The organism is Neisseria sp. P0016.S008 (assembly GCF_051957775.1).
GTDB lineage: Bacteria > Pseudomonadota > Gammaproteobacteria > Burkholderiales > Neisseriaceae > Neisseria > Neisseria flavescens_B.
In genome coordinates this window covers 1-81,244 of record NZ_JBQCWB010000008.1, presented here as the reverse complement: position 1 = coordinate 81,244, position 81,244 = coordinate 1, and the positions used below count along the sequence as shown (strand labels likewise).

Below are 81,244 nucleotides of genomic sequence, written 5' to 3'. Positions count from 1 at the left end.
CAACCTTCCTACGCTATCCATACATACAAAAAACACAAAACAAAGGCCGTCTGAATTGCTCTTTCAGACGGCCTTTTGAGGTTTCTATCTTTATATTTTTAGTCGGCGAACTGTTTTTTCATTCGTTCGCGTCGCTCTTGCGCTTCTACGGATAATGTCGCGGTCGGACGTGCCAGCAGGCGTTTAAGGCCGATGGGTTCGCCGGTATCGGCACAGAAACCGTAATTACCTTCGTCGATGCTGCGGATAGTCGCTTGCACTTTATTGAGAAGTTTACGCTCGCGGTCACGAGTGCGCAGTTCTAAAGCGTACTCTTCTTCTTGAGTAGCTCGGTCGGCAGGATCGGGGGCGGATTCGTGCTCTTGAAGATGGCCGGTAGTGGTGTTTGCATTTTCAATCAGTTCTTCTTGCATTTTAACCAGTAGTTCGCGGAAGAAGGCCAATTGGTCGCTGTTCATGTAGTCCTCTTCAGGACCATCCCAGTTTAAAATATCTTGTTCTGTCAGCTTTGCCATGGTGTCTGCTTTCGGTTTGTTGTTAATGATTTGGATGCTACGGGTTTGCTTTTATTGGGTTTTCTTAAATTTCCGTTTTGGAAATTGGGCGAATCATATCATGTTTTACCTATTCATTTGTTCTTTATATTTCGATTTGCACTTTTTTGCACTACCTTACACCTAAATGTATTAAAGCGCTTTTTAGGACGTTGTATTTTTGGTCGTTAATACCTGCTGCGTTTTCAGACGGCCTATTGAAGCAACCATAGGTTGGTTTGCTGGATCAGTTGGGGAAACCATCGGGCCAGCCACAACCATAATAAGAGTGCCAACAAACTGCCTGAAAAATCGTACCGTCCTGCGCGTAAGAAGGAAAACGGTTTGAGCAATGGCTGCAGGATTCGTTCGATGGCATAAGTCAACGGCGAATAGCGGCCTTGTATGCCGGACACCATCCTAATAATCAGACCGATAAGTAATGTATAGGCCGCGGCTTTCAGCATATGGAGTGCGGCAAACCAGAAGTTTGCCAAAATCAGCTTATTGCTGATGGACAGAGCCGGCGAGATGAAAATAATGGCGGTACAGGCAAGGTAGTACACCAGAAAACCTGCGGGCAGGCAGTACCAATCGGTTTTCTCGCCGCTTGGAAATGCTTTTTGCCAAGGTTTGGTCAGCCAGCCTGTTGCCTGTATGCTGAATTTGAGCAGGGGGTGTTCTGCTGCCAATCCTGCGTATCGGAGCAAAAAGCGCGTGATACACAGGATGGCAATAGCGTCTGCCAATAATAAGAGCAAGTCGCCGCGCATGTTCAGACGGCCTTATATTGTTGCGCCATTTCTTGCGAACGTTTGACGCAGGCTTCTACGCCCTGTTCGATGGCTTCGGCAACGTGACGGGCTTTGAAGGTTTCGATGGCTTCGTGTGTCGTGCCGCCTTTGGAAGTTACATTTTGCTGTAATTGGGCGAATGCTTCGCCGGTTTGTTCGGCCAAAGCCACTGCGCCTTTAAATGTGGCGAGGCTCAGTTCGCGTGCGTCTTGTTCGTTGAAACCTTGTGCCAAAGCCGCGTTTTGGAGCGCGCCCAAAAGATAGAAAACATAGGCGGGGCCGCTGCCACTGATGCCGGTAATATTGTGGAGTTGCTCTTCCTCGTTCAGCCAAACGGTTGTGCCGACAGAGCGCATGATGCCGTCGGCGGCTGCACGGTCGGCTTCTGAAACGCCTGCATCGGCAAACATACCGGATACGCCCAAACCGATTTTGGCCGGCGTATTGGGCATGATGCGTACGATACGGCATGTACCGCCCAGATAATGGCTGAGGGTATCGATGGACAAACCTGCCGCTACGGACAACACCAGCGCACCATTCAAACGGATGTTTTGACAGGCTGCCTGCATGTCTTGCGGTTTAACGGCGAGAATGAGGACATCGTCCGCACTCAATTCGGGCAGGTTTTCAGAAGTGGCTACGCCCAATTCTTGCACCAGTTGCGCTCGTCTCTCAGCGCCGCGTTCGACAATGTGGACACGATAGCCGTCTTGTTTGACCAAACCGCCTGCAATGGCAGTCGCCATATTACCGCCGCCGAGAAAATAGATATTCATATATATGTCACTCCTTTGTGATATCGATCAGGCCGTCTGAAACTGCTGTCTACCCTGTTCAGACGGCCTATTACTTTTATTGAGGATAATGCCGCTTGCCGAAAATCGCGCTGCCGATGCGGACATGGGTTGCGCCGCATTCTACCGCGATTGGCATATCGCCGGACATACCCATAGACAAAACATCTGCTTCAACGCCTACCGCATTCAACTCAGCCAACAGCCGTTGCATGGTATGAAACTGGCTGCGCAACTCATCGTCGCTGCTATCGGCCTTGGCCACACACATCAATCCGCGCACTTTAATATTCGGCAACTTGGCCACTTCAAGGGCCAGCGTAACCGCTTCATCGGGCGTCACGCCGTGTTTCGCCTCTTCCGCGGCAATGTTCACTTCAATACACACCTGCAACGGCGGCATTTCAGACGGCCTTTGTTCGCTCAAGCGCCGCGCCGTTTTCAGACGGCCTATCGTATGCACCCAATGTGCGCGTTCGGCCACAAATTTGGTTTTATTGGACTGCACATCGCCGATAACGTGCCAAACAATATCCGGCAAATCGGCCAGCGTTTCCGTTTTTTCAAACCATTCCTGAATATAGTTCTCGCCAAAATCGCGCTGACCGGCCGCATACACTTCGCGGATATCGTCTGCCGGAAACGTCTTACTGACCGCTACCAGCTTCACCGCACCCGCAGGCCGTCCGGCAGCCTCAGCCGCCTGTTCAAGCGCCTGGCATACGTCCTGATAGTTTTGTTGCAATACCGACATGGTTTTCTCCTTTAACCCGTTCATCACTCGGCATTTTGAAAATTTTACTTGGTCGAACGGATTTATCTATTTAAAATAAAGCGATTTTATTATTCTAAACCAAAATAAGGCCACATTATGCAGATTACCGACTTACTCGCGTTCGGCGTGAAAAACAAAGCCTCCGACCTCCATTTGAGTTCGGGCATTTCCCCCATGATACGCGTACACGGCGACATCCGCCGCATCAACCTGCCCGAGATGAGTTCGGAAGAAGTCGGTACCATGATTACCTCGGTCATGAACGATCACCAACGCAAGCTCTATCAACAGGATTTTGAAGTCGATTTCTCATTTGAGCTGCCTAATGTTGCCCGTTTCCGCGTCAACGCCTTTATGACCGAACGCGGCCCGGCCGCCGTATTCCGTACCATTCCGAGCACCGTCCTGACGCTGGAAGAATTGCGTGCGCCGCGCATTTTCCAAAAAATTGCCGAAAATCCGCGCGGTTTGGTCTTGGTAACCGGCCCGACCGGTTCGGGTAAATCTACCACGCTGGCGGCGATGGTCAACTACATCAACGAAACCCAACCGGCCCACATTCTGACCATCGAAGATCCGATTGAGTTCGTCCACCAAAGCAAAAAGGCGCTCATCAACCAGCGCGAGCTGCATCAGCACACCCACAGCTTCACCAACGCCCTGCGTTCCGCCCTGCGCGAAGACCCCGACGTGATTTTGATCGGTGAGATGCGCGACCCTGAAACCATCTCCCTCGCCCTGACCGCCGCCGAAACCGGCCACTTGGTTTTCGGCACGCTGCACACAACCGGCGCCGCCAAAACCATCGACCGTATCGTTGACGTATTCCCTGCAGGCGAAAAAGAAATCGTGCGCTCCATGTTGTCCGAATCCTTGCGCGCCATCATTTCCCAAACCCTGCTGAAAACCCGCGACGGCAACGGCCGCGTCGCCGCACACGAAATCCTGATTTCCACACCGGCCGTGCGCAACCTCATCCGCGAGAACAAAATCGCCCAAATCAACGCCGCCCTCCAAACCGGTCAGGCTCACGGTATGCAAACCCTCGATCAAGCCCTGCAAACCCTTGTCCGCCAAGGCACCATCAGCCCCGAGCTGGCACGCAGCAAGGCGCAAAACATCGAAAACCTCTCTGTTTTCTAAATTATACTCAGGCCGTCTGAACCCCATCATCCCGTTTTCAGACGGCCTTTCAGCCTGACCGAATACCCGTTTTAAAGAGAATCATCATGAGCGACCTCGCCCCTCTGCACGACCTGTTAAGCGAAATGGTGCAAGCCTACTCACAAAAAAACCAAGCACCGCACATCCCCACCCCGGCCGAAATCGGCACGCATCTTCATCCCCTGCTCGACCGCATGTGTGAAGAGGCCGAAAAACGCAACGCATCCGACATCTTCATCAGCGCAGGCTTTCCCCCTGCCATTAAAGTCGGCGGCACCCTCACGCCCATGCCCCACAAAGCGCTGACCGGCGCGGACACCGCCGCCATCGCCGAATCCACCATGAACCCCGACCAGCTCGAAGCCTTCAACCGCGACTGGGAAATCAACTATTCCGTCCAATCGCGCAGCAACACACGCTACCGCGTCAACGCCTACCACGAGCAAGGCCGCGTCGGCATGGTATTGCGCCGCGTCAGCCAAGACATTCCCGAGATGAAGACCCTCGGTTTGCCCGAAAAGCTCCAAGAGCTTGCACTCGCGCCGCGCGGCTTGCTGATCCTCGCCGGCCCGACCGGTTCGGGTAAATCCACCACCATGGCCTCCATGCTCAACTACCGCAACCAAAAGCTGCCCGGCCATATCGTTACCATCGAAGACCCCATCGAGTTTATCTACAAACCTTGCCGCAGCATCTTCACCCAGCGCGAAATCGGCATCGATACCGACAACTGGAAAATCGCCGTTCAAAGCGCCATGCGTCAAGCACCCGATGTTGTCTGTATCGGCGAAGTCCGCAGCGAAGAAAGCATGGAATATGCCCTCCAACTGGCTCAAACCGGCCATCTGTGCGTGTTTACCATCCATGCCAGCACAGCTTCCCAAACCATCGAGCGCATCATCAACTTCTATCCGGAAGACCGGCGCCAACAGGTTTTGATGGATTTGGCGTTAAACCTTGTCGGCATCATCGGCCAACGCCTCACCATCAAGAAAAACCGCCAACGTACGGCCGTTACCGACCTCCTGCTCAACACTCCGGCCATGCAGGACTTGATTTTCAAAGGCGAATTGCTGGAAATCCGCGACCTGATGGCACGCTCCGGCAGCAACGGCATGCAGACATTCGACCAAAACCTCTTCAACCTCTACGCACAAGGCCAAATCGAACTCAGCGAAGCCCTGCGCCAAGCGGTTTCCGCCAACGATTTGCGCCTGCGCATCCAAATGCACGACGAGGGCAACAATACCGAACGCCTCTACGACCGCATCAGCGACCTCAACCTGATGACCTAATGGCGTAAGCCAAAAAAAGGCCGTCTGAACGGATGTGGAAACGAAATCAAGTATTTCCCCGTATCCGTTCAGACGGCCTTATCCTATTTCAAGCATTCTGAAACCGACTGAAAATCCTGTTAAAATCCAGTCATTCACCTCATAACGAATAATAAACAACACCAGCATGAAAACTCCACCACTCAAACCTCTGATCATTGCTTCCATGCCCGTCTTCGCCAGCGTGTTCATCGCCGCCACCCTCGTTTGGCATTTCGACACGCCCAAACTCGCCATGCCCTTCGTACTCGGCATTATTGCCGGCGGTTTGGTCGATTTGGACAACCGCCTCACAGGCCGTCTGATAAACATCGTCATCACCGTCGCCCTGTTTACCCTCTCCTCACTACTTGCCCAAAGCACCATCGGCACAGGCGTTCCCTTCATCTTGGCCATGACCCTGATGACTTTCGGCTTCACCATCCTCGGCACCGTCGGCCTCAAATACCGTACCATCGCTTTCGGTGCGCTCGCCGTCGCCACCTACACCACGCTGACCTACACACCCGAAACCTACTGGCTGACCAACCCAGTCATGATTCTGTTGGGCACTGTCCTATACAGCGTCAACACCCTGATCTTCCAAATCATCCTGCCCCACCGTCCCGTCCAAGAAACCGTTGCCAACGCCTACGACGCACTCAGCAACTACTTCGATGCCAAAGCCGACTTTTTCGACCCCGACGAAGCCGCATGGTTGGGCAACCGTCAAATCGACTTGGCCATGAGCAACACCGGCGTAATTACCGCCTTTAACCAATGCCGCGGCGCACTTTTCTACCGGTTGCGCGGCCAACACCGCCATCCGCGTACCGCCAAAATGCTGCGCTACTACCTCTGCGCGCAAGACATGCACGAACGCATCAGCTCCGCCCACGTCGATTACAGCGAAATGACCGAGCAGCTCAAAAATACCGACCTCATCTTCCGCATCCGCCGCCTGCTCGAAATGCAAGGCCAGGCGTGCCGCAATGTTGCCGCCTCCCTGCGCAACAACAAACCCTACGCATACAGCAAACGCCTCGGCCGTGCCATGGAAGGCTGCCGCCAATCCCTCAGCCATTTTACCGAGACCCATGCCGACAATGCCAACCTCCACAATATCCGCCGCCTGCTCGACAACCTCAGCAGCGTCGATTACCAACTGCGGCAACTGCAAAACGATGCGTCCCTTGCCGACAACGACAACGCCGACACCCGCATCGCCGCCCTTGAAAACACCAAGTTCCGCAATATCGGCGAGACCGTCCTCAGCCAACTCAATTTCGACTCCAGCGTATTCCGCCATGCCACCCGCCTCTCCATCGTCGTGGCTGCGGCCTGCATCATTGTCGAAATCCTCCATCTTAATCTCGGCTACTGGATTCTGCTGACCGCCCTTTTCGTCTGCCAGCCCAACTACACCGCCACCAAAAGCCGCGTGTACCAACGTATTGCCGGTACGATTCTCGGCGTAATTGTCGGTTCGCTCGTCCCCTACTTCACCCCGTCCGTTGAAACCAAGCTCTGGATTGTCATCGCCAGCACCACCCTGTTCTTCATGACCCGAAGCTACAAATACAGCTTCTCCACCTTCTTCATCACCATCCAAGCCCTGACCAGCCTATCGCTTGCCGGTTTGGACGTGTACCACGCCATGCCCATCCGCATCATCGACACCATCGTCGGTTCCGTTATCGCATGGGCCGCCGCCACCTACCTCTGGCCCGATTGGCGTTACCTGACCCTCAGCCATACCGCCGCCCAAACCATCACTGCCAACGGCAGCTATCTCGACGCCATCCTCGACCAGCTGCAAAACGGCAGCCGCGACGATTTCGACTACCGCCTCACCCGCCGCCAAGCCCACGAAAGCATCGCAGCCCTCAGTAGCACCCTGTCCGACATGAGCAGCAACCCGAAAAAATACCAAGACCGCCTGCAAGACGGTTTTACCCTGCTCAAAACCAGCTATGCGCTGACCGGCCACATTTCCGCGCTCGGCGCATACCGCGACCAAGTCCGAATCGACGGCAACGACGGCTTTGCGCCCTATGCCAAGCTGACCCACCACATCGCCGAGTTGCTGACCCAAATGCCCCAAACCGACCCCGAGGCTTTTGAAACGGCCATGACCCAAATCCGTCAGGAATTTGCCGAGCTTGAGCAAAACACACAAGCGCAGCAAGACCATATCCTCAAACACCAGCTCGACCTGATTATCCGCCAGCTTACCCCGTGCTATCAGGCATTGCACCGACAAGTCGACGTAGAGGCCGTCTGAAAAGAGCCGGATGCTTTCCAGCCTGTTTAGCAACAAGTCTGCCCATCATCGGCGTTGAATCCAGCTAAACACTTCCTCAAATAAAAACCACAAACAAAAGGCCGTCTGAAACCTGATTTCCAGATTTCAGACGGCCTTTATTTTTAACAATCGATATTAAAACCGATTATGCGCCGCGTTTTTCCAAAGCAGCAACGGCAGGCAACTCTTTGCCTTCCAAGAACTCAAGGAACGCACCGCCGCCGGTAGAGATGTAGCTGATTTGATCGGTTACGCCGAATTTGGCAATCGCCGCCAAAGTGTCGCCGCCGCCGGCAATCGAGAACGCATCGCTTTGGGCAATCGCTTCGGCCAATACTTTGGTACCGCCGGCAAATTGGTCAAATTCAAACACGCCGACCGGACCGTTCCATACAACCGTACCGGCAGCTTTGAGCAACTCGGCAAGTGCGGCGGCGGATTTCGGACCGATGTCTAAAATCATATCGTCTTCGGCAACATCGGCAATGTCTTTCACCACCGCTTCTGCATCGGCGGCAAAGACTTTAGCGACAACCATATCAGTCGGCAGCGGAACAGAGCCGCCTTTAGCCGCCATTTTCGCCATGATTTTTTTGGATTCTTCCACCAAATCGTGTTCGGCCAAAGATTTGCCGATGGCTTTGCCTTCTGCCAACAGGAAGGTATTGGCAATGCCGCCGCCGACGATGAGTTGGTCGACTTTGTCGGCCAAAGATTCGAGGATGGTCAGTTTGGTAGACACTTTGCTGCCGGCAACGATGGCGACCATCGGATGAGCCGGTTGTTTCAGGGCTTTGCCCAAAGCGTCGAGTTCGCCCGCCATCAACACGCCGGCGCAGGCAACCGGTGCGGCTTGGGCAACGGCTTCAGTCGAAGCTTGGGCGCGGTGGGCGGTACCGAATGCATCGTTGACGAACACGTCGCACAAAGAAGCGTAGGCTTTGCCCAGCTCCAAGTCGTTTTTCTTCTCGCCTTTGTTGATGCGCACGTTTTGCAGCATCACGACATCACCGGCGTTCAAAGTCGGTTTGTTTTCACGCCAGTCGTTCAATACTTTCACGTCTTTGCCCAACAGTTTGCCCAAATGCGCGGCAACAGGCGCTACATCGTCTTCAGGATGGAATTCGCCTTCGGTCGGACGGCCGAGGTGGGTCATCACGATCACAGACGCGCCGTTGTCCAAGCAGTATTTGATGGATGCGAGCGAAGCGCGGATACGGGTGTCGTCGCTGATGTTGCCGTCTTTGAACGGTACGTTCATATCGGCGCGGATCAGAACGGTTTTGCCTTGAACATTTTGTTCGGTCAGTTTCAAAAATGCCATGATGATTCCTTTGTGATGGTTGGAAACGGGAATGTTTGGAATTATCCGCGAATGAGGGGCGACGGTAAAGATTGGCAACGGCCGCGCTTGATGTGAATCAGCAGATAAAGCCCAGGCCGTCTGAAACATTCGGCCAATCTTTCAGATTTTCCGCTATACTTTGGCGATTGATTTTCATTTTACGGATTAAACCATGTTACGCCGAATTGCTTTAATGTTTGCCTTCGCGCTGCCTGCTGCCTCATGGGCGCAGACGCTTTCTGAAACCCTGCCCAACGGTCTGAAAATCATCGTCAAAGAAGACCACCGCGCGCCTGTGGCCGTTTCGCAGATTTGGTACAAAATCGGCAGCGTGGATGAAAAACCGGGCAAAAGCGGCCTGAGCCACGCTTTGGAACACATGATGTTTAAAGGCACAAAAGACGTTCCCTCCGGCGAATTCAACCGCCGCGTATCCGAGCTGGGCGGGCAAAACAACGCCTACACCAGCCGCAATGAAACGGTGTATTACGAAAACGTCGCCGCCGCCAACCTGCCAGAGATTCTGAAGCTCGAGGCAGACCGCATGCACAACCTTAACTTCAGTGACAAAGAATTCCTCAACGAGATGAACGTCATCCGTGAAGAACGCCGCCAGCGCACGGAAGACACGGCCGACGGCAAAATGTGGGAGCAAGCCTATCTTGCCGCCTTTACCCAACCGTCCATGCGCGCCTCCGTCATCGGCTACATGAAAGATTTGCACACCCTAAAAGCAGACGACCTGCGCGCGTGGTACAAACAATATTACGCACCCAACAATGCCGTATTGGTCATTGTCGGCGATGTTGATGCCAAACAAACGCTTCAGACGGCCGCCAAACTCTTTGGCGATATTCCGGCCAAAGCCCAGCCGCCGCGCAACAAACTCCATACCGAACCCTATTTGCGCAAGCCTGTTACGGTCAAAGCCACTTCTCCGGTCACACACCAGCCGCTGATTGCCATCAACTTCCGTGTGCCGAAACTCCAAAAATTCGACGACACGATGCCTTTTGCCCTCGACGTCCTCTCCGATATTTTGGCAGGCAACGCGTCCAGCCGTTTTGATAAAAACCTCGTGCGCGGCAAGCAAACCGCATTGAACGCAGGAACGCATTACGACATCATCAGCCGAGAGATGCCGCTGTTCAGCGTAATGGCCATGCCTGCCGAAGGCGTGAAAACCGATACCCTGATTGCCCAGCTGCGCCAAGAAATCAAAGACATTGCCGACCACGGCGTTTCCGAAGAAGAATTGCAACGCGTCAAAACCCAGGCAGCAGTCAGCGAAATCTACGCCAAAGACTCCATGTCTTCCCAAGCCTCCATGATGGGCCGCCTCGAAGCGCGCGGTTTCCAATATACCGACGAACAAGAAATCCACCGCCGCTTACAGGCAGTCAGCGCGCAAGAAGTACAGGCCGCCGCCCGGATGTTGACCGACGAACGCATGAGTACCGTCATCATCGAGCCGCAAAAACCTGCCGCCGCGCCAAGCAAAAAAGCCGCCAAACGCCGATAAACATCAGGCCGTCTGAAAGCCCATACCCTTTCAGACGGCCTTAACAGAAAGCCACAACATGAAACCCACCCTGCTCGCCCTTGCCCTACTCCTGCCCTTAAGCGTCCAAGCCGCCACCAACATCCAACGCTGGCGCAACCGCGACGGCACTCAAATCCTCCTTGTCGAACGCCACGAAAACCCCATCATCGACCTTGAAGTCAGCTTCAAGGGCGCAGGCAGCGTCGCCAATCCGGACGGCAAAAGCCAAGTTGCCGAATTTACCGCCTCCCTCCTGACCGACGGCACCCAAGAACTGGACGAAGAAGCCTTCAATGCCCAAGCCGACAACATCGGCGCGCACATCAGCAGCGACAGCAATGCCGAAAGCGCATCCGCAGGCTTCCGCAGCCTCAGCAAAGCCGACATCCGCGACAAAGCCGCCAACTTGCTCAACCACTCGCTGACCCGTCCGCGCTTTGACGAAGCCGTTTTCCGCCGCCGTCAAATCCAATCCATTACCGGCTTGCAACAACAGGAAACCACCCCCGACTACACCGCCACGCGCGAACTGACCAAACTCATCTACCCGAACCACCCCTACGGCAGCGGCGCAAACGTAACCGTTGACAGCCTCAAACGCGTTAGTCTGGACGACATCCGCGCCTTCCACCGCACCCACTACGGCAAAGACAACGCCATCGTCGCCATCGTCGGCGACCTCAACCGCAAACAGGCAGAGCAACTGGTCGAGCGCGTCCTCAAAGACCTGCCGGCCAAAGCCACCGCAACCCACGCCATCCCGCCCGTTCCCAAACAAACCACCCAACGCCGCGACATCCCCTTTGCCGGCACACAGGCACAAGTCCTGCTCGGCACTTCCCTCTTCAAACGCCATGACCCCGACTATTACGCCCTCGTTGCCGGCAACTACATCCTCGGCGGCGGCGGTTTCGACAGCCGCCTCATGAAAGTTTTGCGCGACCAACACGGCTACACCTACGGCGTATACAGCAGCCTCGCCCCGGCGACAGAAGAGGGCACGTTTACCGTTTCCTACTCTACCCAAAAGAAAAACACCAAAGCCTCACTGGCCGACACCCAAGCCGTCATTGAGCAGTTTATCGCCGAAGGCCCGACCGAAGCCGAGCTGAGACAGGCCAAAGCCAACATCGTCGGTGGCTTCCCCCTGCGCTACGACTCCAACGACAAACTGCTCAACTACCTGAGCCTGATCGGCCTCTACGACCTGCCCAACGACTACTTGGAAGCCTACCCCAAAGCCATCAACAGCCTGACCGTCGAACAAGTCCGCGACGCATGGCAACGCCGCGTTAAATTCAAAGACCTCAACACCGTCATTGTCGGTGCAGAATAAAACGCTTTAAAACAACAGGCCGTCTGAAAGATTTTTCAGACGGCCTTTAGCTTTGTTTAAAATCAATCAAACCATTTGTAGATAATTGGTAGAATTTAAGTCCTCTTTTTACATTTTCTTTTGATTTTACTTAAGAAATCCTCGCTCCATGTGATTGGGATTGCACGATTTGTTTTTGTTGCTCCTCATATTCAATTTGTTGTGCTGTTTGCTGAATTTGGCTCAGGCTTTCCTCTACCGGCGTCTTAGCCGCTTCCCACATATCTACAGAAGCCATTATTAATCCGGGGGCTCTGTGTCCGACCGAGACTTTCCCATTATCGTTAATATTGATTAAAGACACACTACTCATCTTGTTTTTATAAGCCACTGAAGCTAACGACATCGCAATATTGTCCAAACTATTTGCATCGTAAGCGATGTTTTTCTGGGCACAAAAATCAGCAAAAATCTGTTTCCCTTGATAATAGATTTTTTGGGCGTTTTGCGGCATATCCTCAATAGTTAAAGCCGTTGGTTTATCAATATCCGCCGCGTATTGATCGCGTTCATACCTTTCATCCAAAGACATCATATTCGGATCTTTTTCGATACGGTCACGGGTTTTTTGGTACATTTCGTTGGCATTCTGCTCAATGTCTCGCCAACGCCCCAGCAGGCTTTTATCATATAAGGCTGGTGATTTTTTCAGCTTATTAAATAACCCTCCTCCTTGACGAAACAGAAGAATACCTGTTTCTTCCATCAGAATATCTGGTTTTTCTTGGTTCGATTTCTCCGATTGGAGTCTTTTGAAGTCCTTATCCGTAATATTGACAAATGGCAGCTTGTCGGTATCGGTATAGACGAGCGGGACCGATCTGCCTATACCTTTCGGGTCCAATACGGAATTGAACACTGCATTTGCTTTGCCTACCGCCCATTTCTGAAGTTTTCCCGAAGCGTCTTGGGAAGATGAACCTCCGATGAAGTCGAAGTTGTCGTTTTTAGGCGTGATTCTGAGGTTGCGGATTTCTCGACTGCCGTCGGGTCGGACGAAGAATTGGAGTTTTCTAAGATCATCAGGTGTAACAACTACTTGTGTTGAACCAAAGATAAAAGCACGTTCAACATAGTCTGAAGATGAAGTGTCGATTCCATATTGAGAAATAGCGACAGTAAAACCTTTTCCTGGAGTCGTACTGTAGAAATCATTTTTCCAACTGTTAAATCGTTCTATCCCATAGATTTTATTGCCAATCTCATCGAAAGAATAAGGTGTATTTCTTGCAGGTAAATTCGAGGCTTTAAAAAAATTTTCAAACATCTTGAAATCTGCTGCCGTGGCATATCTGCCTGCACCATTTTTCATATAGTCGGTTGCGTCAATTTTTACTGGTGTACGATTAGCTAATGTTATCGATATTCCCATATCTTCTCTTTTGGGTGGTATCGGGCTATTCCACAAATATTGGGATAAAATTCTATCTACTGTAACATCGGATACAGCTAAAGATTTTTGGTTATCTGACATGATAATGTTGCTCCTCGTTAAGAAGATAAGTTATTTGACATAAAAAGGCTGCCACAAAACATCTCCGCAATTGTTCATGAATAATATTTCTGTAGCGTATTGTTGATACGTTCTCTCTTTATTTACGTCCCATCTATGCAGGCCAGGATCTACACCAGTAAATTTAAAATAAAAATTACCTACTCCGTAATTTTGAATATTGATATTTTGGGGTATGTCATTTTCTGGAAAAATTGCTGCTCCTTCCAAATAGGTAATTAAAGCATCTTTTTTAATTATTGGTTCAGCCTCTTTTTTACTTAAAACTGTACAGCAATCAGAACCATATACATTGGCACCATTCTTACTGGGACCTCTAAGAATCAAAGTAAAACCTTTATTGTCATATTGTTCCAAATAGTTTCTCAAATCATTTTCCTGTCTGATTTCCTTTTTTGAATATTTTGTCAACAGCGTCCCATCCGTCGGGTCTTTCTCCGCCAAAAACATCCTGTCCCATTGCTCATTGGTGTAATCTTGCGGGACAAACCAAACGCTACAAGCTTTTTCGTGACGCACGCAGTCTGCTCCCGTAGAATAATCCCGTCCGCCCTGATTGGTGGTCATGTTGGCCTTATAGGCTTCTGTTTCTCCCAATAACCTACCTGCAAAACTGACCTTTGCTTTCCTGTGTAATTCCTCAGGAGTGTAAAACTTCCTGTCCCGCCAGCAATAGCCTGCCCTGAGTTTTTCCCTGTATTCCTGTTCCGAAACCCCTTCAGGCTTGGGATCTTTGGCAATCAGTTCTTTCCAGTATTGGTATTTGTCGGGCGCGGTATATTGATATATACCGAAGCCTGCTGCCGCCAATGCAGCGATTGCCAGTAGGTATTTGTAGATTTTATTCATTTGCTTGCCTTTAATTAATAATCAAGGTTGTCTAAAACTTTTCAGACGACCTCTTTGTTTGTAAGAAGTTCCAATACAGCATATTGGTTTGCACCATTTTGCATATAGTCGGTTGCGTCAATATAAATAGGTTTTCGTTCGGTAGAGGTTGCCACAGTAAACATATCTTCTTTCTTTGGAGGGATTGCAGCATTCCACAAATAATGTGATAAAACTTTATCTACTGATACTTCAGATACTTTTAACGCTTTACGAGAAATTCCACTTACATTAGGCATATCTTATCCTTTCAGTTTAGTTTTTGATGGATATAATATGGTTGCCAGAGTATATCTCCACAATTATTCATAAATAGGATTTCTGAAAATCTACTCTGATATGTTTTTTCTTTTTTCGTTTCATCTTGGCGTAATCTAGGAATAATCTCTTTGATCTCTACATAAAAATTCCCCACACCATAATCCATAATATTAATATTTTTTGGAATTTCGTTTTCCGGAAAAATTCTTGCAAATTCTATATAGGTAACTAATTCACTATTTTTTATTTTTAATATAGCTTCTTTTTTATTTAAGATATTACAGCAGTCCGAGCCAAAAATAACTTCTTCCTCTTCAGGTGCTCTAAACACCAGGGTAAATCCTTTGCTGCCATAGCCGGTTAAATATTTCTCTAAATCTTCAGTTTTTTCTATTTCTTTTTCCTGATATTGTGGTAATAGAGGATGATCTCTTGGGTCTTTCTTTTCTAAAAAAAGGCTATCCCATTTTCCGTTAGTATAATCTTGTGGGACAAACCACACACGGCAAGCTTTTTTATTACGAATACAATCCTCGCTGGTATAAGCATCCCCAGCCAATGTAGTAGTAAAATCTGTCCGATAAGCTTCTGCAACCCCCAACAACCTACCTGCAAAACTGACCATTGCTTTCCTGTGTAATTCTGCGGGCGTATAAAACTTTCTATCCCGCCAGCAATAGCCCGCCCTGAGTTTTTCCCTGTATTCCTGTTCCGAAACTCCCTCAGGCTTGGGGTCTTTGGCAATCAATTCTTTCCAGTATTGGTATTTGTCGGGCGCGGTATATTGATATATACCGAAGCCTACTGCCGCCAATGCAGCGATTACCAGTAGGTATTTGTAGATTCTATTCATTTACTTGCCTTTAATTAATAATTAAGGTCGTCTGAAACTTTTCAGACGACCTTTTATCGTTCAAGCTAGGCTTTACTCAACCGTTACCGATTTAGCCAAGTTGCGCGGTTTGTCCACGTCTGTACCGCGTGCGAGGGCGGCGTGGTAAGACAGGAGCTGCACGGGGATGGTATGCACAATCGGCGAGAGTACGCCGACGTGGCGTGGGGCGCGGATAACGTGCACGCCTTCGGTGGCGTTGAAGTTGCTGTCGAGGTCGGCGAAGACGAACAATTCGCCGCCGCGTGCGCCGACTTCCTGCATATTGGCTTTTACTTTATCCAACAGGCTGTCGTTCGGGGCAATCACGACAACGGGCATGTTCTCGTCCACCAATGCCAACGGGCCGTGTTTCAGCTCACCCGCAGGATAAGCTTCGGCGTGGATGTAGGTGATTTCTTTCAGCTTCAACGCGCCTTCGAGGGCAATCGGGAAGTGGATGCCGCGGCCTAAAAACAATGCGCTGTTTTTCTTAGCAAATTTTTGCGCCCACGCGGCGATTTGCGGTTCAAGGTTGAGAGCGTGCTGGATACTGCCAGGCAGTTGGCGCAGCTCTTCGACGTATTCATGCGCTTTTTCGGCGGAAACAAAGCCGCGCTGTTTGCCCAGCGTTACCGCCAAGCCGAACAATACAACCAGTTGCGTAGTGAACGCCTTGGTGGAGGCGACGCCGATTTCTGCACCGGCGCGGGTATACAGCACCAATTCGCTCTCGCGCGGCAGGGCGGATTCCATAACGTTGCAGATGGACAGGCTGTGTTTGTGTCCCAAAGACTGCGCGTATTTCAGGGCTTCCATGGTATCCAAGGTTTCGCCGGATTGGGAAATGGTGATGATCAATTGTTTCGGATCGGCAATCACGTCGCGGTAGCGATATTCGCTGGCGATTTCGACGTCGGTCGGGATTTTGGCGATGGATTCGAGCCAGTACTTGGCGGTCAGCGCGGCGTAGTAGGACGTGCCGCAGGCGAGGATTTTGATGCTGCTGATGTCGTCGAACACTTCGCGTGCGTTCACGCCGAAGTTTTCAGGTTCGAAGCCGCCGTCAAGGAAGACTTCGGCGGTATCGGCGATGGCGCGCGGTTGTTCGTGGATTTCTTTTTGCATGAAGTGGCTGTATGGGCCCAACTCCAAAGAAGCCAGAGACAACTCTGACACTTTAATCGCGCGTTCGGTTTGCGCACCGGTTTTGTCGAGCAGTTTTTCGATACCGTTTGCGTTCAGCAGGGCGATGTCGCCGTCTTCCAAGTAAGCGATGCGGCGGGTAAAGGCGATGACGGCGGATACGTCGGAAGCGATAAAGGTTTCTTGGTCGCCCAAGGCCACCAACAGCGGACAGCCCATACGCGCAACAACCATTTGTTCAGGGTTGTCTTGTGCGATAACGGCAATGGCGTATGCGCCGTGGAAACGGGCAGTCGCAGCTTGGACGGCTTCAAACAGTTTGCCGCCGTTTTGTGTGTATTCGTGGTTGACGCTGTGGGCGATGACTTCGGTATCGGTTTGCGATTCGAAGGTGTAACCCAACGCTTGCAGGCGTTCGCGTTCGGCTTCAAAGTTTTCGATGATGCCGTTGTGGACAACCGCGATCATGCCGCCGGAAATGTGGGGGTGGGCGTTAGGCTCGGTTACACCGCCGTGGGTTGCCCAACGGGTATGGCCGATGCCGATATGGCCGAACACGCCTTTTTCGCGTGCCGCATCTTCCATCAGCTGCACACGGCCGACACGGCGGACGCGTTTGATTTTGCCGTCCATGTTTACGGCGATACCCGACGAATCGTAGCCTCGGTATTCAAGGCGTTTGAGACCGTCGGTCAGAAAATCGACTACATTGTGATTGGCGCGAATAGCACCTACGATACCGCACATATAAGTTCCTTAGTATCAAAAGTTTGAGAAAATCTACGCCACTGACTTTCAGACGGCATAGGGGATTACTTCAATTTGCAACGTCATTATTATCCAAGGGAACGACCACCAAAACTTTGCTCATTTGCTTTCTGTTGTACTTCTTGAGCCATATTTTGTTGTTCTTGTATTATTTTTTCTTGAACTTTGGCATCTAAAGCAGCAACAATATTTTTGTTATCGGCAATAACTTGCTTAGTAAATGAACCATCTTTATCACTTATAAGATTATCAATTAGTGCGCTAAAATCATCACGTGAAACCTGAGCACTTACTTTTTTACCTTCTTCTCGTTTAATTTTATTAATAGATTTCTCAGGATCATTAAATAATTTTCTAATTTCATCATAACTATTTTTTTTATCTCCTTCTAATTTCGAAGGATTTTCAAGAGGATTCGTTTTAACACTATCCCACTCATCAAATAAAATATTATTTTTTCCCATTTTATTTAATTGAGAAATTAGAATTGCACCTAAGACAGCTTCTTTTCTACCAGTTTCTATATAGTCATTCTTGGCCTCAAGAATACTATCAATTCTATTATTTACCTCATTAACTGAATGAAATTTACCATTTTTAATTTCTTGTAATACTGTTCTCCCATTGCGTTCACTTTGATTGTAAAGTTTTGAAGTTACTGCTACTAATTGTATTTTGTCATCAAAAGACAATTTTTTATATAACTCTGTCTCTTGCAAAGGAGTAAAAATATTTTTCTCAATCTTATTAATCTGTTTTACATCTCGGGTATGAACCCAAGTAATTCCATCTTTACTACTGAAGAATTGATCAAATCTAGCCTTAAACTCAGCTGGTAACGGTCTTCCATCTTCTTTTTTTATCTCTCTACCTGTCCTTCCTAAATCATGAATAATATCCTTTTCTTGTTTTTCAGAAAGTTTCCATTCAGGTTTTGTCTCTAAAGCCCATTTTTGATATGCATCAACCAAATCTTTTACAACTTCGGGATGCTGTCCTAAATCGGTTTGTATCGTTCCGATAGAATATCCACTATTCCCAACAGGATATAATTTCCCATTTTTAGTATTTGCTGCTATAACTAATTTATAAGCATTTGACTTGGATTCAGAAGAAACACCTACTGCAAAATAAGCTATTGTTTGAAAATCTTCTTTACTTAATGTTTTTTGTTGATTATTCGACACCATGATTTAAAAATCCTTATTTAACCAAAATAAATTCATTACCCTTTTTATATTCTTTATTATTGTTTTTATAATATTCAATAATTTTATTATTATCTATAATAAAATAACTTTCGTTATTGTTATATTTAGGACAAGATTTATACCAGTTATTTCCCTCATCAGAACAATAACTTAAAAATAGTTTATTTCCCTTTACATATCCTTTTAATTTTCCACTTCCCCCGCTACCTGTCGAAATTCCCTCATTCCATACTCCTGTAACTGAATTACCCTCCTGCTTAAGAACCAATTCTTTCCCTCCCACAGTATCTCCAATCTGATCAGTATATGACCAAGTACCAGAAAAAGATGATGGACGAGCACATGCCATCAACGAGATTAATAAAAAAATTGAAATATACTTTTTCATTTCTTACTCCATAAATGCTGCTTTTACCGTTTATGAATAACTCTATACCCATTTTCTCCAGCTTTACTTGTCCTCGCGCATAAATCATTTCCGCAACGAACAATATCTGCTTGATTAATCCGTGTAACCATATCTGCATCAATTTTCTTACTCTGAATAATACCCGAATAAAACCAAACCAATGCAATTCCCCCAATAACCAACGTTGCCAATGTCAACGATGTAACCCATACTGAACGGGAAGAAATTTTATTATTTTCCTCCTGTACTTTCCGAAGGTAGCCATTAAACTCTCTAACTTGATCTGCCATCTGATTACGGGCTTTTTCCATATCTTTTACATAAGCATAAACAGCTTGAGAGACTTCTTTTGTTACTTCCTCCCTAATCATCTGAACAAGCATACGACGTTGTTCAATTAAAGATTTGTCTAACTCATTTCGAACATCATTCACAAGTTTTTCACTATTGTCTCGATATGCAACCATTAATCTAGATGTCTCGATAACCAAACTTCGAGCTTGTTCTATATCAGTGTTTTCTTCCATTATACGTCCTATAAGAATTAAGTCTTTCTTATTTTCAGGCGGTTTTACTTCTTATCGCCTTTTTCCGGACGCACCCAGCCTTCGATGACGGTTTGGCGGGAACGGGCGAGAACGAGTTTGCCGTCTTCGCAGTTGTGGGTAATCGCACTGCCCGCGCCTGTCGTTACTTTGTTGCCGAGGGTGACAGGGGCAACCAGTACGCAGTTTGAACCGATGCGCACTTCGTCGCCGATGATGGTTTTGTGTTTGTTCACGCCGTCGTAGTTGGCAATAATCGTGCCGGCGCCGAAGTTGGTTTTGCTGCCGATCTCGGCATCACCGATGTAGGTGAGGTGGTTGGCTTTGGTGCCGTTGCCGATGGTGGCGTTTTTGACTTCGACGAAGTTGCCGATGTGTACGTCGTCGGCCAGTTTGGCTTGCGGACGCAAACGGGCGTATGGGCCGATTTGGTTGTTTTCGCCGACTTCGCAACCTTCAAAATGGGAGAATGGGGCGATTTTGGTGTTGGCACCGATTTTGGCATTTTTGATCACGCAGTTGGCACCGATTTCGACGTTGTCGCCGAGTTCGACTTCGCCTTCGATGACGACGTTGACGTCAATCACGACATCTTGTCCGTGTTTCAGACGGCCTCGTAAATCGAAACGTGCCGGATCGCGCAGGGTGACGCCTGCTTTGAGCAATTCTTGCGCCTGTTCGGTTTGGAAAATGCGCTCGAGTTCGGCCAGTTGGAGTTTGTTGTTCACGCCGGCGGCCAGATGGGAGGCGCGGACTTGGACGGGATGAACTTTGATGCCGTCGGCAACGGCTTTGGCGATGAGGTCGGTCAGATAGTATTCGCCTTGGGCATTGTTGCTGGAAAGGCTGTTCAACCAAGCTTCGAGTTTGGCGTTGGGCAGAACCAAAATGCCGGTATTGATTTCTTTCACGGCTTTTTGGGCGGCATCGGCGTCTTTTTCTTCGACAATGGCGGTAACGTTGCCGTTGCTGTCGCGGATGATGCGGCCCAAGCCTGTCGGGTCGTTGGGCACGTCGGTCAACAGGCCGACTTCGTTGCCTGCGGCTTCGAGCAGGGTTTCGAGGGTGGCGGCGTCAATCAGGGGGACATCGCCGTACAACACCAGCGTGCGGCCTTCGGCAGACAGGTGCGGCAGGGCGGTTTTGACGGCGTGGCCGGTACCGAGCTGTTCGGTTTGTTCAACCCAAACGACATCGCGTTTGACGGTGTCCAAGACCTGCTCTTTGCCGTGGCCGATGACGACGCAGATGTTTTGGGGATTCAGGGAGGCGGCGGTGTCGATAACGCGCTCAACCATGGGAAGGCCGCCGATGCGGTGCAGCACTTTGGGCATTTTGGAGTACATGCGCGTGCCTTTGCCGGCGGCGAGGATGACGATATTTAAAGCTGTCTGAGCCATGATACGGTTTCCGTTGTCGTTGTTTGAGGCCGTCTGAAAAGTGGGGCAACAAGTGTTGGTTATTTTTCACTCCGTTTCAGACGGCCTTGGGGATATTGTTATTCGGTTGCTGGCTGTTGGTTGGCAAATTGCGGTTTTTGCCAGTGCTGGCCGCGTTCGCCGTGTTCAGCATGATCCGCTTGATTGGATTGGACGGCGCGGCGCTCTGGGCGGAACTGGTTGTAATTCATGTTTTTAGAATAAGTACCGTCCTGATAAACGATAGGTGTGCCGGTAGCATATTTTTGGCGTACGGCGGTACGGCCGGATTCATTGGTGTAGGTTTCCCAAGAGCAACCGGCCAAAACGGCGGCGGCGGTCAGAATTAAAGCGAGTTTATGCATGATGTTGTCCTTGTTTTTAAATGTCGGCAATACCGTGTATTGTACTTGTTTTTGCAAAACTTCACGGCAGTTTTGTGCAAACTTCAAGCAAACCCTGCATATCTTTCGCTATGCCGTCGGCAAATGGCAACGGATGGGCTTTTTCGCCGTACCAAACGGTCTTCATGCCCAAGGCTTTGGCTTGGTGCAGATTGTCGGCGCTGTCGTCCACCATGATGCACTGTTCGGGTTTGACGCCCAATAGGCGGCAGACGTTGAGATAGGCCTGCGGATTGGGTTTGTAGAGCAGGCCGAAGTCGTCCGTGCCGAACAAGCCGTCAAAATGCGCTTCCAAGCCCAACGCTTCAACCAATGCGCGGACATAAAACGAAGGCCCATTGGAAAATACGGCTTTTCGCCCTTTCAGACGGCCTAAAACATTATCAGTTCCATCCATACCCTCCACCTTTACCAAAATTTGCTTAAGTGGATGACTTTCAAGCAAAAATTCATCGATATCAACTTCGGGATGGTGGATTTGCAAACCAGCAAGCGTCGCGCCGTATCGGTGCCAATAATCTTGGCGCAGTTGGGAGGCGGCTTCTTCGGAAAGCTTCAGACGGCCTGCCATGTATTCGGTCATGGCGCGGTTGATGATGTAGAAAATGCCGGCTTCGGCATTGTGCAAAGTATTGTCGAGGTCAAACAGCCAAACGGGAGAATGATTCATATCGTGCCTTGATATGCAGATTTTGTTATGATATTTCGTATTTTACCCGCACAAAGGAAAGAGAATGAAACTGAAATTGTCCGCAGTGGCTCTATTACTGGCCTCGGCAAACCTGTACGCCCAAACCGAAGTGCGTTTGGCCGTGCACAAATCCTTCAGCCTGCCCCAATCCGTCATCGCGCAATTTGAAAAAGCCAACGATGCCAAAGTGTCCGTCATCAAGGCAGGCAGTGGCAACGAAATGCTCAACAAGCTGATTTTGAGCAAGGCCAACCCGATTGCCGATGCGGTTTACGGTTTGGACAACGCCAACATCGGCAAAGCCAAATCCGCCGGCATCCTCGCCGCCAACCAACCCAAATCCGCGCCCGTAACCGCTTCCCTGCCCGATGCGCTGGCTGTCGATTACGCCTATGTTGCCATCAACTACGACAAAAAATGGTTTGAACAGAAAAAACTGCCCCTGCCGCAAACCCTGCAAGATTTGACCAAACCGGAATATAAAAACCTTCTGGTAACCCCGTCTCCCGCCACATCATCGCCCGGCCTCTCCTTCCTCTTGGCCAACATCGGCGGCATGGGTGAAGAAGGCGCGTTCAAATGGTGGGCGCAAATGCGCCAAAACGGCGTGAAAGTCGCCAAAGGCTGGAGCGAAGCCTACTACACCGACTTTACCCAAAACGGCGGCGCTTATCCCCTTGTGGTCAGCTATGCCACCAGCCCGGCTGCCGAAGTCCACTACTCCAAAGGCAAATACAGCACCCCGCCCACCGGCAACCTCTTCCTCAAAGGCGGCACATTCCGCCAAGTTGAAGGCGCGGCCGTTTTGAAAGGTGCAAAACAACCCGAACTGGCGGCCAAACTGGTGAGCTGGCTGCAAAGCGGCGAAGTGCAAAAAGCCCTGCCTGCCGAAATGTGGGTTTATCCGGCTGCCAAAAACACGCCGCTGCCCAAAGTATTCGAGTTTGCCCAAACCCCGAAACACAGCGATTCCCCCAACCGCACCGACATCAACACCAAACAAAAACAATGGGTGAGCCGTTGGAGCAAAACCGTTTTACGTTAAACCGAAAAACTTAAAAACACATCAAGGCCGTCTGAAAAAACAAATCATTAGTTTTTCAGACGGCCTTGTTTTACAATGACCTTTTAAACAACTTCACACGCACACACAATTATGAATTTCGATCTTCAATCCCTCTCCCCCTTCTCCAGTTGGGAACAACTCGCCCAAACCGGCATGTCTTTCGGCACGAACCTGCTGGCCGCCTTAGCCATCTTCTTTATCGGCCGCTGGGTCACCACGCGCGTGGTGACACTGATGAAAACCGCACTGACGCGCGCCAAAGTCGATAAAACGCTGGTCAGCTTCCTCGGCAACGTCGCCAACATCGGCCTGCTGATCCTCATCATCATCGCCGCACTGGGTAAACTCGGTATTCCGACCACTTCCGTGACCGCCTTGATCGGTGGCGCAGGCTTGGCCGTGGCTTTGTCTTTGAAAGACCAACTGTCCAACTTCGCCGCCGGCGTGCTGATTATCCTGTTCCGCCCGTTTAAAGTCGGCGACTTTATCCGCGTCAACGGTTTTGAAGGCATCGTCCGAGAAATCAAAATGGTGCAGACCTCTTTAAGCACGCCGGACAACGAAGAAGTCGTCCTACCCAACAGCGTGGTCATGACCAACAGCATCACCAACCGCTCCTCCCTGCCCCTGTGCCGCGCCCAAGTCGTTGTCGGCGTCGATTACGCCTGCGACTTGAAAGCCGCCAAAGCCGCCGTATTGAGAGCGGCAATCGAGCATCCATTGTGTGTTCAAACCGAAGAACGACCTGCCGTCGTATACATTACCAACCTTGGCGACAGCGCCATCGAAATCACCCTTTGGGCGTGGACGCAAGAAGAAAATCTCGGCCCATTCCGATTCGCCCTGAACGAGCAGATCGTCGAAAATCTGCGCGAAGCCAACATCAACATCCCATTCCCGCAACGCGATGTCCACCTCATTCAGCCGAAAGACTGATTTCAGCTTTCAGGCCGTCTGAAACCCGGCGGGTCAAACGCCCGCCCCATTCCACCCTTTTCCATAAGGAGCCGCCATGTCCCATCTGCAAACCATCGCCGAACACCTGACCAGCCGCCGCCAAACCGTTACCTGCGCCGAGTCCTGCACCGGCGGCCTGCTTGCAGGTGCGCTGACTTCCCTCTCTGGCAGCTCGCAATGGTTTCATCAAAGCTTCGTCACATACAGCAACCAAGCCAAACAAGACCGCCTCGGCGTCATGCCCGACACCTTGCTGAAACACGGCGCGGTCAGCCGCGAGACTGTCTATGAAATGGCACGCGGCGCAAAAGCCGTGGCGCAGGCAGATTACGCCTTGAGTATTTCCGGCATTGCCGGCCCTAGCGGCGGCAGCGCGGCCAAACCGGTCGGCACAGTCTGGTTCGGCCTGGCCACGCCCGAAGGCTCGTTTGAGCAAACCGCGCTTTTCACAGGCGACCGCGAAGCAGTAAGGGCGCAAGCCGTCGAATACGCATTGGCTTTCTTGGCGGAACATTTGGTTTGATAGAAAAAACTCAGGCCGTCTGAAATCTGGAAATCAGGTTTCAGACGGCCTTTCACAAATTAAGATATTTAAAGCTTTAATGGTATATACTTAATCATATTTTTTACTATCAATCGGAAATATAAAGGAAAAATAATGAACAAAACAAAAAAATATACACTGGCCCTTTTAGGTTTTTTTACAACTTTTTTAAGTGCCTGTTCCCAATATGGCGATCCATATAAAGACGTACCGAAAGAAATTAACGGACATCCTGTATACGAGGTGCCGTTCGAGCAGCCTTTGATTATCGACCCGAAGAAGGAACAGGTGTTTTATTTCAAATTGAAAAAAAAACCAAAAGCCCTCGAAACGAACTATGCAGTCTATATTATGGCAATGTTTCCATTTGAAGATAAAAAATATTACGATATTGAAAAGGGAGTGGATATGAATGATTATTTAATTAAAAATAAATTGCTAAATTTTGAAACTTCTCTAACTCATTTAGATAAAAACAAGAAAGAAACTCAAATAAGCCTGAGTAATAATTTTATTCATTATGCTGAATTACCAAAAATTAATAATGATTATGCGAATGCCGTTAGATTCAAGAATAACCAAACTCAATTTGTTGCCGATGAATCTATTGCTCACTCGTCTCACACATTTAATGGAGAAGAATTCAGTATCCGAGAAAATGCGATGGCTTGGTTTCTGATACAGGAAAAAGGAGGTTATTACAGACTTAAAATCAGACCGCTGCAAAACTTCCCTAATTATCCAAAGCTCCGCCTGTCCGTGTCCGTCAATACCCAACCGTATTACAAATAATTTAACCCTGAAATTCTGACCAAAGGAAAAATTATGAACAATCAAAAGAAATACACCCTGACAATTTATGTGGCAGGCGCAGGTACGCCTCTGGAGAAAGACGGAAAACCTTGGATGGAGAATGGCAAGCAACTAACCTCTGATCCAGGTCATGTTTTCTACGGTATTAGCGAAGATGGTGGTCAAACAATCAAGGCCTACGGTTTTGCACCGCCACACGGTTCTGCAAAATTCGATTGGTACTCTCCCGACAAACCGGGCAAAGTTCAAGAGGACGAACATAAAGTTTACAGTCAGCAGGTGTATCGGAAAACTATAGCCATCACACAGGCACAATATGACAGACTTAAAGATTTTGGAGAAGCCCCAAAAAAATATAGTTTTAATTCAGATATCTACAACTGGAACAGCCGAAGCTGCATCGATTTCGTCTATGCCGCATTAAATGCCAGCAACGTTTATTCCACTCACAGCAAAGATTTATACAGGAACGGTCAGAAAATCGGTACGATTAATACTTCCAAAAAAGCGGCAACCAAAGTATTGGGCAATATTCCCGAATTTGAAAAGATCCCGAATACCATTTCCCGTTATCCTGCAGGAAAAAATATCGATGAGTTAATGGAAAATGTATACAAGCTAATGCCTGAGAGAACTTTTATCCAACGATACATTTTAACTGAAAATCAACGCGAACAAGGGCATCGATACGCACAGGTTAGCATCGATGGGGATATTCTAAAAATCAACGATATGCCTAAAACTGCCCAGGCCATCTTCCATCAGTGTAAACAGGCTTTTACTGACTTCTGTGATAAGAAAAATATTGCCTATGATAAAAATGATGTAGATAAAATTGCTATGTCATTAACCTCCGCATGCTATGTAAACAATATGCAGGACGTGTCTTTAATCAATATTAACGATAATGGGAAAGTCTCGGTCGGACACAGAGCCCCCGGATTAATAATGGCTTCTGTAGATATGTGGGAAGCGGCTAAGACGCCGGTAGAGGAAAGCCTGAGCCAAATTCAGCAAACGGCACAACGAATTGAATATGAGGAGCAACAAAAACAAATGGTGCAATCCCAATCACATGGACTGATGCTTTCTTAACTAAAAAGGCCGTCTGAAATCTGGAAATCAGGTTTCAGACGGCCTTTTTATCTATTTAAACCATCGGCGGATTTATACGCCCAAAAGCTCTTTGCCGAGGAAGCTGCCTTTTTCGACACCCGGCAGGACGAAGAAATAGCCACCGCCAAACGGGCTGATGTATTCCTCCAGCGGCTCGCCGTTGAGCAGGTTTTGCACGAAGATGAAGCCGTCGGCAAGGTTGGCCTGATAGCAGATGAATATCAAGCCGACATCGAGTTGGCCGTTGGCGGCGAGACCGCGCGAGTAGTTGAAGGCGCGACGGTAGAGCAGGTGTTTTTTCATGAACTCCGGATCGCGCGGATTGGCAAGGCGCATATGGCTGTCTTTGGGCGTGATTTTGCCGTCGGGGTCTTTGGCGAAATCGGCGGTGTCGCCTTCTTTTTTACCGTCCATGGGCGCGCCGCTGTATTTGCGCCGGCCGAAAATATCGGTTTGTTCCTGCATCGGGGTGCGGTCCCAAAACTCGACAAAGTGGCGGATGAGGCGGACGGCCTGATAGCTGCCGTTTTTCGCCCATGCCGGTTCGTCCAAGCTGTTGGCGGCAACGCCTGTCCACAGGACTTGATCGGCAACTTTGGGATCTTCGACTTTGGGATTGCCGGAGCCGTCGCGGAAACCTAAAAGATTGCGCGCGGCAATGGCGCCGGGTTCGGCTTTAGGGAGCCAACCGTCTATGCTCCAGCGGATGACGGCAAACTGGGCGGTATTTTTGATGATGTCGCGCAGGGCGGCTTGGCAGGTTTCGGGGGAAAACGCGCAAATTTGCAGGCTGAGGTCGCCGTCGCACCAAGATTTTTGGAGTTTGTCATTAGGGAAGTCGCGCATTTCTTGTAGGTGTTTCGGCTTTTTGTCTTTGAGGCCGAAGCGGTCGTCAAAGAGGCTGCTGCCGACACCGACGGTAACCGTCAATCCGTCGGGACGGAATTGTTTGCCGAGGATGCCGCTGCCTGCAGGCGGGAGTTTGTCGTCGCCGTCTTGGTATTCGCCGCCTTGGGTGAGGAATTCGATGCGGGCGGTCAAGGCGCGGAACAAGTTTTCAAGTTGTTTGGCGTCTTTGGCGGTAACGTCAAAGGCACACATGATGCCGAATAGCTGGTGTGGTGTGACAATGCCTGCCTGATGCTCGCCATAACACGGATAGGCCAGCTCGGAATGTTGGTTGTTTTGGGTTTCAGCGGCGGCTTCGCCTTGTTTTTTACCGGCAAAATAACCGGCAACGCCGATAGCGCCGGCGGCAAGGGCAGTTTTGAAAAGGGTTCGTTTTTCGGGTTGTGCCGGTTGTTTGTTTTGGCTCATGGTCTGCTCCTTGGCAGGGAACGGAAAGATTGCAATCGTGTGAAGTAAGGTCGGTTTTCAAGCATATTTTGTGTGGGCGACAATAAGATTCAGACGGCCTTTCAATATCCAAAGGCCGTCTGAAAACGCGTTATCTTATTTCAAACCCAAAATGCCGCGCAGTTTGGCCAAGTCTTCTGCCAAGGCATTAATCGGCGCCTGCAGGGCTTTGCGGTCTTCTTCGCTCAGTTTGTCATACAGCTCGAAACCGTTCGGGGTTTTGTATTTCGCCAAAATGTCTTCAACCTGTTTGAAGTTGGCATCGGTTTTTTCCAACAACGCTTTGTCTTTGGCTTCGATCAGTGGACGGAACAAATCAACGATTTTTTTGGAGCCTTCCACATTGGCTTGGAAGTCGCTCAAGTCGGTATGGCTGTAACGGTCTTCTTCGCCGCTGATTTTGCTGCCGGCCACTTCTTCAATCAGTTCGGACGCGCCGCCGACCACCTTACCCGGAGGAAACGCCAATGCGTCGATTTCTTTTTGCAGTGCTTCGACATCGGTCATCAGTTTGGCTGCAATTTCCTTCACGCCGGATACGTCTTTTTCTACCCAAAGGGCGTGTTCGATACGGTGGAAGCCGGTAAATCCGGCATCTTTCGCACCGTCTTTGAAGTCGTCTTCACGCGCATCGATGACGGGGTCGAGTTCGCTGAAAAGCTCGGCAATCGGTTCGATACGTTCGTAATGGACGCGGGTGGCGGCAAACAGGGATTTGGCCTTTTCAATGTCGCCGGCTTTAACGGCTTCGGTAAAGGTTTTGGTTTTCGCCACCAGCTCTTTAACCTCGCCTTGAACGTAAGCTTTATAGTCGGCGAGCGGTTGGGACAGTTTTTCCAAATCCGCTTCGTTGGCAGTGTCTTTGAAGCCGCTGTCGGTAACAATCAGCTTACCGCGCGGATTTGTCAACAGGCCGCAAGTCATTTCGTATTCGCCCGGCAGTAGGGTAACGGTCATTTTGTCGGATAAACCCGGGGCGATGTTTTCACGCTCGTCCACCACCATCACGCCTTTCAGGATTTCCCATTCCAGCTTGCGGCCGCTGTCGTTTTTAATGTTGAACACGACTTGGCCGCTGGGGACGGTCAATTCCATCGGTTCGCAGGCAGTATCGTTCACACCGATATTGACCGAACCGTCGGCATTGGCGGCAGCGGATGCGCCTGAAGCGGCAGGCGCGGCTTTTTCGGCTTCAGGCGGCTGACACGCGGTCAAACCCAGAGCCAGCATTACAGACAAAGCAGTCAGATTGAATTTTTTCATTTTACTTCCTTCTTATTTAGTTAACGTTTTTGCCGGCGCGCTGCCGCGCAAAAACCAAATCATGACGGGAACCAGATACAGCAGCCAAATCAGGACTTCGCCTTCGGTCGGATGGTCGGTATAGCCGAAGAAACCGCCGAGCAGCACGCCTAAAGGGCTGTCTTCATGCAAATATTTCGATGTGTCGAAAGCAATGTCCTGCATCGCATTCCATACGCCTGCCTCATGCAGCGCACGAAACGAACCGGCCAGCAGACCGGCCGCCACCACAATCAAAAACGCGCCCGTCCAACGGAAAAACTTCGCCAAGTTCAGGCGCATACCGCCCTGATAAATCAGCGTACCGATAACAACCGCCACCAACAGCCCTAATACCGCGCCTATCGGCATAGACCACGTCGGGCTTTGCTGGAACACGGCTAGCAGGAAAAACACGCTCTCCAAACCTTCGCGCGCCACAGCCAAAAACGCCATGCCGACCAAGGCCCAACCCTGGCCGCTGCCGCGGTTCAAGGCCGACTGAACAGAATCCTGAAGATGCTGTTTCATCGAACGTGCGGCCTTTTTCATCCACAAAATCATGTACGTCAGCATGGCCACAGCCACCAGGCCGATGACGCCGACCACCAATTCCTGTTCTTTTTGAGGAATCTCGCCCGTAACGGAATGAATGCCGTAACCGATACCCAAACACATGACCGAAGCCAAAAACACGCCCAGCCAAACCTTCGGCATCAGCTCGCTGTGTCCCGACTGTTTCAAAAAACTGGCAACAATACCGACGATCAGGGCGGCTTCGATGCCCTCGCGCAGCATAATCAATAAAGCAATCAGCATAAAAAACTCTAAAGTGAAACGTTCATTTGTTAACGCATTTATAACGCTTTATGTTTAATAATGCAAATTATTTTTATTTTTTAATAACCCTATATTTATTAAGATTTTTTAAAAGAAAATAACGAACATAATCAATAAAAACTAAAAGGCCGTCTGAATTTTATTTTTTCAGACGGCCTTAAAAACAGTAACTAATTGTAAATAAATAATAAAAAAGTTCCATAGTATAAAATTCTCTATCAGTTATATTTTCAAAATTTATCAAATTTAAAAGGTTGATTTACAACAAAAATTAAAACCACCTTATCTTTTATAGTTGGCATATTGCTGGTGCAATCAGCAATCCATGACATAACAAACGCATAACAAAGGAACCCTCCTATGCCACGTTTAAAACTCCACCAAATCGCTTTGGCTTTGGCCGTTTCTGCCGCGCTGACCGCCTGCGGCGAGAAAACGGCTCAAACAACCGAAACCCCTCAAGCAGCTTCTGCCGCGAGCGCTGCCGATACTGCCGCAAGCACCGCCGCCGTTTCGGCCCCTCAAAATTCCGCCGATATTTCTGCCGAAGACAAAGCCCTGTTGGAACGCGCGCAAGCTACGTTCAAACCTTTGCCTGACTTAGCCGAAATGCAAAAAGTCCGTCCGTTTACCGAAGAACAGGTCAAACTCGGCCAACAACTTTGGTACGAAAACCGCCTGTCCAAAGGCAACACCGTCAGCTGTAACTCTTGCCACAACTTGGCAACTGCCGGCGTAGACAACATGCCGACCAGCGCGGGCCACAAAAGCCAATTCGGCGGCCGTAACGCCCCAACTGCTCTGAATGCCGCCTTGTTGGGCAGCCAATTCTGGGACGGCCGTGCCGCCGATGTGGAAGAACAAGCCGGCGGCCCATTGCTCAACCCTGTTGAAATGGCCAACGCTACCGAAGCCGATGCCGCCGCCAAAATCGCCGGTATCCCTGAATACCAAGAAAAATTCAAAGCCGCATTCCCTGAAGACGGTGCGGTTTCCTTAAAAAACATCACCGCCGCATTGGGCGCGTTTGAACGTACCCTGCTGACCCCGACCCGTTGGGACGACTACCTGAAAGGCAACGTATCTGCCCTGAGCGAACAAGAACGCAAAGGCGTACGCGCATTTATGGACAACGGCTGTATCGCTTGTCACAACGGCGTCAACTTGGGCGGTACCATGTTCCAAAAATTCGGCTTGGTGGACGGTCCTTACTGGAAACATATCGACGATCCTAAACACGACAAAGGCCGTGCGGACGTAACCAAAAAAGCCGAAGACGAATTCTTCTTCCGTGTTCCCGGCTTGAGAAACGTTGAACGTACCTATCCATACTTCCACAACGGCAGCGTTTGGGAACTGGATAAAGCCGTCAACATCATGGCGAAAGCGCAATTGGGTAAAACCTTGGCTCCGGAAGACACTGAAAACATCGTTGCCTTCTTGAAAGCCCTCTCCGGCAATGTTCCAGAGTCTGCCCGAACCATGCCTGAGCTGCCCGTCTCCCACGATGTCAAATCCCAACCTGACAACAAATAAGGTTTAGCATAAAACAAGGCCGTCTGAAAATCCGTTTCAGACGGCCTTTTTGTTGCCGGCCATATGGGCGCATTTGTTTCACGATTCCACACAATATGGTAATCTTGAACCGATTTTCACCATACATCCGAAAGGAACATCATGAGCCTGATTATTGAAGACTTGCAAGAAGGCCACGGCAAAGAAGCCGTCAAAGGCAAAGAAATCACCGTACATTACACCGGCTGGTTGGAAGACGGTACCAAATTCGACTCCAGCCTCGACCGCCGTCAACCGCTGACCATCACTCTAGGCGTCGGCCAAGTAATTAAAGGTTGGGACGAAGGCTTCGGCGGCATGAAAGAAGGCGGCAAACGCAAGCTGACCATTCCTTCCGAAATGGGCTACGGCGCACACGGTGCCGGCGGCGTGATTCCTCCGCATGCGACCTTGATTTTTGAAGTCGAGCTGCTGAAAGTGTACGAATAAGCATTTGACGCTTCAAAAGACCGAGGCCGTCTGAAACCCGAAGTTTGGTTTTTCAGACGGCCTGTTTTTATCAAGATTCGGTATAATGCCTGTTTTACAAACAAACCATTTCCCAAGGAACCCTCATGCTTTTACCCGAACAAGTCAAAACCCTGATTGAAGGCGTTACCCCTTGCGAACACGTCGAAGTCGAAGGCGACGGCCATCACTTCTTCGCCGTAATCGTTTCCTCCTCATTTGAAGGCAAAGCCCGCCTCGCCCGCCACCGCCTGATTAAAGACGGTCTCAAGCCGCAACTCGAAAGCAACGAATTGCACGCGCTGTCGATTTCCGTTGCCGCCACTCCGGCCGAATGGGCTGCCAAACAGGCTTAATTCGGAATCAAACAAAAGGCCGTCTGAAACTTCAGACGGCCTTTTTGCATTCAAACCCAAGCAGCCTCAGCTTCCGGCCTGCATCTGTTTTTTCGGGAAAAACTGCACCACGTTCTCCCCTTGCGGCAACACCAATTTCTTCACGGCATGGCCGTACACGGTTTCAAGCGTGATGTTCAGACGGCCTTCGCTAGCAAAAATCTTATCCACACATTCCTTTGCCGCTTGCGGATTGCTGAACTTCAACGCATTCCACAATCCCAAGGTTTCCATGTCCTGCCAAAACGTCCCGGCTTTTTTATAGCTTAGCTCAAGCTTGGCCGTGTCGGTTACCGGATCATAAAAGCCGTTGTCGGCGAGCATATCGCCCAAGTCGTGCATATCAATCAGCGTGGGCGCTTCGCATTCGATGCCTTCATGGTTCAGACGGCCTGTCAGCTCGCTCAGGCTGTCGCGGCCAAAGTGTGTGAAAAACAATAATCCGTCGGTTTTCAAAGCAGCGGCCCAGTTTTTCAATACCGGCAAAATATCGTCGGCACGGCTGAGGCTGAGGTTGGCCCACAGCATATCGGCGGATGATTCAGGTAATGGCGCGGTCAGGGCTTGGCAATGTTGCGGAATGGTTTTGCCGGTCAGTTTCTGCCAGAAACCGCCTTTGCGCGCGGCGGCGGAGGTTTTCAAAAAGTCGGCATTCGGATCGTATTCTTCAAACACGGCGTCGGGATAACGCGCGGCCAGCAGGCTGCGGCTGATGTCGGCATCGGCACCAATCAGCATGATGCGTTTGGGTGCATTGCGGACCAGCTGCAGGCGCTCGTCGGTGTCTTGGGCGAGATGGCGGTGAATTTGCCAACGTTTGTCTTGTTCGGTCATGGTGGGTCGTGTCAGCGGGCTTTGCCCGACAATATTCTGTTTTTATGGTTGATGTTTGTTTCAGACGGCCTTTTCGACAAAATTGCGGTAGGTTTCGGCAAATTCGTCGGCATGGCTTAAAAAGGGCGCGTGTGCGGCTTTGTCGATAAGGACCAGCTCGCTGTTGCTCAAATGGCGGTGTAAATATTCGCCCATGCGCGGCGGCGTAATGGCGTCTTTCTGTCCAAACACCAGCAATGACGGCGTCTGAATCAGCGGCAACAGCGGACGCGCGTCGGCATGGTTGACCGCTTCAAGCGCGGCCTGTAAGGCGGAAGGCGTGCCGCAGCGTGCCAAATCGGGCAGCACCCGGTTTAAGATTTCGCCGGAATGGGGCGTGTGCAGCAGTTGCAGTTGTAGAAACTGTTTAATATGTTTGGCATAATCCTGCTGAAATGCACCGACCATCTTGCCCAAGGCAGGTTGTGCCAAGCCTTCCGGATAATCCGTGTCGGCAGTCAATCGGGCAAAACTTGCCGTCAGGCAGAGCGATCGGATTTTGTCGGGATAAAGCGCGGTCAGATACAGGGCAACCAGTCCGCCCAGCGACCAGCCGAGAATGTGTGCCGGCGTGTCGATTTGTCCGGCGAAGGCTTCGGCAACGGCGGCAATATCAAACGGCTCGGTAAAAGGCGCATCGCCGTGTCCGGGCAAATCAAGCGCGCGGACGTCCCAACCGGCAGGCAGGCGCGGTATCAAATCGTCGAATACATGGCGGTTCGCCGCCCAACCGTGTATCAGATAAACTTTTTTGGCGGAGTGTGGCATGAATGTTCTTTCTTGGTGGCGCAATTTGAAACGGCTCAATGCGCGACGTTGCGTATTATGCCACGATTCCGTTTCAGACGGCCTTTGCCGAGGCTGCGCAAACGATTTGACGGAATATTTTATCGACGCGGCACAAAGCTGCCCTTTGTGTTTCCGCCATATCGCGGGCGGGGCAGTGTGCGGCAATTGTCAGAAAAAGCCGCCCGCATTTGATAGAATGTGGGCCTCGCTGTATTACGAACCGCCCGTCAGCAGCATGATACGCGAGCTGAAACACTTGGCCGATTTGGGCATGAGCCGTCCTTTGGCGGATTTGATGTGCCAAAACGCACCGGACTGGCTGGCGACGGAACACTTCGATTTCGTCCTGCCCATGCCTTTGAGCAAAGAGCGGCGGCTCAAGCGCGGATTCAACCAAAGCGAGGCGTTGACGGATATTTTGGCAAAACGCTACGGCTGGACGCTGCTGCCGCGCCACACGGTTTTCAGACGGCATGGCGAGCCGCAAAGTACGCTGAAAAGCGACGAACGTCTGCGAAATATCAAGAATGTATTTGAAATCAAAGCCGAATTGCCGAAGGCGTGTAATATTCTGTTAATTGATGATGTCTTCACCACCGGCTCGACTTTAAACGAATTGGCGAAAACGCTGAAAAAATCAGACGCAAGTAAGATTTTTTGCTGGAGTTTGGCGCGTCCGCCAATGAAAAAATAGCTAAAATTTTTGACACCCATGGAACATTGCGGCATTATGCCACTCTATAAGTGATTGATTTATATGTTTACCATAGTTTTGTACCAACCCGAAATCCCGCCCAATACGGGCAATATTATCCGCCTGTGCGCCAATACCGGTGCTGATTTGCACTTGGTCAAACCGCTTGGTTTCCCTCTGGATTCGTCTAAAATGAAGCGTGCAGGTTTGGATTATCACGAGTTTGCCAAACTGACGGTACATGAGAATTTCGATGATTGCCTCAAGGCACTCGAAGGTCGCCGTATTTTCGCGCTGACCACCAAAGGCTCTACCCGCCCCGACGAAGTTTCCTTCCGAGAAGGCGACGTGTTGCTGTTTGGTCCCGAAACGCGCGGCCTGCCTGCCGAAGTTCTCGACAGCCTGCCTGCCGGACAAAAAATCCGCCTGCCGATGATGCCCGACAGCAGGAGCATGAATCTTTCCAATACCGTCGCCGTCATTCTGTTTGAAGCATGGCGACAAAACGGTTTTGCCGGCGGCGTATAACAGGCCGTCTGAAACCGCTGCGTTATCAACTCAAGAACGGAACCCGTTTTGACTTTTACCAAAAAAACCCTCCTTTCCTTAGCCGCCGCCACCATCGGCGTCCTTTCCATCAATGCCGCCGTCGCCGACAGCGTGGTCCGAGTCGAAAAACTGCATCCTTCTGCCAACCGCAGTTACAAAGTTGCCGGCAAACGCTACACGCCGCTGACTCAAGTCTCCTCTTTCAGCCAAACCGGCAAAGCCTCATGGTACGGCAACCAATTCCACGGCCGTAAAACTTCCAGCGGCGAGCGTTACAATATGAACGCCCTCTCCGCCGCCCACAAAACTCTCCCTATTCCCAGCTACGCACGCGTGACCAATATGCAAAACGGCAAAAGCGTCATCGTCCGCGTCAACGACCGCGGCCCTTTCCACGGCAACCGCGTCATCGATGTTTCCAAAGCCGCCGCCCAACAATTGGGTTTCATCAACCAAGGCACGGCCAACGTCAAAGTTGAGCAAATCATCCCCGGCCAAACCGCCGCTCAAACCATTATTTCCCCAAACAACAAAGAATTTTTTGTTGATTTGAAATCCTTCGGTACCCAACGCGAAGCGCAGGCTTATTTGAACCAGGCCGCACAAAGCCTGCCATCCGACAGCAAAGTCATGCTTGAAAAACGCAACTACGAATACGTTGTCAAAATGGGGCCGTTCAGCAGCCAAGAACGTGCCGCCGAAGCAGGCGAACGCGCCCGTCATCTGAACCTGGCATCCACCATCTGATTTCGTCCGCGTTACCGCTGAAGTTTGATACAATACAAGGCCGTCTGAAACCCGATTGCAAGGTTTCAGACGGCCTTTTTTAATCACAGGGGAACACCATGATCAGCAGGCTCACAGGCAAATTGATTGAGAAAAATCCGCCGCAGGTCGTTATCGACGTCAACGGCGTCGGTTATGAAGCCGACGTTTCCATGCAGACTTTCTACAACCTGCCTTCCGTTGGCGAAACCGTCCATCTCTACACCCAGCTTGTCGTCCGCGAAGACGCGCATTTGCTGTTTGGTTTCGCCTCAGCCGAGGAACGCGCCACCTTCCGCCAACTGGTCAAAGTCAGCGGTATCGGTGCCAAAACCGCATTGGGCATTTTGTCGGCCATGAATGCCGACGAGCTGGCGCAAGCCATCGCCGAGGAAGACGTCAAACGCCTCTCCTCCGCCCCCGGCATCGGCAAAAAAACCGCCGAACGCATGGTGTTGGAACTGCGCGGCAAACTCGTGTCCCATACCGTTTCAGACGGCCTGTTTGCCCCTGATGCCGTTGCCGACGAAAGCCAAGACATCATCAACACCCTGCTTGCCCTCGGCTACAACGAACGCGAAGCCAAAGCCGCCGCCAAAGGCATTCCCAAAGGCACGGAAGTTGGCGAAGGCGTGCGCTTGGCCTTGAAAAACCTGCTTAAATAAGGCCGTCTGAAACATGAAGGCATTGGCACTGATCATCACCCTCTTGCTGAGCGCATGCGTCTATACCGAGACTCCGTATGGGCGCACCGCCGTCTTGGACCTGCCCGTCCACTCGCAAACCACTGTCAACAAAACCGTGACCATCAACGCCCCGCCGGGAACGACCGTCATTTACCAAGACAGCCAGCCCGTTCACAACCATCCGGCTTATCCCGTCTATCCGCGCCGGGTTTATCATTATCGATAAACAACGCTGACCGTTTGAAACCATATGTTCAGACAGCCTGTTGAGAGACAAACCATGAAATACATCCTTCCCCTGCTTTTACTCCTAAGCGCCTGCACACCGGACACCAAGACCACAGATGCCGCATCCTCCCCAAAAACACACGGCTTCGCACACCGCCTGACCGAAGGCGAAAAACTGCTGACCCAAGCCCTCATCAAACAAGACCTCGCCTCCTACTTTAAACACGAAACCGGCGGCGCATTTGCCGAACAAGCCCCCTTATTCTCGGCCCAACAACTTGCCGAACAGAAAAACATCCCCAAAAACGATGCCATCGGCGTTTACGGCAAAATCATCAAAACCCAAGGCCGCACCGCCTGGCTGCAAACCGACAAGCAAACTCTCAAACTCGATTTGGCCGAACCGCTGCAAGAAGCTCAAGGCGAAGTTACCCTTGTCTGCCAACACGAAAACACCGCATTCCAAGACTGCCAAACAGAAGCAAACTTCGCCCGACGCTTTACCGAACAAATTTTCTCGGCGGTCGAGTCCGGACGCGTATCCGCCCAAACAGACGCACCGGCCGAAGAAATCATGGCCGGCCGCCTCATCCCGTTTTTAAGTGCCGCCAGCGACTTTACCGGCAACTTCAAAGCCTGCGCCACCACCATGACCGAATACTGCACCAGCCGCCTGGCACGCGAAATGCCTGAATCCGCAGTCCGCAAAAAAGCACAGGAATTGGGTTTGACCGAAATAGCATTTAAAAAGAAAAAATAAATATTTAGGCCGTCTGAACCCTATGGCGGCTGTGTTATAATCCGCGACTCATACAGGTCGGACAGACAGTCGCCGCGTATCGCGTAAGGCATACGGGGAGGAAAGTCCGGGCTCCACAGAGCAGAATGCCGGCTAACGGCCGGGCGCGGCAACGCGACGGAAAGTGGAACAGAAAGCAATACCGCCGATGATTGCCTTCGGGCAAAACAGGTAAGGGTGAAAAGGTGCGGTAAGAGCGCACCGTGCATTTGGTAACAAAGCGCAGCAGGCTAAACCCCATTCGGAGCAAGACCAAACAGAACGCGATGACGCTGCTCGCCGAGCGTTCGGGTAGGTTGCTTGAGCACACCAGCAATGATGTGCCTAGAGGAATGACTGTCCGCGACAGAACCCGGCTTACCGTCCGAGCTGTATGTCCCCATACCGCGGCAGGTTTTTAAAACCTGCCGCATTTTTATAGAAATAAAAAGGCCGTCTGAAACCTCAATCTTGGTTTCAGACGGCCTTTTTTTAAACCGCTGTTTATGGACGGTATTCCGGTTTCATGCCGTTGGGCAGGAGCTGCCATACATAGCCGGTGGTTTTCATTTTGCCGGCCACTTCGCCTGCTTCGTCACCATAACCCCAGAAATAATCCACACGGACCGCGCCTTTAATCGCGCTGCCGGTGTCTTGCGCCATAATCAAGCGGTTGAGGGCTTTTTTGGTGATCGGATGGGCAGTGGCGACAAATAATGGTGCGCCAAGCGTGATGTAGTGACGGTCGATGGCACCGGCGTATTCGCCCATCAACGGCGTACCTAATGCGCCCACCGGGCCGGAATCTCCGCTGCCGGTCAGCTCGCGGAAGAAGACGTAGCTTGGGTTTTGTCCCAAAACTTCGGCAAGGCGGCTGGGGTTTTGCTTCATATAGGCCTTGATGCCCTGCATGCTGGTCTGACCCAGCGGCAGATAGCCTTTGTCCGCCATATAACGGCCGATGGAAACATACGGATGTTCGTTTTTATCGGCAAATCCGACACGGATGTATTTGCCGGACGGGGTTTTCAGACGGCCTGAACCTTGAATGTGCATAAAGAAAAGTTCGACCGGATCATCTGCATAACCCAAAATCGGCGCTTTGCCGTTAAGCGCGCCGCCGTTAATTTGGCTGCGGGTGTAGTAAGGAACGAAGCGGCTGCCTTCAAAACGGCCTTTCAGCGCAGTGCTGCGTGCTGTAATCGGGAATCTGGACAAGTCGGCCGTGTATGTGCCGCTGTTGTCGATGACACCGCTGTTTGGGCCGGTTTGGCGGATGCGGACGGTGGCTTTGCTGCCCCTCAAGTTTGCAGCCAGCGGAACGGAAACGAAATCGTTCGGAATGCCGTAAATAGGGAAACGGGATTGGCTTGTGGATTTGTCGTCGCCGTGCAGGACCGGTTCGTAATAGCCGGTAATGGTGCCGGCAGGATTGCCGCCATTGTCAACGCGCCATGCGGTGAAATAGCGCTCGAAAAAGTGTTTGGCTTGGAAATGGTGCGCCGGCGTTTGCATGGCTTGGATACAAACGTCCTGCCAGCCTTGGCGGTTTTTGAGTTTTTCACAGCCTAAGCGGAAAGACTGCAGACTTTTGGCGAAGTGTTGGGTGCTCCAGTGCGGCAGTTCGTTGTAGGAAACAACGGTGTAGTTTGCTCCTCCCCCGCTCACTGTCGTACCGATGGGGTCAGGCGTACCGGTGGGACGGTCAGGGCCTTTGATAACGCTGGTGTCGGTTTCGGGAAGATTTTTAATGCTTTTGCTCGGACAGGCGGCAAGAATGGCCGCGGCAATACTGACGAGCGTAATGCGGTACAGATGTTTTTTCATGGAATCAATAGCGTGTCGAAAGGCCGTCTGAAAGCTATTTTTCAGACGGCCTATGTTGGAAAGTGCTGATTTTAACACAAAAAAGCCATTTATCGGCGCGGCGGCAATTTGACGACAACCGTATCGGCCATCATATCGTAGAGCGTGCGGCGGTCGCGTTTGACGGAGAAGAGCATGATGAAGTTGATCAGTAAAATCAGTAAGGAACAAATTAAAATGTTTACTTTTAATACAAAGTATGCAGAAATCAAGATGACAAGTACAATCAAGCCCCATGCTAATTCTCGTACTAACACCGTACCAAGAAAACCCGGATTGCTGCCATTGCTTTTTAATACACGAATACCCATGATCTTTTTACCCAAAGATTGACCATAACGGCTCATATAATAAAGCTGAACAATACCGACAATTAAATATACGATAGTACTCAATCCTCCCACCTGAGCCATATCTGCCCGCATACTGACACTCGTTATAAGATCTGGTGTAAAAGGAATATTTTCCTGCTTGGAAATTGCTGTTGCTTCCGTATATAAAATATAATAATAGGGTAAAAAAATAATTACATTAAATAAATAATTCAATAAATATGCCGCAACCCGTGACCATACTGAAGCAATATGGACATCCACTATTTCCGTTTTAGGCAAATCTGACAAATTGATTTCGCTCATTTCATCTTCCTCTGTGCTATTTAATGAGATGCAATTTCATTGCCATCTTAACCTATTTTTCCATCATTCTAAAAAATTTCGATAAAAACCTTTACATTTTCCGCAGACGGCGTTAAAACACTTGTTTTCCCCTTTGTTATAGTGGGTTAACAAAAATCTGAACAAAGCGGCAGGCGATGCCGTTCCGATTTTTGTTAATGCACTATAAAACTTATCCGGATTTTCTTCTCAAGGAGTAGCACATGAAAGTAGGTTTCGTCGGCTGGCGCGGTATGGTCGGCTCTGTTTTGATGCAGCGTATGAAAGAAGAAAACGACTTCGCCCACATTCCCGAAGCGTTTTTCTTTACCACTTCCAACGTCGGCGGCGCTGCCCCTGATTTCGGTCAGGCAGCCAAAACATTGTTGGATGCCAACGATGTTGCCGAATTGGCAAAAATGGACATTATCGTTACCTGTCAGGGTGGCGATTACACCAAATCCGTCTTCCAACCCCTGCGCGACAGCGGCTGGAACGGCTACTGGGTTGACGCGGCTTCTTCCCTGCGCATGAAAGACGACGCGATTATCGTCCTCGACCCTGTCAACCGCAACGTCATCGACAACGGCCTCAAAAACGGCGTGAAAAACTACATCGGCGGCAACTGTACCGTTTCCCTGATGCTGATGGCTTTGGGCGGCCTGTTCCAAAACGATTTGGTCGAATGGGCAACCAGCATGACCTACCAAGCCGCTTCCGGCGCGGGTGCGAAAAACATGCGCGAACTCATCAGCGGCATGGGTGCGATTCACGCCAAAGTGGCAGATGAGCTTGCCGATCCTTCCAGCGCGATTCTCGACATCGACCGCAAAGTGTCCGATTTCCTGCGCAGCGAAGACTATCCGAAAGCCAACTTCGGCGTACCGCTCGCCGGCAGCCTGATTCCGTGGATTGACGTAGACTTGGGCAACGGCCAGTCCAAAGAAGAATGGAAGGGCGGCGTGGAAACCAACAAAATCCTCGGCCGCAGCGACAATCCGACCGTAATCGACGGCTTGTGCGTACGCATCGGCTCTATGCGCTGCCATAGCCAAGCCCTCACCCTGAAGTTGAAAAAAGACCTGCCTGTTTCTGAAATCGAAGCCATCTTGGCAGGTGCAAACGACTGGGTGAAAGTCATCCCTAACGAAAAAGAAGCCAGCATCCATGAGCTGACTCCTGCCAAAGTTACCGGCACGCTGTCTGTTCCTGTCGGACGCATCCGCAAACTGGGCATGGGCGGCGAATACATCAGCGCGTTCACTGTCGGCGACCAACTCTTGTGGGGCGCTGCCGAACCGTTGCGCCGCGTATTGCGCATTATCTTGGGCAGCCTGTAATTTAGGTTGGCATGAAAAAAGCAACGGTTTGGGCCGTTGCTTTTTTTGTCACAACAAGGCCGTCTGAACCTTTCAGACGGCCTTTTTCCTATTCTTTCTTACCGGCCAAACCGATTTCTTTGGTAGAGTCGCCAACTTTGATTTGCGCCTTACCGGCAATTTCTTCAGCCTGCGGACCGAAGAGTTTCAAATCGTAACGACCGTTTTCGATACCGTTCAAACTGGTTTTACCGCTGATGGCGGCTTTGTCATTGTTATTGGCAATACCTGCGGCAAGCAGGTCAACATTATTGTGGGAAGCCATGCTGCTGATTTTGCCGTAACCTTGTTTTTTATCGAAATCGACGGTGTATTTCAGACGGCCGCTGCGGTCGTCGCCGTTAAACGCAATGCCCGAATACTGATAGCTGCCTTGTTTGGGCAAATTGCGGTAAGCGGTTTCATCGCCTTGGACTTCGCCGACGGTAAATGTGTATGTATCGAGGTTTTGCAGCTTGCCTGCGTCATCAGCTTTTTGTTTGGCGTAACGCGCGGCAACAGTAGAATAATTTTGTTTATACACTTGGAAGTCGCCCGTTTCCAAAGTGATGACTTGGCCGTTTACCTTGATTTTTTGGGCGTAGTCGTAGGAAGATACTTTATCGGTTTTCAAAAAGCCGGTATCGAGTTTGCCACCTTTTTGCAGGGTTTGCGTTTTACCGTTGGCAGTCAGCTCCAACCTACCGTTTTCAGGGACGGATTCATTCAATTCAACGGACAACACGCCTTTCGGATGCGGATTGAGCGGTTCAGTAACGGCATTCGACAAACCGCTTGTTGCGCCGCCGCAGGCAGCCAACAGCAAAGACAGGGAAGCAGTCAAAGCAGAAATGCGGAGGGTTCTCATCATTTTTTCCTTTCCTTTTTTATTTGGTATGATATTTATCATATACCTAAAAAAATGAACAATAAATGATTTTTGTCAAAATTAAGCATTCAGAATATTAATTTTATAAATATTGAAACATTTTTAGAATATCGGGCATTCAGTCCATCCAGCCTCCCTTCCGCTATAATCATTTTATTTTACAAACGGATTTCATCATGCCGAAAATCACCCTCATCGCCGCCTACGCTGCCCGCCGCTGTATCGGCATCAACAACACCATGCCTTGGCATTTGCCCGAGGATTTTGCCTTCTTCAAATCCTACACCACCGGCAAACCCGTTATTATGGGCCGCAAAACATGGGAATCGCTGCCGCGCAAACCGCTGCCTGGCCGTCAAAATATCGTCATCACCCGCCAAGATTATCAGGCCGATGGCGCGCAAACGGCGGCCTCTTTGGAAGATGCGCTGGCTTTGTGTCAGGGGGCTGAAGAAGTCATCATCATGGGCGGCGCACAAATTTATGCACAAGCCCTGCCGATTGCCACCGATTTGCGTTTGACCGAAGTCGGTTTGGATGTGGACGGCGATGCGTTTTTTCCTGAGTTTTCCACAGAAACATGGCAAGAAGCCTCTCGGGAAAACCATGTTTCCGCCAAAGGCATTGAATACGCGTTTGTGCATTATGTGAAGGCATAATCCGACAACACAAAGGCCGTCTGAAACCCTGTTTTTCAGGTTTCAGACGGCCTTTTTATTTCGTTTGTTTACGGCATTCCGTTTAAGCCGTTTTGTTTTTCAAAGGCAGCTTGATATGCGGTTTGGCCGGCTTGGGCGCTTCTTTCAGTCCAAGTTCGATTTGCTGCTCTTCGCTCAACAAATTGCTCCAGTCGCCTTTTTTATACCAGTCGCGGCCGTCCAACTCTATGGGGTGTTGGATGCGTTCGCAACCGTTGCCGCATTGCAAATCGTCTTCTTTGCAGTATTTGTCGCAACCCCAGCAGATACGCTCGGGATTTTTCGGAAAAATGGGAAATTTCTTGGCCATGGTGTTCTTCTTTTGTTTGTGTGCGGTACGGGCAGAATTATAAGTGATTTGAATGGGGCTGGCGGCGGGTTTATCGTGTTTTACGCTGATTTTTTAAGATGTGTTAACCTTTCAGACGGCCTATACTGTGAAAATAATCCCTACGCGGTACAACAAGAGGAGCCAATATGAACATATGCCGTCTGAAGCCTGAATTTGTCGAGCCTTTAGCCCTCGCGCTGTTTGAGGAATGGCACGATTTTGCGCCGTGGTCGTCTCTGGACAAAATCCGTGCGTATTACGCGCAGTGCCTCGATGGGGATAACTTGCCGCTGGCGTTTGCGGCTATGGATAACGAAGGGCGGCTGATGGGTTCGGCGGCATTGAAGCGGTTTGATATGGCGTGTTTTCCCGAATACGAATATTGGCTGGGCGATGTGTTCGTTTTGCCGCAGTTTCGCGGTTTGGGCATAGGCAGGCAGCTGGTTTCGTTTTGTCTGGATAAAGCACGCGAACTGGGTTTGCCGCATCTGTTTCTCTATACGCCGGATGTGCAGGCCGTGTATGAAAAGTTCGGCTGGAAAGAAATCACGCAGACTTGGCACAACGGGGAAACCGTATCCGTCATGAAATTGGATTTATAGCTTGAAAAAAAATAAAAGGCCGTCTGAACATTTGGTTTCAGACGGCCTTTACCTTTTGAACAATCCAAAACTACCCTATCCGTTTAAACGGCGGCAGACAGGCCAATAATTGTTGGCCGTAACGTTGCGTTTTGACGCGGTTGTCGAGGATGGTCACGCGGCCGTAATCCTGTTCGGTACGGATAAGGCGGCCGACGGCTTGGATTAATTTGATGCTGGCCTCGGGCACCGTGATTTCGATAAAGGGATTGCCGCCGCGTTGTTCAATCCAACGGTTTTGGGTTTTCTCGATGGGGTTGTCCGGCATGGCAAACGGCAGCTTGGCAATAATGACTTGCACGCAGGCCGTGCCGGGCAGGTCGAGGCCTTCGGCAAAACTGTCGAGGCCGAAAATAATGCTGGCTTTGCCTTCGGCAATGGCTTGATGGTGCCTTTGCAACAGGACAGCCTTGGGCAACTCGCCTTGTACAAGCAGAAGCGGCAAGTATTCGTCAGGCAGGCGCAAGGCGACATCCTGCATTTGCTTGCGCGAGGAAAACAACACCAGCGTGCCGATGGCTTCAACCGGCGAAACCAGCTTCGGCAACCATTCGACAATGGCGGCCGTGTGCGCATCAGGGTCTTTGGGGCTGGCTTGAACCGGCGGAATATACAGCTCGCCTTGCGTATCGAAATTAAACGGGCTTTCCAAAGCAAGCGTGGTGGTTTCGGGCAGCCATAATAGGCCTGTTTGGCGCAAAATCAGGTTGAAGCTGCCGAGCGATTGCAGGGTGGCCGAAGTCAGCACCGCGCCTGCCGCGCGCCGCCACAGGCTGTTGGCAAGGTGGGATGCGCTGCTGATGGGGCTGGCATTGAAAATGTAGTCGTTTTTGTCATCGGCACGGCGGGTTATCCATTTCGCCAACGGCTCTTCGCCTTCAATGGGAACGGTGGAGAGCAAATCCCAAACCGCGCTGATTTGTTCGATACGGGCGATAAAAAGGCCGAACTCGCTGGTCAGGCGGTCAAGGAGCGCGCCGTCCTGCTCTTTTTCGCGGCGTGCGGCGGAAAGCGCATCGTTCAGCCCGACAACATGTTTGAGCAGGCTGCGTGCAGCAATGGCCGTATTGGAAACTGTGGTTTCCAATCCTTCGGGGATTTTGCCGTCTTCCCACAGCCAAGTCGGTTCGTTGTGTTTCCGCCTGTCGTTTTCAGACGACCCCAGACTTAAAGACGGCTCTTCCGCCAAATGGAACTGCCATTCATGCAGACTGTCGAGCAAGGATGTGGCAGCTTCGTCGGCAAGGTTGGCAAGTTCGGCTTTATCGGTAAGCGCGGCAATTTTGCCGGTAAGCTGCGGCAATTTTTCCAGCGTCCAAACGGCAATATTCCATGAATGTTCGGCGGCAAAACGGCTGAGGGCTTTTTTGGGCAGGTGGTGCGCTTCGTCTATGCAATAGAAACTGTTTTCGGGCGCAGGCAGAATCACGCCGCCGCCCATGCTGATGTCGGCAAGCAGAAGGTCATGGTTGGCAACGACGACATCGACGGTTTCCAAGACATCACGCGCCAGGTAAAACGGACATTCCGCACGGTTGGGACAGGCGGATTTCAGGCAGCCGTGGCGGTCGTTGGTAACTTTGAGCCAAATCGCGTCATCGATTTTTTCCGGCCAAGCGTCGCGGTCGCCATTAAAGCGGCGGGCGGAAAATTCATCGGCAATATCGCGCAGCAGGTTCAATTCTTCCGGCTTGGGTTTGCTGTCCCACAACACTTCCGGCGCTTCAAAACCAAGCAGGTTTTGCTGGGCGTTGTTTTGCGTTAGTTGATAGAGTTTGTACGGACAAAGATAACGGCCGCGCCCTTTGGCAAGCGCAAAGGTCAGCTCCAAACCGCTTTTTTCGACCAGAAACGGCAAATCGCGGTCAACCAACTGCTCCTGCAAAGCCACCGTCGCGCTGCTGACAATCAGCCGTTTGCCGCGCGTTTGCGCCATGATGCCGCCGGCTAAAAGGTAGGCCAACGATTTACCCACGCCAGTCGGCCCTTCGATCACGGTAATGCTCTCGCCCTCGCGTTTGGGCGCTTCTTCGCCTTCTTCACGCGTCAACGTCCGCGAAAAAGCGTTGGCAATCGCCGCAATCATTTCCCGCTGCGAAGCGCGCGGACGGAAACCGGGCAGGTTTTTGCCGATGTTTTGGTAATGGTCGCGGATGGCGTTTTTTTCTAAATCGGTGAGCATTGAGGCCGTCTGAATGGGTTTGCAAGAATAGCGTATTTTAGCATTTTTACCTTCATGAAGCCTTCGTAAAGTCTTACTCTATTTTAGGGTTTGGCATTTTGATGGCGATGGACAAACCGCAAAGGCATAATCGGTTTTAATCAAGCAAAAGGCCGTCTGAAACTTTAGCCGCACTGATGCAGAGGCACCCACAATTTTTGCTTTTCGGATTTGTTTTTCTCGTAGCGGTTCCACGCTTTTTCGTGAAAATAAAAGACGACGGTATTGACGATGGGTTCGACCAAAGCGACTGCGCTGGAAACGCCGATACTGCCGGTCAAAATATAGGCGACACTAAATGCGACGCTGAAATGCAAAATAGCAAATGTAATGGTTTTAATCATTCTGTTTTCCTGATACATTGATGTTTTAATCGCTACATAATAATGATTATCAACTAATACGTATATTTTAAATCCTTTATCCTTATTTAGATTTTATAAATCGATATTTTATTTTTGATAGGAATTTTATGAACCCGCTCCATATTGTCGTCCTCGACCGTGATACCCTCGTCAACCGCCCGTTTGATTTTGATTTTCCACATACATTGAGCAGCTACGGCACAACCGAAGCGCACGAAACGCTGGAGCGCATCCGCGGCGCAGACATTGTGATTACCAACAAAGTCGTGATTTCCGCCCAGTCATTTGCCGAAAATCCACAACTCAAGCTGGTTGCCGTTACCGCGACAGGTGTCAACAATGTGGACGTTGAGGCTGCCAAACAAAATGGCACGGCAGTGTGCAATATCCGCGCTTACGGCAATGAATCCGTGGCGGAACATGCGTTTATGATGATGATTACCCTGATGCGCAACCTGCCTGCCTACCAGCGCGACGTTGCGGCAGGCTTGTGGGAAAACTCGCCGTTTTTCTGCCACCTCGGCGCACCGATGCGCGATTTGAACAGTAAAACGCTGGCGATTTTCGGTCGCGGCAATATCGGTAAAACACTTGCAACTTATGCTCAGGCTTTCAAAATGAATGTCGTGTTCGCCGAACATAAAAATGCCCAAAGCGTCCGCGACGGCTATGTTTCCTTTGACGAAGCCATCCGCTCCGCCGATGTCGTGTCGCTTAATTGCCCGCTCACGCCGCAAACGGCCAATATGATAGGCGAAGCCGAATTGCAGCAAATGAAACCCGGCGCCATCCTCATCAACTGCGGACGCGGCGGCTTGGTTGATGAAGCCGCTTTGGTTGCAGCGTTGAAATACGGCCAAATCGGCGGGGCAGGTTTTGACGTATTGACACAAGAGCCGCCACGCGACGGCAACCCTCTGCTGAAAGCCCGACTGCCCAACCTTATCGTCACGCCACACATTGCATGGGCAAGCCAAGAGGCCGCCAACCGTCTGTTTGACATCCTTTTGGACAACATCAACCGCTTCGTGGCCGGCAATCCGCAAAATCTGGTTTAATCTATGGAAAACCTGTTGATAAGGTTGTGAACAATTTTAAAGGCCGTCTGAAATATTCAGACGGCCTTTATTAATCCTTATTTATTTCATGAAGTTATCTATCAAATGCTTTAAATCGTTTCATTCTTCATTGTGGATAAACCTATAAAAAGGCCGTCTGAAATGCTCAGACGGCCTTTTGTTTGCTCTGACAAATTAGATATCGTATGTGGTTGAAGCGGTATCGCCGCCCTTACCTGTCCAGTTGGTATGGAAGAACTCGCCGCGCGGTTTGTCGGTACGCTCGTAAGTGTGCGCGCCGAAGTAGTCGCGTTGTGCTTGCAGCAGGTTGGCCGGCAGACGATCGGAAGTGTAGCCGTCAAGGAAGGTAATGGCGGAAGCCATACAAGGCATCGGAATACCGCACTCGATCGCTTTGGCCACCACTTTACGCCATGCAGGCAGACAGGTTTCCAACACGCCTTTGAAATAAGGATCGGAACCCAAGAAGACCAAATCAGGATTGGCTTCGTATGCATCGCGGATGTTACCCAAGAACGCGCTGCGGATGATGCAGCCTTCGCGCCACAAGAGGGCAGTGTTGCCGTAATTCAATGCCCAATCGTTGTTTTCACTGGCTTCGCGGATCAGCATAAAGCCTTGTGCATAAGAAATGATTTTGGATGCCAACAGGGCTTGGCGCAAAGCATCCACCCATGCGGCTTTGTTGCCTTCAATCAGGGTAATGGTTTTACCAAACAGGCTGTTTGCTTGGACGCGTTGGTCTTTAAACGCAGAAACGCAACGTGCAAACACGGCTTCGGAAATCAGGGTCAACGGGATACCCAAATCAAGGGCATTGATGCCGGTCCATTTACCTGTACCTTTTTGACCCGCGGTATCGAGGATTTTTTCGACCAAAGGTTCGCCGTTTTCATCTCTGTAACCCAAAATCGCGGCGGTAATTTCGACCAGATAAGAATCCAGTTCGGTTTTATTCCACTCGTTGAAGATTTGGTGCATTTCGTCATAAGACAGGCCCAAACCGTCTTTCATGAATTGGTAGGCTTCGCAAATCAACTGCATGTCGCCGTATTCGATGCCGTTGTGCACCATTTTGACGAAGTGGCCTGCACCGTCACGGCCGACCCAGTCGCAGCAAGGCTCGCCTTGAGGCGTTTTGGCGGAGATGGCTTGGAAAATCGGCTTAACGGCAGGCCATGCGGCTTCGTCGCCGCCGGGCATGATAGAAGGGCCGTGACGCGCACCTTCTTCGCCACCGGATACGCCGGCACCGATAAAGCGGATGCCTTTTGCGGCCAGCTCGTGTGTACGGCGGGTGGAATCAGGATAGTTGGCATTACCGCCGTCAATAATGATGTCGCCTTCGTCCAAAAGCGGAACGAGTTGCTCGATAAAATCGTCAACAACAGAACCAGCGCGAACCATCATCATGATTTTGCGTGGTTTTTCTAATTTATCAACCAGATCTTGCAGTGAATATGCGCCGATAATATTGGTATTTTTGGCTGCGCCGTTTAAAAAATCATCTACTTTGCTGGTCGTACGGTTGAATGCGACAACTTTAAAACCATTGTCGTTCATGTTGAGAATCAGGTTTTGCCCCATCACGGCAAGGCCGATAACGCCAATGTCGCCTTTCATTTGGTGAAACTCCATTATTGATTAAATTTATCAAGCGTAACTCTAGCTGATTTACAACTTTTTAACAATCCTTAACTTTTTAATTTTTTGAAAAGATGCCTTTACGTTTCAGACGGCCTTTGCCTTTGGGAAAACAAACTATAAATTAGATTTTAAATAATAAATAGAAGATGATATTGAGTGCTGCCCAAGCTTGTTGATAAGTTTTATTACAAAATTTTTTCAAATACTTAGCTGATATTTTTTGATGAGGATAAAGTATGGTCGGCCTTGTTTGCAGATGTGGATAAATTTTTCTTGCTGCTTCATTTTGTGGGTAACTTTTTGCCTGTACACAATCTTAGCTTGTTTTATACTTCTCCGATTGGAACTGATTGACTAGAGAAATAGTCAAATGGTTTTTTATTTCAATCTATTTTCATATTTCCTTTTATTTAAGCTGGGAAAAGGCCGTCTGAAAATATTTCAATAAGGGTGTGCATATGAAGTTTTCCTTTAGTATTAACCTGTTATCCGTTTTAATTTTGGCCGCTTGTGCGCAACAGCCGGTTCAAAAGCCTCAAGTTTCCCTGCCCGCTGTATCTGTGGACAACCATGCGCCGGAGCAAGGAACAGGGCTGACGGAGCAGAAATTAATCCGCGCCAAACATTATATGGCGGCATCTGCCAATCCGCTGGCAACTGAAGCCGGTTATGAAATTTTGAAGCGAGGCGGCAGCGCGATAGATGCGATGATTGCCATGCAGACAACTTTGGGACTGGTTGAGCCGCAGTCTTCCGGATTGGGCGGCGGCGCGTTTTTGGTGTATTGGGACAATAAGGCGAAAAAGCTGACGACGTTTGATGCCCGTGAAACAGCGCCGAAAGCAGCAACACCGGAACTTTTCTTGGACGAAAACGGTAAACCGATGGGCTTTATGAAAGCGGTGGTCGGCGGCCGTTCGGTCGGTGTACCGGGGATTCCGAAGCTGCTGGAAGATGTCCATAAGCGTTACGGCAAATTACCGTGGGCAAGTTTGTTTGAGAAACCGATTACTTTGGCGGAACAAGGTTTTGCCGTTTCTCCGCGTATGGCGAAATCCATCGAGCAGAATCTGGAACCTTTGCAACGTTATCCGCAAACCGCCGCCTATTTCCTGCCTGACGGCAAGCCTTTGGCAGCGGGAACGGTGTTGAAAAACCCTGAATTTGCCCGCTCTGTGCTACTGCTGGCGGAAAAAGGCAGTGCGCCGTTTTATCAGGGCACGCAGGCGCAGAATATTGTCCGTGCCGTTACCGGCGCTGTGGATAACCCCGGCAAAATCAGTTTGTCGGATTTGAAAAACTACCGCGTTATCGAGCGTCAACCGGTTTGCGCACCTTATCGCGAATACGAAGTTTGCGGCATGGGCGCGCCAAGTTCGGGCGCGATTGCTTTGGGCGAGATTTTGGGCGTGTTGCAAAATCAGGATATGAAGGCGTTGGGATCGGAAAATATCCACAGTTGGCGCTGGATAGGCGATGCGTCGCGGATTGCGTTTGCCGACCGAGATCGTTACGTCGGCGATCCCGCGTTTGTCAACGTCCCGACCCGTGCCTTGATTTCGCAGGCTTACCTGAAACCGCGTGCCGAAGAAATCCGTCAATCCGACAAGGCGTTGGAAAACATTCAGGCGGGTCGGGTCGGTAAAGCATACGCGCAGGGTATGGCGGTAGAGCTGCCGTCCACCAGCCATTTGGTGGTTGTGGATAAAGACGGCAACGTCGTGTCGATGACGACTTCGATTGAAAACGCGTTTGGCTCGGGACTGATGGCAAACGGCTATCTGCTCAACAATGAATTGACCGATTTCGCTTTCAGCCCTGTTGGTGAGGACGGTAAAACCGTTGCCAACAGCGTGGCGGGCGGCAAACGGCCGCGTTCTTCGATGGCGCCGACCATTGTGATGAAAGACGGAAAACCTTACATGGCGGTCGGTTCGCCGGGCGGTAGCCGCATTATCGGTTTCGTTGCTAAAACGCTGGTGGCGCATATCGACTGGGGCATGGACATTCAAACGGCAATTTCACTGCCGAATATGCTCAATCGCGGCAGCCAGTATGAGATTGAGGATAAAACAGCGGCTGCGGATAAAGCGACTGCGTTGGAAAAATTGGGCTACAAAGTCCAAATCCGCGATTTGAATTCCGGCGTACAAGGGATTGTGATCGGCAAAGACGGTTTGCTCGGTGGCGCCGACCCGCGCCGTGAAGGCAAAGTCATGGGCGATTGATATTGTCGGTTTGACATGAAAAAGGCTGTCTGAAACCTAGTTGTTCAGACGGCCTTTTAGTTTGGGAAAATATATGGATAAGATGTGTATAAGAATAATGTTAAATTTTAATATTTTTATTTTTCAATAAGATAAAAATGATGAATATGTGGATAATTACTTTTGGAAAACGACATGATTTAGGCCGTCTGAAAGGTTCAGACGGCCTTTTTATTGGACTGCGTTATCTATTTTCTATCAGGCTGCCGGCAGCTCATGAAAAGCGGTGGGCAAGTCTTCGTCATCGGCAAACTCAACCCATTCGTAAGCGCTTTCATCTGCCAAAACGGCGCGCAACAGCGCATTATTGATGGCATGGCCTGATTTGTAACCTTCGAATGCGCCGATAATCGGATGGCCGACAATGTACAAATCGCCAATCGCATCAAGGATTTTGTGGCGGACAAATTCATCGGGATAGCGCAAACCTTCCGGATTCAAAACATCCATATCGTCAATCACGATGGCGTTGTTCAAATTGCCGCCCAGTCCGAGATTGTGGGCGCGCATCATTTCCACTTCGTGCATAAAGCCGAAGGTACGGGCGCGGGCAATTTCATCGATATAGGATTTTCCTGCAAAATCAATCTCGAAAGTAGGTGCGCTGCGGTTGAATACGGGATGGTCAAATTCGATGGTTAAAGTAACTTTAAAGCCGTCATAAGGCGTAAAGCGCACCCATTTTCCGGTTTCTTTGATTTCAACCGGTTTGAGGATTCTCAAAAAACGTTTTTGGGCTTTTTGATCTACCACGCCTGCATCTTGTAAAAGGTAAATAAACGGCAGGCTGGAGCCGTCCATAATCGGAATTTCAGGCGCATTCAATTCAATCAAGGCGTTGTCGATGCCGTAGGCAGACAGTGCCGACATAATGTGTTCAATCGTGCCGATGCGCACGCCTTTATCGGTAACGATGGTTGAAGAGAGGCGGGTATCGTTAATCAAATAAGGATTTAATTTGATGACTTCGCCCATTTCCCCACTTAAATCAGTACGGCGGAACGAAATACCGCTGTTTTCTTCGGCAGGATGCAAAGTCAGAGCGACCCTTTCGCCCGAATGCAGGCCAACGCCGGTAACGCTTACTGATTTGGCTAAAGTCCGTTGCAGCATAATTGCTTCCTTTTAAAAAGTCTGATGGATATGATACGTTAAAAAGGAAAAAACAAGCCATCATTTTTAATAGTATTTGCCAATATGGATGTTTTGCGGGTGTGAATTTCAAAATTTTAATTATCCACAATAGTATGTGAAATTGAAGTGGGTAATTTGGGTTTTATCCACAGATAAATAGGAAAACTAAGTTTCTATCCTTTTTTATTCCGGCATTCAGTTGAGATTGGCCTCAAAGATAAAAAGTAATTATCGAATTGGTTTTAAAGAAAGTTATTCCGTTATCCACAGATAGTTTGGTTCTTCATCAAAATCATCATTTTAAAAATTAAAATATTATGATTTGAAGAAAACACTGAATTATCAACACAAAAATGGCAAAATATGGAAAAATAGAACTAAGTTTATGATTTTCATAAACTTATGAAACTTTTAAGATTGGAAAACAGTTTTTATGAAATAAAATATCAAAATCTAGGACTAATCCGATTTGCCTGATATTTTCCTACAAACAAGAATTTCATGTTTTCTTTATTTAAATCAAATAACTTAAAAGTAATTATCTGTAATCCTAGAAAGTAATTTTATTTCAGGATACAATGGCCTTACTGAAAAATTTTTCCCATTCCATCTAATTAGGAGTAGCAAAATGAGTATTAAAGTAGCGATTAATGGTTTTGGCCGCATCGGTCGTCTGGCATTGCGTCAAATTGAAAAAGCCCAAGGTATCGAAGTCGTTGCTGTTAACGACTTGACTCCTGCCGATATGCTGCTGCACCTCTTTAAATACGACAGTACTCAAGGCCGCTTTGAAGGCTCTGCCGAATTGAAAGATGATGCGATTGTTGTTAACGGCAAAGAAATCAAAGTATTTGCCAATCCTAATCCTGAAGAATTGCCTTGGGGCGAGCTGGGTGTGGACGTTGTTCTCGAATGTACCGGTTTCTTTACCAGCAAAACCAAAGCTGAAGCCCATATCCGTGCTGGTGCGCGCAAAGTTGTGATTTCTGCACCTGGTGGTAATGATGTGAAAACCGTTGTATACGGCGTAAACCAAGATATTTTGGACGGCAGCGAAACTGTTATCTCCGCCGCTTCTTGTACGACTAACTGTCTGGCCCCTATGGCTGCGGTATTGCAAAAAGAGTTCGGTATTGTTGAAGGCCTGATGACCACCATCCACGCTTATACCGGCGACCAAAATACCCTTGACGCGCCGCACCGCAAAGGCGACTTCCGCCGCGCCCGTGCTGCTGCCTTGAATATCGTACCGAACAGCACTGGTGCCGCGAAAGCCATCGGCTTGGTCATTCCTGAATTGAACGGCAAACTTGATGGTTCTGCCCAACGCGTTCCTGTTGCTACCGGCTCTTTGACCGAACTGGTTTCTGTTCTCGAACGCCCTGTTACCAAAGAAGAAATCAATGCAGCCATGAAAGCCGCCGCCAATGATGCTTTAGGCTACACTGAAGATCAAATCGTTTCTTCCGACGTCATCGGTATTGAATACGGCTCACTCTTCGATGCGACTCAAACCCGCGTGATGACTGTTGGCGATAAACAATTGGTGAAAACTGTTGCTTGGTACGACAATGAAATGTCTTACACTTGCCAATTGGTTCGTACCTTGGAATTCTTTGCCAGCAAAATCTAAAAAATAACGGGCTGAATCAATCAGTCTGTGGATAATTAAAAGGCCGTCTGAACATTTCAGACGGCCTTTTGTGTGTAGATAGATTCAATTTGCAATTAGATTGTGGATAGTTTAATCACTGTGGCACATTTGTTTTCTATCCTAAACTGCACTTCATAATCCGCAATATTCATCACATAAATCCGTTCGGGAATATCTTGATAGGCAGGACGAGGATCTTGGGCGATGCTTTGCTCAATGAGATGTTTTTTTTCTGTGGATAAATATTCCGCAAGCGTACTTTCTGCCCAGACTACGCTCAATTCTTCAGGTTTGCCGCTGACAAAGCCTGATGATGCGTCAGGTTTGGATTCGACAAAGGGGATGTAGGGTTTGATATCCACTACCGGGGTACCGTCCAATAGGTCTGCACCACTGCAATAGATGCGGACAGGTTTGCCTGTTTCGATGCGCTCGAGTTTCAGCAGGGATAAACCGAGATGATTGGGGCGGTGCGGGCTGCGCGTGGCAAATACGCCCATTTTTTGTTTGCCTCCAAGCCGTGGCGGACGCACCATTTGCGCCCAACCTTCATCCAATACGCCGTGGAAAATAAAACTTATCCACACATAGTCGAAATCTTCCAAGCCCCGAACGCTGTCTGCGGTAAATTCAGGAGTGAGTTCAATGCAAATTTCTGCCGCAGGAACCAAACCGGGTTGGCGGGAAATACCGAATTTTTGTTTGTAGGGGGAATGAACGGTTGCAATAGGCGTAATCGAATAGGACATAATTTGTGGATAAATATTCTGTGCAAACTGTCATCATATCACAGATGTTTTCCCACATTTTGCAGTAGTAATTTGTTATAATACAAAACATTTATTCCAAATGTCCGTACATTGGCAATAAATGCTTAATTTAAATAATATAAAATAAAATCAATAGGTTAAATTAATTCATGATTGTTTCTATCGATGTAGATGCACAAAAAACGTTTACGCCTTTGTGCCCGAAAGAATTGCCTGTTGCCGAAGGTCATCTGATTGCGGATGAACTCAATGCCCAAGCTGCATTGGCGGATTTGCGCGTGATGACGAAAGATGCGCATCATGCCGTGGCAAAATGGCTTGTGGATAATCCTGTTGATATGTTGAAACCGACGGGTTTACCTGATGCGGATTTGACTTGGGTGTCGCATGCTATGGTTGGGACATATGGCTATGAATTGTTGGATGGCCTGCCTTCAGCCAAGGAATACGATTATTGCGTTTGGAAAGGCGTCGATCCTGAGTTACATCCTTACGGCGCATGTTTTCACGATATTGAAGAAAAGCTCAGTACAGGTTTGATCGAATGGTTGCGCTGTCAAAATGCAGATACAGTCATTGTCGGCGGTTTGGCAACGGATTATTGTGTAAAGACAACGGTTTTACAGTTGCTTAAAGGCGGGGCTTGGAAAGTCATCGTCAATCAGGCGGCTTGCCGCGGCATTGCCCTGGAAACGGTTGAATCTGCATGGCAGGAAATGCATTCTGCCGGGGCAGTTATTTTAGAAAACGCCGAAGAAATAAAAAAATACATTAATAATCAGTAAATTATATTTAAAATTCCGTTGTTTCACGTGAAACATTTTTCAAAATATGAAGATTTTACTTGTCCGCTTGTCCAGTATGGGCGATTTAATTCATACGTTGCCCGCAGTTGAAGATTTGGCGCGACAATGTCCTGAGGTAGAGCTCCATTGGTTGTGTGAGGTAGGGTTTGCAGATATTGCCCGCTTGCATCCTTTTGTCAAAAAGGTTCATGTAATGAAATGGCGGCAGTGGCGCAAACATCTTTTTCAGGCTGAAACGTGGCGTGAAATAGGCCGTCTGAAATCGGATTTACAGGCTGAATCTTTTGATTTTGTTTTAGATAGCCAAGGACTGATTAAAAGCGCATGCTTTGCCAAAATGGCGAAATCCCCTATTTACGGCTTGGATAAACACAGCACGCGTGAAAGTTTGGCTGCCCTTGCATACAGTAAAACGTTTGCCGTGCCGAAAGACAAAAATGCGGTTTGGCGAAACCGTGAATTATTCGCCCAAGTATTTGGTTATACAATGCCTGAGACGCAGGTATTTGGTTTGTCGGTTCCTGAATCAGGTCGTCTGAAAAATTTACAATCCCCCTATTACGTTGCTTTGCATGCAACCAGTCGCGACAGTAAATTATGGCTGGTAGAACACTGGCGTGCATTATTGAAAAAGTTGAATAAAGAACAACAATGCAATGTATATCTGCCATGGGGAAATGAAACCGAAAAAATGCGTGCCGAACAGATTACAAGCGATTTACCGTTTGCTTCGGTTTGCGACAAAATGAATTTATTACAGGCTGCATTTTTATTGAAAAACGCAGAGGGTATTATTGGCGTAGATACCGGATTGCTGCATCTTGCCAATGCGTTGGAAAAGCCTGTTGTAGGAATTTATACAGATACAGATCCGGCTAAGACAGGCGTTCAAGTTTCGGCTTATGCAAAAAATTTAGGCGGTATTGCTCAAATTCCCAATGTTGATGAGGTTTATCAAACCTTGATGGATTGTGTTGCAGCATACGGTAAATAATTGCTGGGGAGTTGGATTTATTTTCTGAGTAAATACTTTAGAAATGATATAATTCCGCTCTATTTGCCAAGATTTATATAAATTTGGTTTTATTATGTTGGTAAAAACCGAATTGGATTTTATATAAAGAATGTATCAAAAGCAGTATGCTTGATTTGATGGACATTCTTTTTAGGAGAATTGAATGAAAGCACTGGTCGCAGTAAAGCGCGTAGTGGACTACAACGTCAAAGTTCGTGTGAAAGCCGATGGTTCCGATGTGGATATCGGTAATGTCAAAATGTCGATGAACCCGTTTGATGAAATCGCGGTAGAAGAAGCTGTCCGTTTGAAAGAAGCCGGAAAAGTAAGCGAGATTGTTGCTGTTTCTCTTGGCGAGAAAAAATGTGAAGAGACGTTGCGTACTGCTTTGGCGATGGGTGCCGACCGTGCGGTTCATGTTGAGACTGATGCGAAGTTGGAGCCTTTGGCCGTTGCGAAATTGCTGAAAGCTGTTGCGGATAAAGAAAATCCGCAAATTTTACTGTTGGGTAAACAGGCAATTGACGATGACGCCAATCAAGTCGCCCAAATGCTGGCGGCGTTGTTGAATGCGGCTCAAGGTACTTTTGCATCAAAAGTGCAAGTTGAAGGCGAAGAAGCATTGGTAACCCGTGAAATTGACGGCGGCGAAGAGACTGTTGCGTTGAAGCTGCCTGCGGTCATCAGTGCAGATTTGCGTTTGAACGAACCACGCTTTGTCAAACTTCCTAATATCATGGCGGCAAAGAAAAAGCCTTTGGAAAAATTAAGTCCTGCCGATTTGGCTGTGGATATTTCTCCACGTTTGAATACCGTGAAATTTGCCGAACCTAAAGCACGTCAAGCCGGTGTGAAAGTGGCTGATGTTGCCGAGTTGGTTGAAAAGCTGAAAAACGAAGCCAAAGTGATCTAAGGAGTATGAAATGAGCGTATTGATTATTGCGGAACATAATAACCAACATTTGAATCCTGCCACTTTGCATGCGGTAACGGCTGCCGCCAAATTGGGTAATGTAGATTTATTGGTTGCAGGCAGCAATGCTGCTGCGGTGGTTGAAGAAGCGAAACAGGTTGCAGGCGTAGCGAAAGTTTTGGTAGCCGATGCGCCCTATTACGCTGAAGGTTTGGCAGAAGAATTAGCGCCTTTGGTTGTTAAATTGGCTGCGGATTACCGCTATGTGGCTGCGACTGCAACTGCGTTCGGTAAAAATCTTCTGCCCCGGGTTGCTGCCCTGTTGGATGTGCCGCAAGTTTCTGATTTAACCGAAGTTGTGGATAACTCGACATTTGTCCGTCCGATTTATGCCGGTAATGCATTTGAAACCGTTCAATCCAATTCTGAAAAACTGGTGCTGACTTTCCGTGCAACCGCTTTTGATGCTGCCGGACAAGGCGGTAATGCAGAAGTGGTCAATGTTGAGGCAACGCCTGCTCAAAACCTGAGCCGTTTCGTAAACCGTCAACTTTCCCAGTCTGACCGCCCTGAATTGACTCAGGCAAAAGTGATTGTTTCCGGTGGCCGTGCATTGGGCAGTGCTGAAAAATTCAATGAAGTGTTGACTCCATTAGCGGATGTTTTGGGTGCCGCGATTGGTGCTTCCCGTGCGGCAGTGGATGCCGAGTATGCGCCAAACGATGCTCAAGTTGGACAAACCGGTAAAGTGGTTGCGCCTCAACTGTACTTTGCTATCGGTATTTCCGGAGCCATCCAGCACGTTGCCGGTATGCAGGACAGTAAAGTGATTGTTGCCATCAACAAAGATGCTGACGCTCCGATTTTCAATGTGGCAGATTACGGTTTGGTTGGTGATTTGTTTGAAGTTGTGCCTCAATTGATTGAAGCACTGAAAAACTAATGTTTCACGTGAAACGTTCAGACGGCCTTTGCTATATAAGGCCGTCTGAAAATATTTTGGCATGATTACGACCTATAAAACCATTACCACTCCGACACAGGCTGAATTTAAAGATAAAGGCAGTCGCTTCATTGCATATGCCTATCCGATTCGCACTTTAGCCGATGTGAAGAAATATCTCGACCTATTAAAGGAAGAGCATCACAAGGCGCGACATTGGTGTTACGCCTATCGATTGGGTGTGGATGGAATGCAGTTTCGTGCAAACGATGATGGAGAACCGTCTGGAAGCGCAGGCCGTCCTATTCTGGGGCAGATTGATTCTGTCGGCGTAACGGATGTGTTGGTTGTGGTTGTACGCTATTTTGGCGGTACGCTATTGGGTGTTCCCGGTCTGATTCATGCTTATAAGGAATCAACAGCTCAGGCATTGGTGATAGCTGAAATTGTTGAAAAGAATGTCGAAAAGACAGTTTGGTTGAAGTGTGAATATCCTGTTTTGAATGAGGCTATACGGATTGCCAAACAATATCAGGCCGATATTGTGGAACAGGATTTGCAGCTGGATTGTAAGTTGACAGTGAAAATAGCGTTGGCCGATTATGAAGCTTGTATTGCTGCTTGGAAAAATACGCGCCAAATTGAAGTAGATACTGAAAAGCCGTTTGAATAAAAGGTCGTCTGAACATATTTGAGAAATCAAAAGTTTCAGACGGCCTTTGATGTTTTAGCCTTGGTATCTGTCTAAAGCATTTACGCTTGAGCGTAGGTGTTCCCAAGCCAGTTGATGAAATTCTCCCAGTGCGTTCCATAGGGCATCTTCGCTCATAATGCTGTATTCGCCCTGTGTTCGCAAATCAACATCTGCCCCTTCTTCAATGGCTTGATGGCATGCTTGATATTCGTTGGTATAGAAGTCATCCATATCTTGCATTAGGCTTGCAGCATATTTCCAGCGGGCGATATCTGTTTCCAGTTGCGGCAGTAATTCACACCATTCGCGGTATTTGCTTTGAATTTCGTCAATACGTTTTTGCATGATTTTCCTTTCGTTGTTTGAAATTAGAGTATGGTTGTCTTGGTGCAATATTATTCTTAATTTGAAACAGCTATGCAAGATGGAACAATATTCCATCAATTGAATTTTATTTACAACATCTATTCTTCAAGGAGATGGTATGAAATTGCTCGTTATTGGTAATGGTGGACGTGAACACGCACTGGCTTGGAAATTGGCGCAGTCGTCTAAAGTAGAAACTGTCTTTGTTGCACCTGGTAATGCCGGGACGGCAATTGAGCCTAAACTGCAGAATATCGCATTAACGGCGCATCAAGATTTGATTGATTTTTGCCGTAATGAAAATATTGTTTTTACTGTAGTCGGCCCTGAAGCTCCTTTGGCTGCGGGTGTGGTGAATGACTTCCGTGCTGCTGGATTGAAGATTTTTGGCCCGACTCAATACGCGGCCCAGCTGGAGAGTTCAAAAGATTTTGCTAAAGCGTTTATGGCAAAATATAACATTCCAACCGCGCAATACCAAACCTTTGAAAATGCCGATGCGGCACATGATTACGTCAACCAAAAAGGTGCGCCGATTGTTATTAAAGCGGATGGTTTGGCTGCCGGTAAAGGCGTGATTGTCGCCATGACTTTGGATGAAGCCCATGCCGCTATTGACGATATGTTGTTGGGCAACAAAATGGGCAATGCAGGCGCGCGTGTCGTGATTGAAGACTTCTTGCAAGGCGAGGAAGCAAGCTTTATCGTTATGGTGGACGGCAATCATGTTTTGCCGATGGCAACTAGTCAAGACCATAAACGCCTGTTGGATGACGACAAAGGCCCTAATACCGGCGGTATGGGCGCATACAGCCCTGCTCCGGTGGTAACGCCTGACGTATATGAACGCGCGATGAATGAAATTATTTTGCCGACCGTGGCCGGTATGAAAGCAGAAGGTCATGAATTTACCGGCTTTTTATACGCAGGCTTGATGATTGATAAAAGCGGTGCGCCTTATACCATCGAATTTAACTGCCGTTTCGGCGACCCTGAAACCCAGCCGATTATGAGCCGTTTGGATAGCGATTTAGTGGACTTGGTTGAAGCGGCAATCGACAGCAAACTGGATAGTGTTTCTGCCGAATGGAATCCGCAGACTGCAGTAGGCGTAGTGTTGGCTGCACAAAATTATCCTGATTCTCCAAAAAAAGGCGATGTGATCTTCGGCTTGGATAAGGCCAATCAAACTGGTAAAGTTTTCCATGCCGGTACTGCAACGAATGAAAAAGGCGAAGTTGTAACCAACGGCGGCCGTGTGTTGTGTGTAGTCGGTTTGGGCGATGATGTTGCACAAGCTAAAAGCAAGGCTTATGAGGCATTGGAAACAATCCATTTTGACGGTATGCAATACCGTAAAGACATTGCCGATAAAGCCATCAACCGTTAATAATGAATAGAAATAGGCCGTCTAAACACAGATTGTCCGACAATCGCAGTTTCAGACGGCCTTGGTATTATGATGATGTTCCCCAGAATTTTATCGGCTGCAGCCCAACGCAGGCTGCAGGCGCATCTTAAAAAAGGCGGTTTGGTCGCCTATCCTACCGAGTCTTGCTATGGCTTGGGTTGTATCCCTACTTTGCCCAAAGCGCTCAATCAACTGATTCATCTGAAAAAACGACCGCAACACAAAGGCATGATTGTCATTGGACATAGCTTGGAACAGTTGCAACCTTTGCTGCAAAGGCCGTCTGAAAATATCCAAACCATGCTGCATGAAGCATGGCCGGCTCCGAAAACTTTCTTATTGCCGGCCGGCAAAAAAGTATTGTCCTCATTGCGGGGGAAAGGACGCAGTAAATTGGCTGTCAGGGTTCCTGCGCACGCAGGTGCAAGGCGTTTGTGTCAGGTTTTGGAAAAGCCTTTAGTCTCTACTTCATGCAATCGTGCAGGAAAACGGGCGTGCAAAACGGAAAGGGAAGTTAGAAGACAATTTGGCAGGAAAGTCTGGGTTGTAGGTGGATTGATAGGTAAGCAGAAAACGCCTAGCCAGATTATTGACGGAGAAACAGGGGTAAGGCTGCGTTAAAGAAGGGCTGTATCATTAAAGGAAAGGCATTTATTTGAGAAGCAAATTTTTTCCAAGAGATTGGAATACTTTTGTGAAAAGCATTAAGTGCAGATCCAGTTTGATGCATAGCAGTCTGTAAATACAGATCGATTAAGCAGATAGTAAGTCAGTAAATAGAGTAGAAAGCAGTATTTTGTGAAATACTCTTGCAAAGAATGAAGCAAATTTTGAGCGTAAATGAATCGCTGTAATAAATTATTTTTGAATAAACAAAATTTGTGGATAAATTTGAAGATAAATTTCCATAAAAACATAAAAAGGCTGTCTGAAACTTGATATTCAAAGCATTCAGACGGCCTTTTAAATATTTAAACTGTGGATAACTTTGTGAATAAGTGTGGATTAAAGCTTATGTCCGCACACAGTTTCGTATTGTTTTTCAGTAATCGTACCGCTCATGACGCTCATTGGGCGGATGCTGGTCGGCGTATAGCTTTGGTTGGAAATGACCCGGCCGTGTTCGTCCATCAGTTGTAGCGCTGCCAGACGATAGGTTTTGTTTGAGCAATGAATTTCCCAGCTGCCGATGGCTGTTTTATAGGCCGGCGTATTGACGAAACGTTCCTCTTTCAGTTTGGAAACGGTTTTTTTATCGCGGAAAGTAACCAGTGCGCCATTTCTTTTAATGCTGCTTCTATCAATGGCCACTTTGATGTTGCCTTCAGAGATGGTGCCGATATTGGTCCAGCTGCCGCCGCTGCTCGATGTGGTTGTTGTTTCACAGGCACTCAACATCAAAGCCGCAAATACGGTTGCAGCTAGGGAAAAACGTTTGATATTCATAAAACCTCATTATTTACAGAAAGTCAGTCGATATTATCCGTGAAGATGGCATATATCGTAAATCGATTTTGCAAAGTTGAACCTCTGAAAAGAAATTTATGAAAAATACGCTGAAAAGGCCGTCTGAAACCTGTTTTTCAGACGGCCTTGAAGTGTAAAATCATGTATAATTGCAAACAATTTGGTTTTCATCCCATAGGAAGATCCGACATGATTAACCCTATCGCTGCACTTTCCCCATTAGATGGCCGCTACGCCAAATCCGTTGAAGCATTGCGTCCGATTTTCTCCGAATACGGCCTGATGCGTGCGCGTGTCAAAGTTGAATTAAACTGGCTCAAAGCTCTTGCCGCCGAGCCTAAGATTGCAGAAGTTCCTGCTTTCAGCGATTTTACGCTTGCCGAAATCGACAAAGTGATCGAAAACTTCTCGCTTGAAGATGCCGCCGCCGTCAAAGCCATTGAGGCGACCACCAATCACGATGTCAAAGCCATCGAATATTGGCTTAAAGAACGCTTCTCCGGCGTGCCTGAAGTGGCTGCTGCCAGCGAGTTCATCCACTTTGCCTGCACCAGCGAAGACATCAACAACCTGTCCCACGCTTTAATGCTGCAAGAAGCGCGTGAGGCTGTTTTGCTGCCGAAACTGGCCGAAATCATCGAGAAGTTGACCGGCATGGCGCATGAGTTGGCTGCCGTCCCTATGATGAGCCGTACGCATGGCCAGCCTGCTACACCAAGCACATTGGGTAAAGAAATCGCCAATGTCGTGTACCGCCTGCAACGTCAGTTTAAAAACCTGCAAGCGCAAGAGTTCCTCGGCAAAATCAATGGCGCAGTCGGCAATTACAATGCCCATATGGTCGCTTATCCCGATGTGGATTGGGAAACCCATTGTCGCAACTTCGTTGAAATCAGCCTCGGCCTGACCTTCAACCCCTACACCATTCAAATCGAGCCGCACGACTATATGGCGGAATTCTTCCAAGCCATCAGCCGTGTCAACACGATTCTGATCGACTTCAACCGCGATGTTTGGGGCTATATTTCTTTGGGTTACTTCAAACAAAAAGTCAAAGCAGGCGAAGTCGGTTCTTCCACCATGCCGCACAAAGTCAATCCGATCGACTTTGAAAACTCCGAAGGCAACCTCGGTATGGCCAATGCCGTATTGGGCTTTTTGTCCGAAAAACTGCCGATTTCCCGTTGGCAGCGCGACCTGACCGACAGCACCGTATTGCGCAATATGGGCGTAGGCGTGGGCTATACCGTATTGGGCTTTGCCGCCCATCTGCGCGGTCTGAACAAGCTTGAGCCGAATCCTGTCGCCCTTGCTGCCGATTTGGACGCTACTTGGGAGCTGCTGGCCGAGCCGATCCAAACCGTAATGCGTCGTTACGGCGTGGCCAATCCTTACGAGAAGCTGAAAGACCTGACACGCGGTAAAGACGGCATTACGCCTGAAGTGTTGAAACTCTTTATCGAGTCGTTGGAAATTCCGGCAGAAGCCAAAGCCAAATTGCTTGAGCTGACCCCTGCGTTGTATGTGGGCAAAGCTGAAGAGTTGGCAAAACGAATTTAAAAGGTTTTTGTAGGGTGCACTTTCTTAGTTATTGGGATTTTTTGATAGATAAGAAACCAACCCTTTGCATCCGACAAATTAAAAAGGCCGTCTGAAATCTTTTTCAGACGGCCTTTTTCGATTCAAACCGTTATTTCACTTTGTCTTTCAATGCCCCGTAGCCGGCTGCGTCCATTTCTTCCAAAGGAATGAATTTCAAACTTGCGCCGTTGATGCAATAGCGCAGGCCGCCTTTGTCTTTCGGACCGTCGGCGAAGACGTGTCCCAAGTGCGAATCGGCGGCATGGCTGCGCACTTCGGTGCGGCGCATGTTGTAGCTGAAATCGTCATGTTCGGTAACGGCGGCAGCGTTAATCGGACGGGTGAAGCTCGGCCAGCCGCAGCCGGAATCGAATTTGTCGGCGGAACTGAACAGGGGTTCGCCGCTGACAATGTCCACATAAATGCCAGGTTTGAACAGATGGTCGTATTCGTGGCTGAAGGCGTATTCGGTCGCGCTTTTTTGGGTAACTTGGTATTGCTCTTCGGTCAGGATGCGTTTGAGTTCGGCATCGCTGGGTTTTTTATACGTTGCCGCGTCGAAGCCTTTGCCTTGCGGGGCGGCTTTGCTTTTGCCCGGCAGCGGTTCGTCGGCTTTGCGGATGTCGATGTGGCAGTAGCCGTTCGGGTTTTTAATCAGGTAGTCCTGATGGTATTCCTCGGCGTCGTAGAAGTTTTTCAGCGGCTCGTTTTCGACGACGAGGGGAAGTTTGTATTTTTGCTGCTCGCGTTTGAGTGCGGCGGCGATGACGGCTTTTTCGGCGGGGTCGGTGTAGTACACGCCACTGCGGTATTGCGTGCCGGTGTCGTTGCCTTGTTTGTTGAGGCTGGTCGGGTCAACGACGCGGAAATAGTATTGCAGGATGTCGTCTAGGCTGAGTTTGTCGGCATCGTAGGTGACTTTGACGGTCTCGGCATGGCCCGTATCGCGGTAGGACACGTCTTCGTAGCTTGGGTTTTCCGTTTTGCCGTTGGCGTAGCCGGATACGGCGTCAATCACGCCGTCTATGCGTTGGAAATAGGCTTCCAAGCCCCAAAAGCAGCCACCGGCGAGGTAGATGGTGCGCGTATTCATGATTGCTGAATCCTTTTTCTGTGTGTCGGGTTTGTAAAATGTGTTTTTCAGACGGCCTAAATCGGCATCGGGATCGCGGATTAACGCCAATGCCTGCGCTTCGTTGATGCTGCCTTTGACGATGCGCTGCACGTCGCCGTCTTTGCCGATTAATGCCCACGAAGGGTAAACACTGATATTCAGGCTTTGGGCGATGGTGCCACCGTTGTCGGTAACGACGGGCAGCTTAGGATAATTCAAACCGGCATACCATTTTTGAAAGTCGCCGTCTTTTTTCTCGTGTAGAAAACCGGGCGAGGCAATGGTAATCAGGTTGGCAGAACCGAATTTTGCATCTTGCGCCCATTTTTCGGTCTGCCCCAGTTCGGACAAACACAAAGGACACCAACTTGCCCAAAATTTAATCAGGGTAGGTTTGTCTTTTTTCAGGAAAACACCGGCAGGGCGGTTGTCAGGGGTTTTCAACGAGGACAATGCCTGCGGTACGGTTGCGGCTTCGGTATCCATCATTTTGGATGAGCAGGCGCCAAGCGCAAGCAGGCAGCCGAACTTGGTGCAAAGTGAAAATAATGTGCGGGGATTCATCTCTATGTTTCCTGTATGGATGGTTTGTTTCGTTAGACGTTGGAAATGCCAAAACCTGACAACCTTGATTTTCAGACGACCTTGCCACGTAAAATACGCTACAATACTCCCTATTTCAAGTTTCTAAAATTAAAAGGAAAATTTAATGTTCAGCTTCTTCCGTCGCAAGAAAAAACAGGAAACTCCGGCTCCTGAGGAGGCTCAAGTTCAGGAAACCGCAGCAAAAGTAGAATCTGAAGTTGCTCAAGTAGTTGAAAATATTAAAGAAGATTCCGAATCTTTAGCAGAAAACGTCAAAGGGCATGTTGAATCAGTTGTCGAATCGGCTGTTGAAACTGCCAGTGAAACCGTCGAACAGGTTCGGGAAGCTTTAACCGAAATGCCGTCTGAAACAGTTGAGAAAGTAGAAGAACACGTTGAAGCGGCAAAAGAAGCGGCCGTTGAAACTGTCAGCGAGGCTGTTGAACAGGTTCAAGAAACCGTTGTCGAGATGCCGTCTGAAGTAGCTGAGGCTGCTGAAGAAATGGCAGAACAGACTGAAGCCGTAAAAGAAGCAGCTGTTGAAACCCTCAGCGAGGCTGTTGAACAGGTTCAAGAAACCGTTGCCGAGATGCCGTCTGAAGTGGCCGAGGCTGCTGAGGAAGTAGTAGAGCAAGCCGAAGCGGTAAAAGAAGAAGCTGTTGAGGCAGTTAGTGAAGCTGTCGAGCAAGTTCAAGAAGCCGTTGCAGAAACACCGGCTGAAGCCCCTGCTCCGGTAGAAGAACACAAGCTCAGTTGGGCTGCGCGTTTGAAACAAGGCTTGACCAAATCACGCGACAAAATGGCAAAATCATTGGCAGGCGTGTTCGGTGGCGGACAGATCGACGAGGATTTGTACGAAGAGCTGGAAACCGTGCTGATTACCAGCGATATGGGCATGGAAGCCACCGAATACTTGATGAAAGACGTGCGCGACCGTGTCAGCCTCAAAGGCCTCAAAGACGGCAACGAATTACGCGGCGCGCTGAAAGATGCGCTATACGACTTGATTAAGCCTTTGGAAAAACCTTTGATCTTGCCGGAAACCAAGGAGCCTTTCGTGATTATGCTTGCCGGTATTAACGGCGCAGGCAAAACCACGTCTATCGGCAAATTGGCCAAATACTTCCAAGCACAGGGCAAATCTGTGTTGCTGGCGGCAGGCGATACTTTCCGTGCCGCCGCGCGTGAGCAGCTTCAAGCTTGGGGCGAGCGCAATAATGTGACCGTGATTTCGCAAACCACAGGCGATTCCGCAGCCGTTTGCTTCGATGCCGTCCAAGCCGCCAAAGCGCGCGGGATCGACATCGTGCTTGCCGATACAGCCGGTCGTCTGCCGACGCAGCTTCATTTGATGGAAGAAATCAAAAAAGTGAAGCGCGTGTTACAAAAAGCCATGCCTGATGCGCCACATGAAATCATCGTCGTGCTTGATGCCAATATCGGGCAAAACGCTGTCAACCAAGTGAAAGCCTTTGACGAAGCGCTGGGTCTGACCGGCCTTATCGTCACCAAGCTAGACGGTACGGCTAAAGGCGGTATCCTTGCCGCCCTTGCCTCCGACCGCCCTGTTCCTGTCCGCTACATCGGCGTAGGCGAAGGTATCGACGATTTGCGTCCGTTTAATGCCAAAGCGTTCGTAGATGCCCTATTGGATTAAACAGACAGGCTGAGGCTTGTAAACGCAGTTTGCGGGGGATTTCTGAGCCGTATTTTGAAAGACTCAGCATTCGGTTGATCCAGCCAAACAGGCTGTTAAAAAGGCCGTCTGAAACCTAAAATCAGGTTTCAGACGGCCTTTATTTATTTACGGGTTTAGTTTTTCCGTGCGGTAACAAACTCGGCCAGTTGGCGCAGGCGCAGGGCTTTGTCGCCGAATGGATCGATCAGGGCAACGGCTTCTGCAATCAGCGTTTCTGCGTAAGTACGCGCGGCCTGCAGGCCCATCAGTTTGACGTAGGTTGGTTTGTCGTTGTCCGAGTCTTTACCGGCGGTTTTGCCCAAGGTGGCGGTATCGGCTTCGCAGTCCAATACATCATCGATTACTTGGAAAGCCAGGCCCAATTTGGCGGCGTAGTGGTCTAAGGTTTGGATTTGCGCCGGTGTTAAGTCTGGGCAGGAAAGTGCGCCTAAGGCCACGGCCGCGCGGATGAGTGCGCCGGTTTTGAGGCTGTGCATCTGTTCCAATTCGGCCTGATTCATGGCTTTGCCGACATTGGCAAGGTCGATGGCTTGTCCGCCCGCCATGCCGAGGCTGCCGGATGCCTGGGCCAGCGTGGACAACATGGCAAGCTGGCGTTCGGCAGGCAGGCCGGTCGGACGGCTCAGTACATCAAAGGCTTGGGTTTGCAGCGCATCGCCGACCAAAAGGGCAGTTGCTTCATCGTATTGCACATGGCAGGTCGGTTTGCCGCGGCGCAGGCTGTCGTTGTCCATTGCCGGCATATCGTCGTGAACCAGCGAATAGACATGCACCATTTCGATGGCCGCCATCGCCTGCTCGACGGCGTTTTGGTTTACTTCGCCCAATTCGGACGCAGCCAGCACCAAGAGGGGGCGCAGCCGTTTGCCGCCGCCGAGGGTAACGTAACGCATGGCTTCGTGCAGCGTGTGCGGCACTTGGCTTTCAGACGGCAAAAAATGCGCCAGTAGCAATTCGGTTTGCGCTTGGGCTTTTTGCTGCCATGTTTTGAGTTCATTCGCCGGGTTCAAGGTTCAACTCCTTCAGTTCGCCGGCATCCAAGACTTGCAGTTTCTGCTCGACTTCCGCCAATTTGGTTTGGCAGTATCTGACCAATTCGTTGCCTTCCTGATAGGCGGCCAAAGCGTCTTCCAGCGGCATTTCGCTGCTTTGCATGGCCTGGGTCAGGGTTTCGAGGCGGGATAAGGCTTCTTCAAAGGATTGGGGGGCGTTTTTTTTCATGGTTTGAAATGATGGGCAGAAAAGGGGAATTGTAGCATTTTTAGATGATGAAGGCCGTCTGAACAGGGATGAAAACGAAATCAAAGATTTCTGTTTCTTTGTTCAGACGGCCTTTTTTCAAACGGGATAACGTTATCAGCCCGGTAAAACGGCTTTTTGATAGTTGAGCGCGATAAACTGCTTCTCGGCATCCAATTCAGTGATTTTAAACAATGCCTGTGATTTGGGCAGCGCGTCAAACGGAATACCGGTCGCGCGCGTTACCAGCGGCAGGCCTTCAATGCGGACGAGGTCTTCTTTGAGGATGGTGGCCGTCAGCTCACTCGTGCCTTGCTGTTGCAGATAGACGAGGCTCCAGTAGGCTTCCATTTGGCGTTGGAAATCGGCGTAGGCTGTATAGGCGGTATCAAAGTCACGCAGCGCGGCGAAAAGCTCGGCATCGCTGTTTTGATACAGCGGCTCGGCAGTATCGTCGATCAGGCTGATCAGCTGCTTTTGGTTGATGTAGTCGGCGGCGCGGCGCAGCGGCGAGGTAAACCAGCCGTAATGCTGCACGCCCATGCCGATGTGCGGCTCGGATTTGGTGCTCATGCGCACTTTGCCTGCCGGTTGGACGCGGAAAAGGCCGGGCAGCTCGTTTTCGTCCAGCATTTGCGCCCAAGTGCTGTTGGCAAGAATCATCATCTCGCTGACCAGCGTATCGATGGGCGAACCGCGTTCGCGGCGGACGACGGATACGTTGCCTTCTTCATCCAATTCGATGCTGTAATCGTATTGCGGCGCACGGTCGGGCTCGTATTTGCCGCGCGCTTTTTGCAGGGCGATGGCGAATTGATAGAACCAAATCAGGTCTTGATGGTGGGCGAACATCATTTCGCCCGCTTCGTCCAAGCCGGTTTCGGCGTTGAAATGCGGCTCGATGGTTTGAATGCGCAGGTTTTCGGCGATGTTGACCGCTTCGATTTTGCAGGTTGGCGTGCCGACGTTGAACTCGCTGTCCACATCAAAATAAATGCTGATGGAAGGGCGGTATGCGCCTGCATCAAGGCTGAACGCGGCAATCCAGTTTTCGGGCAACATGGTAATTTTGCCGCCGGGGAAATAAACCGTGCTCAAGCGTTCCATGATGTTTTTTTCCATTTTGTCGCCTTGCTTAATGGCAAGCGACGGCGCGGCGATGTGGATACCGACGCGCTTCATGCCGTTGCCCAAGTCGGTCAGGCTCAAGGCATCGTCCACTTCGGTGGTCGATTCGTCGTCAATGGAAAAGGCGGTAACGTCGGCCTTGGGCAAGTCGGGCATTTCAGGAAGCGGAAGGTCGGGGAAGCCTGTTCCTTTGGGGAAGTATTTGATTTCAAACCCGTCTTGCAGGTATTGGGGAATGGACGTAATGCCGCCTGTTTTTTTCGCCAGTTCGTAGGCGGAGATTTTCAGCTCGTCGGCGGCTTTGGTAAAGGCTTTGTAGGTCAGCGACTGCTTGTCGGGCGCGTGTAAGATGGTTTTCAAATCCGCCGCGATTTCAGACGGCATCTCGCCGCGTTTTAAGGCTTCCGCCCAAGCGTCGATTTGCGCGTCTTGCTGTTTTTTGCGTTCGATGGCGGCAAGCGCTTGTTTTAAGGTTTCTTCGGGTGCGGCTTTGAACACGCCTTTGGCTTTTTTATAGAAATACATCGGCGCGGCGTAAAGCGCAATCAAAGTTGCCGCCAGCTCGGTTTTGGTCGGCGCATGGCCGTAATATTCTTCGGCGATGGTTTCGGCGGTAAATTCCTCTTCGCTGCATACTTCCCACAATAAATCGGTGTCGATGTCCGCCGCCTGTGCCTGCGCGTTCTCCAAAAACGCCGCCATATCGCCGTCAAACTCGGCAAAGACATTGTTTGCCTTCACTTTGGTGCGTTTGCCGTGTTGGGTATCGACTTGGTAGGTGGCGTCGTTTTTTTGGACGATGGAGGCAACTTTGAATTGGCCGGACTCTTCGTAAAAGATATTCATTTTTTTAGGATTTTATGATTTGTAGGAAACGCGTGATTTTAGCAGATTTGCACAAGAAAGGCCGTCTGAAAAACATACTTTCAGACGGCCTGTTCAAACGGCGGATGATTAATACTGATATGCCGCCAGTTTACGTTTGATTTCAGGCAGGGCGGCGCGAGCGGCCTGTTCGCCCAATTGGATGGCGCGTTGTTTTTGGTCGAAGCCGCCAACCGAACCCAGCTCCAAAACCTGCGGTTTGATGACTACATTGGCTTGTCCTAATTCTTGGTGCAACGCAGTTTGACTCATTACGTTGAAGGTTTGGTCAAGATAGGAGAACATGCCTTGGCTGACGTTTTTGGCCGGACGGGCGGAAATATCGACGGCAATGATGAAGTTTGCACCCAGTTTTTTCGCCGCGCTGACCGGTACGGGCTGCGACAGGCCGCCGTCTACATATTTGCGGTTGCCGATGACGACAGGTTGGAACACGTTCGGAATCGACGCAGAAGCACGGACGGCCTGTCCGGCATTGCCGACGTTAAACACCACCGGTTTGCCACTTTCAAAATCGGTCGCAACGGCGGCAAATTTGATGGGGAACTGCTGCATCGGGCGGTTGCCGACTTTGCGATTGATGTAGTTTTGCAGTTTTTCGCCTTTGATGAAGCCGCTGGTGGACAAGGTCAAATCCACCAAATCGGTTTTACCCAAAATTTCCGCTTCCAATTCGAGGCGGTCGGGCGACATTCCCGAAGCGTACATACTGCCGACAATCGAGCCCGCGGATGTGCCGGTAACAATTTTGACCGGAATATTGTTTTCTTTCAAAACCTTAATAATTCCGATATGGGCAAAGCCTTTGGACGCGCCGCCGCCCAAAGCCAGCGCAACCGTGGCTTTCGGTTTGGGTGCAGTATGTGAAACCGTATTTTGACCCTGCGTAGAAGGTTTGGATTGCGGCGCGTTGCCGCTTGGACAGGCAGCCAATACCAAGACGGACGAAGCGGCTAAAAACGTTTTGAATGTGGAAAAAAGTTTATTCATGTTCAGACAGCCTTTAATATGTCGAAAGGGTTATTTTACTCCGAAATGAGGTCGAAAGGCCGTCTGAAATCAGGTTTCAGACGGCCTTTAAAATCAAGTTTAAACCAATTCGAGCTGTTTTTCCAAGCTTTCGACCAGTTGGTCGTCCAAATTCAAAGCTTGGGACAAACGGCTCAGGAACACGATTTCCTTGCGCGACAAGTCCGCACAGACCAATCTGGCCGCCAGATAAGTTTCGGCTGCCAAAGCCTCGTCGCTGCCGACCGCAGCCGCAATTTGCTCGATAGAGGCCGGTTGCGCATATTCCGCCTGCAACCATGCCGCCGTTTCCGCATCGCTGCCGCTTTCACGCTCAATCGCCGCGCGTTCCGCATCGTCAATCAGGCCGTCTGAAGCCGCCGCCGCAATCATCGTTTGCAAAATCACACGGCTGTGGTTTTCACCAATCAGACCGGCAGGTTGGAACGCACTTTGCGGCAATTCTTCCTGCTGGCGGTTTTGTTTCCAGTTTTGATAGCCTTTATAAGCCAGAAAACCCAAAGCAGCGACCGAACCGGCCTTGACCAGCTTCTTCGTATTTTTCTTTTTCAACAGCATTGATGCCAAAGCACCCGTCAGTGCGCCGCCGCCGAAAGAATTGAGCGGGCTCTCCGCAACCGCTTTGCCGCCTTTTTGAGCCGCACCCAAAACCTGATTGAGCAACTGACTGAAATCCATAAAAAATCTCCTGAAAACAAATACATTGCAAATATAGGGCAGAAACACCAAAAAACCAAGCCAAAGAAAGTTAAAAGGTGCAAACAAGTTTTCAGACGGCCATAGCCGACTTTCGGTACAATCACACCATTCCAAACAATAAACCCCATCATGACCGATACCGCCCAAATCATTACCAGCTATGGCCGCCGCTATATTGTCCGCACCCTCGACGGCCAAACATATGACGCCACCACCCGCAAAAAACGCGTCGATTTTGCCTGCGGCGACCAAGTCCGCATCAGCCCCATCAACGGCGAACAAGTTGTGATTGAAGACTATCTTCCGCGCGAAAGCCTGCTCTACCGCCAAGACGCATGGAAAACCAAACTGATTGCCGCCAACGTTACCCAACTCCTTATCGTAACTGCCGCGAGCCCCTCACCCAGCGAGGCCCTGTTGCAACGCGCCCTCCTCGCGGCAGAAGCGGCCGGCATTAACGCCGTTATCGTCCTCAACAAAGCCGACCTGCCCGAAACCGCCCAATGGCGCGAGAAACTCAAATTCTACGAAACCCTCGGCTACTCCGTGGTCGAAACCAACGCATTGGAAAATGCCGACATCCTGCGCCCTATTTTAGAAGGGCAAACCAACATCCTGCTCGGACAAAGCGGCATGGGCAAGTCCACCCTGACCAATGCCCTACTCGGCAACCAAGCCGCCCGCACCGGCGACATTTCCACCGCGCTCGACTCCGGCAAACACACCACCACCCACGCCCAACTATACGATTTAAACGCAGAAACCCGACTCATCGACTCCCCCGGCCTGCAAGAATTCGGCCTACACCATCTCCAAGCCGCCGACCTGTTGCAATACTTCCCCGACCTGCGCCACCTCATCGGCCAGTGCCGTTTCCACAACTGCACCCACCGCGCCGAACCCGGCTGCGCCGTCAAAGCCGCTGCCGAATCCGGCGAAGCCAAACCCGAGCGCATCGAATTTCTGCAACGCGTTACCGATGAATTGTTGAGATAAAGTTTTAACGAAAATAAGCGTTTGGATAAATAAAAAGGCCGTCTGAAAGTTTCAGACGGCCTTTGCTTGGGCTATCATTTGTTTTGAATATCGATAGAAGATGGCTCTAGAGGCAAATAATACAGCTTATTACGTTTTCCCTCCGCATGGATTAAATTGTTTGCCGTATTCCCCCATAACCTTGCGGAATTTCTTCGCAATATTTGAGCGGTCTTCGCCGAATCGAGCCCAAAAGAACGAGCCTAATTTCACGCCATCGTCTTCCAACCATTTTTCCAATGTAATCTCATCAGATTTTTTGCGGCGATTTTTATAGTTTGCCCAAACCAAGCATGCGAATTCTTCCTCTTCTTCCTGCTTGATTTTCCGGCCGTCTATACACAGTTGCGCCATTGTCAGATAGACGGAAAATTCTCGAGGAGTCAGATTTTCCACGCAAACCGTACCAAAGTGGATGTGCCCTTTTTCCACATCAATAACAACCTGCGTATCATCCAACATTTCTTGTATACACATCACAGCTTGAGAAAAAGTTTGAGACCTTTGCAAAATTCCTTTCCCCCCAGCAACCGAAACCCAAACACAGGTTTTCGGCTGTTTTCGCCTCCAATCACTCCTAATTTTACCCAAATGTCACCTTAATCCTCCCCGGATACCTGATAATCAGGCATCCGGGCCGCCTTTTAGGCGGCAACAGGCACACTTAGCCTGTTAGCCGCTTTCAACAGGTTCAAACACATCGCCTTCAGATGGCTTTGCGCACTCACTTTGAGCAGCCCGAAATAGGCTGCCCGCGCATAGCGGAATTTACGGTGCAGCGTACCGAAGCTTTGTTCGACCACATAACGGGTCTTCGACAAATATCGGTTGCGTTTGGTTTGCGCTTCCGTCAGCGGACGGTTGCGGTGGGCTTTGCGCATAATACCGTCCAGCAACTGGTGCTTTTTCAGATGTTGCCGGTTTTCCGCACTGTCGTAGCCTTTGTCGGCATAGACAGTCGTACCTTCGGCAATGTCCTCCAACAAAGGCGACAGGTGGTTGCACTCATGGGTATTGGCGGGAGTGATGTGCAGTTTCTCGATATAGCCCTCCTCATCGGTGCGGGTATGTTGTTTGTAACCGAGTCTGTATAAACCGTTTTTCTTTGTCCAATGGGCATCTTTGTCTTTGCTCGGTGTGGTTTGGCCGCTGACTTGTCCTTCCTCATCAACTTCTATGGCCTGACGCTGTTTGCCGCCGGCGGTCTGAATAATGGTGGCGTCAATGACGGCGGCAGATGCTTTCTCTATTTTTAAGCCTTTTTCGGTCAGTTGGCGGTTAATCAGTTGCAGCAATTCGGACAGGGTGTCGTCTTGCGCCAGCCAGTTACGGTAGCGGCATAAGGTGCTGTAATCGGGGATGCTCAGTTCGTCAAAGCGGCAAAACAGGTTGAAGTCGATGCGGGTAATGAGGCTGTGTTCGAGTTCGGGATCGGAGAGGCTGTGCCATTGGCCGAGCAGGACGGCTTTGAACATGGATAGCAGTGGATAGGCGGGACGGCCGCGGTGGTCTCGAAGGTAACGGGTTCTTTGACGATTCAGGTACTACTCGATCGGCTGCCAATCAATCACCTGATCCAACTTCAATAGTGGGAAGCGGTCGATGTGTTTGGCGATCATGGCTTGTGCGGTTTTCCGGAAGAAAGTGCTCATGAGAAATCCCCTAAATGTCTTGGTGGGAATTTAGGGGATTTTGGGGAATTTTGCAAAGGTCTCAGGCCGTCTGAAAGTTTCAGACGGCCTTTTGTTGAAGCATAACCAAATTTACCTTTCAACCGGTATCGCTACCTTAGCGGGAAAGAGACGGTGCTTTTCGCGGCGGATTGATCATGAGAAGCACGGCTTCTTCAATTTGTTTGTCCTCCCGATCATGGAGTTCTACCGGAAACTTCAGACGCAATACTGTAATAATAGCGCCAACCGATAAGCCTGCATCATTAAGCAATTCGATTTCTTTAAGTACCGGTGCGGAAAGGTTTAACATGGTTTCTCCTTATGGTTTGGATAAGCCTTAGCCCACTTTATCCCCGGGCTGTGCGCCTGCGTCGACATCGAGGAGCTTCAGTTTGCCCTCTGCCGTGGCGGCGGAGAGGATCATGCCTTCGGATACGCCGAATTTTGCCATTTTGCGCGGGGCGAAGTTGGCGACGGCGATGACCATGCGGCCGTTCAATTCGGCAGGATTTGGGTAAGACGCGGCGATGCCGGAGAAGATGATGCGTTTTTCAAAACCGAAATCGAGGTCGAATTTCAGGAGTTTGGTGCTGCCTTCGACGGCTTCGCAGTTCAATACTTTCGCGACGCGCATGTCGATTTTCATGAAGTCGTCGAAGCTCGCTTGTTCGGCGACTTTTTCGTATTTGCTCTCTTCGGCGGCAGGCGTGGCTGCTGCTGCGATACTTTGTTTGTTGGCTTCGATTAAATCGTCCACTTGTTTTTGCTCCACTCGTTGCATGAGGTGTTCGTATTTGTTGATGGCGTGTTCGCCCAAGGTTTTGCGTGTATTTGCCCAAGTGATGGCTTCCAAATTCAGGAATTTGGCGGCGTTTTCGGCCACTTTCGGCAATACGGGGGCGAGGTAGGCGGTCAACATGGTAAAGGCGTTGATGAGCTCGCTGCATACTTCGTGCAGGCGTGCGTCTTGGCTTTCTTGTTTCGCGAGTTCCCAAGGTTTGTTGGCATCAACGTATTCGTTGACAATGTCCGCCAAGGCCATGATATCGCGCAGGGCTTTGGCATATTCGCGGCTTTCGTAGCATTCGGCAATGGCTTCGCTTTGTGCGGCGAGTTTTGCCAGCAATTCGCTGTCGGCAACGTCTTTCAGACGGCCTTCAAAGCGTTTGGCGATGAAACCTGAAGCGCGGGCGGCGATGTTGACGTATTTGCCGACGAGGTCGCTGTTGACGCGGCTGATAAAGTCTTGCAGGTTCAAATCGATGTCTTCGATTTTGCTGTTGAGTTTGGCGGCGATGTAGTAGCGCATCCACTCAGGGTTCAGGCCTTGTTCCAGATAGGATTTGGCGGTGATGAAGGTGCCGCGCGATTTGGACATTTTTTGTCCGTCCACGGTCAAAAAGCCGTGTGCGTACACGCCGGTCGGGGCGCGGTGGCCGGAGAAATGCAGCATGGCAGGCCAGAACAGGGCGTGGAAATAGAGGATGTCTTTGCCGATGAAGTGGTACATCTCGGTTTGGCTGCCGGCTTTAAAGTATTCGTCGAAATCGATGCCGATGCGGTCGCACAGGTTTTTAAACGACGCCATGTAGCCGACAGGCGCGTCCAGCCAGACGTAGAAGTATTTGCCCGGCGCGTCGGGGATTTCAAAACCGAAATACGGCGCGTCGCGGGAGATGTCCCAGTCGGACAGGGTGGTTTCTTCGCCTTCGCCCAGCCATTCTTTCATTTTGTTGAGGGCTTCAGGTTGCAGATGGGGCTTACCGTCATGCAGGTTGTTGCCGGAAGTCCATGCTTTGAGGAAGTCGGCGCATTCGCCCAGTTTGAAGAAGAAGTGTTCGGATTCGCGCAATTCGGGTTTGGCGCCGGAAACGGCGGAATACGGGTTGATCAGTTCGGTCGGGGAATAGGTCGTGCCGCAGACTTCGCAGTTATCGCCGTATTGGTCTTGGGCGTGGCATTTGGGGCATTCGCCTTTGACGAAGCGGTCGGGCAGGAACATTTGTTTTTCAGGGTCGAAAAGCTGCTCGATGACGCGGCTTTCAATTTTGCCGTTGGCTTTCAGAGCGCGGTAAATGTCTTGGGAAAACTGTTTGTTTTCAGGGGAGTGGGTGCTGTAATAATTGTCGTAACCGATGTTGAAACCGGTAAAGTCGGCGAGGTGCTCTTCGCGCACTTTGGCAATCATGTCTTCAGGCGCGATGCCTTGTTTTTGCGCGGCAAGCATCACGGGCGTGCCGTGGGTATCGTCGGCGCAGCAGTAGTAGCATTCGTGGCCGCGCAGTTTTTGGAAGCGTACCCAAACGTCGGTTTGGATGTGTTCGACCATATGGCCGAGGTGGATGCTGCCGTTGGCATACGGCAGCGCAGAAGTGACAAGGATTTTGCGTGTCATGGTTTGTGCTTTTAAAAACAATGAATAAAGATGTTGGGAATTATACCGCAAAACAATACGCAAAGGCCGTCTGAAACCCGATTGCCGGTGTTTCAGACGGCCTTTTGAGACTTAGTAGAAAGATTAAGACCTTTCGATTCGGTTCAGCATCTTCGCTTACGAAATCATCATGCCACGCGATTGGGATTGCGCCAACTGCCTTTGTTGCGTTTCATATTCAAACTGCTGCGCCGTCTGCTGGATTTGATTCAGGCTTTCTGCTGTCGGGGTAACGGCTGCCTTATCCATATTGACCACCGCCTCATTTAGGTCGGGAGATTCGTGGGCGATACTGATTTCCCTGGTGCGTTCGTCAACATCAATCAGCGACACACCGCGCAGCCCTTGTGCGTAACCTGCCGCCGCCATCGATATGCCAATCCTGTCCAAATCTTCTTCACGGTAAGGGATGTTTTCATGTCGACAAAAATCAACGAAACATTCTTTGCCCTGATGGTATATGTTTTGGGCGAATATCGGCATATCTTGAATTGAGAAATTTATGTTCCGACCATCTTGGTCTTGAGCAAGATACCAATATGGGTCTATGGTTTCCCAGAATTTTTTAACGTCCCTTTCGTTTTCAGCGAATGTATAACTGCGTCCGCGATGTTCTACCACCAATGCCGCGCCCTTGCTGCGGTTTTCGGCAATCTGTTCCAAAAAGGCATTGACCTGTTTGTCGGGACGGGACCAGAAAAGACCGCTGCCGTCGAAATTCTTGTCCGCCAAACCGATGAAGCCCAATCCTTTGCCGGAAAAGTCAATACAGGAATTATCGTCTGCACTATATCTTTTGCTGAAACCTGGGATTTTTCCTCCTGCCGCTAAATTAGGATACGGGACCAGTTTGTCAAACTGCGCCTTATCAATATCGACGGTAATAGAACTGATTGTTTTGCCATTCCCATTTTTATAATACTCCCAGTCATGTTCGCCGAGATTATCTCCACCTTTGGCAAATATACTCTCACCTGTTGACCAGCCGGCGCAAAAGGACGGTTTGGCATCCAACGCTTCGCCAGGTTTTCGTGCTTCCAGCCAGACATGCCCCCAAGTGGATGTTTCCCATTTACCTTTGTCTTGATTAAAATGTGGTACTCCTGAAGGAGCAAATTTTACAGTAAGCCTGTAAGTTCCGGCAGTCATATATTTCCTTTCTTAATAAAATAGTGCAATATAAGGTGAGATTTCAAGATAGGTGGCAACAATACCGGATGCTTGCAAATGCATCTTGATTTCAGGCGGGCTTTCGTCTTTAAAATCGCAGCGGTATTTGCCGTAGGGGGCATCGAAACCGCCTCTGATATTGCTTCTTCCTACTGCGTCAGGGTTGTGTGGATGGATAAGTTCCCAGCCATTACCGCCATCAAACCAGTGGAATTCATCTGTTTTATCCGAACGCCTATCTTTGTAAATTAATATTTCCTGCCCATTTTGCAGGTAATAACAGTTAATAGAAATATTATAGGGTATCTTCATTCTTTCTTCCTGGTTTATAGCAGCCTCATTCCGGTATTCAGTCTTTAAGCTAATAACATAACGCTTCTTCGCCCACGAATCCACCGTATAGCTGACTGTTTTACCTTCCCCCATAGGGAAGGGAACGACCTCGGCAGGGAAAAGTGCTTGGGACAAGTAAACCTTCACCAAATCACACTGGGTCAACGACAAAACTACCGCTAGACTTCCAGCCCAAAGAATGGTCTTTTTAGGTATCAACCTCATAATATTTATTCCTTAATTTTAACGCGGTTTGGTAAATATTCCGCATTGGTAACACCTGATTTTAACCATTCTCAAGTGCAATAAACATAATTTATCCTTGATAAAAAATTCGATCATAATATTTGCTTTCCTAATACACAGAGGAAAATTATTAAAATTGTACCGAATAAATTGGTTGCAATCGCTGCAAAAAATGCACTCCATGCTGATTTTGTAAAAAATCTTGGCTTCTTAATTGAAGGATAAATTGAACTTATAAAACAAAACAGTCCCTAAATATAATAGAAAATCCATGCAATGCCTGCTTTGGTATCTATAGAAGTCAAAATATCATATGCCATCCAACAATACAAAACCAATGAAAGAAATATTGCGCCAATTACTGCCCCGCTGCGTAAACGCATATATAAGCAATAACTCGCTGCAATAGAAACCCAAAAACCAAGTAAATTTTCAATAAGACTCCGATCTATCGAAAAGTATCCATAGTATCTTATGTTGATATAGATTAAATAAGCCAAAGGCAATAACAGACTCAAAACAACGCTTACAATAGCAATCTTCTTTTCTAAAGCTATTGGTTGCTTCATACGTTCACCAATAAGGGACAGTTTTTTTGACATAAGTTACCTTATTTAATCCAAATTAATAATCCATTCCATCACATACACAATGTACGTTTTTGGAATTTACAAAAGTTACTCGTATCGAACAATATTGTCCTTCAGTTTGAACTTTACATTGTGCCTGTCAAGTTTTCCATCCACAGATAGATTAAATTGAATAGATATATTTTGACTCGAGGAAGAAATCTTAATTTCAGGACTTTCTACCTGCATACTATTCCAGTCCTTTTTATCCAATCTATATCCTATTGCGTTAAAAACCTCTCTATTATTAACTGTTAACTTCTCCAGAATAACATTTTTTGCAGATGTATCATGCCATATTTTTAAACTGTGCGGAGATTCATGTAACATATAGCTTCTAATCAGGAATATTATCAATAGCGCTATAATATAATACCAGCAAACCCATACAAAGTTATTTTAAAAAATTCTGGTATAAATATTTTCATTTACTAATTCCCAAGAAAAATATCGATTCAATCATTGCTTTCTATTTTATATCAGAATAATAGCAATTCGTCTGAAAACCAATCCTAACCCGTTTTCAGACGACCTTACTTTACTTATTGCTACCCACCTTTCAACGAGGCTACCTTCACCGCCCCCTTCAGCCGTTTGGTAAACATTCCATCCTGATAGTAGCGAATCTTGTTTACCTTCGCCGGATGTGCCATACCTTCGTAAAGGATAATTTCACTGTCCTGACTCATTCCTTTCAATTCCTGCGGCAGCATCAGCGCGCGGCGCTCTTCGCTTTCCGAAACGCTGCGTTCG

At 49.3% G+C, this 81,244-nt stretch carries 80 protein-coding genes, 1 other RNA gene and 1 pseudogene; 36 read left to right on the top strand and 46 right to left on the bottom strand.

Translation table 11 applies throughout. The features are described from left to right. Positions 1–98: 98 nt before the first annotated feature. From dksA to ACTHS8_RS10000, 4 genes are all read right to left on the bottom strand, one after another. The gene (gene dksA, locus ACTHS8_RS10015; RefSeq protein ID WP_049350731.1) at positions 99–515 is read right to left on the bottom strand and encodes an RNA polymerase-binding protein DksA; all 417 of its coding nucleotides are present in this window, start codon (positions 513–515) and stop codon (positions 99–101) included. 233 nt (positions 516–748) lie between these two features. Continuing rightward, complete coding sequence (locus tag ACTHS8_RS10010; protein ID WP_440373624.1) at positions 749–1,306, bottom strand: YggT family protein; 558 nt, start codon at positions 1,304–1,306, stop codon at positions 749–751. 2 nt (positions 1,307–1,308) lie between these two features. Next, positions 1,309–2,106 (bottom strand): pyrroline-5-carboxylate reductase, encoded by a 798-nt coding sequence (proC, locus tag ACTHS8_RS10005; RefSeq protein ID WP_440373623.1) that lies wholly within the window; start codon positions 2,104–2,106, stop codon positions 1,309–1,311. A gap of 76 nt (positions 2,107–2,182) precedes the next feature. Continuing rightward, positions 2,183–2,878, bottom strand: coding sequence for a YggS family pyridoxal phosphate-dependent enzyme (locus tag ACTHS8_RS10000; RefSeq protein WP_440373622.1), 696 nt, complete (start codon positions 2,876–2,878; stop codon positions 2,183–2,185). Between the two features lie 117 nt (positions 2,879–2,995). On the opposite strand from ACTHS8_RS10000, the gene ACTHS8_RS09995 reads away from it, so the two are divergent. The 3 genes from ACTHS8_RS09995 (at position 2,996) to yccS (ending at position 7,660) form a co-directional block, all read left to right on the top strand. Continuing rightward, a complete protein-coding gene (locus ACTHS8_RS09995) occupies positions 2,996–4,042 on the top strand; it encodes a type IV pilus twitching motility protein PilT (protein ID WP_004519239.1) in 1,047 nt (348 codons plus the stop codon). An 86-nt stretch (positions 4,043–4,128) separates the two neighbouring features. Beyond that, entirely contained in the window at positions 4,129–5,358 is a 1,230-nt protein-coding gene (locus ACTHS8_RS09990) for a PilT/PilU family type 4a pilus ATPase (protein WP_039861910.1), read from the top strand. Positions 5,359–5,524: 166 nt separating this feature from the next. Next, a complete protein-coding gene (gene yccS / locus ACTHS8_RS09985) occupies positions 5,525–7,660 on the top strand; it encodes a YccS family putative transporter (RefSeq protein ID WP_440373621.1) in 2,136 nt (711 codons plus the stop codon). A 166-nt stretch (positions 7,661–7,826) separates the two neighbouring features. Here yccS and ACTHS8_RS09980 read toward each other — a convergent pair whose 3' ends face one another. After that, positions 7,827–9,005 (bottom strand): phosphoglycerate kinase, encoded by a 1,179-nt coding sequence (locus ACTHS8_RS09980; protein ID WP_440373620.1) that lies wholly within the window; start codon positions 9,003–9,005, stop codon positions 7,827–7,829. A gap of 193 nt (positions 9,006–9,198) precedes the next feature. On the opposite strand from ACTHS8_RS09980, the gene ACTHS8_RS09975 reads away from it, so the two are divergent. Continuing rightward, on the top strand, positions 9,199–10,548 hold the full coding sequence (locus tag ACTHS8_RS09975) for a M16 family metallopeptidase (RefSeq protein WP_440373619.1): 1,350 nt from the start codon (positions 9,199–9,201) through the stop codon (positions 10,546–10,548). A 58-nt stretch (positions 10,549–10,606) separates the two neighbouring features. Next, positions 10,607–11,905, top strand: coding sequence for a M16 family metallopeptidase (locus ACTHS8_RS09970; protein WP_440373618.1), 1,299 nt, complete (start codon positions 10,607–10,609; stop codon positions 11,903–11,905). A gap of 130 nt (positions 11,906–12,035) precedes the next feature. Here the strand turns inward: ACTHS8_RS09970 and ACTHS8_RS09965 are convergent, their stop codons facing one another. The 11 genes from ACTHS8_RS09965 to ACTHS8_RS09915 form a co-directional block, all read right to left on the bottom strand. After that, on the bottom strand, positions 12,036–13,418 hold the full coding sequence (locus ACTHS8_RS09965) for a calcium-binding protein (protein ID WP_440373617.1): 1,383 nt from the start codon (positions 13,416–13,418) through the stop codon (positions 12,036–12,038). 30 nt (positions 13,419–13,448) lie between these two features. Then, positions 13,449–14,306: a hypothetical protein gene (locus ACTHS8_RS09960; RefSeq protein WP_440373616.1), complete on the bottom strand. Its 858-nt coding sequence runs from the start codon at positions 14,304–14,306 to the stop codon at positions 13,449–13,451. 41 nt (positions 14,307–14,347) lie between these two features. Then, on the bottom strand, positions 14,348–14,584 hold the full coding sequence (locus ACTHS8_RS09955) for a hypothetical protein (RefSeq protein ID WP_440373615.1): 237 nt from the start codon (positions 14,582–14,584) through the stop codon (positions 14,348–14,350). A gap of 11 nt (positions 14,585–14,595) precedes the next feature. Beyond that, on the bottom strand, positions 14,596–15,459 hold the full coding sequence (locus ACTHS8_RS09950; RefSeq protein ID WP_440373614.1) for a hypothetical protein: 864 nt from the start codon (positions 15,457–15,459) through the stop codon (positions 14,596–14,598). Between the two features lie 72 nt (positions 15,460–15,531). Next, the gene (gene glmS, locus ACTHS8_RS09945; RefSeq protein ID WP_440373613.1) at positions 15,532–17,370 is read right to left on the bottom strand and encodes a glutamine--fructose-6-phosphate transaminase (isomerizing); all 1,839 of its coding nucleotides are present in this window, start codon (positions 17,368–17,370) and stop codon (positions 15,532–15,534) included. A gap of 89 nt (positions 17,371–17,459) precedes the next feature. Continuing rightward, on the bottom strand, positions 17,460–18,581 hold the full coding sequence (locus tag ACTHS8_RS09940; RefSeq protein ID WP_440373612.1) for a hypothetical protein: 1,122 nt from the start codon (positions 18,579–18,581) through the stop codon (positions 17,460–17,462). Between the two features lie 13 nt (positions 18,582–18,594). After that, positions 18,595–18,990 carry a hypothetical protein gene (locus ACTHS8_RS09935; protein ID WP_231900213.1) on the bottom strand — a complete coding sequence of 132 codons (396 nt, stop codon included), beginning with the start codon at positions 18,988–18,990 and terminating at the stop codon, positions 18,595–18,597. Positions 18,991–19,013: 23 nt separating this feature from the next. Beyond that, positions 19,014–19,538, bottom strand: coding sequence for a hypothetical protein (locus tag ACTHS8_RS09930; protein WP_063076310.1), 525 nt, complete (start codon positions 19,536–19,538; stop codon positions 19,014–19,016). Positions 19,539–19,582: 44 nt separating this feature from the next. Next, entirely contained in the window at positions 19,583–20,956 is a 1,374-nt protein-coding gene (glmU, locus tag ACTHS8_RS09925; protein WP_440373611.1) for a bifunctional UDP-N-acetylglucosamine diphosphorylase/glucosamine-1-phosphate N-acetyltransferase GlmU, read from the bottom strand. Between the two features lie 98 nt (positions 20,957–21,054). Next, positions 21,055–21,339 (bottom strand): hypothetical protein, encoded by a 285-nt coding sequence (locus ACTHS8_RS09920; protein ID WP_107848681.1) that lies wholly within the window; start codon positions 21,337–21,339, stop codon positions 21,055–21,057. Positions 21,340–21,400: 61 nt separating this feature from the next. After that, positions 21,401–22,048, bottom strand: a complete 648-nt coding sequence (locus tag ACTHS8_RS09915; RefSeq protein ID WP_440373610.1) for a pyrimidine 5'-nucleotidase — start codon at positions 22,046–22,048, stop codon at positions 21,401–21,403. A 64-nt stretch (positions 22,049–22,112) separates the two neighbouring features. Here ACTHS8_RS09915 and ACTHS8_RS09910 point away from each other — a divergent pair, with 64 nt between their 5' ends. From ACTHS8_RS09910 to ACTHS8_RS09890, 5 genes are all read left to right on the top strand, one after another. Further along, positions 22,113–23,114, top strand: coding sequence for a thiamine ABC transporter substrate-binding protein (locus tag ACTHS8_RS09910; RefSeq protein ID WP_440373609.1), 1,002 nt, complete (start codon positions 22,113–22,115; stop codon positions 23,112–23,114). Positions 23,115–23,225: 111 nt separating this feature from the next. Next, a complete protein-coding gene (locus tag ACTHS8_RS09905) occupies positions 23,226–24,071 on the top strand; it encodes a mechanosensitive ion channel family protein (protein ID WP_440373608.1) in 846 nt (281 codons plus the stop codon). 76 nt (positions 24,072–24,147) lie between these two features. After that, positions 24,148–24,615 carry a CinA family protein gene (locus ACTHS8_RS09900; RefSeq protein ID WP_070822553.1) on the top strand — a complete coding sequence of 156 codons (468 nt, stop codon included), beginning with the start codon at positions 24,148–24,150 and terminating at the stop codon, positions 24,613–24,615. A gap of 135 nt (positions 24,616–24,750) precedes the next feature. Then, the gene (locus tag ACTHS8_RS09895) at positions 24,751–25,428 is read left to right on the top strand and encodes a hypothetical protein (protein ID WP_308882021.1); all 678 of its coding nucleotides are present in this window, start codon (positions 24,751–24,753) and stop codon (positions 25,426–25,428) included. A 33-nt stretch (positions 25,429–25,461) separates the two neighbouring features. Further along, entirely contained in the window at positions 25,462–26,544 is a 1,083-nt protein-coding gene (locus ACTHS8_RS09890; protein ID WP_240683660.1) for a hypothetical protein, read from the top strand. 72 nt (positions 26,545–26,616) lie between these two features. On the opposite strand, the gene efeB is transcribed toward ACTHS8_RS09890, so the two are convergent. The 3 genes from efeB to efeU all read right to left on the bottom strand — a co-directional run bounded on the left by efeB (position 26,617) and on the right by efeU (position 30,021). Beyond that, positions 26,617–27,882 (bottom strand): iron uptake transporter deferrochelatase/peroxidase subunit, encoded by a 1,266-nt coding sequence (efeB, locus tag ACTHS8_RS09885; RefSeq protein WP_070631554.1) that lies wholly within the window; start codon positions 27,880–27,882, stop codon positions 26,617–26,619. A 135-nt stretch (positions 27,883–28,017) separates the two neighbouring features. Continuing rightward, positions 28,018–29,184, bottom strand: a complete 1,167-nt coding sequence (gene efeO / locus ACTHS8_RS09880; RefSeq protein ID WP_049335642.1) for an iron uptake system protein EfeO — start codon at positions 29,182–29,184, stop codon at positions 28,018–28,020. Between the two features lie 12 nt (positions 29,185–29,196). Further along, positions 29,197–30,021 (bottom strand): iron uptake transporter permease EfeU, encoded by an 825-nt coding sequence (gene efeU, locus ACTHS8_RS09875; RefSeq protein ID WP_070584521.1) that lies wholly within the window; start codon positions 30,019–30,021, stop codon positions 29,197–29,199. Positions 30,022–30,402: 381 nt separating this feature from the next. On the opposite strand from efeU, the gene ACTHS8_RS09870 reads away from it, so the two are divergent. The 3 genes from ACTHS8_RS09870 to ACTHS8_RS09860 all read left to right on the top strand — a co-directional run bounded on the left by ACTHS8_RS09870 (position 30,403) and on the right by ACTHS8_RS09860 (position 32,420). Continuing rightward, positions 30,403–31,578: a cytochrome-c peroxidase gene (locus tag ACTHS8_RS09870; RefSeq protein ID WP_063068630.1), complete on the top strand. Its 1,176-nt coding sequence runs from the start codon at positions 30,403–30,405 to the stop codon at positions 31,576–31,578. Between the two features lie 138 nt (positions 31,579–31,716). Beyond that, the gene (locus tag ACTHS8_RS09865) at positions 31,717–32,046 is read left to right on the top strand and encodes an FKBP-type peptidyl-prolyl cis-trans isomerase (protein ID WP_094192864.1); all 330 of its coding nucleotides are present in this window, start codon (positions 31,717–31,719) and stop codon (positions 32,044–32,046) included. Positions 32,047–32,171: 125 nt separating this feature from the next. Beyond that, on the top strand, positions 32,172–32,420 hold the full coding sequence (locus ACTHS8_RS09860; protein WP_003686612.1) for a BolA family protein: 249 nt from the start codon (positions 32,172–32,174) through the stop codon (positions 32,418–32,420). A gap of 66 nt (positions 32,421–32,486) precedes the next feature. On the opposite strand, the gene ACTHS8_RS09855 is transcribed toward ACTHS8_RS09860, so the two are convergent. Continuing rightward, complete coding sequence (locus tag ACTHS8_RS09855) at positions 32,487–33,293, bottom strand: methyltransferase (protein WP_440373607.1); 807 nt, start codon at positions 33,291–33,293, stop codon at positions 32,487–32,489. 60 nt (positions 33,294–33,353) lie between these two features. Then, entirely contained in the window at positions 33,354–34,100 is a 747-nt protein-coding gene (gene bioH, locus ACTHS8_RS09850; protein WP_107723936.1) for a pimeloyl-ACP methyl ester esterase BioH, read from the bottom strand. Here bioH and ACTHS8_RS09845 point away from each other — a divergent pair. The 7 genes from ACTHS8_RS09845 (at position 34,099) to rnpB (ending at position 38,218) form a co-directional block, all read left to right on the top strand. Next, the gene (locus ACTHS8_RS09845; protein ID WP_440373606.1) at positions 34,099–34,815 is read left to right on the top strand and encodes a ComF family protein; all 717 of its coding nucleotides are present in this window, start codon (positions 34,099–34,101) and stop codon (positions 34,813–34,815) included. The genes bioH and ACTHS8_RS09845 overlap by 2 nt on opposite strands. Before the next feature lie 63 nt (positions 34,816–34,878). Next, a complete protein-coding gene (trmL, locus tag ACTHS8_RS09840) occupies positions 34,879–35,343 on the top strand; it encodes a tRNA (uridine(34)/cytosine(34)/5-carboxymethylaminomethyluridine(34)-2'-O)-methyltransferase TrmL (protein ID WP_070461542.1) in 465 nt (154 codons plus the stop codon). Positions 35,344–35,391: 48 nt separating this feature from the next. Continuing rightward, positions 35,392–36,111: a septal ring lytic transglycosylase RlpA family protein gene (locus ACTHS8_RS09835; RefSeq protein WP_440373605.1), complete on the top strand. Its 720-nt coding sequence runs from the start codon at positions 35,392–35,394 to the stop codon at positions 36,109–36,111. 98 nt (positions 36,112–36,209) lie between these two features. After that, positions 36,210–36,794, top strand: coding sequence for a Holliday junction branch migration protein RuvA (ruvA, locus tag ACTHS8_RS09830; protein ID WP_311459016.1), 585 nt, complete (start codon positions 36,210–36,212; stop codon positions 36,792–36,794). Between the two features lie 13 nt (positions 36,795–36,807). After that, a complete protein-coding gene (locus ACTHS8_RS09825; protein ID WP_440373604.1) occupies positions 36,808–37,041 on the top strand; it encodes a methionine-binding protein in 234 nt (77 codons plus the stop codon). Positions 37,042–37,095: 54 nt separating this feature from the next. Next, on the top strand, positions 37,096–37,803 hold the full coding sequence (locus ACTHS8_RS09820; protein ID WP_440373603.1) for a hypothetical protein: 708 nt from the start codon (positions 37,096–37,098) through the stop codon (positions 37,801–37,803). A 53-nt stretch (positions 37,804–37,856) separates the two neighbouring features. Then, positions 37,857–38,218: RNase P RNA component class A (gene rnpB, locus ACTHS8_RS09815), an RNA gene on the top strand. 107 nt (positions 38,219–38,325) lie between these two features. On the opposite strand, the gene mltA is transcribed toward rnpB, so the two are convergent. After that, positions 38,326–39,648, bottom strand: a complete 1,323-nt coding sequence (gene mltA, locus ACTHS8_RS09810; protein ID WP_440373602.1) for a murein transglycosylase A — start codon at positions 39,646–39,648, stop codon at positions 38,326–38,328. Positions 39,649–39,737: 89 nt separating this feature from the next. Beyond that, positions 39,738–40,325, bottom strand: a complete 588-nt coding sequence (locus ACTHS8_RS09805; RefSeq protein ID WP_440373601.1) for an RDD family protein — start codon at positions 40,323–40,325, stop codon at positions 39,738–39,740. Positions 40,326–40,567: 242 nt separating this feature from the next. Between ACTHS8_RS09805 and asd the strand changes: the two genes are divergently transcribed. Further along, complete coding sequence (gene asd / locus ACTHS8_RS09800; protein WP_295847217.1) at positions 40,568–41,683, top strand: aspartate-semialdehyde dehydrogenase; 1,116 nt, start codon at positions 40,568–40,570, stop codon at positions 41,681–41,683. A gap of 88 nt (positions 41,684–41,771) precedes the next feature. On the opposite strand, the gene ACTHS8_RS09795 is transcribed toward asd, so the two are convergent. After that, entirely contained in the window at positions 41,772–42,569 is a 798-nt protein-coding gene (locus ACTHS8_RS09795) for a factor H-binding protein (RefSeq protein ID WP_440373625.1), read from the bottom strand. A gap of 197 nt (positions 42,570–42,766) precedes the next feature. Here ACTHS8_RS09795 and ACTHS8_RS09790 point away from each other — a divergent pair, with 197 nt between their 5' ends. After that, positions 42,767–43,249: a dihydrofolate reductase gene (locus ACTHS8_RS09790; RefSeq protein WP_440373600.1), complete on the top strand. Its 483-nt coding sequence runs from the start codon at positions 42,767–42,769 to the stop codon at positions 43,247–43,249. 82 nt (positions 43,250–43,331) lie between these two features. Here ACTHS8_RS09790 and ACTHS8_RS09785 read toward each other — a convergent pair whose 3' ends face one another. Then, a complete protein-coding gene (locus ACTHS8_RS09785) occupies positions 43,332–43,598 on the bottom strand; it encodes a DUF3079 domain-containing protein (protein ID WP_003686685.1) in 267 nt (88 codons plus the stop codon). A gap of 167 nt (positions 43,599–43,765) precedes the next feature. On the opposite strand from ACTHS8_RS09785, the gene ACTHS8_RS09780 reads away from it, so the two are divergent. Further along, positions 43,766–44,221, top strand: coding sequence for a GNAT family N-acetyltransferase (locus ACTHS8_RS09780; protein ID WP_440373599.1), 456 nt, complete (start codon positions 43,766–43,768; stop codon positions 44,219–44,221). Positions 44,222–44,291: 70 nt separating this feature from the next. Here ACTHS8_RS09780 and dinG read toward each other — a convergent pair whose 3' ends face one another. Both dinG and ACTHS8_RS09770 read right to left on the bottom strand, forming a co-directional pair. Further along, on the bottom strand, positions 44,292–46,442 hold the full coding sequence (dinG, locus tag ACTHS8_RS09775) for an ATP-dependent DNA helicase DinG (RefSeq protein WP_440373598.1): 2,151 nt from the start codon (positions 46,440–46,442) through the stop codon (positions 44,292–44,294). A 164-nt stretch (positions 46,443–46,606) separates the two neighbouring features. Further along, positions 46,607–46,825 carry a DUF2061 domain-containing protein gene (locus tag ACTHS8_RS09770; RefSeq protein ID WP_070826381.1) on the bottom strand — a complete coding sequence of 73 codons (219 nt, stop codon included), beginning with the start codon at positions 46,823–46,825 and terminating at the stop codon, positions 46,607–46,609. Positions 46,826–46,953: 128 nt separating this feature from the next. Here ACTHS8_RS09770 and ACTHS8_RS09765 point away from each other — a divergent pair, with 128 nt between their 5' ends. Further along, a complete protein-coding gene (locus tag ACTHS8_RS09765) occupies positions 46,954–47,904 on the top strand; it encodes a D-2-hydroxyacid dehydrogenase (RefSeq protein WP_440373597.1) in 951 nt (316 codons plus the stop codon). A 195-nt stretch (positions 47,905–48,099) separates the two neighbouring features. Here the strand turns inward: ACTHS8_RS09765 and gnd are convergent, their stop codons facing one another. Continuing rightward, positions 48,100–49,548 (bottom strand): decarboxylating NADP(+)-dependent phosphogluconate dehydrogenase, encoded by a 1,449-nt coding sequence (gene gnd / locus ACTHS8_RS09760; protein ID WP_314598395.1) that lies wholly within the window; start codon positions 49,546–49,548, stop codon positions 48,100–48,102. Positions 49,549–50,030: 482 nt separating this feature from the next. On the opposite strand from gnd, the gene ggt reads away from it, so the two are divergent. Continuing rightward, entirely contained in the window at positions 50,031–51,800 is a 1,770-nt protein-coding gene (gene ggt, locus ACTHS8_RS09755) for a gamma-glutamyltransferase (RefSeq protein ID WP_440373596.1), read from the top strand. A gap of 237 nt (positions 51,801–52,037) precedes the next feature. Here the strand turns inward: ggt and lpxC are convergent, their stop codons facing one another. After that, positions 52,038–52,952 (bottom strand): UDP-3-O-acyl-N-acetylglucosamine deacetylase, encoded by a 915-nt coding sequence (gene lpxC, locus ACTHS8_RS09750; protein ID WP_070591969.1) that lies wholly within the window; start codon positions 52,950–52,952, stop codon positions 52,038–52,040. A 649-nt stretch (positions 52,953–53,601) separates the two neighbouring features. Here lpxC and gap point away from each other — a divergent pair. Further along, entirely contained in the window at positions 53,602–54,606 is a 1,005-nt protein-coding gene (gene gap, locus ACTHS8_RS09745) for a type I glyceraldehyde-3-phosphate dehydrogenase (RefSeq protein ID WP_070591971.1), read from the top strand. Between the two features lie 95 nt (positions 54,607–54,701). On the opposite strand, the gene tsaA is transcribed toward gap, so the two are convergent. Then, complete coding sequence (gene tsaA / locus ACTHS8_RS09740) at positions 54,702–55,376, bottom strand: tRNA (N6-threonylcarbamoyladenosine(37)-N6)-methyltransferase TrmO (RefSeq protein ID WP_440373595.1); 675 nt, start codon at positions 55,374–55,376, stop codon at positions 54,702–54,704. Between the two features lie 170 nt (positions 55,377–55,546). On the opposite strand from tsaA, the gene ACTHS8_RS09735 reads away from it, so the two are divergent. The 5 genes from ACTHS8_RS09735 (at position 55,547) to ACTHS8_RS09715 (ending at position 59,747) form a co-directional block, all read left to right on the top strand. Further along, the gene (locus ACTHS8_RS09735; protein ID WP_440373594.1) at positions 55,547–56,182 is read left to right on the top strand and encodes a nicotinamidase; all 636 of its coding nucleotides are present in this window, start codon (positions 55,547–55,549) and stop codon (positions 56,180–56,182) included. Positions 56,183–56,228: 46 nt separating this feature from the next. Further along, the gene (gene waaC, locus ACTHS8_RS09730) at positions 56,229–57,197 is read left to right on the top strand and encodes a lipopolysaccharide heptosyltransferase I (RefSeq protein WP_440373593.1); all 969 of its coding nucleotides are present in this window, start codon (positions 56,229–56,231) and stop codon (positions 57,195–57,197) included. Positions 57,198–57,381: 184 nt separating this feature from the next. Then, complete coding sequence (locus ACTHS8_RS09725) at positions 57,382–58,131, top strand: electron transfer flavoprotein subunit beta/FixA family protein (RefSeq protein ID WP_283121884.1); 750 nt, start codon at positions 57,382–57,384, stop codon at positions 58,129–58,131. Positions 58,132–58,141: 10 nt separating this feature from the next. Continuing rightward, the gene (locus tag ACTHS8_RS09720) at positions 58,142–59,074 is read left to right on the top strand and encodes an electron transfer flavoprotein subunit alpha/FixB family protein (RefSeq protein WP_440373592.1); all 933 of its coding nucleotides are present in this window, start codon (positions 58,142–58,144) and stop codon (positions 59,072–59,074) included. A gap of 61 nt (positions 59,075–59,135) precedes the next feature. After that, complete coding sequence (locus ACTHS8_RS09715; RefSeq protein ID WP_440373591.1) at positions 59,136–59,747, top strand: IMPACT family protein; 612 nt, start codon at positions 59,136–59,138, stop codon at positions 59,745–59,747. 54 nt (positions 59,748–59,801) lie between these two features. Here the strand turns inward: ACTHS8_RS09715 and ACTHS8_RS09710 are convergent, their stop codons facing one another. Next, positions 59,802–60,113 carry a DUF4298 domain-containing protein gene (locus ACTHS8_RS09710; protein WP_440373590.1) on the bottom strand — a complete coding sequence of 104 codons (312 nt, stop codon included), beginning with the start codon at positions 60,111–60,113 and terminating at the stop codon, positions 59,802–59,804. Positions 60,114–60,252: 139 nt separating this feature from the next. Between ACTHS8_RS09710 and purD the strand changes: the two genes are divergently transcribed. Both purD and ACTHS8_RS09700 read left to right on the top strand, forming a co-directional pair. Then, positions 60,253–61,524 carry a phosphoribosylamine--glycine ligase gene (gene purD / locus ACTHS8_RS09705; protein ID WP_440373589.1) on the top strand — a complete coding sequence of 424 codons (1,272 nt, stop codon included), beginning with the start codon at positions 60,253–60,255 and terminating at the stop codon, positions 61,522–61,524. Between the two features lie 72 nt (positions 61,525–61,596). Next, on the top strand, positions 61,597–62,166 hold the full coding sequence (locus ACTHS8_RS09700) for an L-threonylcarbamoyladenylate synthase (RefSeq protein ID WP_308882040.1): 570 nt from the start codon (positions 61,597–61,599) through the stop codon (positions 62,164–62,166). 384 nt (positions 62,167–62,550) lie between these two features. Here ACTHS8_RS09700 and ACTHS8_RS09695 read toward each other — a convergent pair whose 3' ends face one another. Next, positions 62,551–62,991: a surface-adhesin E family protein gene (locus tag ACTHS8_RS09695; protein ID WP_063068604.1), complete on the bottom strand. Its 441-nt coding sequence runs from the start codon at positions 62,989–62,991 to the stop codon at positions 62,551–62,553. A 210-nt stretch (positions 62,992–63,201) separates the two neighbouring features. On the opposite strand from ACTHS8_RS09695, the gene purB reads away from it, so the two are divergent. Further along, the gene (purB, locus tag ACTHS8_RS09690; RefSeq protein ID WP_440373588.1) at positions 63,202–64,572 is read left to right on the top strand and encodes an adenylosuccinate lyase; all 1,371 of its coding nucleotides are present in this window, start codon (positions 63,202–63,204) and stop codon (positions 64,570–64,572) included. Positions 64,573–64,702: 130 nt separating this feature from the next. On the opposite strand, the gene msrAB is transcribed toward purB, so the two are convergent. Continuing rightward, entirely contained in the window at positions 64,703–66,271 is a 1,569-nt protein-coding gene (gene msrAB, locus ACTHS8_RS09685) for a bifunctional peptide-methionine (S)-S-oxide reductase MsrA/peptide-methionine (R)-S-oxide reductase MsrB (RefSeq protein WP_440373587.1), read from the bottom strand. Between the two features lie 145 nt (positions 66,272–66,416). Between msrAB and ftsY the strand changes: the two genes are divergently transcribed. After that, complete coding sequence (gene ftsY / locus ACTHS8_RS09680) at positions 66,417–67,949, top strand: signal recognition particle-docking protein FtsY (RefSeq protein ID WP_440373586.1); 1,533 nt, start codon at positions 66,417–66,419, stop codon at positions 67,947–67,949. A gap of 155 nt (positions 67,950–68,104) precedes the next feature. On the opposite strand, the gene ACTHS8_RS09675 is transcribed toward ftsY, so the two are convergent. The 5 genes from ACTHS8_RS09675 to ACTHS8_RS09655 form a co-directional block, all read right to left on the bottom strand. Continuing rightward, positions 68,105–69,001: a polyprenyl synthetase family protein gene (locus ACTHS8_RS09675; RefSeq protein WP_440373585.1), complete on the bottom strand. Its 897-nt coding sequence runs from the start codon at positions 68,999–69,001 to the stop codon at positions 68,105–68,107. Then, positions 68,985–69,212, bottom strand: coding sequence for an exodeoxyribonuclease VII small subunit (locus ACTHS8_RS09670; RefSeq protein WP_003681131.1), 228 nt, complete (start codon positions 69,210–69,212; stop codon positions 68,985–68,987). Before ACTHS8_RS09670 ends, ACTHS8_RS09675 begins: the two co-directional genes overlap by 17 nt. A gap of 135 nt (positions 69,213–69,347) precedes the next feature. After that, positions 69,348–71,204 (bottom strand): ribonuclease catalytic domain-containing protein, encoded by a 1,857-nt coding sequence (locus tag ACTHS8_RS09665; protein WP_440373584.1) that lies wholly within the window; start codon positions 71,202–71,204, stop codon positions 69,348–69,350. 108 nt (positions 71,205–71,312) lie between these two features. After that, positions 71,313–72,233: a patatin-like phospholipase family protein gene (locus ACTHS8_RS09660; protein WP_128582433.1), complete on the bottom strand. Its 921-nt coding sequence runs from the start codon at positions 72,231–72,233 to the stop codon at positions 71,313–71,315. A gap of 99 nt (positions 72,234–72,332) precedes the next feature. Then, positions 72,333–72,950, bottom strand: a complete 618-nt coding sequence (locus ACTHS8_RS09655) for a tellurite resistance TerB family protein (protein WP_440373583.1) — start codon at positions 72,948–72,950, stop codon at positions 72,333–72,335. A 150-nt stretch (positions 72,951–73,100) separates the two neighbouring features. Here ACTHS8_RS09655 and rsgA point away from each other — a divergent pair, with 150 nt between their 5' ends. After that, positions 73,101–73,967, top strand: coding sequence for a ribosome small subunit-dependent GTPase A (gene rsgA / locus ACTHS8_RS09650; RefSeq protein WP_440373582.1), 867 nt, complete (start codon positions 73,101–73,103; stop codon positions 73,965–73,967). 129 nt (positions 73,968–74,096) lie between these two features. Here the strand turns inward: rsgA and ACTHS8_RS09645 are convergent, their stop codons facing one another. The 8 genes and pseudogenes from ACTHS8_RS09645 to ACTHS8_RS09610 all read right to left on the bottom strand — a co-directional run. After that, positions 74,097–74,483: a hypothetical protein gene (locus ACTHS8_RS09645; protein ID WP_440373581.1), complete on the bottom strand. Its 387-nt coding sequence runs from the start codon at positions 74,481–74,483 to the stop codon at positions 74,097–74,099. A gap of 167 nt (positions 74,484–74,650) precedes the next feature. Beyond that, positions 74,651–75,658 (bottom strand): annotated as a pseudogene (locus ACTHS8_RS09640) (IS5 family transposase). A 136-nt stretch (positions 75,659–75,794) separates the two neighbouring features. Beyond that, positions 75,795–75,989 carry a hypothetical protein gene (locus ACTHS8_RS09635; protein WP_003747785.1) on the bottom strand — a complete coding sequence of 65 codons (195 nt, stop codon included), beginning with the start codon at positions 75,987–75,989 and terminating at the stop codon, positions 75,795–75,797. Between the two features lie 27 nt (positions 75,990–76,016). Continuing rightward, on the bottom strand, positions 76,017–78,074 hold the full coding sequence (gene metG, locus ACTHS8_RS09630; protein WP_440373580.1) for a methionine--tRNA ligase: 2,058 nt from the start codon (positions 78,072–78,074) through the stop codon (positions 76,017–76,019). Between the two features lie 156 nt (positions 78,075–78,230). Continuing rightward, positions 78,231–79,262 carry a hypothetical protein gene (locus tag ACTHS8_RS09625; RefSeq protein ID WP_440373579.1) on the bottom strand — a complete coding sequence of 344 codons (1,032 nt, stop codon included), beginning with the start codon at positions 79,260–79,262 and terminating at the stop codon, positions 78,231–78,233. Between the two features lie 12 nt (positions 79,263–79,274). Then, positions 79,275–79,841, bottom strand: coding sequence for a hypothetical protein (locus ACTHS8_RS09620; RefSeq protein ID WP_440373578.1), 567 nt, complete (start codon positions 79,839–79,841; stop codon positions 79,275–79,277). Between the two features lie 272 nt (positions 79,842–80,113). Then, positions 80,114–80,464 (bottom strand): hypothetical protein, encoded by a 351-nt coding sequence (locus ACTHS8_RS09615; protein ID WP_440373577.1) that lies wholly within the window; start codon positions 80,462–80,464, stop codon positions 80,114–80,116. Between the two features lie 575 nt (positions 80,465–81,039). Further along, a partial coding sequence (locus ACTHS8_RS09610; RefSeq protein ID WP_440373576.1) for a type IV secretory system conjugative DNA transfer family protein occupies positions 81,040–81,244 on the bottom strand: 205 nt, incomplete at its 5' end.

Excerpts from the sequence above, each read along its gene's own strand:
- ACTHS8_RS09825 (WP_440373604.1), top strand. The coding sequence starts at position 36,808 with ATGAAGGCATTGGCACTGATCATCACCCTCTTGCTGAGCGCATGCGTC.
- lpxC (WP_070591969.1), bottom strand. The coding sequence starts at position 52,952 with ATGCTGCAACGGACTTTAGCCAAATCAGTAAGCGTTACCGGCGTTGGC.
- ggt (WP_440373596.1), top strand. The coding sequence starts at position 50,031 with ATGAAGTTTTCCTTTAGTATTAACCTGTTATCCGTTTTAATTTTGGCC.
- ACTHS8_RS09955 (WP_440373615.1), bottom strand. The coding sequence starts at position 14,584 with ATGCCTAATGTAAGTGGAATTTCTCGTAAAGCGTTAAAAGTATCTGAA.
- ACTHS8_RS09980 (WP_440373620.1), bottom strand. The coding sequence starts at position 9,005 with ATGGCATTTTTGAAACTGACCGAACAAAATGTTCAAGGCAAAACCGTT.
- ACTHS8_RS09905 (WP_440373608.1), top strand. The coding sequence starts at position 23,226 with ATGAATTTCGATCTTCAATCCCTCTCCCCCTTCTCCAGTTGGGAACAA.
- ACTHS8_RS09700 (WP_308882040.1), top strand. The coding sequence starts at position 61,597 with ATGATGTTCCCCAGAATTTTATCGGCTGCAGCCCAACGCAGGCTGCAG.
- gnd (WP_314598395.1), bottom strand. The coding sequence starts at position 49,548 with ATGAAAGGCGACATTGGCGTTATCGGCCTTGCCGTGATGGGGCAAAAC.
- ACTHS8_RS09790 (WP_440373600.1), top strand. The coding sequence starts at position 42,767 with ATGCCGAAAATCACCCTCATCGCCGCCTACGCTGCCCGCCGCTGTATC.
- ACTHS8_RS09770 (WP_070826381.1), bottom strand. The coding sequence starts at position 46,825 with ATGATTAAAACCATTACATTTGCTATTTTGCATTTCAGCGTCGCATTT.
- purB (WP_440373588.1), top strand. The coding sequence starts at position 63,202 with ATGATTAACCCTATCGCTGCACTTTCCCCATTAGATGGCCGCTACGCC.
- metG (WP_440373580.1), bottom strand. The coding sequence starts at position 78,074 with ATGACACGCAAAATCCTTGTCACTTCTGCGCTGCCGTATGCCAACGGC.
- ACTHS8_RS09635 (WP_003747785.1), bottom strand. The coding sequence starts at position 75,989 with ATGTTAAACCTTTCCGCACCGGTACTTAAAGAAATCGAATTGCTTAAT.
- dksA (WP_049350731.1), bottom strand. The coding sequence starts at position 515 with ATGGCAAAGCTGACAGAACAAGATATTTTAAACTGGGATGGTCCTGAA.
- efeO (WP_049335642.1), bottom strand. The coding sequence starts at position 29,184 with ATGAAAAAATTCAATCTGACTGCTTTGTCTGTAATGCTGGCTCTGGGT.
- ACTHS8_RS09845 (WP_440373606.1), top strand. The coding sequence starts at position 34,099 with ATGAATGTTCTTTCTTGGTGGCGCAATTTGAAACGGCTCAATGCGCGA.
- ACTHS8_RS09965 (WP_440373617.1), bottom strand. The coding sequence starts at position 13,418 with ATGTCAGATAACCAAAAATCTTTAGCTGTATCCGATGTTACAGTAGAT.
- glmU (WP_440373611.1), bottom strand. The coding sequence starts at position 20,956 with ATGGCTCAGACAGCTTTAAATATCGTCATCCTCGCCGCCGGCAAAGGC.
- ACTHS8_RS09625 (WP_440373579.1), bottom strand. The coding sequence starts at position 79,262 with ATGACTGCCGGAACTTACAGGCTTACTGTAAAATTTGCTCCTTCAGGA.
- ACTHS8_RS09785 (WP_003686685.1), bottom strand. The coding sequence starts at position 43,598 with ATGGCCAAGAAATTTCCCATTTTTCCGAAAAATCCCGAGCGTATCTGC.
- ACTHS8_RS09665 (WP_440373584.1), bottom strand. The coding sequence starts at position 71,204 with ATGAATATCTTTTACGAAGAGTCCGGCCAATTCAAAGTTGCCTCCATC.
- ACTHS8_RS09660 (WP_128582433.1), bottom strand. The coding sequence starts at position 72,233 with ATGAATAAACTTTTTTCCACATTCAAAACGTTTTTAGCCGCTTCGTCC.
- ACTHS8_RS10000 (WP_440373622.1), bottom strand. The coding sequence starts at position 2,878 with ATGTCGGTATTGCAACAAAACTATCAGGACGTATGCCAGGCGCTTGAA.
- efeU (WP_070584521.1), bottom strand. The coding sequence starts at position 30,021 with ATGCTGATTGCTTTATTGATTATGCTGCGCGAGGGCATCGAAGCCGCC.
- ruvA (WP_311459016.1), top strand. The coding sequence starts at position 36,210 with ATGATCAGCAGGCTCACAGGCAAATTGATTGAGAAAAATCCGCCGCAG.
- ACTHS8_RS09990 (WP_039861910.1), top strand. The coding sequence starts at position 4,129 with ATGAGCGACCTCGCCCCTCTGCACGACCTGTTAAGCGAAATGGTGCAA.
- ACTHS8_RS09960 (WP_440373616.1), bottom strand. The coding sequence starts at position 14,306 with ATGAATAAAATCTACAAATACCTACTGGCAATCGCTGCATTGGCGGCA.
- glmS (WP_440373613.1), bottom strand. The coding sequence starts at position 17,370 with ATGTGCGGTATCGTAGGTGCTATTCGCGCCAATCACAATGTAGTCGAT.
- ACTHS8_RS09855 (WP_440373607.1), bottom strand. The coding sequence starts at position 33,293 with ATGACCGAACAAGACAAACGTTGGCAAATTCACCGCCATCTCGCCCAA.
- ACTHS8_RS09795 (WP_440373625.1), bottom strand. The coding sequence starts at position 42,569 with ATGAGAACCCTCCGCATTTCTGCTTTGACTGCTTCCCTGTCTTTGCTG.
- ACTHS8_RS09940 (WP_440373612.1), bottom strand. The coding sequence starts at position 18,581 with ATGGTGTCGAATAATCAACAAAAAACATTAAGTAAAGAAGATTTTCAA.
- ACTHS8_RS09645 (WP_440373581.1), bottom strand. The coding sequence starts at position 74,483 with ATGTGTATACAAGAAATGTTGGATGATACGCAGGTTGTTATTGATGTG.
- bioH (WP_107723936.1), bottom strand. The coding sequence starts at position 34,100 with ATGCCACACTCCGCCAAAAAAGTTTATCTGATACACGGTTGGGCGGCG.
- ACTHS8_RS09670 (WP_003681131.1), bottom strand. The coding sequence starts at position 69,212 with ATGAAAAAAAACGCCCCCCAATCCTTTGAAGAAGCCTTATCCCGCCTC.
- ACTHS8_RS09895 (WP_308882021.1), top strand. The coding sequence starts at position 24,751 with ATGAACAAAACAAAAAAATATACACTGGCCCTTTTAGGTTTTTTTACA.
- tsaA (WP_440373595.1), bottom strand. The coding sequence starts at position 55,376 with ATGTCCTATTCGATTACGCCTATTGCAACCGTTCATTCCCCCTACAAA.
- ACTHS8_RS09805 (WP_440373601.1), bottom strand. The coding sequence starts at position 40,325 with ATGAGCGAAATCAATTTGTCAGATTTGCCTAAAACGGAAATAGTGGAT.
- ACTHS8_RS09710 (WP_440373590.1), bottom strand. The coding sequence starts at position 60,113 with ATGCAAAAACGTATTGACGAAATTCAAAGCAAATACCGCGAATGGTGT.
- gap (WP_070591971.1), top strand. The coding sequence starts at position 53,602 with ATGAGTATTAAAGTAGCGATTAATGGTTTTGGCCGCATCGGTCGTCTG.
- proC (WP_440373623.1), bottom strand. The coding sequence starts at position 2,106 with ATGAATATCTATTTTCTCGGCGGCGGTAATATGGCGACTGCCATTGCA.
- ACTHS8_RS09860 (WP_003686612.1), top strand. The coding sequence starts at position 32,172 with ATGCTTTTACCCGAACAAGTCAAAACCCTGATTGAAGGCGTTACCCCT.
- msrAB (WP_440373587.1), bottom strand. The coding sequence starts at position 66,271 with ATGAATCCCCGCACATTATTTTCACTTTGCACCAAGTTCGGCTGCCTG.
- yccS (WP_440373621.1), top strand. The coding sequence starts at position 5,525 with ATGAAAACTCCACCACTCAAACCTCTGATCATTGCTTCCATGCCCGTC.
- ACTHS8_RS09975 (WP_440373619.1), top strand. The coding sequence starts at position 9,199 with ATGTTACGCCGAATTGCTTTAATGTTTGCCTTCGCGCTGCCTGCTGCC.
- trmL (WP_070461542.1), top strand. The coding sequence starts at position 34,879 with ATGTTTACCATAGTTTTGTACCAACCCGAAATCCCGCCCAATACGGGC.
- ACTHS8_RS09735 (WP_440373594.1), top strand. The coding sequence starts at position 55,547 with ATGATTGTTTCTATCGATGTAGATGCACAAAAAACGTTTACGCCTTTG.
- ACTHS8_RS09870 (WP_063068630.1), top strand. The coding sequence starts at position 30,403 with ATGCCACGTTTAAAACTCCACCAAATCGCTTTGGCTTTGGCCGTTTCT.
- ACTHS8_RS09995 (WP_004519239.1), top strand. The coding sequence starts at position 2,996 with ATGCAGATTACCGACTTACTCGCGTTCGGCGTGAAAAACAAAGCCTCC.
- rsgA (WP_440373582.1), top strand. The coding sequence starts at position 73,101 with ATGACCGATACCGCCCAAATCATTACCAGCTATGGCCGCCGCTATATT.
- ACTHS8_RS09910 (WP_440373609.1), top strand. The coding sequence starts at position 22,113 with ATGAAACTGAAATTGTCCGCAGTGGCTCTATTACTGGCCTCGGCAAAC.
- ACTHS8_RS09935 (WP_231900213.1), bottom strand. The coding sequence starts at position 18,990 with ATGAAAAAGTATATTTCAATTTTTTTATTAATCTCGTTGATGGCATGT.
- ACTHS8_RS09725 (WP_283121884.1), top strand. The coding sequence starts at position 57,382 with ATGAAAGCACTGGTCGCAGTAAAGCGCGTAGTGGACTACAACGTCAAA.
- ACTHS8_RS09970 (WP_440373618.1), top strand. The coding sequence starts at position 10,607 with ATGAAACCCACCCTGCTCGCCCTTGCCCTACTCCTGCCCTTAAGCGTC.
- ACTHS8_RS09765 (WP_440373597.1), top strand. The coding sequence starts at position 46,954 with ATGAACCCGCTCCATATTGTCGTCCTCGACCGTGATACCCTCGTCAAC.
- ACTHS8_RS09930 (WP_063076310.1), bottom strand. The coding sequence starts at position 19,538 with ATGGAAGAAAACACTGATATAGAACAAGCTCGAAGTTTGGTTATCGAG.
- ACTHS8_RS09655 (WP_440373583.1), bottom strand. The coding sequence starts at position 72,950 with ATGGATTTCAGTCAGTTGCTCAATCAGGTTTTGGGTGCGGCTCAAAAA.
- ACTHS8_RS09920 (WP_107848681.1), bottom strand. The coding sequence starts at position 21,339 with ATGCATAAACTCGCTTTAATTCTGACCGCCGCCGCCGTTTTGGCCGGT.
- ACTHS8_RS09915 (WP_440373610.1), bottom strand. The coding sequence starts at position 22,048 with ATGAATCATTCTCCCGTTTGGCTGTTTGACCTCGACAATACTTTGCAC.
- ftsY (WP_440373586.1), top strand. The coding sequence starts at position 66,417 with ATGTTCAGCTTCTTCCGTCGCAAGAAAAAACAGGAAACTCCGGCTCCT.
- purD (WP_440373589.1), top strand. The coding sequence starts at position 60,253 with ATGAAATTGCTCGTTATTGGTAATGGTGGACGTGAACACGCACTGGCT.
- ACTHS8_RS09620 (WP_440373578.1), bottom strand. The coding sequence starts at position 79,841 with ATGAGGTTGATACCTAAAAAGACCATTCTTTGGGCTGGAAGTCTAGCG.
- asd (WP_295847217.1), top strand. The coding sequence starts at position 40,568 with ATGAAAGTAGGTTTCGTCGGCTGGCGCGGTATGGTCGGCTCTGTTTTG.
- ACTHS8_RS10010 (WP_440373624.1), bottom strand. The coding sequence starts at position 1,306 with ATGCGCGGCGACTTGCTCTTATTATTGGCAGACGCTATTGCCATCCTG.
- mltA (WP_440373602.1), bottom strand. The coding sequence starts at position 39,648 with ATGAAAAAACATCTGTACCGCATTACGCTCGTCAGTATTGCCGCGGCC.
- ACTHS8_RS09890 (WP_240683660.1), top strand. The coding sequence starts at position 25,462 with ATGAACAATCAAAAGAAATACACCCTGACAATTTATGTGGCAGGCGCA.
- ACTHS8_RS09820 (WP_440373603.1), top strand. The coding sequence starts at position 37,096 with ATGAAATACATCCTTCCCCTGCTTTTACTCCTAAGCGCCTGCACACCG.
- ACTHS8_RS09615 (WP_440373577.1), bottom strand. The coding sequence starts at position 80,464 with ATGTCAAAAAAACTGTCCCTTATTGGTGAACGTATGAAGCAACCAATA.
- dinG (WP_440373598.1), bottom strand. The coding sequence starts at position 46,442 with ATGCTCACCGATTTAGAAAAAAACGCCATCCGCGACCATTACCAAAAC.
- ACTHS8_RS09900 (WP_070822553.1), top strand. The coding sequence starts at position 24,148 with ATGTCCCATCTGCAAACCATCGCCGAACACCTGACCAGCCGCCGCCAA.
- ACTHS8_RS09695 (WP_063068604.1), bottom strand. The coding sequence starts at position 62,991 with ATGAATATCAAACGTTTTTCCCTAGCTGCAACCGTATTTGCGGCTTTG.
- ACTHS8_RS09950 (WP_440373614.1), bottom strand. The coding sequence starts at position 15,459 with ATGAATAGAATCTACAAATACCTACTGGTAATCGCTGCATTGGCGGCA.
- ACTHS8_RS09720 (WP_440373592.1), top strand. The coding sequence starts at position 58,142 with ATGAGCGTATTGATTATTGCGGAACATAATAACCAACATTTGAATCCT.
- waaC (WP_440373593.1), top strand. The coding sequence starts at position 56,229 with ATGAAGATTTTACTTGTCCGCTTGTCCAGTATGGGCGATTTAATTCAT.
- ACTHS8_RS09780 (WP_440373599.1), top strand. The coding sequence starts at position 43,766 with ATGAACATATGCCGTCTGAAGCCTGAATTTGTCGAGCCTTTAGCCCTC.
- efeB (WP_070631554.1), bottom strand. The coding sequence starts at position 27,882 with ATGAGCCAAAACAAACAACCGGCACAACCCGAAAAACGAACCCTTTTC.
- ACTHS8_RS09715 (WP_440373591.1), top strand. The coding sequence starts at position 59,136 with ATGATTACGACCTATAAAACCATTACCACTCCGACACAGGCTGAATTT.